This is a genomic window from Microbacterium sp. PI-1 (assembly GCF_004337555.1).
Taxonomy (GTDB): Bacteria; Actinomycetota; Actinomycetes; order Actinomycetales; family Microbacteriaceae; genus Microbacterium; species Microbacterium aurugineum.
The window spans coordinates 161,979-276,285 of sequence record NZ_SJYZ01000003.1 but is presented as its reverse complement, the minus strand read 5'-3'; the positions used below and the strand labels follow the sequence as shown (position 1 = coordinate 276,285).

Here is a 114,307-nt window from a genome sequence, read left to right as displayed (position 1 = left end):
GGATGCACCACACGCGGGGGCGGGGGCGGGCCGGGGCGGGCCGGGGCGGGGCGGGGGGGTCAGTAGCCCGCGAAGGCGTCGGTCGTGAGGCTGCGAGCCTTCTGCAACGCGGGGGCGAGGTCGGCGATCAGCCGCGGCGGGCCCGAGATGAAGGCGTGGCGCGTGCCGAGGTCGGCGACCGTGCGCTCCAGGATCTCCGCATCCAGGCGCGCTCCCTGCGCCCAGGCCCAGTGCGCGGGCAGATCCGTGGGCTCGTCGCGGGTGAACACGACCGTGCGCACGCCGGTCGCGGCGAGCTCGTCGCGGAACGCGAGCTCGGAGGCCTGGGACGCCACGTAGACGAGCACCACATCGCGCTGCTGCCCCGTGGCCCGCAGCTGACGCAACTGCGACACGAACGGCGTCACCCCGATGCCCGCCGCCACCATCAGCACCGGACTGTCTCCGCGCGGCAGGATGAAGTCGCCCCAGGTGCCGGTGACCGCGAAAGTCGCTCCGGGCTCTGCCTCGGCCAAGGCGCGCTTGTAGCTCGAGGGATGCTTCTGGTCACCGTTCTTGTACGCGATGCGCAGCGTCGGCAGATCAGCCGGGGCGGACACGATGCTGAACTCCCGCCGGGTTCCACGGGCATCGGGACGGCGGTGCGGAACGTCGAGCTCGAGATACTGGCCGGGGAGGAAACGCACCCGCCCCTTCGCCCGGAAGGTGAGCTCCTGAGCGGTCGGGGTGACGAACGCACGACGCTCGAGCACCAGCCGCACCGAACCGCGGAGGGCGAAGACGAAGGCCACGAGGTTGCCGATGAGCAGCGCGCGCTCCTGCCCGAGGGTGAAGAGACCAGCCACCGAGATCGGCCAGCCGGCGAGCACGCCCACGACGACGGCCACGACGAGCTGCTGGCGACGCCGAGGCGGGAGGGTCAGCGGCTCGGAGAGCATGAACGCACCGAGGAACAGGAAGGGCGACTGCAGCACGGCGAACTGCAGTGCGGTCGACAGTTCGAATCCGATGTCGAACTGCGTGGCCTGCACCGCCTGGCGCACCACCGAGGTCGCCACCGCGACGAACAGGAAGACCAGCACCACACGCACCTTCTCGGTGCGCCACAGCACCGCGAGGCCCAGCACCGCCACGGGGATCGTCAGCACCGGCGTCCCCACCCACCACGACGAGGAGGTGCCCAACCACTCGAAGGCTCCGAAGGCTCCCAGGATCGAGACCACGGCCGCACCGAACGCAGCGGGGTTGAAGATGTGTCGGCCGCGCCACGCGATCAGGTACTTCGACACGCTCGCGACGGCTCCGGCGAGGGCGAGCCCCAGCAGAGCGCCGGGGGCGAGGCCGGGGCGGAGCACGAACAGCAGGATCAGGGCGGTGACGAGCGACGATTCGATACGCCACGGGAGGCGGAGGATGCGCTGAGCCACGGCGTCGACCGCGGAGATGACGACCGCCAGCACCAGGAAGGACGCCACCAGCTCCCCCGGTGCCGGTGAGACGATGACCCCGAGCAGCGACAGCACGAAGGCCATGACCGCGAGCGCGATGAGCGCGAAGAGCACGAGGCGGTACATCGACAGGGAACCCAGCACCGCGAGGACCCGTTGGCGTGCGGCGGCGAATGACGTGATCACGGTGTCCACTCTTCCCTAATTCGTCGCTGCAGGGCGCTTCTTCGCGGTGACGAGGAACAGCTCCGCCGGGCATCCGGGTGAGCGCTGCACCGAGCCGTCGGTGCTCATGCGGACCCATTCCACACCCCAGCCCGCGGCGAGTTCGGGGCCGCCGTCGAAGAAGAGCGCGGTGGCGACCGCATCCGCCGTCATCGCGTCCGCAGCCAGCGCCCAGGTCGCCGCCCAGGTGCGCACCGGGAGGCCCGTCCGGGCATCGAGGACATGGTGCAGCCCGCTCCCCCACGCCCGCCGGTTCACGGCCGAGGCACACAGCGCCTGGTCCTTCACCTCGACGACCCCGATCGCCTTCCGTGCGTCGTAGGGATGCTCCAGACCGATCCGCACCCCCGCACCGCGGACCCGGATGTCGCCGCCGGCGTCGACCACCACATCGCCGGGCACGGTCGACAGGGTGCCCATCACGAGATCGACCAGGCGCCCCTTGCCGAGTGCCCCGACGTCGAGGAGGGCGGGGACGGATGCGGTGGCCGCGCCCGGCGTCCAGGTCACGTGTCGCTGCCAGTCACCCGGAGCGCGCACCGGATCGCCGGCCACGAGCGAATACCCGGCATCGTACCCGAGCGCGCTGAGGCTGTCGGCCACGAGCGGGTTCACCGCTCCCCCGGTCGCCCGGGAGAGCTCCCCGTACGCCTCGAGCATCGGACCGGCATCGGCCGAGACGAGCGTTCCCCCCTCGCGCCCCAGCCGCATGACCTCCGAGTCATCACGGAAGCGGGACCACTCGCGGTCGAATCGTGCGATCACGGCCGAGACCTCGACGCGCTCGGCGTCCGGGAGCGGATCGCCGGTCTCGATCTCCCAGTGCGTTCCGATCGCCTCGAAGCGCCAGGTCGCCATGGGCGTCAGGCGCCTAGGCGGCCGCCTGCTCCTTGATCGACGCGACGGCCTCGTTGAACCCGCCACTGGTGAGCGAGGAACCGGCGACGCGACTCACGTTCAACTCGTCGAGCGCGACGCCCTCGACCTCGTCCGCGATTCCGGCGATGAACTGGCCCTGGTACTGCTCGGTCTCAGGCGCCTTCGGGTCACCCGTGACCTCGACGTCCGTCACGACGCCGTCCGCGAGGGTCAGGGTGACGGAGATCTGCTCGACCGTCTCGGGCGTCTGGTACGAACCGTCGGCCGTGTAGGTGCCATCGGCGTAGTCCCCCGTGGAATCGCCGCCGGAGGACGACGACGAACCGGTGTCGGCCGTCGCCCCACCGTCTGCCGGCGGCTCGGCGTCGGCAGTGCCGGAGCATCCGGCGAGGACGAAGAGCCCCGCGATCCCGAGGATCGCGGATCCCTTGCGGACAGAGGTCGGTACGGTCGTGCGGATCATGGTGTGGTCCTCCCGGCTCGGCGTCGGTCGACTCCGGTGGTCGACTCTTCGACCGTAAGCACCGTGGCTATGCGCGGGCTGTGCCACGACGATGCGTTACGCGTCGCCGCCGAACATGCTCGTCACCGAGCCGTCTTCGAAGACCTCGTGGATCGCGCGGGCGAGCAGCGGCGCGATCGGGAGGATCGTCAGCTTCTCCCACCGGCGCGACTCCGTGAGCGGGATCGTGTCGGTGATCACGACCTCGTCGATGGACGAGTCCTGCAAGCGCTCGGATGCCGGGTCGCTGAAGATCGCGTGGGTCGCAGCGACGATGACGCGGTGAGCGCCGTTCGCCTTGAGCGCCTGTGCGGCCTTGACGATCGTGCCGCCGGTGTCGATCATGTCGTCGACCAGGAGGCACGTGCGCCCCTCGACGGCACCGACGATCTCATGCACCGAGACCTGGTTGGCGACCTTGGGATCACGACGCTTGTGGATGATCGCGAGCGGGGCACCGAGACTGTCGGACCAGGTGTCTGCCACGCGCACACGCCCCATGTCCGGGGAGACGACGGTGAGGATCTCACGGTCCGCCGGCGACAGCGTGCGCTCGAAGTAGTCGAGGAGCACGGGCTTGGCGAACAGGTGGTCGACGGGACCGTCGAAGAAGCCCTGGATCTGCGCCGCGTGCAGGTCGACGCTCATGACACGGTCGGCGCCCGCGGTCTTCAGCAGGTCGGCGACGAGTCGGGCGCTGATCGGCTCACGGCCGCGACCCTTCTTGTCCTGACGCGAGTACGGATAGTAGGGGGCGACGACGGTGATGCGCTTGGCCGACGCGCGCTTGGCCGCGTCGATCATGATCAGCGTCTCCATGAGCCACTCGTTGACCGGCTCGCCGAACGTCTGGATGAGGAAGAGATCCACTCCACGGATCGACACCTCGAAGCGGGCGTAGATCTCACCCGATGCGAACGTGCGGTGCTCGACCGGCGCGATCTCGGTGCCGAGCGCCTCGGCGACGGCTGCGGTGAGCTCGGGGTGCGAGCGGCCACCGGCGACGACGAGCCGCTTCTTGGTCTTGGCGATGATCCCCGGTGCCACGCCGTTGTCGCGATCCAGATCGACCGTCTTCTTCTTGCGCGCCATGTCCGCCTATTCCGCTGAATTCTCGCGGGACGCAGCATCCGCCGCGCCCGTGCCTGCTCTGTTCTTCTCGACCCAGCCCTCGATGTTGCGCTGGGGGGCGACGCTCATGGCCAGCGCGCCGGCGGGGACGTCCTTGCGGACGACGGCGCCTGCACCGGTCTTCGCACCGGCTCCCAGCCTAACGGGCGCCACGAGCACCGTGTGCGACCCGGTGTGCACCTCGTCGCCGATCTCGGTCCGGTGCTTGTTGACGTCGTCGTAGTTGGCGGTGATCGTGCTCGCGCCGAGGTTCACGCCGCGTCCGATCGTGGCGTCGCCCACGTAGGAGAGATGGGGCACCTTGCTGCCTTCGCCGATCTCGGCGTTCTTGGTCTCGACGTACGCGCCGATCTTGCCCTTGGCGCCCAGGACCGTGCCGGGGCGGAGGAAGGAGAACGGGCCCACCGTCGCTTCGGCGCCGATCACCGCGAGCGTGGCGTCCGTGCGGCGGACGACCGCATCCTCGCCGACCTCGCAACCGACCAGAGTCGTGTCTGGACCGATGACCGCGCCGGAGGCGATCGCCGTAGCCCGCAGGATCTGGGTGTTGGGGAGGATCGTGACGTCGGGCGAGAGCGTCGCATCGTCATCGATCCAGGTCGTGGCCGGGTCGATCACGGTGACGCCTTCGAGCTGCCAGCGGCGCACGATGCGCTGATTGAGCAGACGGCCGACCTCGGCGAGCTGGGCGCGATCGTTGACGCCGAAGGTGACGGAGATGTCGGAGACGACCGAGGCCGCCACCCGATCGCCGTCGCGGCGGAGCAGTCCGGGGACATCGGTCAGGTACATCTCGCCCTGGGCGTTGTCGACGCCGACCCGAGGGAGGTAGTCCCGCAGCGTCGCAGCGCGGAACACGTACATCCCGGCGTTGATCTCGCGGACGGCGGCCTCTTCGGCGTTCGCGTCCTTCTGCTCCACGATGCGGTCGACTCCCCCGTCGGCATCGCGCACGACGCGGCCGTAGCCGGTCGGGTCGTCGACCAGTGCGGTCATCAGCGTGGCCGGCGCACCGGAGGCACGGTGCTCCGCCAGGAAGGCGGAGAGCGTCTCTGCATCCGCCAGCGGGCAGTCGCCGGAGAGGACGAGCACATCGCCGTCGAAGTCGGCGGGGAGAGCGTCGACGGCCACCTGCACAGCGCGTCCGGTGCCGGGGATGTCGTCCTGGTCGACGAACACCACACCGGGGTAGTCCTCGGTCAGGGCGGCGACGACCTGGTCGCGCTCGTGCCGCACGACGACCTCGACGTGCGCGGCCTGCAGCCGTCCGGCGGTGGTGAGCACGTGCCCGACGAGCGGGCGTCCGCTGATCGGATGCAGCACCTTCGGGAGGCGCGACTTCATTCGGGTGCCCTGGCCCGCGGCCAGGACGATGATGGCGAGGTTGTTCCCAGTCATGCTCCGCCGCCAGGACTCGAACCTAGACCTCACAGCTCCAAAGGCTGTCGTGCTGCCATTACACCACGGCGGACCGCGCCGTCCCGAGGACGCCACCGGTCAAGTCTGCCATGCTCCGGCCCCGGATCCGCTGACACGCCCCCTGTCATCCTTCCGAAACACCGCTCTGGGATGCTGGTGTCATGAGCATGTCGATCGAACGGGTGGTGGGTGCACGCCCCGACCTCGCCGAGTTCCTGGTCGCCCATCACGCCGAGCTGGAGCACACCGCGCCGGCGGAGAGCCGCCATGCACTGGCGTTCGAGAGTCTGCTCGCCCCGGGCGTGCGCTTGTTCGCCGGGCGCCTCGACGGCCGCCCTGTCGCCACCGGTGCTCTGGCGGCCGTCGACGACGGGCATGAGGAGATCAAGTCGATGCGCACCGACCCCGCTCTGCGCGGACGCGGTCTCGGTCGCACCATGCTCGCGTTCCTCCTGGCTGACGCCGAGGCCCGCGGCATCCGCCGGGTCTCGCTCGAAACCGGGAGTGCGGAGTTCTTCGTGCCGGCGCGCGCGCTGTACGCCGCGGCCGGCTTCCGCGTGTGCGGGCCGTTCGGAACCTACGTGCTCGACCCGCACAGCACCTTCATGGCGGTCGACCTGCCCGCAGCGTCCGGGCTCACCTCTCCGCACGCGCGATAATGGGCGGATGAGCGAGGTGGATGAGGTCGACCGGATCGTCGGCGCGTGGAACACGCAACGGCCGGACCTCGACTTCTCCCCCCTTGAGGTCCTGTCGCGGATGGACCGGCTGTCGAAGCACCTGGACCGCGCACGGCGTGAGGTCTTCCGCCGCAGCGACCTCGAGCACTGGGAATGGGACGTGCTGTCCGCACTGCGCCGGGCTGGTGCCCCGTTCCAGCTCTCCCCCAAGCAGCTCCTGCAGCAGACGCTGGTGTCGAGCGGCACGATGACGAACCGGATCGACCGCCTGGTCGGGCGTCGCTTCGTTCGCCGGGAGGCCGACCCCGGGGACGGACGCAGCGTGCTGGTGACCCTCACCGACGACGGCCGGATCCGCGTGGATGCCGCCATCACGCGTCTCGTCGATGTGGAGGCCGATCTTCTGCAGGCTCTCTCCCGGTCGGACCGTGAGCGTCTCGCCGGGCTCCTGCGCAAACTGAGCCTGAGCTTCGACTCGTGACCGGAGGCAGCTGATGGGCATGCCCTCTCCCCTCCCCGTCCGCGACGGCGTGGGCGCGACGCGGCTGCACGTGCCGCTCACCGGCCCGTGGCCGACGGCTGCCGCCTACATGGTCGAGCGCTTCTTCCACCTCGACCCGGAGCGACTGCTCGAGCGTTTCGACCGCGGCGACATCGTGCGTGCCGACGGCTCTCCCGTCCCGCGTGATGCGCCGCTGGGCAGCGTCGAGTTCGTCTGGTACTACCGCGAGCCCGCCGTCGAGACACGGATCCCGTTCGAGATCGAGATCCTGCATCAGGACGACCATCTCGTCGTCGTCGACAAGCCGCATTTCCTGCCCACGACCCCCGGCGGGAAGTTCCTGCAGAATTCCGCGCTGGTCCGACTGCGCAACCTGCTCGACAACCCCGACCTGGCCCCCATCCATCGACTCGATCGGGCCACAGCCGGGCTGCTGATGTTCGCGACACGTCCGGCGACGCGCGGCGCGTACCAGCTGCTGTTCGAGAACCGGCAGGTGCAGAAGGTGTACGAAGCCGTGTCCGCACGCCCCGCGAGCGGGACGCTCCCCTCGTTCCCCGTGGTCTACCGCAACAACATCGTGAAGGCGCGCGGTCAGGTGCGCGTGCAGGTCGACGACACGAAGGAGCCGAACTCCGAAACGCTCGTCGAGCTCATCGACAGCGACGAGCGCGTCGTGCACACCCTCCTCCGCCCGCACAGCGGCAAGATGCACCAACTGCGTGTGCATCTCGCCGCCCTCGGCATCGGCATCCTGAACGATCGGTTCTACCCCGATCTTCTCGACGATCTGCCGGACGACTTCGAGCGTCCGCTGCAGCTGCTCGCGCGCGAACTGCGCTTCGTCGATCCGCTCACCGGCACGGAGCGGGTGTTCCGCACGCGCCGCGCGCTGCAGCACGCTCCCCGCACCGGCGCTCCCGTCAGCGACGCATGACCTTGCGCGCGAGCCGCGTGCCGAGCATCTGCACGAGGTGCACGAACACCACGATCAGGACGATCGCCACCCACATCACGACCGGTTCGAACTGCCGGAACCCGTAGATCTGGGCGAACGCGCCGAGACCGCCGCCGCCGATCAGTCCGGCCATCGCCGTCATGTCGATGAGCGCGACCACGATGAACGTGTAGCCGAGGATCAGCGGGCCGAGCGACTCGGGGATCGCCACGGTGAAGAGGATGCGCCAGGGACCGGCGCCCATCGAGCGGGCGGCTTCGATCACGCCGGGCGAGACCGAGACGAGGTGCTGCTCGACGATGCGGCCGATCGCGAAGGCGGCGGCGAGAGCGATCATGAACGCGCCGGCGGTGGTGCCGATCCCCGTGCCGACGACCGCACGCGCGAACGGCTGAGCGACGGCCACGAAGAGGACGAACGGGATCGGGCGGAAGAAGTTCACCCCGAGGTTGGCGATGAGCGCGACCGGCTTGTTCTGCGCGAGTCCGCCGGGGCGGGTGACGTAGAGGATGACGCCGATCGCCAGGCCCAGGATGCCGCCGAGGACGAGCGCGAACGTCGTCATGTAGAGCGTTTCGAGCGCGGCCTTCCACAGCTCGGGCCACAGTTCGTTCAAGCGAGCCATCAGCGGGTCTCCTCTCCGGCGATCTCGGTGACTTCGACGCGCTGCGCGATCTCGGCCAGCGTGCGATCGATCACGGCGTCGTCACCACGGATCGCGAGCGTGAGGTGTCCGAACGCGCGCCCGCGGATGTCGTTGATCCCTCCGTACACGAGCTCGAAGTCGAGCCCGGCACCGGCGAGATCGAGGAAGACCTGAGCCTGTGAGGAGTCGCCGTCACGGAACGAGAACGTGACCAGGCGCCCCTGATGCCGCTCGCGCAGGACGGCGCGCTCGGACGGCGAGGGCACGCCCTTCACCACCGTCCCGACGAACCGTTGCGACGCCGGGTTCTGCGGCGAGGAGAAGACGTCGAACACGTCGCCCTGTTCGATCACGCGGCCGTTCTCCATCACGGCCACCTTCGTCGCGATCGTCTGGATCACATCCATCTCGTGCGTGATGACGACGATCGTGACGCCCTGCTCCCTGTTGACCCGTTGGAGCAGGTCGAGCACCTCGTGAGTGGTCTGGGGGTCGAGAGCGCTGGTGGCCTCGTCGGCGAGCAGGATCGCGGGGCCCGTGGCGAGAGCGCGGGCGATGCCGACGCGCTGCTTCTGCCCGCCGGAGAGCTGCTCGGGGTAGGCCTTGGCCTTGTCGGCGAGGCCCACGAAGCGGAGCAGTTCGGCGACGCGCTTCTCGATGTCGGGCTTCGACCACCCGGCGAGCGTGAGCGGGTAGGCGATGTTGGCCTTGACCGTTCGCGAGGAGAACAGGTTGAACTGCTGGAAGATCATGCCGATCCCGCCGCGGACCGTGCGCAGCTGGCGCTCGGTGAGCGCGGTGATGTCGACGCCGTCCACCGTGATGGTGCCACTCGTGGCCGGTTCGAGCGCGTTGATCAGACGCACGAGCGTGGACTTGCCCGCCCCGGAATAGCCGATGATGCCGAAGACGTCGCCCTTCTCGATGGAGAGGGAGACGTCGTCCACGGCGACGACTTCGGCGCCCTCACGGGTGCGCGGCGGATAGGTCTTGGAGACGTTCGTCAGAGTGACGATCGACATGTGCTGCTCCGGTCCCGGTCCTACTTCTTGTCCGCGGCGTCTTGCTGAACCTTCTTCAGTGAGGCGACCAGATCCTCCACCGGCGTCTGCAGCGCCACCGCGGTGCCACCGGAGGAGTCGAGCAGACCCTTCTGCACGGCCTCGTTCGTCTGGAAGATCTCGACCAGCGTGCGGTACGTCTCGTTGTCGGCGTCTTCGGCGCGGGCCGCGAACACGTTCACGTACGGAAGGGCACTGGCGTCTTCGGGGTCATCCTGCGCGATCGCGTCATCGAACGTGAGACCTGCGTCCTGCACGAAGTCGTTGTTGATGATCGCGGCGGCCACGTCCGGGAGCGAGGTCGGGATGAGCGCGGCCTCGAGCGCCGTGACCTCGACCTTGGACTTGCCGGTGTCGACGTCGGCGAGGTCCGAGTACGGTGTTCCACCGCTCTTGAGCTCGACGAGGCCGGCCTGCTGCAGCACGTTCAGCGCACGGGCTTGGTTGGAGGCGTCGTTCGGAACCGCGACCGTCTCCCCCTCGGGGATGCTGTCGACGTCGTCGTACTTCGTCGAGTACAGGCCGAGCGGGTAGATCGCGGTCGAGCCGATCGGGGTCAGGTCGGAGCCCGAGGCGTTGTTGTACTCGGCGAGGTAGACGATGTGCTGGAACTGGTTGAGGTCGATCTCCCCCTCGGTCAGCGCGGGGTTCGGCTGCTCGTAGGAACCGAAGTCGACCAGCTCGACTGTGATGCCCTCTTCAGCCGCGGCGTCGACGAACGCCGGCCACTGCTCGTCGCTCTTGCCGACGACACCGATCTTGACGACCTCGTTCCCGGACGATCCCTCGCCCCCGGAACCGGCGTCGGAAGACGCCGTGGCGCAGCCGGAGAGCGCGACGAAGAGCGGAACGGCGGCGAGCGCGGCGAGGATGGTGGTGGTGCGGCGAGACATGCGAGAGGAGTTCCTTCCTGGTGGGACTCGCCTACGTTAGACAGGCCTCCCGCCGCGCGCGGAATCGGTCCGTCACACGGCGTCACGAGCGGGTGCCGCCCGGCTCAGTCGAACTCCTCGATGCCCTGCAGCCGCACCTGCTCGAGGTCGAGGCGGGCGGAGATCCGGCGCACCACGACGTCATCGACGGTGCCGGCACCGCGAAGCCCCAGCAGCACCTCGCGCTTCCGGTCGAGGAGGGCGAGCTTGAGCCGCGTGTGCTCCTCGTGCCGGACCAGCGGCGAGCGCTGTGCGATGTCGACGTCGGTCGAGGTCGCGATCATCTGCAGGACCGTGCCGTCGGGCGGGTCGGCCTGATCCACCCCGGTATCGGCGACGCTCGGAGGTGTGGCGGTGCCGGCACCCAGCGGGTCCGGCTCCCCCAGCATCTCGTCGAGGGCGTCGGCTTCCGCATCCACCAGCGCCTGTTCCCGTGCCAGGGCACGCGCATTCGCGAACTCGAGCATCTGATACCCCTCGGAGCGCACGCGGTCGCGCACCTCCTGCCCCACGCCGTGTTCGGCGGCGAGGTCGTCGAGAGCGGCCAGGGCGGCCCCGGAGATCGCGCGCTCGGCGAGCTCGTACTCCTCGTCCTCGACGTGGTCGGCCGGGAAGCGGGCCCAGCGCACGATCGCGGGCAGGAACGGGCCTTGGACGAGCAGGCTCAGCAGGATGACACCAGCGGTGACGAACACGATCTCATCGCGTCCGTTCAGAGCGCCGCCTTCGGTGATGCTCGCCGGCACGGACAAGGCGATGGCGAGAGACACCGCCCCGCGCATCCCCGCCAGAGTGGACACGACCCGCGCCCGAGATCGTGCGCCCCTCGCGGGTCGAGGATCGGTCCGCCGCTGGAACGGCACGTTCAGCAGCTGGAAGAGGTATCGCACGACCAGGAGTGTCGCCCAGACCGCGAGCGTGATGAGCACGAGGCGGCCGATCGCCGCGGCCGAGATCTCATGCACGACGTATTGCACTTCGAGTCCGATCAGGACGAACAGCGCACCGTTGAGCAGGAAGACTCCGAACGGCCAGGCCGCATCAGCCTGGCGACGGGAGGAGGCGGTCGTGACCCGCGGCGACACGTAAGCGACGATGAGTCCGGCGACGACGACCGCGAGCACACCCGAGGCGTGCACCGTCTCGGCGAGGAGGAACGCCGTGAACGGGATCAGCAGCAGCGCGACGTTGATCACGATCGTCGAGGCCGTGCGGCGCAGCAGCAGGTAGCCGAGAGCGGCGACCACGGCACCGGCCGCGATCCCCCCGACATACGAGATCAGCAGATCGACGGTCACCGACAGCGGCGTGATCTGACCGCCGAGCGCGAGCGACACCGCGATCGCGTAGAGCACCAGAGCCGTGCCGTCGTTGGTCAGGCTCTCCGCTTTGAGCTTCATGAACATGCGTCGTGGGAGGAGGCGCCCGAGGGCGGCGACGGCCGTGGCGTCGGGCGGAGCGACGGCGGCACCCAGGATGAGCGCGATCTCCCACGGCATCCCGAACAGCACCCCGATGCCGGCCACGGCGAAGGCCGAGGCGACGACCAGCACGGTGCTCATCGGCAGGATGTAGCGGAAGTCGCGGCGGATCGACCGCAATGAGGTCGTCAGGCTCTCCCAGAACAGCATCACCGGGAGGAACAGCAGGAGCACCGTCTCCGGTGGCAGCTGCACCTCGCGCAGCGGTGGCACGAAACCGAGGAGCAGCCCGAAGATGACCAGGACGAGGGGCAGCGCGAGACGCACGCGCGGGGCGATCAGGGTTCCGACGAGAATCGTGAGTCCGAGCAGGACCGTTACTTCGAGGCCTTCCATCCCTACCTCCCAACAGCGGTGAGAGAAGGATATTCCTCCGTCAGCCGATCTCCTCGGTGAGTTCGAACCAGCGCAGCTCCAGCTCCTCGATCTCGGCCTGCTGCTCGCTGATCTTCTTCATCCGCTCGCCGAGGCCCTCGTAGTCGGACTGGTCGTGGTCGGCCAGCGCGGTCTTGGCGGCGTTGACCTGCTGCGTGAGCTTCTGGATGCGCCGCTCGAGGGCCGACACCTCCTTCTGCGCCGTGCGCAGGGCCGCGCCGTCGAGACCTTTGGAGGTGGCGGCGGTCGTCGCGGTCGCTGCGGCCGTGGCGGTCTGCTTCGGTCCGGTCGAAGACTGGAGGTGGCGCAGCCGCAGGTACTCGTCGACCCCTCCGGGCAGGTGCCGCAGATGCCCGTCCAGGATCGCATACTGCTGGTCGGTGACGCGTTCCAGGAAGTAGCGGTCGTGGCTGACGACCAGGAGCGTTCCCGACCAGGAGTCGAGGAGGTCCTCGATCGCGGCGAGCATGTCGGTGTCGAGGTCGTTGGTCGGCTCGTCGAGGATCAGCACGTTCGGCTGGTCGAGCAGCACGAGCAGGAGCTGCAGGCGACGCTGCTGCCCACCCGAGAGGTCTTTGACCGGAGTGGAGAGCTGGGCCGAATCGAAGCCGAGCCGCTCGAGCAGCTGACCGGGAGTGAGGTCCTGCGCCTTGGAGCCCGCTCCCATCGTGTAGGAGGTGCGCAGCCCGGAGATGATCACGCGCACCGGGTCGTTCCAGTGCTGGGTGAGCTCGTCGAGGCGCTGGGTGAGCGTCTGCACCTTCACGGTCTTGCCGCGCTTGACCCGACCGACGGTCGGTTCGACCGTGCCGGAGATGAGCCCGAGGAGCGTCGACTTGCCGGCGCCGTTGACACCGAGGATGCCCGTGCGCTCCCCCGGTGCGATGCGCCACTCGACGTCGCGCAGCACGACCTTCTCGCCGCCGTCCGCCGTCGGGTAGGTCACCCCGACGTCCAGCAGGTCGACCACGTCCTTGCCGAGGCGCGAGACCGCGAGCGACTGCAGCGACACCTTGTCGCGGATCTCGGGCACATCGGCGATCAGCTCGTTGGCCGCGTCGATGCGGAACTTCGGCTTGGCCGTGCGGGCGGGAGCGCCGCGACGGAGCCAGGCGAGCTCCTTCTTGGCGAGGTTCTGGCGCTTCGCCTCGGTTGCCGCCGCCATGCGGTCGCGTTCGACGCGCTGCAGAATGTATGCCGCGTAGCCGCCCTCGAAGGGCTCGACGATCCGGTCGTGCACTTCCCAGGTCTCGGTGCTGATCTCGTCGAGGAACCACCGGTCGTGCGTCACGACCATGAGGGCCCCGGCGTTCGGCGACCAGCGCTTCTTGAGATGCCCCGCGAGCCAGGTGATGGCCTCGACGTCGAGGTGGTTGGTCGGCTCATCCAGCGCGATGACGTCCCAGTCTCCGGTGAGGAGCTTGGCGAGCGACACCCGGCGCCGCTGACCACCGCTGAGGGAGCCGATCTCCGCATCCCAGGGCAGGTCGGTGAGCAGTCCTTCGATGACGTCGCGGATCCGCGCGTCGCCGGCCCACTCGTACTCCGGGGTGTCCCCGACCACTGCGGCGCTGATGGTCAGGTCGTCGGGGAGGGTGTCCGCCTGATCGAGCACACCGATGCGCGTGCCGCCGCGCACGGTGACGCGGCCCGAGTTCGGTTCCTTGATCCCCGCGAGCATGCCGAGAAGACTCGACTTGCCGTCGCCGTTGCGGCCGACGATGCCGATGCGATCACCCTCTTCGATGCCGAGGGTCACGGAGTCGAAGACGACCCTGGTCGGGTATTCGAGATGCAGGGCTTCAGCCCCGAGAAGATGTGCCATGTTCCTTCCAGGGTAGTCGCGCGCGGTCGGCGTGTTCTCCGACCGGCTCCCCGCGCTCTAAGATCGACGGGTGCCGAAGAGTCGCCGGGTGTTCTCCCTTCTGCTCGAGGATCGCAAGGCGAAGCTGGTGCAGTCGAGAAGGCGGCCCGGTCGCTACGAACTCAGCGTCGACGGAATCCCGCAGTCCGTCGTCTCGATGACCGACCCCACCGATCTCGAATACGACTACACGCAGCACATCGCCAGAGTGATGGATGCTGCCGCTGAGCCCGGTGCGCCGCTGTTCACCGTGCACCTGGGAGCCGGTGCCCTCACGCTGGCACGCTACGTCGAGGCCACGCGCGCCGGATCGCCGCAGCTCGTGGTCGAGTTCGAGCCCACTCTCTACGAGGCGGTGATCGCCGCGCTGCCGCTGTCTCCGGGCACCGATCTGCGCGTCATCTTCGGTGATGCGCGCGCGGTCGCGGACGCGGAGCTTGCCGGCGAGTGGATGGGTGCGCGGTTCACGGTCGTCGATCTCTGGGATGCCGCCGTCATCCGGCATCGCGTGGCCAGCCAGGAGTTCTATCGCCGTGTCGCCGCGCGCTCCGCAGCGGGGGGAGTCGTGGCGGTCAACCTGCTCGACGGACATCCCTTCGAGTACTCACGGCGACAGTCAGCCACCCTGCGCACGGTGTTCGACCATGTCGCCGTCGTCCTCGACGCAGAACCGAACGATGACGAAGGCCCGCTCGGCAACGTCGTCGTCTTCGCGAGCGATGAGCCGCTCGCCGTCGCGACGAACCCCGACCTCCTCGGCGTGCCGCACCCTCATACGCTCCACGGCGACGCACTGACCTCGTGGATCGCCGGCGCGCGCATCATGACCGACGCCGACGGCACGGACTCCCCCGACCCCGACGATCCGATCTGGGACTAGCACCGCCCGTTGATCGCGTTCGTCACCGTTTCGTGACCCCGGAGACGTGAATTTTGATCGAATGCATCTTCGAATGTCAGTGGTCGGTGATGGACTGAAGTCATGACCGCACTGCTCGACGCGACCGATTCCCAGATGGCGATGCTCGCCGATCTGGTCGCGTCGCTCGAGGCCGCGGAGAGCACTCTGAGCAGCATGCAGGCGGCCCGCGACGGCATGCTCGCGATGGCCGGACGCCTGGCCGTCGACATCGCCCGCGGCGCCGCCCACCCCGATCACGGCGACATGGCGATCCGCACGGTCGCTGCCGAGATCGGCGCGGCGCAGCCCCTGAGCGACCGCACGATCGAGCGCAAGATGGCCGAGGCCACGTGGCTCGTCGAGCGATTCCCGGCGGTATGGGAGGCACAGGGCGAAGGGCGCATCAGTGCCGCGCACTCCCGGGTCATCGTCGAGGCGGGCGCGCATCTCGACGAGGCTGCGCATCGCGCCGCCTACGCCGCGGAGGCCGTGGAGGTCGCCGTGACGGAATCCCCGAATCGGCTTCGGCGGATCGTGCGGCGTCTTGCCGAGCGGTTCCAGGAGCGCAGTCTCACCGAGCGGCATCGCGATGCCCACGAGCTGCGCCGCGTGTGGGTGAAGGACCTTGACGACGGGATGGCCGAGCTGGGGGCGCGCGGACCCGCGGTCCTCCTGCACGGCATGCTCGACCGGCTGTCGCAGATGGCGCATGCGGTGAAAGAGGAGAACGCGCGAGCGGCACAGGACGCTTCGGCCGCCGGACTCCCCGCCGACGACCGCACGGTCGATCAGTTGCGCGCCGATCTGCTCGCCGACCTCGTTCTCACAGGATCCCCCGCGGGCCATGACACGGCGGACAGCCTGCTGGGCGAGGTCCGCGCCCGCGTCGAGGTCACGGTGCCGGTGCTCACTCTGATGGACGATGACGCTCCGACGACCTCATCACCGGCCGAGCTCGACGGAACGATCCCCATCGACGTCACGACCGCTCGCACGCTGGCAGGTTCCGCGACCGGCTGGGACCGCGTGCTGACGCATCCGATCTCTGGCGAAATGCTCGCTGTCGACCGCTACCGCCCGAGTGAGCATCTCCGGCGGCATCTCCGCGCGCGGGACCAGCGGTGCCGGTTTCCCGGATGCGGGATCACGGCGCGCAAGTGCGACCTCGACCACAATCATGCGGCCTCGACCGGAGGGGCGACCGCCCACGGAAACCTTGCCGCCTTCTGCCGACGACATCACATGCTCAAACACCACTCCCCCTGGCACGTCGACCAGACCTCGGGCGGCGTGCTGGAGTGGACGAGCCCGACCGGTCGCACGTACATCGACCGGCCGCCTCCGCAGAACACGGTGACCTTCACGAGTGCCGATCCGGTGACCGCACCGTTCTGAGCGCCTCCCGGGCATGTGCACCGGTTGAACGACGAACCGCCCGGACCCGAGGGCCCGGACGGTTCGCGTATCCGTGAGGATGTGTGCCGTGCGAGTTACTGGTACGACTTCACGATCTCGAGGAGGCTCGGGACGTTGGCGTATGCCTCTGCCGCGTTCTCCTTGGTCACGATGATCGGGTCGAGCAGGTAAGCCGGAACGACCTTCACGCCGTTGTCGTACTGCTCGGTGTCGTTGACGTCGACCTCTTCACCCTTCTGGAGCTGGCCGACCATCTTGATCGACTGCTCGACGAGGAGCGTGGTGTCCTTGTTGATCGTGGAGTACTGGATGCCCTCCATGATCGACTTCACCGACTCGACCTCGGAGTCCTGACCCGTGACCACCGGGACCGGCTTTCCGGCTTGCTGCACCGAGGTGATGATGGCGCGAGCGAGCGTGTCGTTCGGCGAGAGGACGCCGTCGAGCGTCTCGGAGCTGTACGTCGAGGTGAGGATCGAGTCCATGCGACGCTGGGCGTTCTCGGCCTTCCAGCCCTCGGTCGCCGTCTGGGCGATCTCGGTCTGGCCGGAGACGACGTTGAGCGTGCCGTCGTCGATCTTCGGCTGGAGCACGTCCATCGCGCCGTTGAAGAACACAGCGGAGTTCGCGTCATCCGGCGAGCCCGAGAACAGCTCGATGTTGTACGGAGCCTCGTGTCCCGCACGCTCGGCGAGTCCATCGAGCAGAGCCTGGCCCTGCAGCTGACCGACCTTGAAGTTGTCGAACGCGACGTAGTAGTCGACGGCCTCCGTGTTCTCGATCAGACGGTCATAGGCGATGACGGTCACGCCCGCGTCACGAGCGGCCTCGACCTGCGTGGCGAGCTGCTTGCCGTCCTTCGCACCGATGATGATGACCTTGGCGCCACCGGTGACCATCGCCTGGATCTGGTTCTGCTGCTCCGCGACCGTGTTGCTGGCGGGCGCGTACTGCACGTCCGCCTTGAAGCCGGCCTTCTTGAGACCGTCCGTGAACAGCTGACCGGCGAGGACCCAGTTCTCCGAGGTCTTGTCCGGAAGGGCGACACCGATCGTGGCGTCAGCGGCGAAACCCTTGGCCTCGTCCCCCGATCCCGAGTCCGTGCCACCGCCGCGCTCCGAGGAGCAGCCGGTGAGGGCGAAGGCGCCCGCGACGACAAGCGCTGTCGCCGACAGAAGAATCTTCTTCATGTGATCTCTTTCTCTGGTGTGTGAAGGTCGTGTCACGCGAGCGCGCGCGAAGCGACCTCTCCTAACCGCGCGTCTCGTCGACGGCGGGGGCTTCGTACTTCTGGCTGGTGGGATAGTTCGTCTTGGTCGGATCGAACGTGTCGGTGGCCGGATCCTGCTTGCGTCCGAATCGACGCGTCAGGAAGCCGATGATCGACGGGCGACCCTGCTGCTTGTTCCACACGTCGACACCGACGGCGAACAGGAGCACCAGACCCTTGATCATCGACACCACGTCTGCGCCGGCGCCGAGCAGGGCGAGGCCGTTGTTCAGGAACGCCATGACGAGACCACCGATGATCGACCCGATCACGGTTCCGATACCGCCCGAGACAGCCGCGCCACCGATGAAGACCGAGGCGATCGCATCCAGCTCCCAGCCGTTGCCGTCCTGCGGACCGGAGGCCGTCGCCCTGGCGACGTAGATCATGCCGGCCAGCGACGCGAGCACCGACATGTTCATCATCACGAAGAAGTCGACCCAGCGGTCCTTCACACCCGACAGGCGCGCGGCCTGCCGGTTGCCACCGACCGCGTAGATGTGACGACCGAAGACCGTGTTGTTCGTGATGAACGAGTAGAGGATCACCAGGGCGAGCAGGATGATGCCCGAGATCGGGAAGCTGGTGCCCTCACGCCCGGTGGCGAACAGCCAGCCCGCGATCAGGATCACGGCCGAGATGAGCACGACCTTGGTGACACTCACCCACAGCGGCGCCGTCTCGGCCCCCATCTTGTGCTGCACGCGCCGGGTGCGGATCTCCCAGAACACGATCCATGCGACGCCCAGCAGCGCGAGCAGCATGGTGAACACGTTGAACGGCACGGGGATGAACGGCAGCTCGGGGAGGTAGCCGGCACCGATGACCTTGAAGCCCTGCGGCACGGGAACGGACTGCGAGTCACCGACCCACTGGTTCGCACCGCGGAAGAACAGCATGCCCGCCAGCGTCACGATGAACGCCGGCACCCCGACATAGGCGACCCAGAACCCCTGCCAGGCACCGACCAGCACGCCGACCCCGAGGCCGAGGAGCACACCGAGCGGCCAGGGGAGGTTCCAGTCGGCCATGGCCTTCGCGACCACGATGCCGGTGAACGCGGCCACCGACCCCACCGAGAGGTCGATGTGGCCCATGATGATGACCATCACCATGCCGATCGCGAGGATCAGGATGTACGAGTACTGGTTGACGACGTTGATCAGGTTGCCCGAGGACAGCGTGAGGCCCGTGCCCTTGACGATCCAGGTCAGCACCTGGAAGACGACGAGGATGACGACGAGGCTGCCGAGGATGCCGAACTGGCGGAGGGTCGACTGACCGCCTCCGAACATCTTCGTGATGTCCTTGAAGTGGAAGCCGCGCTTCGTTGCGGTGGTGTCGGTGGTCATGCGGTTGCTTTCTGGGTCGCGGAGGTCATGCTGCGCATGAGGTCCTCAGGTGTCGCCTGATCGGCCGGGATGCAGTCGGTGACCCGACCTTCGAAGACGGTGTAGATGCGGTCGGAGATGCCCAGGAGCTCAGGAAGCTCGCTCGAGATGACGATGACGCCCTTGCCCTGCGCCGCGAGCTCGTTGATGATCGCGTAGATCTCGTACTTCGCACCGACGTCGATACCGCGGGTGGGCTCGTCGAGGATCAGCAGGTCGGGGTCGGTGAACATCCACTTCGCCAGGACGACCTTCTGCTGATTGCCGCCGGAGAGTTTGCCGACGCCCTCTTCGACCGACGGGGTCTTGATGCGAAGGGCCTTGCGATAGTCCTCGGCCACGGCGAACTCGGCGCGCGCATCGACGACGCCGCGCTTGGCGATCTTCGAGAGCTTCGCGGCGACCACCGACCTCTTGATCGTGTCGAGCAGGTTGAGCCCGAGCACCTTGCGGTCCTCGCTCACGTAGGCGAGGCCGTGCTTGATCGCCGACGCCACGTCGGGCAGCACGACTTCCTGGCCGTCCTTGATCAGTGTGCCCGAGAGGAACGTGCCGTAGGAGCGGCCGAACAGGCTCATCGCGAACTCGGTGCGCCCCGCGCCCATGAGTCCCGCGATGCCGACGACCTCGCCGCGCCGGACGGTGATGTTCGACCCCTTCACGACCATGCGCTCCGGGACGGTCGGGTGCTGCACCCACCAGTCCTTGACCTCGAAGAACACCTCGCCGATCTCGGGCGTGCGATCCGGGTAGCGGCTCTCCAACGACCGACCGACCATGCCGCGGATGATCCGGTCCTCGTTGATCTCGCCACGGGAGATGTCGAGCGTCTCGACCGTGCGACCGTCGCGGATGATCGTGATCTCGTCGGCGATCTGCTCGATCTCATTGAGCTTGTGGCTGATCATGATCGACGCGATGCCCTTGGCCTTGAGCCCGAGGATCAGGTCGAGCAGGTGCTGCGAGTCGTTCTCGTTCAGGGCGGCGGTCGGCTCGTCGAGGATCAGCAGCTTGACGTCCTTGTTGAGCGCCTTCGCGATCTCGATCAGCTGCTGCTTGCCGACACCGAGCGTCTTGATCTGCGCATCCGGGTCCTCATTCAGGCCCACGCGGGCGAGCAGCTCGATCGTGCGCTCTTTCTGGGCCTGCCAGTCGATGCGTCCGCCGCGCTGGATCTCGTTGCCGAGGAAGATGTTCTCGGTGACGGACAGCTCGGGGATCAGCGCGAGTTCCTGGTGGATGATCGCGATGCCCGCCTGCTCGCTGGCGACGATGTCCTTGAACCTCTGCTCCTGGCCGTAGAGCAGGATCTCCCCCTCGTAGGTCCCGTAGGGGTAGACCCCGGAGAGGACCTTCATCAGAGTCGACTTCCCCGCGCCGTTCTCGCCGCAGATGGCGTGGATCTCGCCGGCGCGGACGGTGATCGAGACGTCGGCGAGCGCCTTGACGCCCGGGAACTCCTTGGTGATGCTGCGCATCTCCAGGATGGGGCCTGACACGGTAGGCAACGTTGCTGTGGTGCTCACGGATCTTCCTTGCGACGTGCGGTCACCTTCGATGTGACCGTTCACATTGAAATACATCGTCCACTCACGACGAGGCGCTGTCAAGTCCGCTCCGGTATTTCGGATACCGACCGTGACCCCACCGCGATCCGCGCGATCCCGCGCCTCCAGGCGAGGCCAGGGATCGAAAGGATTCGATGATCTCGAACGTCGCGCGGAGCGCGGTACGAACCCGTCAGCGAGCGGCGGCGGACTCGCGCGCGCGCAGCACCGTCTGCAAGGGCCCGAACGCCGGGGCTTCCTCGCCGCGGATCTGTGCGAGGAGGATCCGCACCGCGCGCCGGCCCAGCTCGGGGAAGTCCTGATGAACCGTGCTCAGTGTGGGAGCCACATGCGCGGCGACCGGGATGTCGTCGAACCCGATCACGCTCACGTCGTGCGGCACACGGAGTCCGGCGTCGCGGAAGCCGTGCATGAGCCCGATCGCCATCAGGTCGTTGGCAGCGAACACCGCCGTGAAGTCCCGCCGTCGCGAGAGCTCCTTGCCCGCGAAGTACCCGAAGTCGGCGGTCCAGTCCCCACGGATCGGCGGGAACGTCGGCAGATCCGCCTCACGCAGACCGTCGAGGTAGCCGCGCATGCGCGACTCCGCCTCGATCCAGTCCTGCGGGCCCGCGAGGTGCAGGATGTCGCTGTGGCCGAGGGAGATCAGATGCTCCGTGGCCGCCCGGGCCCCCGCCACCTGATCCGCCGACAGGCTCACCCCGTCGGATCCCGACGCGGTCTGCAGCGTGACGAAAGGCATGTCCACCGACATACCGCGGAGGACATGGAACACACGCACCTGCGGGGCGAGCACCACGATCCCGTCCACCTGCTCGCGCGCCAGCTGGCGCACCGCGTTGCCGATCGCCTCCGGCGTCGTCGCCGGGAGGTTGAGGGTCGAGACCGCGTAGCCTTCCTCGCGCGCCGCATCCTCGATGCCCGCGATCGAGGAGGTCGGCCCGAACTCCCCGATCGTCGCGGACAGGATCCCGAGCACGTTCGACTTGCTGGTCACCAAAGCGCGGGCGGCGAGGTTCGGCCGATAGTCGAGCACGGAGATCGCGTCGAGGACCTTGGCCTTCGTCTCGGGGCGGATGCTCGGGTGGTCGTTCAGGACGCGGGAGACCGTCTGATGAGACACCCCGGCGAGGCGGGCGACATCGCGGATGCTCGGCTGCCGCGCACGCTCGGCTGCACTGGACATCAGGTGCCTCCTCGCGTGTGCACGGTCACATCGTCACTTCATTATGTCTGCCGGGGCGCGCGGGTGCATCTTTCGAGCACGGTCGCTGCTCAGGACGGTCGTCCGCGGGCACCGCCGGTCAGCCGATGATGCGGGCGCCCGGAACCGGGCCGTGCACGTGCAGGGGATCGAATCCGGACGCCCGCAGAGCGGACTGCACGTCTTGGGCCGTCTCCGGATCGGGGCACAGGAGCGCCACGGTCGGCCCCGAGCCGGACACGATGCCTTGCAGCGCTCCGGCGGCGACCCCCTGCGCGATCGTGTCGGCGAGATCGGGACGCTCGGAGAGGGCTGCGGGCTGCAGATCGTTCTCGAGACACGCGGCGAGCTGCCCCGGGTCGCCCGACCGGAGCGCCTGCAGGACCGGGATCGGCACGTCGAGCGACAGCGGCGGATCATCGGCGAGCGCGCCCTCCTCCTCGCGCAACTGGTCGAGGCGCCCGTAGACGACGGGCGTCGACAAGCCCTCCTCACTGGGCACCAGGATCCAGTCGAAGCGTCCGCGGGCGAGTGCCGGGTTCAACTGGTCGCCGCGCCCGGTTCCGACCGCGGTGCCGCCGTGCAGGGCGAACGGCACATCCGCGCCGAGACGGGCGGCGAGGTCGTGCAGCCGTGCCTGTGACAACCCCGTTCCCCACAGCGCATCGCAGGCGACCAGGGCGGCAGCGGCATCCGCCGAGCCTCCGCCCATGCCGCCGGCGACCGGCACGCTCTTGCGGATCTCGAGGGCGACGCCGCCTCGATGATCCACGGCGACGGCGAGGAGCTTGGCCGCGCGCATCGCCAAGTTGCGGTCGTCCAGCGGAACCGAGTCGACATCCTCCACCCCGGAGACGGTGACCGAGAACTCGTCAGCGGGGCGCGCGATGACGTCTTCGTAGAGGGACACCGCCTGGAAGACCGTCGCCAGCGCGTGATACCCGTCGTCGTGCCGACCGCCGACCCCGAGGAAGACATTGATCTTGCCCGGTGCGCGTACGTGCACGGAGTCGGTGGACGCGGCGAGGCTCATGAGCGGATCACAGTTCCGAGGACTTCGCCCACAGATTCACGTCGATCGCGCCGGCCAGCTCGTCGATGCGGGCGAGCTCCTCCGTCTGGAAGGCGGGTCCGTTCACCGCGGCGATGTTCTCGTCGAGCTGTTCGGGACGCGAGGCGCCGATCAGGGCGGAAGCCACGACGGGGTTGCGCAGCGTCCACTGCAGCGCGAGCTGGGCGAGGGACTGACCACGCCCCTGCGCGACCTCGTTCAGCGCTCGCAGCGTCTGCACGGCCTCGTCGGTGAGGCGCCCGTCCGGCAGCGAACCGCGCTTCTGCGCACGCTCCGCCGTGCCGTCCCCCAGGTACTTGTCGGTCAACAGCCCCTGTGCCAGCGGCGTGAAGGCGATCGCACCCAGGCCCGACTGCTCGAGGGTGTCGGTCAGGCCGTCTTCCACCCAGCGGTTGAGGATCGAATACGCGGGCTGGTGGATGACCAGCGGCGTGCCGAGGTCCTTCGCGACCGCGACGGCCTCGGCCGTGCGCTCAGCACTGTAGGACGAGATGCCCACATAGAGCGCCTTGCCCTGGCGCACGAGGGTGTCGAGGGCTCCGATCGTCTCGGCGATCGGGGTGACCGGGTCGACCCGGTGGGAGTAGAAGATGTCGACGTAGTCGAGGCCCATGCGGGTCAGCGACTGCTCGGCGCTGGCGAGGATGTACTTGCGGCTCGCGAAGTCGCCGTAGGGGCCGGGCCACATGTCCCAGCCGGCCTTCGACGAGATGATCAGCTCGTCGCGGTACGGACGGAAGTCCTCCGCGAAGATGCGACCGAAGTTCTTCTCGGCCGAGCCGTAGGGCGGGCCGTAGTTGTTCGCCAGATCGAAGTGCGTGATGCCGCGGTCGAACGCGTGGCGCAGCAGTGCGCGTTGGTTGTCGAGCGGGATGTTGTCGCCGAAGTTCCACCACAGCCCGAGCGAGATCGGGGGCAGATACAGGCCGGACGTGCCGACCTGGCGGTAGGCGAACTGCTGATAGCGGCTCTCGTCCGCGGCATACGGACGGTGCAGCTCGGGGACATCGGGGCGGAAGCGGGGGGAGTCGGTCACGGTGCCAGATTACTGGGTGAGGCGACGTCGTCGTCGAGGACATCGGACGCCGCCGCCTGCTGCGCGATCCGGTGGTAGTCCTCGACAGTGAGATCTTCGCCCCGCGCCGTCGGCGCGACACCGGCGGCGATCAACACTTCGGACGCCGCCGCGGAGCTGCCGAAGATCCCCGACAGAGCCTGGCGGAGCATCTTGCGGCGCTGGTTGAACGCCGCATCGACGATCCGGAACGTGCGGCGACGCTCCTCCTCGGTCCCCCGCTCCCCTTCGGAACGGTCGAAGCCGACGAGCAGGCTGTCGACGTTCGGCACCGGCCAGAACACCTGGCGGGAGACGGTGCCGGAGAGCTTCCACTCGCCGTACCAGGCGGCCTTGACGCTGGGCGACCCGTAGATCTTGGAGCCCGGCTCGGCGGCGAGCCTCTCGGCGACCTCGGCCTGGACCATCACCACGCCGCGTTGCAGGTAGGGGAAACTCTCGAGGAAGTGCAGCAGCACCGGCACCGACACGTTGTACGGGAGGTTCGCGACCAGCACGGTCGGCTCTCCGGGCAGTTCCGTGATGCGCAGGGCGTCGGCATCGACGACCGTGAGCCGCTCGGCCTCCACGCCGTGCGCGGCGGCGGTCTCGGCGAGTCGCGCGGCGAGGCGGTGATCGATCTCGACCGCGGTGACCGAAGCCCCGGTCTCCAGGATCGCCAGCGTGAGCGAGCCGAGTCCGGGGCCGACCTCGACCACGCGCTCGCTCGGCTGCACCCGGGCCGCCTGCACGATCTTGCGGACGGTGTTGGCGTCCGTGACGAAGTTCTGGCCGAGTTTCTTCGTCGGAGTGACGTCGAGCTCAGCGGCGAGGCGGCGGATCTCGGTGGCGCCGAGCAGGGTGACGGTCATCCTCCCATTGTCCCCCACGCGGCAGATGTCCCCCGCCGTCAGTAGTCTTCTCTGGTGCCATCACTCGGAGAGATCGTCGCCCCACGTCGCATGGGCCGGGATTTCCGCTGGCTGCTCGCGTCGTCGTGGACCAGCAACGTCGGTGACGGAGTGGCCCTCGCCGCCGCTCCCCTGCTGATCGCATCCATGACGTCATCGCCCATGCTGGTGGCGACGGGGGCGATCCTGCAGTTCCTCCCGTGGCTGCTCTTCGGCCTGCACGCGGGGGCGATCGCCGACCGCTTCGACCGTCGCCGACTGGTCATGCTCGCGAACGCCGCACGCGCGGTGGTCCTCGTCGCGCTGTGCGGGTTCCTCGTCACGGGCGCCGCGAACATCTGGATCGTGCTCGCCGTCGCCTTCCTGTACGGCACCGCCGAGGTGTTCGTCGACACGACGGGGAGCACCCTCCTGCCGATGCTCGTGAAGCCCGCCGACCTCGGCATCGGCAATGCCCGCCTGCAGGCCGGCTATCTGGTCGCGAATCAGTTCGCCGGTCCCCCGCTGGGCGCGTTCCTGTTCGCCGCGGGCATGGCCTGGCCGTTCCTGCTCGAAGCGGTGTGCGTGGCCCTCGCGGTCGTCCTCATCTCCCGCATGGCGAAAACGCCCGTGCCGCCCCGAGCCGCCGAGGCCCACTCGCCCGTGCACACCGACATCGCCGAGGGGCTGCGGTGGCTGTGGCGCAATCCCCCGGTGCGGATGCTCGTGCTGATCATCCTCGTCTTCAACATCACGTGGGCAGCTCCCTGGGGTGTGCTCGTGCTCTACGCGACGGAACACCTGCAGATGGGCGCCGTCGGGTACGGGGCACTCACGACCGCATCGGCGGCGGGCGGGATCCTCGCGACCCTCAGCTTCGGGTGGCTCGAACGGCACGTGTCCTTCGCCACCCTGATGCGCATCGTGCTCTCGCTCGAAGTGCTCATGCATCTGTCGTTCGCGCTGACCACCACCGGCTGGGTCGCGCTGATCATCATGTTCTTCTTCGGCGCGTACGCGTTCGTGTGGGCGACGATCTCGACCACCGTCCGGCAGCGGCTGGTCCCCGCTGAGCTTCAGGGTCGCGTGGCCTCCGTGAACATGGTCGGAGTCTTCGGCGGCATGATCGTCGGGCAGGCGCTCGGCGGCGTGATCGCCCAGGTCTGGGGCCTGACCGCCCCGTGGTGGTTCGCGTTCGGCGGCGCGGCACTCACACTGCTGCTGGTGTGGAAGCCGATCTCACACATCGTGTCCGCGAAGCCGGTTGCCGATCCCGATCCGATCGACGCCGCCTGATCCTTCCGCCCCTCGCCGACCGGGCATCCGCTGCGCACTTGTCGGGAGGATGGGCGCTTGTCGGGAGGGATCGCCCTTTTGCTCCGGCATATGCGCAAACTCCCGACACGTGTACTGCGAAGCCGGTGGAACAGGTTCAGACGAACGAACCGTAGATCCTGAGCGTGTTCTCGGCGAGCTGGGCGCACAGCTCATCCACCTCCACACCGAGCTCGGCCGCCATGAAACGCACCGTGATCGGGACGAGGTAGGGCGCGTTCGGTCGGCCCCGCAGTGGCACGGGGGTGAGGAACGGCGCATCCGTCTCGACCAGGAGGCGATCGAGAGGCGTGACCTTCAGCGCGTCGCGCAGGTTCTGGGCGTTCTTGAACGTGACGTTGCCCGCGAACGACAGGTGGTAGCCGGCGTCCGCGCAGATGCGCGCCATCGCGTCATCTCCCGAGAAGCAGTGGAAGACCGTCCGCTCCGGGGCACCGACACGGGCGAGGGTCTCCAGCACCGCGTCGTGCGCATCCCGATCGTGGATCTGCATGGCGATGCCGTGCTTCTTCGCGAGATCGATGTGCGCCTCGAACGACTCGAACTGCGGATCCCGTCGCTCCGGCTCCGTGCGGAAGAAATCGAGCCCGGTCTCGCCGATCGCGCGGGTGCGTGGATGCGCGGCGAGTTCGTCGATCACCGCGATCGCCTCGTCGAGACGCCCCTCCTCCGCATACGTCGGCGCGTCGTTCGGATGGATCGCGACCGCAGCCAGGACTCGCGGATCGGCGGCCGCGGCCTCGACCGCCCACCGCGAGGACTCGATGTCGCCGGAGGCCTGCACGACACCGGCGATGCCCACCGCCGCCGCCCGATCGAGCTGCTCGGTCAGCGACAGCGGCTCGTCGCCGTCCACGATCTCCAGGTGCGCATGGTTGTCGTACACCGGAACCGTCAGCGGCTCGGGGGCGGCCGGGTACTTCAGATCCTTGCGTCCGTCGCCCGAGCGCTCGCGCACATAGGTGTCCGCCATCTCGTCCGGCCGGCTCAGGCCGTGGACTCCACCCGCGGGAACAGCGGTGCGAGGCCGTTGACGCTGGTACCGGGGCGCAGCACGCCCCAGGCTCCGGCCTCGCGGATCGGCTGGTCCTGCAGACGGCCCAAGGTCTCCGCAGCGCCGAGCGCGATCCAGAGCTTCTCGGTCGACTGCGGCATCACGGGCGACAGCAGCACGGCGAGTGCGCGCAGCCCCTCCGCGCAGGTGTAGAGCACCGTGCCCAGACGCGCGCGCTGGTCCTCGTCGCGGGCCAGCGCCCACGGCTCGTTCTCGGTGATGTAGCCGTTGAGGGCGTCGACGATCGTCCAGATCGCGGCGATAGCCTCGTCGATGCGGAACTGCGTGACCGCCGCATCCGCGTTCGCCGCCGCCTCCGCGACGATCTTCTGGATGGCGAGGTCCTTCTCGGTGTACTCGGCCGCCGGCGGCACGATGCCCTCGAAGTACTTCTCGATCATCGCCGTCGTGCGCGAAGCCAGGTTGCCGAAGCCGTTGGCGAGCTCAGCCTGATAGCGAGCGGACAGGTCTTCCCACGAGAAGGACCCGTCCTGTCCGAAGGCGATCGCGGAGAGGAAGTAGAAGCGGTAGGCGTCGGACCCGAAGACATCGGTGATCTCGGTCGGCGCGATGCCGGTCAGCTTCGACTTCGACATCTTCTCGCCGCCGACCAGCAGCCAGCCGTGCGCGAAGACGCCCTGCGGCACCTCGAGGCCGGCCGCCATCAGCAGAGCGGGCCAGATGACGGCGTGGAAGCGCAGGATGTCCTTGCCGACCACATGGTAGGCGGGCCAGCGACGCTCGAAGGTCTCTTCATCGGAGCCGTAGCCGACGGCCGTGGCGTAGTTCAGGAGCGCATCGACCCACACGTAGATGACGTGCGACTCGTCCCACGGGAGCGGGATGCCCCAGTCGAAGGTCGACCGCGAGATCGAGAGGTCTTTGAGGCCCTGGCTCACGAACGACACCACCTCGTTGCGCGCCGAGTCGGGGCGCACGAAGTCGGGTCGCGTCTTGTAGAGCTCGAGCAGCCGGTCCTGGAACTCGCTGAGCTTGAAGAAGTAGTTCTTCTCCTGCAGCAGCTCCAGCGGCTTCGAGTGGATGGCGCACACCTTCAGGCCCTCGAAGGGACCGGTGCCGTCGACGATCTCCGACTCGGGCTTGAACTCCTCGCAGCCCACGCAGTAGAGAGCCTCGTACTCGCCCGCATAGATGTAGCCGCGGTCGTACAGGCGCTGGAAGAACGTCTGCACGTTCGTCTCGTGGCGCTCCTGGGTGGTGCGGATGAAGTCGTCATTGGCGACGTCGAGCGTGGTCAGCAGCGGGAACCAGCTCTCGCTGACGAGCTTGTCGACCCACTCCTGCGGCGTGACGTTGTTCGCCGCGGCCGCCCGCAGCATCTTCTGGCCGTGCTCGTCGGTGCCCGTGAGCATCCAGGTGTCGTCGCCCGCCTGGCGGTGCCACCGTGCGAGCGTGTCGACGGCCACCGTCGTGTACCCGTGGCCGATGTGGGGCACGTCGGACGGGTAGTAGATGGGTGTGGTGATGTAGAACGATTCGCCTGCGGGCATGGAGCAATTCTAGGTGGGATGCGGGGCGTGGTTACGCCGTGCGGGCGGCGGTCGCATCCCGCGCTCAGGCCACCGAGACGTCGATGCGATGCCAACCCTGTGCGCCGTCGGGGGCGGGAGCCGCAGGATCGGATGTCTGCGTCTCGCCGTCGACGTTGAGCGCCCGGCACTCGATGGTGTGCGTGCCGCTCTCCGCGACCCAGTCGAGGCTCCACTGCACCCACGTGTCGGTGGAGATCGCGGTCGCGAGCTCGGCCGCGCGCCACGGCCCGTCGTCGATACGCACCTCCACTCCCGCGATGCCGACGTGCTGCTGCCAGGCCATCCCCGCGATGACCGCATCCCCCGCGGTGACCTGCTGCCCCCGGCGAGGGACGTCGATGCGCGACTGCAGCTTGATGGGTCCGCGCTCGGACCATCCGCGTGTCGTCCAATAGGCGGTGGCGCGGTCGAACCGCGTCACCTCCAGTTGCGTGACCCACTTCGTGGCGGACACGTAGCCGTAGAGCCCCGGCACCACCATCCGCACCGGGAAGCCGTGTTCGATCGGCAGCGGCTCGCCGTTCATCCCGATCGCGAGCAGCGCATCGCGGTCGTCGGTGAGGGCCTCGATCGGTGTGGACGCCGTGAACCCGTCGGCCGAGGTCGAGAGCACCATGTCCGCATCGGCGTCGACGCCCGCGCGCGCGAGCAGATCCCGCACGGGGAGCCCGAGCCAGCGCGCGTTGCCGATCAGGGATCCGCCGACCTCGTTCGACACGCACGCGAGCGTGACGTCGGACTCCTGCATCGGCATCGCGAGCAACTCGTCCCAGGTGATCTCCATCTCGCGCTCGACCATCCCGTGGATGCGCAACGACCAGTCGGCCGGGTCCACCCGCGGCACGATGAGCGCGGTGTCGATGCGGTAGAAGTCCGCATTCGGAGTGACGACAGGGGCGAGGCCGGGTATCCCCAGCTCGGCACCGGCGGGAACCGCCGCTGCTGCGCGTGCCGCCGAGGGCAGCCGCAGCGCGTCGCGGACCGCTTCGATCGATCGGCTCGCGCCGCGCGCGACGTTGCCGACGATGAGCGCGACGGCACCCGCTGCGGCGACACCCGCGGTCCACAGCAGGAATCGTCTCCGGTCCTCGTCGTCGGATCCGAGTCCTGCGACCGGACGCAGTCGGGCGATCAGGAGGCGCAGGACGACCACGGCGACGAGACCGGCGACCAGCCCGGGCAGCCAGGCGAACGGCCCCGCGCCGGGGCGAACCATCGCCGCGACGACGGCGAGAGCACCGAGCGCCCCCAGGACCACGGCGCCGACACCGGACCGTCGTCGCTCCAGGATTCCCGCGACAGCGGCGACGACCACGAGCACCACGGCGATGCCCACGATCAGGGCCGCCTTGTCACCGGTGCCGAACAGCGCGATGGCGGTGTCCTTCGCCCAGCTCGGAGCGAGGTCGATGAGCCCGCTCCCGATCACGGCGAACGGGCTCGCGCTCGGCTCCACCACCGCGGCGACGAGTTCCGCCAGGCCGACGGCGAGGAACGATGCGCTCAACCCCGCTGCGGCGGCGCGGAACGTGTCCTCCCTCGTCGCACGCGTCGGGTTCGTCATGACCTGAGGGTAACGCGGCGGACGTTCCCGGATTCCCCGCAATTCTTACGAACCGCAGTCGTGGCGATCTCAGGCACCGGCCCCGGAGCGGGCGGCGAGGGCGGCCTGGTAGAGGTCGCGGGAGGAGAGACCGGTCAGCGCGGCGACCTCGGAGGACGCGTCCTTCAAGCGGACGCCTTCCGCGACCAGTCTCTGCACCTGCGCCAGAGCATCTTCCGGGGAGGCATCCCGGCGCGCGGCTCCTTCGACGACGACGACGATCTCGCCCTTCACGCCGTTCTCGGCCCACTCCTGGAGCTCGGCCGCGGTGCCACGGCGGACCTCCTCGTACAGCTTCGTGAGCTCACGGCACACCGCGATCCGCCGCTCGTCGCCGAACGCAGCGCCCATGTCGGCGAGAGCGCTCGCGAGCCGGGCCGGAGACTCGAAGAAGACCATGGTGCGCGGCTCGGCGGCCAGGGCGCGGAGGGTCGATCGCCGCTCCCCCGGCTTGCGCGGGAGGAACCCCTCGAACGTGAAGCGGTCGGTCGGAAGTCCCGAGATCGCGAGCGCCATCAGCACGGCGCTCGGACCGGGGATCGCGGTGACGGTGACCCCCTGCGCCACGGCCTCGGCCACCAGCCCGTAGCCGGGGTCGCTGACGGTCGGCATTCCTGCATCGCTCATCACCACGATGTCGGTCTCCGCCGCGAGCGCAGCCAGTTCGGCGGCCTTCTGCTTCTCGTTGTGGTCGTGCAGTGCGATCAGACGAGGACGGTTGTCGATCTGCAGTGCCTTGAGCAGACGCTGCGTGGTGCGGGTGTCTTCCGCGACGACGACCTCCGCGTTCTCCAGCACCTCCACGAGGCGTCGCGACGCGTCGCCCAGGTTTCCGATCGGGGTGGCGGCGAGGATGATCACCCGCCCAGCTTAGGCGCGCCGGATGCAGCTCCCCCGGAAGGGGCGTTGTCTAGGCTGGAGCGGTGACCGCGCCCGACCCGCTCCTGCCCGCCCCCGAGGCGCGGCTGACGCACTACGGACGGTTGCGGGACCGGATCCTGCAGGACCCGGACTGGGGCCGCGCGATCCGGTGGCTCGCGCCGCTGGTGATCACCGCGGTGGCGGCGGTGCTGCGCCTGGTCGGCGTGTCCCACCCGCATGAGCTCGCCTTCGATGAGACGTACTACGTCAAGGACGCCTGGTCCCTGTGGACGCTCGGCTACGAGGGCACCTGGGGTGGCGAGGCGAACGAGGCGTTCGCGACCGGGCAGAGCCTCCCGCTCTCGGATGCGGGCTCGTTCATCGTGCATCCCCCGCTCGGCAAGTGGCTCATCGCGCTGGGCATGGCGATCGGCGGACCCGAGAACAGCGGCGGATGGCGCCTGGCCACCGCGATCCTCGGAGCGGGCTCGGTCCTCCTGGTGTATCTGATCGCCCGGCGTCTGAGCGGATCGGTGGTCGTGGCATCCGTCGCCGGAACGCTGCTGGCGATCGACGGCCTGAGCATCGTGATGAGCCGGATCGCGCTGCTCGACGGCATCCTGACGTTCTTCGTCCTGCTCGGCGTGCTGTTCGTCCTCATCGATCGGCAGCGCACGATCCCGCAGCTCGAGCGACGCGATCCCGAGGCGCCCGACCCGTTCTGGGGGCCGGTGCTGTGGCGCCGGCCGTGGCTGATCGCCGCCGGTGCCGCCCTGGGTGCGGCTTCTGCCGTGAAGTGGTCGGGCTTGTACGTCCTCGCCGGTTTCGGCCTCTACGTCGTGGTGACCGACGCGTTGGCGAGGCGTCGGGCCGGCGTGGTGCTGTGGCCGACCGCCGCCGCGTTCCGGCAGGGGCCGGTCTCGTTCGTCCTTTTCGTCTTCCCCGCGCTGGCCGTGTACCTGGTCAGCTGGACGGGGTGGCTCCTGACCTCGGGGGGCTACGACCGGCAGAGCGACCCGAACCCGCTGCTCGCGCTGTGGAAGTACCACGAGTCGATGCTCGGCTTCCACGTCGGCCTGAGCCGCGGACACCCCTACGCGAGTCCCGCCTGGGAGTGGCCGTTCCTGCTGCGCCCGACGGCGGTCTGGGTGGATTCCGATCCCACCGGCTGCGGCACGGACCATTGCATCGGCGTGATCTCCGCCGTTCCGAATCCGCTCATCTGGTACGGCGGGGTGGCGGCAGCGGTGTACCTGCTCTACCGGCTGGTGCGGAGCTGGATCACCCGGCAGCCGATCGCGCCCGCACTGACCGTCCCCCTGGTCGGCCTGGCGGTCACCTATCTCCCGTGGCTGATGTTCCCCGAGCGCACGATCTTCCAGTTCTACACGGTGGTGATGATGCCGTTCCTCGTGCTCGCGCTCGCCATGACGCTGCGGATCATCGCCGGACGACGCGAAGACCCCTTGTACCGTCGGCAGTCCGGCGAGCGCACGGTGCTGATCTTCCTCGCGTTCGTCGTTCTCGTGTCGGTGTTCTTCCTGCCGCTGTGGACCGGGATGAGCGTGCCGTACCAGTTCTGGCTGCTGCACAACTGGCTGCCCGGCTGGGTGTGAGCACCGCGCCGTCGAGCCACCGAATCACCGGGCGCTAGGCTCGCCGCATGGGCAGCCCCTCCGGATTCGAGTTCGCGGTGCGCGGTGACGACGTCGTCATCCGCCATCGCGGCGTCACCGCGACCGTGCTGCGCGGCGCACGGGCCCAGGAGTTCCTCGCGCAGGCCGCGAGCGGCGACGCGCAGCTGCTGATGGCGCGCGTGACCGGGAACTACCGCCGCGGCAACGAGCGCACCGCCCGCCGGCATCCGCGCAACCAGAACTGACCGTCACCGCCCGATCGACACCTCGGCCGGGTCACTCACGGGCAACCGGCACACGAACGCGCGGCAGTCATAGGCGCGTTCCGCCACCGCGTCCTTGCCCTCGAACAGGCTGAATCCGGCATCCGTGAACGCCCGCGCCTGATCGGGCGCGACCACGGCGACGACTTCGGCATCCGCACCCCTGCCCGCGAGGCCGAGCGCACTGTCGCGCGCGCCGGTGACCACGACGAGTTGGCGCGGCGGGATCGCGAGGCCCGCAGCCACCCGCAGCAGGGTGCCGTGGGCGAAGGGCTGCTCCAGCGCCCGCGCGGCCAGCATGCTCACCGTCGACACGGCAGCGGCGCGATACCGGTCCCCCGCTCCCAGCCACCAGGCAGTCAGTGCGGCGCCGGCGACGGCCGCGGCATCCGAGGGCAGGTCGCCGTCGGTCTGGTCGGGCGAGGTCGCGATCCCTTGGGCCGACAGCAACGGATCCTCACCCGCTGTGCCCTCCAGTGCGTCGTCGAGGATCCCGCGGGCCGCCACCGCCCAGGTCGCCTCGCCGGTGGCCAGGGCCAGAGCGAACAGACCGTCGGCGAGAAGGCCACGATCTGCCGCGGTCGCGACCGCGGCAGAGGCCCGCCCCTCGAAGGACGCGCGCACGAGAGCGCCGTCGGCATCGCGGTTGACCCGCAGCACCTCGTCGGCGGCGGACGCGGCGGCATCGATCCAGCTCCGCTCTCCGAAGGTCGCCCCGGCCCGGGCGAGCGCACCGATCGCGAGGCCGTTCCACCCGGTGATCACCTTGCCGTCGACAGCGGGCGGCGCAAGGCCCGCACGTTCGGGCAGCGCACGCCGGTAGTACCCGCCCTCGCTGCGAGCGCCCTCGACCCACGACTCCGAATCCTGGGCGGCACCGAACCCGCCGCCGTCTCGCTGCAGGACCCCGGTCAGGAATGACACGATCCCGCGGACGAGGTCCTCCTCCCCCGCGTCGCGCGCGACGTCGAGCATCTGCGCGTTGTCGGTCAGCATCCGCTCGTAGTGCGGCACCGTCCAGTCGCGCTGGGTGGCGTAGCGGAAGAACCCGCCGTCGGCATCGCGCAGGTCCGATCGGGTCATCGCGGCGAGCGCGCGCCCCGCTGACGCCCCCGCCTCCGGAGCACCCTCCCGCACGAGCGGATGCTGCAGGAATCGCAAGGTGGTGGCGACGGGGAACTTCGGGGCGCCGCCGAAGCCACCGAACTGCTGATCTTCCCGCTGGGCGATCGACTCCGCAGCCGTCGCGATCGCGACCACGTCCGGGAGTTCGGACGGCGTGGCCTCCGCCGCACGGGTGAGCGCATCGGTCACGGCATCCGCCGACTCCTCTGCCTGCACCCGCCGTAGCGTCCACGCCTCCCCGACCGCGGCGAGGACGTCACGGAACGCCGGCATCGGCGGCCGAGCCTCCGGCGGCCAGTAGGTGCCGGCGAAGAAGGTGCGCCCGCGCGGGGTGGCGAAGACCGTGAGCGGCCAACCGAGGTTCTGGGTGAACGCCGAAGCCGCGGCCATGTAGGCACCGTCGACCTGCGGATGCTCCTCGCGATCGACCTTGACCGCGACGAAGCCCTCGTTGATCCGCGCGGCGGTCTCCGGGTCCGCGAACGATTCGCGTGCCATCACGTGACACCAGTGACAGGTCGAGTAGCCGATCGAGATCAACAGCGGCACATCGCGTCGCCTCGCCTCCGCGAACGCTTCCTCGCCCCACGGATACCAGTCGACGGGGTTGTCGGCATGCGCACGGAGGTACGGACTGAGGGTGTCGGCGAGCCGGTTGGTCATGCCTTCACGCTACGCCGCGCGACGGTGACGCGCTCAGCCGACCAGCAGCTCCACCGGACGGGAGGCCGCGTAGCCGACCAGAGGCAGGGCACGATCCGCGGCCAGCGCGATGCGGGCGCGCAGCACGTCGGAAGCGATCTCGTAGCCGTCGAAGTCCGTGTTGCTCGCGTACACCCCGAGCGGAAGGGTGAGCGCCTGGAAGAACGCGAACAACGGCCGCAGCTGGTGCTCGATGATCAGGGCGTGCTTCTCCCCGCCGCCGGTCGCGGCGAGCAGCACGGGCTTTCCCACGAGGTCGTATTGACCGACGAAGTCGAACAGGTGCTTGAAGAGCCCGGTGAACGAGGCTCGGTAGACGGGGCTGCCCACGATGAGCAGGTCGGCGGATTCGATCGCCTGCAACTGCGCTTCGACCTCCGGCGCCAGCTGGTCACGGTGCAGCGCACCCGCCAGCCCGGGACCGATCTGCGTCAGCTCGATGAGCTGCGCCTCGACGTCGGCGCGCTCGGCAACGGCGGCCGTGATCGCGCGGACCAGGGCGGTGGTCTTGCTGGGCTCGTGCAGGGATCCCGACACGGCGACGACGCGGAACGGAGCTGTCATGCCTCGACGGTACTCACGACGACGCCCCCTGTCGCGCACGGCGACACGGGGCGTCATCTGGGCCCGAGAGCCCCGGTATCACGGGGTCAGTTGACCTCGTCCGGGTGCGACCCCACGCGGCCCGAGCCGTCGAGCGGGTCGAGGGCGTCGATCGCCGCGACCTCGGCGTCGGTCAGTTCGAAGCCGAACACATCGAGGTTCTCGCGCAGACGCTCGGCGCGCACCGACTTCGGGAACACGATGATGCCCTTCTGCAGGTGCCAGCGCAGCACGGCCTGTGCCGGGGTGACACCGTGCGCCGCGGCGGCATCCGCGACCGCGGGCGTCCCGAACAAGTCGTACTTGCCCTGCCCGAGCGGACCCCATGCCTCGATGCGCACGCCGTTCGCGTCGGCCCAGGCGACCACGTCGCGCTGCTGGTAGGCCGGGTGCAGCTCGATCTGGTTCACTGCGGGAACCACGCCCGTCTCCTTCACCGTGCGCTCCAGGTGGGGCACGAGGAAGTTCGAGACGCCGATGCTGCGGGTGAGGCCTGCGTCGCGCAGCTCGACCAGCTTCGCGAACGCGTGCACATAGTCGTCCTTGGCCGGCGTGGGCCAGTGCACGAGGTACAGATCGACCTTCTCCAGACCGAGCTTCTCGAGACTCTCGGCGATGGCCGCGCGCGGCTCCTCGTCGTGGTGGCGGTCGTTCCAGAGCTTGGTCGTGATGAACAGGTCGTCGCGTGCGATGCCCGAGGAGGCGATGGCGGCGCCCACGCCCTCTTCATTGCCGTAGATCGCCGCGGTGTCGATGTGGCGGTAGCCGATTTCGAGCGCCTCGCTCACCGCACGCTCGGTGTCTGCCGGCGGCACCTTGAAGACGCCGTAGCCGAGTTGCGGGATGGAGTTGCCGTCGTTCAGTTCGAGTGCAGGAATGCTCATCGCCCCAGCCTAGGACCGGTGTGGGACAGCCGCCATCGCCGCGGCGCCGCGCCCGACCAGGCGTTCCAGCGGACCGCGCCCGAAGAACATCGACCAGAGCGTCGTGAGCACCAGCAGCCCCAGCGTGGTCGCCGCCCAGAAATCGTTGCTCGAGAAGAACCCACCGGGTCCGCTCACCAGGACGATCGAGAGCACATGCGCGCTGTATGCCGTCAACGGCATGGATCCGAGTGCTCCCAACGGCAGCAGCACCCCCCGCAAGGGTCGACTCGCCAGCAGACACAGCGCGATCACGACGAGTGCGAAGCCCCCGGAGCCGAGTACCTCGGCCGTTCCCCCGCTGTGCGGATCGACCGAGAAGACGGCCAGGAGCACCGCTCCCCCGGGATCCGCTTCGGCGAGCGCCTGCGGGTACTCCGCCCACCCGGACGAGCTCCCCTCGAACGACGAGCTCCCGCTGAACGACGAGCTCCCGCTGACGGCGCCGGTGATCCCCGCGGCCTGTCCGAGGGCACCGAGGCCGTACCCGGCGACCGCCAATACGAAACCGACGCCGAGCGCGACCACGGCGGTGCGCACCTGCTCCACGTGCATCCGCCCCAGGGCCATACCGCCGAGGACGAGCGCCAGCCAGACCGTGATCGGATAGGTGCCGTACAGGACGAAGCCGATGCCCGACCCGAAGGGGTGCAGCATCACCGCGTTCAGGAACGCGAGCAGCGCGGGCCCGAGCAGCGCGAGCACGGCGGCGGCGAGCAGCAACTGCCAGGGCCGCCAGCGCAGGAACGGGATCACCGCGACGTACAGGAGCCCGTAAAGGGTGAGGATGATCGCGATCGGGGTGTTCAGCATCTCGAGCGCCAGGCCGATCACGAAGATCACCGCACCACGGCCGATGAGATTCAGTCGGAGGCCGGGGATGCGCTCGCGCTCAGGCAGCGTGCTGCGCCCGGTCATCAGCGCGATCGAGACTCCGGCGAGCACCGCGAACAGGATCGACGAACGCCCGTTCACCAGAGAGGTCCACGTCGACGGTTCGAACCAGTCGAACGACTCGGTCTCGCCGATGTGCGCTCCGACCATGCCGAGGATGGCCAGGGCCCGGGCGACATCGAGGCCGAGGATGCGCGGAGGTCGCCCGAATTCGCGGAACCACCGGACGGGAGGCAGTGCGTTGATCACCCGTTGATCGTAGGGGGCCGAACCCGTCATACGATGGAGGGCTATGTCCTCCCCTGTGATCTCCTATCCGCCGGAGCTGCCCGTCAGCGCAGCCAGGGCCGAGATCGCCGACGCCATCCGCGACCACCAGGTCGTGATCGTCGCGGGGGCCACCGGATCCGGCAAGACGACACAGCTGCCGAAGATCGCCCTCGAACTCGGGCGGGAGCGCATCGCCCACACGCAGCCACGCCGCCTCGCGGCCCGCACCATCGCAGAGCGTGTCGCCGAAGAGCTCCAGGTCGAGCTCGGCACCCTGGTCGGCTACAAGGTGCGTTTCACCGACAAGGTCTCCGATGCCACCCGCATCGCGCTGATGACCGACGGCATCCTCCTCAACGAGATCCACCGCGACCGACTGCTCACGCGCTACGACACGATCATCATCGACGAGGCGCACGAGCGCTCCCTCAACGTCGATTTCCTCCTCGGCTACCTCTCACGCATCCTGCCCGAGCGCCCCGACCTCAAGGTCGTCATCACCTCGGCGACGATCGATCCGGAGAGCTTCGCGAAGCACTTCGCGGCGGCCGACGGCACCCCGGCTCCGATCATCGAGGTGTCCGGGCGTACCTATCCCGTGGAGATCCGCTACCGCGGACCGTCGGAGGACCCCGACGAGGACGATCAGGCCGGCGACCCGGAGGACGAAGTCTCGGCGATCGTCTCCGCGCTGCGCGAGCTCGACCGGGAGGCGCCGGGCGATGTGCTGGTGTTCCTGCCCGGCGAAGCCGAGATCCGCGACGCGACCGACGCCGTTCGCGGCGCATACGCGAACGACCGTGCCCCCACCGAGGTGCTTCCGCTGTTCGGACGCCTCTCGGCCGCAGATCAGCACCGGGTGTTCGAGCGCAGTCGGGTGCCTGGCGTGCGCCGCCGGGTGATCCTCGCGACCAACGTCGCCGAGACGAGTCTCACCGTTCCCGGCATCAAGTACGTGATCGACACCGGTACCGCCCGGATCTCGCGCTACAGCAACCGATCCAAGGTGCAGCGCCTGCCGATCGAGGCGATCTCGCAGGCCTCGGCGAACCAGCGCTCGGGCCGCGCAGGCCGCACCAGCGACGGCATCGCGATCCGCCTCTACTCGGAAGAGGACTTCGACCGGAGGCCGGAATTCACCGAGCCCGAGATCCTGCGGACGTCACTCGCATCGGTCATCCTGCAGATGCTCTCGCTCGGCTTCGGCGACATCAGCGCCTTCCCGTTCCTGACCCCGCCGGACTCCCGCGGTGTGAAGGCGGCATTCGATCTGCTCACCGAGCTCGGCGCGGTCGAGCCCTCCCGCCGTGACGGCTCCCCGCACCTCACGCGCACGGGGCGTGAGATCTCGCGCATGCCGATCGACCCGCGGTTCGCACGGATGCTGATCGAGGCGGGACGCACGGGATCGGGCGGCTCGGTCACTCGCGACGTGCTCGCGATCGTCTCGGGAATGACGATCCAGGACGTGCGCGAGCGGCCGGAGGAGCGCCGCGAGGAGGCCGACCGGCAGCACGCACGCTTCGTCGACCCGACGAGCGACTTCCTGACCTTGCTGAACCTGTGGAATCACCTGCGCGAGCAGCAGCGCGAGCTCGGCTCGAGTGCGTTCCGCCGACTCTGCCGCTCCGAGCACCTCAACTACGTGCGGGTGCGGGAGTGGTTCGACGTGCACCGTCAACTCCGCACCCTCGTGAAGACCCCCGACCGCCCGCGCGACGAGACCGGGACGAGCGACCCCGACGCCATCCATCGCGCCCTGCTGTCCGGCCTGCTCTCGCAGATCGGCATCCTGGACGAACGCACGGCACCCGCCGGCAAGTCGCACTCCCCCGCGAAGGAGCCGAAAGGCCGCCGCATCGCGGAGTATCGGGGCGCCCGCGGCATCCGCTTCTCGATCTTCCCCGGGTCAGGGCTGCGCAAGAAGAGTCCTCGCGCGGTGATCGCCGCCGAGATCGTCGAGACCTCGCGCACGTTCGCCCGCACGGTCGCCGCGATCGACCCGGCCTGGGCCGAACCCCTGGCGGGCGACCTCGCCAAGCGGCAGGTCACCGAGCCCCACTGGTCGAAGGATGCCGGGGCCGCGGTCGCCTTCGAGAAGGTGACGCTGTTCGGGCTCGAGATCATCCCGCGACGGCGCGTGCAGTTCGCGCGCATCGACCGGGCGGCGTCGCGCGAACTCTTCGTACGGCATGCGCTCGTCGAGGGCGACTGGGATCCGGCGCGCATCGACAAGCGGGTGAGTGCGTTCTGGCGCAGCAACGCCGAACTGCGCAAACGCCTCGAGAAGCTCGAGGAGCGTGAGCGCCGTCGCGACATCCTCGCCGGCGACGAGGCCGTGTTCCGGTTCTACGACGAACGCATCCCCGCCGAGGTGTTCGATGTGCGCTCCTTCGAGAGCTGGTGGCGCGAAGCCATGGCCACCACGCCGAAGCTGCTCGTGATGCGCGAGAGCGACCTGATCGACGACGAGGAACGCGCGGATCAGCGCGAGTTCCCGACGCGGTGGACGCAGGGCGACCAGGTGCTCGGTCTCGCGTACCGGTTCGAGCCCGGCGCCGACGACGACGGCGTCAGCGTGGTCGTGCCGCTGCCGCTGCTCGCGCAGATCGAGGACCGCGGTTTCGACTGGCAGGTTCCGGGGCTGCGCGCCGAACTCGTGACGGGGCTGCTGCGCGCGCTCCCCAAGGCGATCCGGCGCCATGTCGTCCCCGCCGCCGACTGGGCCGAGAAGTTCGGCGCCGAGCTCATCGAGGAAGGCCCGGAGTCGCACGGCGGACTCCCTCCGCGCACGCTCAAGGAAGCGCTCGCCCGACGGATCCAGCCGCTCGCGAACCAGCTCGTGTCCGCGACCGACTTCGACGACGAGCGGGTCCCTCCGCACCTGCGCATGAACTTCCGCGCCGTGGACGAGCGCGGCAGGATCGTCGGCTCCGGCCGCGATCTGCGGGCGCTGCAGACGCGACTCTCCGACCGTGCGCGCAGCAGCGTCGCCCGCTCGATCGCCGCCCCTCCCCGATCCGGGAGCTCCGGTGGAGGTCGCGGGCCCGAACGCGTCGCCGCGGCTCCGGTCGAGCAGACCGGCCTCACGGGGTGGACCTTCGGAGACCTGCCCGAGGTGCTCGACACCCGGGTCGCCGGCGGTGTCGTGCGCGGCTATCCCGCCATCGTGGACCAGGGCAAGAGCGTGTCGGTGCGGGTCGAGTCGACCCCGGAGGCCGCTGCCGCCTCCACCCGCGACGGCGTGCTGCGCCTGGTGCTGCTCGGTGTGCCCTCCCCCTCCTCGTATGTGCAGGAGCACCTCACGAGTCAGGAGAAGCTGGCACTCGCCGCCTCGCCGTACCCGTCCGCCGCCGCTCTCATCGAGGACTGCCGGGCGGCCGTCGCCCGCAAGGCCATCGAGCGTGTCGTGCCGGAAGGGATCGTGCGCAACGAGGCGGACTTCGCGACGGTGCGCGACGCGGTCTCGGCCACGCTCGTCGATGATCTCTTCGCGTGCGTCTCGCTGGTCGCACGCATCCTCACCCGATCCCGCGACGTCGAACGCGGCATCAAGTCCCAGAATTCGCTCGCGCTGCTCGGACCGCTCAACGACATCCGCACCCAGCTGAGCGGCCTTCTGCATGCCGGCTTCGTCTCCGCCGCCGGTGTCGACCGTCTCGCACAGTTCCCCCGCTACCTGGAGGGGATGCTCGACCGCCTGAAGACCCTCGCCAGCGAGCCGGGCAAGGACCGCGCCCGCATGACCGAGTACGAGCGCATGGCGAACGCGTTCGAGGACGCCGGGGGCACGATTCCCCTCCGCCGCGACGCGACGCCTTCGCTCGTCGAGGTGCGCTGGCTGCTGGAGGAGTACCGCGTGAGTGTGTTCGCGCAGCGCCTGGGTACCGCCCAGCCGGTGTCGCCGCAGCGCATCATGAAGGCGCTCTCGGGTCGCTGACCCGCGGCGAGAACCGGTCGGGTCCCGCAGGTCCTCTTCCCGCCACCAGCAGCAGGCCGACGAGCAACAGGACGACTCCCAGTGGAAGCAACGGCTGGACTGCGGTGCCGCCCGTCGTGGGAAGTGTGCCGCCACCACCCGCTGCCGGTGGCCGTACCTCGAACGTCGCACGAACGGCACCGCTGTCCTCGCCCTCGAGGATGACGCTGTGAGTTCCCGGTTCGAGGTCCAGCGGCACCGTGAAATCGAACGCGATGTCCCCGCCGACCGAAGCGGTGAAACGACCGAGCTCGATCGGCGTCGATTCCAGAGTCGCGATGATGCTCTCCCCGGGGAGGAACCCCAGCCCCACGACTCCTTGTATTTCGCCGGCGATGCGCGAGTCGAAGGCGAGAGAGACGCGAGCGCCGCCCACGCGAACGAGCGTCGCGTCGGAGACGTTCCCGAACTCATCGGCGGCGGTCGCCGACACGAGCGCGCCCAGCGCGAGCGGTTCGTCCGGTACGCACTCGAATCGGGAGTCCGCGCCCACGGTGCTGACACAGATCACGGTCCCGCCACTGTCCCGCACCGTCACGGTGAGACCGGGGAGAGAAGTGCCGGAAACACGGCTTCCGTTCGTGGGGTCGAGCACCGGCGCGGGCGGCGGCGAAGCCACGACCGTCACGGTGACGGGGTCGGAGTCCGGAGAGGTGTTCCCTCCCGCGTCCGTCTGCACGGCGACCAGTGTCACGGAGCCGGACTCGAATGGCGTCGCGGGAAAGCACTGCCACCGTCCGTCCGTACCGACGACGGTCGTGCAGGTGTCGGTACCGTTGGCAGCCACCGTCACGGTCGCACCCGGCTCTCCGTCACCCTCTATCGACGGACGCGATCCCACCGTCGAACCGTCGACGGGGGTGTCGATGACCACCGCATCGGGAGGCGTGGTGTCGAGCACTTCCACCTCCGCGACATCGGCCCCGGACACGCCGCTGATCGCAAAGGAAACGATCGCCGTGCCCGGCTCATCCGACGTGAGAGTGGCTGTGTGGGTACCGTCGCCGTTGTCGAGGGGCGTGGAGAGGCTTCCGAGAGTCGTCATCATCGACACTCCGACAGACTCAACCGTGGGATTGCCGTAGCGATCCGCGAGGTGAACGGTGATCGTCGAGCTGCCTGCTCCCGCTTCGAACTGCGGAGGCGATGCGGAGATCGTCGATGACCCCGCATCCGGCGGACCCGCCACGAATGCCACGGTCGCCGTGTCCGTATCGGCCACACCGTCGACGGTGAACGACACCGTCGCAGTGCCCGCCGTGGTCGACGACGTCAACACCGCACGATACGTGCCATCGCCCTCATCCGACACCGACCCGATCGTCCCCGCGGACGAGCTGATACCCACGACTTCCCCGAGCCCTGGAACGGGGTTGCCGAATGCGTCCCGCACCACCACGGTCACCGTCGACGTCGACACCCCATCCGCGACGATCGAGTCCTCGGACACGGAAATCGTCGAGGAGTTCGCATCCGGTGAACCTGCCACGAACGCCACTGTGGCGGTGTCCGTACCCGGCACATCCTCGACGGTGAACGACACGGTCGCGGTGCCCGCCGTGGTCGACGACGTCAACACCGCACGATACGTCCCGTCGCCCTCATCAGCGACGGACCCGACCACTCCCGCAGACGAGCTGATCCCCACGACATCCCCGAGTCCCGGAACGGGGTTGCCGAGTGCATCCCGCACCACCACGCTCACCGTCGACGTCGACACCCCATCCGCGACGATCGAGTCCTCGGACACGGAAATCGTCGACGATCCCGCATCCGGCACCCCCGCCACGAACGCCACGACCACCGAGCGCGTCGCGGGCGCTCCATCCACGGTGAAGGTCACCGACGCCGACGGGGGCTCCGTACTCGTGGGCGCGGTGAGGATCGAGGTGTAGGTACCGTCGCCGTTGTCCACCGCGGTCGTGATGCTGCCCGCGGTCGTCGCCATCTCCACGTCGTCCCCGCCTCCCCCTACGGGGTTGCCCGAAGCATCGAGCAGACGCACGGTGATTGTCGACGTGCTGACGCCGTCGGCTTCGAGGAATCCGGGGTCGGCCTCGATCGTGGACGTGCCGGGATCAGGAGCACCCGCCACGAACTCCACCGACGCCGTCTGCGTCCCGGCGACTCCTTCGAGGGTGAAGGTCAGGATGGCCGTGCCGGTGATCGTGTCCGAGGTCAGCACGGCGTCATAGGTCCCGTCGCCGTTGTCGGAGGTCACACTCACCGTTCCCGCGGTCGTCTCGATCACCACCGCCCCTCCCGAGACGTTCAGGACGTTGTCGAACGCGTCATACAGCGTGACCGTGACGATCGACTCCGACCCACCATCCGCGGTGAGGACCGCCGGTTGCGCGTCGATCTGCGAAGTGGAGGCATCCGCCTGCCCCGCCACGAACTGCACCACCGTCGTCGCGACACCATCGACGCCATCGACCGTGAAGCTCACCACCGCGGTCGCCGCCTGCGTGGTCGACGTCAACGCCGCCGTATAGGTGCCGTCGGCATTGTCCGTCACCGCCCCGACGGTGCCGATGTCGGAGAGGATCTCCACGATGTCGCCGGCATCGGTGACCGGGTTCGACTGCGCATCACGAAGCGTCACCGTGATCTGCGCCGTCGAGACGCCGTCGGCGACGATGACACCCGGAACTGCCGCGATCGACGAGGTCGCCGGATCCGCCACCCCGGCCACGAACGTCACCACCGCATCATCAGTGCCCACCGCGCCGCCGATCGCGAACGTCACAGTCGCCTGCCCCGCCGCCGTCGACGACGTCAACGTCGACGTATACGTGCCATCCGCGTTGTCCACGGGAGCACTGAGCGAACCGGCAGTCGTATCCATCGTCACCGCGACACCACCCGACGTCAGCGGGTTGCCCTCGGCATCCCTCAGCGTCACCGTGACCGTCGACGTCGACACACCATCCGCAGTGATCGACGTCGGATCCGCCTCGATCGTGGACGTGTCCGCCGACGCATCACCGGCGACGAACGCGACCTCGACCGTCGCCACCGCAGCCACCCCGCCGATAGTGAAGCCCACCGTGGCCGCCCCCACCGCCGTCGGTGCCTGCAACGTCGCCGTATACGTGCCGTCCCCGTTGTCGACCGTCCCGGAAACCATCCCCGCGTCGGTCACGATCTCCACATCGTCCCCGCCGACGCCCAGCGGATTGCCGTTGGCATCGACCAACGTCACCGTGACCTGCGACGACGACACACCATCCGCAACAAGCTCGGTAGGAGCAGCGTCGATCAACGACTGCGTCAGATCAGCAGCACCCGGCGTGAAGTCCACCTCAACCGTCGCAGCAGCAGCCGCACCATCGATCGTGAACGACACCGTCGCCGTCCCCGCCGTCGTGTCCGACGTCAAAGTCGCCCCATACGTCCCCTCACCGTTGTCCACCGTCGCCGACACCGAACCGACATCACTCAGAATCTCGACGACAGCACCGCCGACCGCCAACGGATTCCCCTGCCCATCGACCAGCCGCACCGTCACAGCCGAACTCGACACACCATCCGCCTCGATCGACACCGGGTCAGCCTCGATCGTCGACGAATCCAGATCCGGGGCACCCGCCACGAACTCCACCGACGCCGTCTGCGTGGAGAGCACCCCATCCACCCGGAAGGACACGACCGCCTCACCGGCGACGGCGGAGGTCACCTGCGCCGTCCAGGTGCCGTCGCCCTGATCGACCGGTACCGAGAGCGAGCCCGACGTGGTCTCGAGGGTGACGACGACGCCCGTGGTCACTGGATTGTCGAACTCATCGCGGACCGACACGGTCACCTCCGCGGCGGCGACACCGTCGGCGACAACCGTGTCCGGGACAGCCGTGATCGTCGAGTCGTCTGGACTGGCGCTGCCGGCGACGAACTCGATCTCCGCCGTCGCCGATGCGGGAACCCCGTCGACCGTGAAGGACACCTCGGCGGTACCGCTGACCGTCGACGTGGCGTAGGCGACGACCGCGCCGGCAGAGATGGTCGGGGCAGTGATCGTCCCCACCGTGATCGAGAACTCCGCCTGCCCTGGGGACGGGACGACCGCGTTGCCGAACGAGTCGAAGAGGGTCACTTCCACGGTCGATGCCGAAACGCCGTCAGCCGTCACCGTCGTGGGGGCTGCCACGATGACAGCGTTGCCCGGGTCCGCCTCGCCTGCGACGAACTCTACTGTCGTCGTGTTCGGACTCAGCACTCCGCCCACGCGGAAGCCCAGTGTTGCCACCGAGGCGGTGGTCGACGCGGTGAGTATGGCCGCGTAGGTCCCGTCGCCGTTGTCGGTCGTGGTGGTGACTGCACCGGCGTCCGTGAAGATGTCGACGTCCGCACCGCCTTCGACCAGAAGCGTGCCCTGCGCGTCGCGCACAGAGACGGTGACCGTCGCCGTCGAGACACCGTCGGCGACGATCACCGTCGGATCGGCGACGATGCCGGAGGTCACCGCATCGGGTGCGCCCGCGAGGAACTGCACCTGCGTGGTGTTGTCGCCCGTCGCACCGTCGACGACGAAGCCCAGTGTCGCGATGCCCGGTGAGGGAGGCGCGGTGAGTATCGCGGTGTACGTGCCGTCGCCGTAGTCCACGGGCGTGGAAAGGCTACCGAGGTCACTGGTGATCTCGACGTCAGCGCCCCCGACGCCGAGGGGGTTGCCGTTGGCGTCGATCAGCGTCACGGTGATCGCCGATTGGCTCACGCCGTCGGCCGTGACTGCCGACGGCGAGGCGCTGATGGTGGATTCCGACACCGATGCCGCGCCAGGCACGAGCTGGATCTGTGCGGAATTCGTGCCGATCGTGCTGTCGATGACAGGTCGCAGCGTGGCCACGCCTGCCGTGGTCGGAGCGACGAAGGTCGCCGTGTACGTGCCGTCACCGTTGTCGGTCGCGGTCGAGACTGAGCCGGTGTCGATCGCGATGCTGATGTCCGCTCCGCCGACGCCGACAAGATTGCCGTAGCCATCGACCACCGTGACGGTGACGGTGGACGACGAGACACCATCTGCCACCAGAGAGTCCGGGTCCACGGCTATCGTCGTCGTCGATGCGGACGGTTCACCGGCGGTGAAGTTGACCGCCACCGTCTGCTCTCCTGGCTGGCCCTCGTAGGTGAAGCCGATCGTCGCGATGCCCGTCGTCGTGGGCGCCACGAGCGTCCCGGTCCAGGTTCCGTCACCGTTGTCGGTCACCCCGACGATCTGGCCTGCGTCGGTGAGGATATCGACCGCCCCGCCCGTCGATACGAGGTTGCCGAGCGCATCGCGCAACGTCACGGTGACGACCGCGCCGGATTCGCCGTCGGCCGGCAAGGAGAGAACAGAGGACACGATCGTCGAGGTGGTCAGGGAGACCGGTCCGGCGACGAATTCGACTGTCGCCGGAGGCCCGACGATCTCGATCGCGCCACCGATGAATGCTTGAACCGAGAAGAAGCCGGAGACCACCGAGGTCACAGGAACCGAGCACATGCCCGCTCCATCGGTCACACACGAGGTCGCGCCGAGGTCGGCGTCGTCGGAGACCTGGAAGGTGACGAGGATGCCGGCGAGGTCTTCACCCGCGGCGTTGCGGACGGTGACGATGGCCGAGTGCTCGTCGGTTCCATCGGCGATGCGTGATCCTGCGGTCGTCTCCAACAGCGACTCGGTCGCGCTCGGTTCGTCATCATCGAGCACTGTCACCGCGACCGGGTCGAGGAGCAGGCCGTCGAAGTTGGGGTCGGGGGAACTGACGGCATGTTCGATCGAGGTCGGTCGATCGCCGTTGACCAGCAAGTCATCGACGGCCTCGATCGTCACCGACCCCGAAACCGCGGTGGTGCCGATGACCAGCGGCGTCGGTGTGACGGACACCCACGACGGATCGGCGATCACCTGGTCGATGGTGATCGGGGCGGTGGCGGCGAGGCTCGTGGTGACGACATAGTCTTCGCCCGCCTCCCCCTCGGTCACCGTGAGCGAGGTCGGTGCGAGCGAGAGGGGAGACACATACGTGACGACGTTGTCGGTGGACGTGGAAGCGACGGACGGGTTGCCGTCGAGATCGACCACGGCGCCCGCCGCCAAACCTGCTTCCACCGACCCGGAGGCATCGGCGCGCACGACGACTTCGAACGTCGTCGATGTGATCGCGACGACATCGACCACGCGGGCACCCGGCGCCGTCGAGTTCGACACGTCGATCGCGCCGGCTTCGAGCGCACCGGCGATCGGCTCCGAGAACTGGACCGAGAAGCGGATGTCACGTTCGGAGGTGGGGTCGGCTTGACTGGCCGCCTGGTCGACGGTGACGCGCGGCCCGCAGCCATCCGGCTCGGTCTGAGCCACGATGCGCGAGTACTGCGAGCTCGCCCCGGTGGCCGCTATCGTCTGGATCCGGATGTTGCCGGGGCCGAGTGTGTAGGGAACGGTCACGGTCGTCGGCGTCGACACGGCTTCTGCTCGACCGAGGTAGACCTCCGCCTGCGTGGCGGCCGTGTAGTAGAGGTCGAGGTCGACCGGAACGAGCGGGATCGAGCCCACGGTCGGCGGCGCGACGACGACATCGAGAGTGCACTGCAGCGTGTCATAACTCACGGAGGTGGGGAACCAGGTCGTGATCCCTTGATTGGCCGTCAGCGACGCGTTGTGGACGAGCGCGATCGAATTCGTCTCGTTCGTCGCCGTCCCCCCTCCGAACGATGCCGGACCGAAGGTGTTGCGCTGCACGGTGAGGATCCCCGACCCCGGGCCCACGTACACGGAGTTCTGCACCCGACCGTCGAAGGAGTTCGAGTCGACCGTCCACCCGCTCGGTTGCAACGCGGTGCGCCCCATATCGCTGAAGAAGACGCCGAATCCGGTCGTCCTTCCGGGCGTGTGCTCGAAGGAGTTGCGGGAGATCAGGTTGTCGCTGCCTGCCCGGTTGATCCAGACCGACGTGTATCCGGAGGTGTTGTTGATGTTGATGAACCGATTGCCGACGATCCGAGCCTCGGTGAGGGTCGCCCCCCGCAGATCGAGCGGGAAACGACCGGGTTGGAATCCGTCGAAGATCGACCCCGTGATCGTCAGACGGGTGAGCGCAGCCGCGCCTTGGACGACCACAGCGTCATAGGCATCCGTGTCGGGGTTGATGAACCGCATCGCGTCGAGGGTCAGATCGTTGAGGGTCGCACCGTTCGCGATGCCGATCGCTCCTCCACCGCCACCCCACGGGGAGCCGACCTCCACGTTGCGCAGGGTCACTCGATCCGAGCCGCCGGCGAACCAGAAGCACCGTTCGAGGGCGATGCTGCCGGAATCGACGCAGCTGCCGTTCTCCACGGTGACATCGTCACCGCTGGGGCCGAACACGAAGGCGGTCTCATTGGAGCGGACGTTCTCGAAGTTGCGCACGGTCACACCGGGACCGTTGAGGTAGAACGCGGCCACGCCGTTGCCGTCATTGAGCGACGCCACTCCCAACCGGCTCTGGAAGTCGATGACCACGCTTCGGGTCGCCAGGAACGCCGCTCCGCCGTCTCCGAAGGGCGACAATGCTCCGACGTGCATCCAGTTTGCCGCGCCGGATCCCGAGACCACGATCGTGCCGCTGGGCTGCACACCGGGTGTGGAGGCATCGACGTCTTCTGCCGGTGCGATCACGATGGTGTCGTCGACGGCGCTGGCGTTGGACTCCTGCAGCGCCGCGCGGAGCGTGCACACTCCGGTGGAGGTCAGACACACCCCGTCGCCCGGGCTCAGGTCGTCGCCCTGATGGCTGAGCGAGTCGATGAGGAAGACTCTGTCAGCGGCGACGGCGGGTTGCGTGGGGCCCACGACTGCGGCGACGATCACCGTCAGAAGCGCACCGACGACCACCATCGCTCGCAGGCGGAATCTCCGTCGTTGAGATTCTGGCCTACCTGCGCTGTGTCTGTGAGCCATCGTGAGCCTCCCGGCCCAACCCCCGTAATGTCAGGATGCCCAGGGCATCGACCTGGCACAAGCCCATCTTTGGCGCACGCCGGGAACTTGGAAACGGGCATAGCCTGGGGACATGGCTCGCGCGATCGTGTACACCGAAATCGGCTCCCCGGACGTCCTGCACCTGATCGAGATCCCCGACCCGGTCGCGGCCCGCGGTGAGGTCGTCGTGCGGATCGAGGCGGCGGGTGTGAATCCGATCGACGCGAAGCTCCGCGGCGGCAAGCGGCCCTCTCCGCCGATCACCGAGCCGCGTCCGGTCGGCTTCGACGGCGCCGGGGTGATCGAGGTGCTCGGCGAGGGCGTCGACGATCTCCGGGTCGGCGACCGGGTGGCGATCCGAGACGGGCACGGCACGTACGCCTCCGCGCTCGCCGTCCCCGCGGAGAACCTCGCACCTCTTCCGGACGCGGTCACGATGGCCGAGGGCGCCGCGATCGGCATTCCGGCAGGAACCGCCTACCAGGCCCTTCGCTCTCTCGATGTCGTCGACGGCGACGTGCTTCTCGTGCACGGAGGCTCAGGGGCGGTCGGGCAGGCCGCCGTGCAGTTCGCCGTCGCCTGGGGCGCGACCGTGATCGCAACCGGAAGCCCTGCCCGCCACGACCAGCTGCGCGAACTCGGCGCCCTCCCCGTGGCATACGGCGACGGGCTGATCGACCGGATCCGCGACGCCGCTCCCTCCGCCGTCACGGTGGTGCTCGACTGTGCCGGCACCGACGAGGCGATCGAGACGTCCCTCGCGCTGGTGTCCGACCGCGACCGTATCGCGACGATCGTTCGAGGACCGGATGCCGCGTCGTTCGGCATCCGCGCCTTCTCCGGGGGCTCACCGGTGCCGCTCACCGACCAGGAGCTCGCATGGCGCGCCGAAGCGCTGCCTCAGACGATCGCGCTCCTGGAGACCGGGGACTTCACGGCCGAGCTCGGACAACAGTTGCCGCTTGCCGAGGCGGTGCGGGCCCATGAGCTCCTGGAGTCCGGCGCCGCCTCCGGAAAGATCATCCTGGTGCCGTAGGCGGGCCTCTGTCGATCGGGGCGCATGCCGGTGAAGAATGCGGCGTCGCGTCCGCGGCACCCCGTACGCTGAGACCATGACAGGTCTTCGGTGGGGAATCCTCGCGACCGGCGGTATCGCCGGCGCATTCGCGTCCGATCTGCGAACCGCGGGGCTCGACCTCGTGGCCGTCGGATCCCGCTCGCAGGAGTCGGCTGACGCCTTCGCCTCGCGCTTCGACATCCCCCACGCCCACCCCTCGTACGACGCTCTCGTCGCCGACCCCGACGTCGACATCATCTACGTCTCGACGCCGCACCCGATGCACCACGAGAACGCCCGGCTCGCACTCGAGGCCGGCAAGCACGTGCTGGTCGAGAAGGCGTTCACCCTGAACCGCGCCGAGGCCGAGGATCTGCAGGCGCTCGCGGCCGAGCGGGGACTGCTCGTCATGGAGGCCATGTGGACGCGCTATCTGCCGCACATGGTGCGCATCCGCGAGCTCATCGCCGAGGGCGCCCTGGGCGACATCCGCGCGGTCAGCGCGGATCACACCCAGCTGCTGCCCACCGACCCGGCGCACCGGCTCAACGCCCTCGAGCTCGGCGGCGGTGCCCTGCTCGATCTCGGCATCTATCCGATCTCCTTCATCTGGGACATCCTCGGCGCTCCGACCAGCATCCGCGCCGTGGGCAGGCTCATCGACACCGGCGCCGATTCCGAGGTCGCGACCGTGATGACGCATGAGGGCGGTGCGGTCTCCACCAGCCTCTCGTCGTCCCGGGCGGCAGGCCCCAACGTCGCGAGCATCCTCGGCACCGCGGCCCGCATCGACATCGACACGGTCTGGTACAGCCCGACCACGTTCCGCGTGATCCTCCCGGACGGCACCGTGCAGGAAGAGTACGTCTCCTCGGTCACGGGCCGCGGCATGCAGTATCAGGCTCATGCCGCCGAGCGCCTGGTGCGCGACGGGATCCTCGAAGGCGACATCCTGCCGATCGCCGAGAGCGTCGCGATCATGGGCGCGCTCGACGAGATCCGTGCGCAGATCGGCGTCCGCTACCCCCGTGAGGAGGCCTGATCATGGCCGAGACCACCGATGCCCGCGTCGCCGTCTATCTCGACTTCGACAACATCGTCATCTCCTGGTACGACCGCGTGCACGGGCGCAACGCCTATGGCAAGGACCGGCAGCGCATCACCGAGAACCCGAACGATCCGGAGGTCGTCGACCGTCTGGGACGCGCGATGATCGAGGTCGGGGCGATCATCGACTACGCCGCGTCTTTCGGCACCCTGGTGTTGACGCGGGCATACGCCGACTGGTCGTCGCCGGTGAACGCCGAATACCGCTCTCAGCTCGTGGCCCGCGCGGTCGACCTCGTACAGCTCTTCCCTGCCGCCGCCTACGCCAAGAACGGCGCCGACATCCGGCTCGCCGTCGATGCGGTCGAAGACATGTTCCGGCTGCCCGACCTCACGCACGTCGTGATCGTGGCGGGTGACAGCGACTACGTGCCGCTCGCGCAACGCTGCAAGCGGCTCGGTCGCTATGTGATCGGGGTCGGGGTGTCTGGCTCGACCGCGAAGTCGCTCGCGGCGGCCTGCGACGAGTTCGAGTCCTACGACTCGCTGCCCGGAGTCGTGCGCCCCGTCAAGACCACTCCCCCGCCTGTCGCGGCGAAGGCAGAAGCCGTGGTCGAGGCCACCGCCGATGCCGCCGACACCGCCGAGGCGAGCACCGATACGGCCAAGGCCAAGACCCCGCGCCGGGCCAAGTCCAAGGCGGCGGCCCCTGCTCCGACGAAGATCGATGAGCAGGGCGAGGCGACGCAACTGCTCGAGCGCGCCCTCCGCCTCGGTCACGACAAGGCGGACGCCGACGAATGGCTGCACAGCTCCGCAGTGAAGACGCATATGCGCCGCATGGACCCGTCGTTCAGCGAGAAGGCGCTCGGCTACCGGTCCTTCTCCGACTTCCTGAAGTCGCGCGACGACATCGCCGAGCTGGAGGAGACCGGACACGAGCGTCTGGTCCGCCTCCGCGAGCCCGCCGTCTGACAGCGCGCGGGCTCCGCCGGGTTCGTCACTGGTTGCGAAACGCCGCGTCGAAGGACGCCGCAGGAGGCGGCCACAGCAGGGAGCGCACGAAGCCGAGTGCTTCGGCCGCTCCGTGCAGACGATCCATCCCGGCGTCCTCCCACTCGATCGAGATCGGACCGCCGTAACCGATGGCGTCGAGGGCACGGAAGGCGTCCTCCCAGGGCACATCCCCGTGCCCGGTGGAGACGAAGTCCCATCCCCGTCGCGGGTCTCCCCACGGGAGATGCGAGCCGAGCACCCCGGCCCGACCGTTGTGCGGTCTCATCCGGGTGTCCTTGCAGTCCACGTGGTAGATGCGGTCCGCGAAGTCGACGATGAACCCGACCGGATCGATGTTCTGCCACATCATGTGCGACGGATCCCAGTTGAATCCGAACGCCTCACGGTGATCGATCGCCTCGAGAGCACGCACACTCGACCAGTAGTCGTAGGCGATCTCCCCGGGGTGCACCTCGTGCGCGAACCGCACGCCCTCACCGTCGAAGACGTCGAGGATCGGATTCCACCGTTGCGCGAAATCCTCGAATCCGCTCTCGATCACGGAGGCCGGCACCGGCGGGAACATCGCCACGTAGGGCCAGATCGATGAGCCGGTGAACCCGACCACCGTATCGACGCCGAGCTTGCGTGCGACCCGGGCCGCGCGCTTCATGTCCTCGGCCGCGCGTTGCCGCACCCCCTCCGCATCACCGTCGCCCCACACGTGATCGCGCAGGATCGCCTGGTGACGGAAGTCGATCGGCGCATCGCACACCGCCTGTCCGGCGAGATGATTCGAGATCGCGAAGACCTCGAGTCCGTGGCGATCGAGGATCTCCTTGCGCGAGGCCAGGTAGGCGTCGTCCTCGTCGGCTCGGCGCAGATCGAGGTGGTCCCCGGAGGCGGCGACCTCGAGACCGTCGTAGCCCCACCCCGCCGCGAGACGCGCGACCTCCTCGAAGGGCAGATCAGCCCATTGACCGGTGAACAGGGTGACCGGGTGGCTCGTCATGGATACTCCTTCGTATCGTTGCGGGCGTGTCGCGTTTCGGTGGTCAGGCTCCGAAGGCTCGGAGGGCGGCGATGCTGCGGGAAGCGAGTTCGTCCTGGCTCGGGGCGAGTGGGCGCCAGACGGAGGCGGCGACCGCGATCGTGGCGTTCTCGCCGGTGAAGCTCTCCAGTCCGAGCGGACCTCGATAGTCGGCGTCGTCGAGCGCCTGAAGAATGCCCGGCCAGTCGGCGTGGTCGTCACCGACGGCGCCGCGGTCGGTGCCGCAGACCTGCACGTGCGCGATCGCCGACCCCGCAGCGCGGATCGCATCGGCCGGCTGCTTCTCCTCGATGTGGAGATGGTAGGTGTCGAGCGCGAGACCGACACCGGCACCGAGGAGCGGTGTGAGCGCGTCGAGACTCTGCTCGACCGTGTTGAGCACACTCGTCTCGTAACGGTTCAGAGGTTCGACGGCCAGCGTCACTCCCCTGTCGCATGCCTCGTCAGCGACCACCGCGAGGTTCTCGCGCACCTCAGCGACCACCGCGCGGCGCTCGTCGGCGTCCATCCGCCAGGCGACTCCGGTCGGCGCGTAGAACGGTCCGGCCACCACGTCGGCGCCGACCGTCGTCGCCGCCGCGATACACGCACGAAGATAGTCCTGAGTGGCCCCGACATCGCCGACGCGGGCGACCAGCGAGCGACCGGGCCCCATTGCGCCGACCACGATCGCACCGAGTCCCCACGCGTCGAGCACATCGCGAGTCCGCTCAGGGTCCCAATCGCCGACGTTCTCGAGCGGCAGCTCCAGAGCGTCATAGCCGAGGTTCGCGGCTTTGCGGGCGAGTGGTTCGAGAGTCGCATCCGTCAGCGGAGACGTCCACACCCAGGTGTTGACGGCGATCGTGCGGGGCATCGTTGTCCTCTTGCTCATGACCGTGCTCTCCCACCCTCCCATTCCGCGGGTGCGGAGCGGAAGGGCGGGAGAGCACATCGGTTACGGGATCTGCCGTTCCTGCCAGACGGTGGGGTAGCCGGGAAGGTTCTCCCCGCCGAACTTGGCGTAGTGGCCGTCGGGCATGCCCTCGTTGGCTTCGAGGTAGTCGTCGAGCTCGGGCGCCGTGATCGGCTTCTGCGGGAGCACCCACTCCTTCGGGACCTCTTCACCGGCGAAGATCATCTTCGCGGCGAGGAGCGGGGTACGCCACTGGAAGTTCGAGTACACCGGGGCCAAGCCCGTGAGACCCGTGTCCTTCCACTTGCGCAGGAAGCTCATCTCGTCCTCACCCGTCATGACGGGGTAGTCCGCACCGGCATCTTCGAACGCCTCGATGGCCGCGACCGCTCCGTCACCGGCGTCCATCCAGATGCCGTCGACGTCTCCCTTGGCCAGCTCGTCACTGATGATGCTCTTGATCTCGGCCGGGTCCGCGCCCGTGAAGTGGTCCACGGCCTCGATCCCCGCCTCGTCGAACAGCTTCTTCGCACCAGCCCAGCGGTGCTCGAGCACGTCCACACCCGGGAGGATGCGCAGTGCCACGACCTTGTCGCCCTCTTCGAGGTTGTCGATCAGGAACTCGGCGGTGTCGATACCCCAGGCGAAGCCGCCGATCGGGTGGATGAAGGTGACAGGGCAGTCGGTGTTGACGCCGCGGTCGAAGACCACGACCGGCTTGCCCGTCTCACACGCCCGCTCCACGGCCGGGGTCATGGCCGCCGTGCTGTTGGGCGAGATCAGGAACACGTCGCAGTTGCCCTCGGAGATGAAGTAGTCGATGTCAGCGATCTGCGTGTCATCGGAGTCCTGCGCGTCGCGCGTCTCCATCTCGCTGATCGCTCCGTCGGCCTGCAGCGCCTTCAGCTGTTCGTTCATCGTGATCCAGCCGGTCTGGCGCCACGGGTTCGAGATCGACGCGTTGGCGAAGCAGGCCTTCTTGGCCCCCTCGGCGGCGAACTCGGATGTGTCGACCATCTCGGCGTTGATGTACTGCAGATAGGGTTCGTCGGCGGGTCCCTGCGGATCGATGCCGCGCTCCTCGTCCTGCTTGTCGAAGAGCTCCTGATCGAACCACTCCGTCGTCTCCGCTGCCGCATCAGGGTTCTCCGAGTCGGCCGGCGCCACGGACGGGTCGGTCGTGCACCCGGCGAGCGCGATGAGGCCGAAGAGAGCCACCCCTGCGGTGGCGATCTTCATTGATCGTCGCATTGCTAATCTCCTCTGGTTTCTGTGTGGATGGTGCTGGTGGAAAGGGGTTCTGCGGGAGGGACATCGGAAGACTGCGGACTTCGTCGCCGGCGGGCACGGAACGCGACGGCGGAGTAGGCGACGGCGGCGATGATGATGACGCCCTGGACAGCGTCTCGGAGCGTGGACGGGACCCCTGCGATGTTGAGCAGCATGAACAGGGCCTCGAGGGCGAAAGCTCCGGCGACGGCACCGACGATCCAGCCGCGACCGCCGCCGAGGACCACTCCGCCGAGCACGACCGCCGTGATCGCCGTGAATTCGTAGCCGCGACCGACCGACGGGTGCACACCTGCGTAGCCGACGAGGAGTACCGCCGACAGCGATGCCGACAGCGACGAGATGATGAAGGCACGCGTCGTCGCCCAGGCCCGACGCGCTCCGGCGTAGTCGACCGCGACCGCGTTGTCGCCGACGGCGATGAGCGTCTTTCCCAGCGGACGCTTCGTGATCCAGATGCCCAGCGCCAACCAGACGATCAGCAGCAGCACCGCCCACGGGATGAAATCGAGGAACGGCACGTCGCGGATCCCGCCACGACCGATCTCCCGGAAGCTGTCGGCGGGATTGCCCGTGGCCGCGCCTCCCGTCCACCACATGACCCCGCCGAGGAGGGCGAGCATCATTCCGAGGGTGACGATGAACGAAGGCACCTTGAGCCGGGTGGTGATCAGCCCGTTGACGATCCCGACGGCCACGGCGAACACGATCATGAGCAGCAGCACCGGAATCGTGCGGGCGTCGTCCTGCCCGACCAGATTCCCGGCGATGATGACCTGTGCCGTGATGAGCGATCCCTGCGACAGATCGAACTCGCCGGCGATGATCACGAAGTACTGGCCGATCGCGACGATGGCGATCGGTGCGACCCGCTGGAGGAACCGCATGAACTGTCCCGGTTCGGCGAAGCTCGGGTTGAGGATCGTGACCGCCACGAGCAGGATCGCCAGCAGCAGGAACACCGCCCCACGGGGGCTGACGAGTGTGCGCAGCGTGTTCATGCGCGCCCTCCTTGCGACGCGGAGCCGGCATCGGGAGTGGTCTCGACGAGCTGCGATGCGGCCGCGGCCATCTCCGCGTCCGCAGCCTTCGCGGCGTCATCGCCGCCGGTCCGTGTACCACCGGCGCCGAATCGCGGGCGCCGTCGGATGATCGAACGACGGCTGTACACGGCGACGGCGGCCACGATCACGATGCCGCGGACGACATCCTTGAAGAACGGATTGACCTGCATCACGCTCATCACGTTGTCGACGACGGCCAGGATCGCGACGCCGCCGATCGTGCCCCAGACCGAGCCGCGCCCGCCGAGCAGGAGCGTGCCGCCGAGGACGACGGCCGCGATCGAGAGGAGCGCGTAGCCACCCTGCTGGCCCACCGTGGGGCTGCCGACGCCGAGCCGGCTGGCGAGGAGCAGACCCGCGAGCCCCGCGAAGACCGAGCACAGGACGTGGGCCCAGATGAGCGGCATCCGCGTGCGGACTCCCGAAAGTCGGGCGATCTCGGGGTCGCCGCCGACGGCGAAGAGGTGGGCGCCGGTGCGGGTGCGATTGAGCAGGATCCACACCACCACGGCCAACGCGATCATGATGAGCGTCGAAACCGGGATCGGGCCGAGTCCGGTGGCGCCGATGAGCTGGAAGGCCCACGGGACGTCGCCTGCCGAGCCCTCGAAGTTCGTGTTCAGGATGCCCTGCAGGATGAGACCGACGCCGAGAGTGGCGATGAAGCCGTTCACCTTGAGGACGGTGACGATGAGACCGTTCGCGAGCCCGATGCCGGCGCACACGAGGAGCGTGACGACCACGGCGAGAGGGATGTTCCCCGGGTTGCCGTTCATCGTCGTGGCCGCCAGCAGGCTCGACAGGCTGATCACGTAGGTGACGGAGAGATCGAGCGAGGCACCGATCACGACCAGCGTCTGCCCGATGGCCACGAGCCCGAGGACGCTCATCCCGGTCAGGATGTCCCGGATGTTGCCGGGACTGAAGAAGTTTCGCCCCACCGTCGCGACGAGGATCGCACCGACGATGAGCACGAGCAGGAGGATGGCGAGGACGATGACGGTCGAGTCGACCCGGAGCCGCTTCATCGCGTACCCCCGTCCCCTGCGCTGTCGGAATCACTCGCACCCGTCGCCGCCCCGAGGATCTCGTGCTCCGCAGAGCCCGCAGGGAGTTCGGCGACGAGCTCGCCATCGTGCATCACGAGGATCCGATCGCTCATCCCGATGACCTCCGGCAGTTCGCTCGACACCATCAGCACGGCCTTCCCCTGCGCTGCGAGTTCGCGCATGAGCTGGTACACGGCGTATTTCGCCCCCACATCGATGCCGCGGGTCGGTTCGTCGAAGAGGACGATCTGCGGTTGGGTGAGCAGCCACTTCGCCAGCACGACCTTCTGCTGGTTGCCGCCCGACAGGAAGCGCACTTCCTGATCGACGCCCCGAGAGCTGACTTCGAGCGAGGTGAGGACGCCGGGCACCTCGCGACGGGACGCCGTCGTCCGGCCCGCGAAGACGCTGCGCACGACCAGAAGGGCGTTGTCGAGGACCGATTGGCCGAGCGCGAGCCCCTGCGCCTTGCGATCCTCGGACACGAGGGCGAGTCCGGCGCGGACCGCAGCCCGCGCACCGGTGATGCGTGCAGGTTCCCCGTCGATCCGCATCGAGCCCCGGGTGAACGCCTGGATGCCGAAGATCCCTTCCACGAGTTCGGTGCGACCGGATCCCTGGAGACCGGCGATGCCGACGATCTCCCCGGCACGCAGCGTGAGCGACACCCCGTCGACATAGGCGTTGCCGCAGCCGTCCAACTCGAGCCGTGGCCGGCCCACGACCGTTCCCTCGAGCGCATCGGGGAAGTACGACTGGATCGACCGCCCGACCATGCGCCGGACCAGTTCATCGGTCGTGAGCGCCGCGGTGTCGTCGGTCGAGACGAGAGCACCGTCCTTGAGGATCGTGATGCGGTCGCAGAGATCGAAGATCTCCTTGAGCCGGTGCGACACGTAGATCACGGCGACCCCGCGGGAGGTGAGCCGGCGGATGATCGCGTACAACAGCTCGACTTCGCGGTCGCTCAGCGCGGCGGTCGGTTCGTCCATCGAGATGACCCGGGCATCGAAGGAGAGCGCCTTGACGATCTCGACGATCTGCTGTTCGGCGACGGTGAGGGAACCGACACGCGCGGACGGCTCGATGAACGAGACGCCCAGGTCGGTCAGCAAGGCCTCGGTCCGCGTGTGCATCTCCCGCTGGTCGACGAAGCCGCCGCGGCGGGGCTCACGCCCGAGATAGACGTTCTGCGCGACGGTGCGCTCGGGCAGGAGCGTGAACTCCTGGAAGACCGTCACGATGCCGGCATCCATCGCCTGTCGGGGGTGTGCGTGGTGCACCTCTTCTCCGCGATACGAGATCGTCCCCCCGTCGGCCGGCTGCACACCCGCGATGATCTTCATGAGGGTCGACTTCCCCGCGCCGTTCTCGCCGACGAGGCCGTGCACCTCTCCGGGCCGCACATCGAAGTCGATACCGCTGAGCACTTCGACGCCGTAGAACGACTTGCGGATACCCTCCACCCGCAGCACGGGGTCGGTCGTGGTCGCGATCATGCCGTCACCTCCACCCATCGTCCGCCCTGCGCCGCCGAGTCGAGCACCGCTTCCGTCAGCACCGCCGACCGGAATCCGTCGGCGAACGTGGGGAGTCCGTCGGGCTGTGCACCGGCGATGGCCGCATAGACGTCGGCGACGAAACCGTTGAAGGCGTCCTGATAGCCCATCGCATGGCCGGCGGGGACCCGCTGGAGTCGCGCCGAGTCGGCGACGGATGACGCGGGGTCGCGCAACAGCGACCGGGATTCCTCACGCATGCCGATCCAGAGCTCCTCGGGTCTTTCCTGCTCGAAGCGGAGGGTCTGCTGCGAGCCGTGGAGTTCGAGGGTGAGGGCGTTCTTGCGGCCTGCCGCCATCTGCGAGATGAGGAGCGTGCCCAGGGCACCGGACTCGGTCTCGACGAGAAGGGCGACGATGTCCTCGGTGTCGACCGTCTGCCCCGATCGCTCGGAGAACACGCGTCGGGTGCGGGCGCTCAGCGTGCGGATTCGCTCGCCGGCCACGAACTCGACGAGGTCACACAGGTGCGAGCCGATGTCGGCGAAGGCTCGGGACGCACCCCCGGACTCGGAGCGCACTCGCCAGTCGTCGTCGCTCGGCAGGAGCATCCAGTCTTGAAGATACGAGCAGTCGAGGGTGAGCAGGTCACCGGCGTCACCGCGGGCGATCCGCGCTCTCGCCTCGCGCACCATCGGGTGGTAGCGGTAGATGAAGGGCACAGCGGCCACTCGGCCCCGAGCCTGAGCGGTCTCGGCGAGAATCCTGGCGTCCTGCGCGGTCGTGGCGAGCGGCTTCTCGCACACGACGTGCTTCCCGGCGTGGAGTGCCCGGAGCGCGAGGTCGGCATGTGTGGCGTTCGGGGTGCAGATGTGGACGACGTCGATGTCTGTGGCCTCGAGCACGCCGGCCGCATCGCTCTCCGCCCTCTCCGCGCCGAGGGCGTTCGCCGCATCGCGCCCTCCTGCCGCGGATCGGGTGGCGACCGCGCGCAGTTCCCCTCCGGCGTCGCGGGCCGCGGTGCGATGCACGCGGGCCATGAACCCTCCGCCGAGGATCCCGGTTCGGATCGTCCCGAGACCGGTGTCAGTGACATCCGTTGTCATGTCGCCGATTCTGACACAGAGCTTCCGACTTTTGCTACCCCATCGGCAAAAGTCGTGTACCCCAAATCAGAAGCCGATCGTCGAAAGGCCGAAGTGCTGTGGTTTACTGACGCCATGGTTGACGTTCTGAGGCCGGCTCCGGCGATCTCCTCCGGTGCGGGCGAGATCTTCCAGATCCTTCGCGACGGCCATGCCAGAACCAAAGCCGAACTCGCCGCGCTCACCGGACTCGCCCGCTCCACGGTCGCCCTGCGCGTGGATGCGCTCCTCGCTGCCGGGCTCCTGCGTCCCGCCGGCGAGGCGGCATCGACCGGAGGACGCCCGCCCGCCCGAGTCGCCTTCAACCCCCGTGCCGGTCTCGTCCTGGCCGTGGACCTCGGCGCGACGCACGCCACGGTGGCCGTGGCAGATCTGGCCGGGGTCATCCTCGACTCCCGCACGCGCACGATCGACATCGGCGACGGGCCCGAGAGGTTGCTCGACACCATTCTCACCGATGGCGGCGAACTCCTCAGGGCCACGAGCGACGAGGGGCTCCCCCTGGTCGGCGTCGGCATCGGGGTGCCCGGACCGGTGGAGCACTCCACCGGTCGACCGACCAATCCGCCGATCATGCCCGGATGGGACCGATTCGACGTTCCGGCCTACGTGCAGCGGGCTTTCGACGTGCCGGTGCTGGTCGACAACGATGTGAACATCCTCGCTCTCGGCGAGCAGGCGACGAGCTGGCCACAGGTCGACGATCTGATCTTCGTGAAGGTGTCCACCGGTATCGGTGCCGGCATCATCGCGGGTGGTCAGCTGCAGCGCGGCGCGCAGGGTTCCGCGGGCGACATGGGGCACGTCCAGGTCCCGAGCGGTGCCGGATCGACCCGCGAGCCGGATGACGACCGCGATCTCGAGGCCCTCGCCAGCGGGTCCGCCCTGGCGATCGCCCTCCGTGCGGAAGGACTCGATGCCCACAGCCCCGCGGATGTCGTCGCCCTCGTGCGATCGGGGAACACCTCAGCGATCGAAGCGACGCGTCAGGCCGGCCGTCATGTGGGCGAAGTCCTCGCCACCGTCGTCAACCTCCTGAACCCGTCGATCATCGTGCTGGGTGGCAGCATCGCACGCGCCGGAGAGCATCTCCTCGCCGGCGTCCGAGAGATCGTCTATCGTCGGTCGATCCCGCTCGCGACCCAGCATCTGGCCATCGTGCAATCGCAGGCGGGTGATCGCGCGGCTGTGTTGGGCGCCGCGATCATGGTCGCTCGGGAAGTCCTCTCGCCGGCGAGCGTCGACCGCTACGTGGCGGCGAAGGCGCGGTGACTCGCACCGTCGCCGCCACGGGCGGTGCCCGTCAGAGCGTGGCTTCGAACGGATCGAAGTCCGCGGCGAGCGCACCGACCTGACCGGCTGAGCTCTCCACGGAAACGAAGCTGCGCGATGCCGCGGCCTCCTCGATCGACAGGAGCGTGTCCAGCACGTGGTAGCCGAACTCCCCCGTGGCGACGTGCGGGCGACCAGCGGCGATTGAACGCGCCATGTCGAGCAGCCCGAGGCCGCGCCCGGAGAGCACGCCTTCCTGCGCGACGTCGATGACCTCTTGCTGGACCGGCTCCGGGGGGACGAACAGGCGGGTGAGCGGTCGGGTGATCGTGATCGCGCCACCGAACGTGTTGGGATCGGGGATCACGATCGTGCCCTCGGTGCCGGTGATCTCGACGATCCCCTGTCGCAGCAGCGGCGAATCGGTGCTGTACAGGCTCTGCGCCTGACCACCCTGCTCGAAGTCCATCAGGACGCTGAGCGTCGAGGGGATCTCGACCGGGAACTCCTGACCGGCGAGCTCGCCGACCTGAACGCGACGCGTCGGCGATCCCTGCAACCCGAGAGCCGCGACCGCGGCCACCGAGCCGAAGACATGCACGAGCGTCGAGACGTAGTACGGCCCCATGTCGAGCAGGGGCCCGCCACCCTTGGCATAGAGGAACGCCGGATTCGGGTGGAAGATCTCCGGCCCCTGCCACTGGAACGTGGTCTGGCCGAACAACGGTCGCCCGATGTCACCGCGCGCGATCGCCCGTTTCGCGGTCTGCACTCCCGGGCCGAGCACGGTGTCCGGAGCCACGCCGACCCGAAGGCCCGCGGCCTGCGCCCTCTCGAGCAGCCGACGGGACTCCTCCCGGCTGACCCCGATCGGCTTCTCGGTCCAGACGTGCTTGCCCGCGGCGATGATCGCCTCGGAGACCTCGACGTGCGACGCGGGGATCGTGAGATTGACCACGATGTCGATGTCGGGGTCGTTGAGCACCACGTCGACCCCACCGAAGCGCGGGACGCCGTACTTCTCGGCCTGCGCCTTCGCCCGCTCCTCGAGGAGATCCGCGACCGCGAGGACGCGGACGTCCGGGAACGTGGTGAGGTTCGACAGGTACTGATCGCTGATGTTGCCGGCACCGATGATGCCGACACCCACGGGGCCCGCCATCAGCCGGCGACCTTCTCATCGAGGTAGAGTCGGCTGCGCTCGATCGCGTCGAAGAGCTCCCCCTCGTAGTGGTCGAACTCGACGATGGCGAGTTCGAGCGCCGGGGCCGCAGCGATGGCCTCGACCAGCGGCACGGCGCCGTCCCCCGCGGCCACCTGGTCGGCGGGAGGGTACGCACCGGCGAGCGCCGGGTCGAGGGTGCCGTCCTTCGCATGCACCGCGATCACCCGGTCCCCCAGACGCTCGAGCAGCGCGACCGGGTCGACGCCACCGCGCGCAACCCAGTAGAGGTCGACTTCGAGGACCACGCGCTCATCGAGGAGTCCGGCGAGGACCTCGAGCCCGGTGACGCCGTCGAAGACCGCCTCCAGCTCGTGAGCGTGGTTGTGGTATCCGACGCGGACGCCGACACCTCCACCGATCTCGGCGGCCACGTTCAGCAGCCGTGCGGTCTCCTCGATCTGCTCGACCGACTCCCAGCGCGCGGGCTCGGTGTAGGGATCGATGACCGTGCCCATGCCGAGCACCTTCGCAGCCTCGAAGACCTCGGCGGGAGTCGGGACCGGCACCGTGGTGCCGCTGCCATCCGGATTCACGAACGACTCCGAGGCGAGGAACGCGTGCCCCGACGGCGCGGTCAGGCCCGCGGCCGAGAGCGCCGCGGCGAGGGGCTCGGCACGCCGGACGAAGTCGTACGGCTCGACGGCGGTGAAGCCGCGAGCGGCGACGGCCGTGAGCGAACCGTCGAGGTCGGCCTCCAGCTCGTCCTTGATGGTGAACAGCTGGAGGGAGGTCTGGATCGTCATCGTCGTGCTCCTTCGGTCTTCGGCGACGGAGGGGTCGCAACCCCTGGCAGGCACGCTATCACCAAATACCTCCACTCGGAAGTTTTGGTTCGCTAGACTCCTCTCATGGCCGCCGATACGCCCGAGCGCTCTGCGCCTCCCCGCCCGCGCGGCGCCTACGCCAAGGGGATCGCTCGACGACAGGAGATTCTCGATCGCGCCATCGAGGTCTTCGCCGAACGCGGCGCCGACCGCACGAGCCTGCGCGCCATAGCCCGTGAAGTCGGGGTCACGCACGCCGCCCTCACGCACTATTTCGGGTCGCTGGAGGAGCTCCTCGTCGCGGTCTACGAAGAGAGCAACGCGCCGGGTCGGCAAGCCGGCTCCCCGCCGGAAGACGCGACACCGGTCGAGATGATGATCGAGTCGGCGCGCATCAACCGCGCCATCCCGGGACTCGTGCAGCTGTACTCGACGCTCGTCGCCTCGGCGCTCGAAGAAGGACACCCCGCGGCTCGCACGTTCGCCACGGGGCGTTTCGCGCGGCTCCGCACACGGCTCGCTGAGACCGTCCGACAGCAGCAGGCGGAAGGGCGGATTCGCGCGGATGTCGACGCGGACGCCGTCGCCGCACTCGTCGTCGCCGCGTCCGACGGCCTGCAGACGCAGTGGTTGCTGGACGAGTCCGCCCCACAGCACGAAGCGCTCGCGCTCCTCGACCGCCTGCTGCGTCCGACAGACTGAACGCCCGGAGCCGTCGGACGGGACCCGCCGACCATCGAGTTAGGCTCGAGGGGTGACGTTCGTGCCGCAGTCCCCGTACGCCCGGGCGCTCGGTGAACGGATCGACGAGCTGCACCCCCGCCTGCGCTCCTACTTCGCCGCGATCCCTGACGGCGCGGTCGGCATCGGCGAGGGCGTGTTCCAGCGGGTCGGCACTCCCCGTCGCTGGCTCTGGCCTCTGCTGCGGCCCCTCGAACACCGCGGCGTGGTCGCCTCCGGGTGGGAGCACGACGTGCCTTTCCACATCGAGAACCGCACGGTCGCTTCACGCGCCATCGGGGAACGCACCTTCCGTTTCGCCCGAGGAACGTGGGTGATGCGCGATGCCGTGGCCCTCACGCAGCGCGGGCGCGTGGTCGACGAACTCGGAGAACCGGGCCTCATCGCCGCGTGCTTCGACGTCGAGACGAAGGACGGCGCGCTCCGGCTCACCAGCACCGCGGTCGGGGTGCGTCTGGGACGACTCCGGCTCCGCATCCCACGCCTGATCTCGCCGACCATCCGCCTGACCGAGCGCTTCGACGACACCCTCGACCGCCAGCGTGTGAGCCTCACCGTCCACGTTCCCCTGATCGGCCGCGTGTACGAGTACCGGGGCCACTTCCACTATCGCGTCGAGCCTGCCACCACGAAGGAGCAGACCGCATGAGCACAGACGACATCGGCACGGGACGGGTCGTCATCGGCGGGTCCACGGGGTTCATGGGGACCCATCTGGCTCCGCGCCTCCGCGCCGCAGGTCGCGAGGTGGTGACGATCTCGCGCTCGGGCGCCGACATCCGGTGGGGTGACCAGGTCGAGATCGATCGCGCGGTCGACGGCGCGACCCTGGTGATCGGCCTCGCCGGCAAGAGCGTCAACTGCCGCTACACGCCCGAGAACCGGGCCGAGATCTTCCGCTCACGACTCGACACCACGGCCTCCTTGCGCACCGCGATCGCGCGGGCCACGACGCCTCCCCCGCTGTGGGTGAACTCCTCGACCGCCACGATCTACCGGCACGCCGAGGACCGCCCGATGATCGAGTCCACGGGCGAGATCGGCACCGGCTTCTCCGTCGAGGTCGCGAAGGCGTGGGAACAGGCGCTGTTCGCCGAAGAGCTCCCGGCCACACGTCGGGTCGCTCTGCGCAGCACGATCGTCCTCGGTCACGGCGGCGTGCTCGAACCGTTGAAGACCCTCACACGCCTCGGCCTCGGCGGCCCGCAGTACGACGGGCGCTGGCCGGTGAGCGCCGCTCGCCGCGCGGCAGGAACGGGACATTTCCCCGGGGCACGCCGCGGTCGTCAGCGCTTCAGCTGGGTGCACATCGAAGACGTCGCCCGCATCATCGACTTCCTCGAGCGGACACCGGCTCTGGAGGGACCGGTCAACGCGGCCGCTCCGCATCCCGTCGACAACGTCGAGTTCATGGCGACCGTGCGCCGCGTGCTGGGCGCTCAGATCGGTCCGCCGATGCCCCGCTGGATGCTGGAGCTCGGCGCCATCGGCATCCGGACCGAGACCGAGCTGGTCCTGAAGAGCCGATGGGTGCTCCCCGAGAAGCTCACCGCCGCCGGGTTCGAGTTCCGTCACCCGCAGCTGGAGGAAGCGATCCGCGAATCGTTCGACCGCCCGCACGCCGCCTAGGAGGTCGAGCCGACGGATCCTGACGGGGCTTCGCCGTCGCGTCGGCGCTTCTCGATCTCTTGCCGAAGACGCCATTCCTCGATCTCACGGTCGAGATCGGCGATCTGCTCCTCCGTGGTCCGCCGATCCACCGGCGGGGCCGGTCGCACATCGGTCTGCGGCGAGGACCTTTCCGCTCGCCGCAGCCGCGGGATCGGGATGCCCGAATCGCCGTACTCGCGGCCGATCGCGAACCACAGTGCGCTTCCGATGAGCGGCAGCAGGATGACGATGATGATCCACACCATCTTCGGCAGGTGCTTCACCTGCGAGTTGTCGCGGGTGATGATGTCGATCAGCGCACCGATCATCAGGGCGATGACGAGGAGCGAGAACAGGAACGGCATGAACTCAGGGTAGACGACGCCGGGCCGTCTCGCCTCGCCGGCTACCGCCCGGATCCCCCTGCCTCGAACGGCTACGGCAGCAGGTGCCCGGCCGCGCGGAACAGTTCGTACCACTCGGGCCGCGTGAGCACGACGTCGGCACCCGCCGCCGCATCCTGCACCCGCTGCGGCGTCGTGGTCCCGAGCACGACCTGCATGCCGGCCGGATGCCGGGTGATCCACGCGGTCGCGATCGCGATCGGTGTCACGCCGTGCGCTGCCGCGAGACGATCGATCACGGCGTTCAGCTGGGGGTACTCGGGGTTGCCGAGGAAGACACCGTGCGAGAATCCGTCCTGGAACGGCGACCACGCCTGGATCGTGATGCCGTTGATCCGGCAGTACTCCACGAGACCTCCGCCGTCGCGGACGACGCTCTGCTCGTGGCCGGCCATGTTCGCCGCCACCGGTTGCGCGAGCAGGGGCGCATGGGTGAGCGACAGCTGCAACTGGTTCGCGACCAGCGGCTGCCGGACTGCCGTGCGGAGAAGGTCGATCTGCCGCGGCGTGTGGTTGGAGACGCCGAACGCCTTCACCTTGCCCGCGGCTTCGAGGTCGTCGAACGCGCGGGCGACCTCGTCGGGTTCGACCAGGATGTCGGGGCGGTGGAGCAGCAGCACGTCGAGACGATCGGTGCGCAGCGCCGCCAGCGACCCCTCGACCTGACCCACGATGTGCTCGTAGGAGAAGTCGAACATGCCCTGTGCCGGCACGATGCCGCACTTGGTCTGCAGCACGATCTCGTCGCGCTCGGATGCGCTGAGCTGCAACGCGTCTGCGAAGCGCGCCTCGCAGTGGTGCATGCTCCCGCCGTAGATGTCCGCGTGATCGAAGAAGTCGATGCCCGCGTCTCGCGCCGCCGCGTAGAGCGTCCGGACGTGCGCATCGTCTTTGTCGTGGATGCGCATCATGCCGGCGATGACGGCGGGAGCGGTGGTGGATCCGAAAGGCACGGTCTTCATGCGGACCACGCTACTCCGCACGACAGACTTCACCCATCGTCAGCGGCCGAGGCCGGCAGAAGCGCGGTCACCGTCACCTCCAGCACCTCGGCGATGGCCGCCAGATCGACCACGGTGAAGTCCACCTTCGCGTCGAGGAGATTCGCCAACCTGTTCGTGCCGATCCCCGAGCGGTGTGCGAGGTCTGCGAAGGCCACACCGGCGTGCAGACGCGCTCCTTCCACTTCGTATGCCAACAAATGACGCAGATCTGTCCCCATACGCCTACGCTACCGCTCCGCACGGACACTCACCGCCGCCGAGTGAACCAGAATGGCAGCATTCTGGCTTCGGAGCGCTGCTATCGTGAGCCGGGTGAAGACAGCTGCTGAGGAGTTCAACGAAGCCGTGGGCCGCCAGATGCGCGCGGAGATCGCCGCCTCCCGGAGCAGCATCGCCGCGATGGCTCGCGGGATCGGGATCGCACGCAGCGCCCTCGACAACTACGTCACCGGCAAGCGCGCGATCCCCGTTCCGGTGGTCTACTCCGTCTGCGCCACGCTCGGTGTCGATCCGCACGTGCTGCTCGCCCGTGCGGAGGAGCGACTCCGCGCGGACGGCGAACCCACCGCCCGCATCACGCCGCTCCGCCGCACACCCGATGTCACCGGTCCACGCGAAGATAGCCGCGAAGTCGCCTTCGAATCCCGCGTCCGCCACGACGCCGACTCGGACGACCTCTACGACTGATCCGGCCACCAGGGGCCGGCACGGACCGCGACGAGGAGGAGCATCATGCAGCACCTCGTCCGCCTCGCCGACGAGCGGCGGTTGCGCATCGTCGAACGTCCTGGCCGCACCCGGGGTGGCTTCGACCCCGAGACACGCACGATCCGCCTCGCGCCGGGGATGAGCAGCCGAACGATGCGCAGCGTCCTCGCGCACGAACTCGGCCACGCCCACCTGGGGCACCGTCCCACTTCGGCTCCCGTGCTCCGCGCACAGCAGGAACGTCGCGCCGATGAGTGGGCGGCGCGCCAGCTCATCACCTCGCGCGCCTACGCCGAGGCCGAAGCTGTCCGCGGCCCGCACCTCGCCAGCCTCGCGTTCGAGCTGGGCGTCACGGTCGAGCTGGTCGCCGCGTTCCAGCGTTTGCTGAGCGAGGGCGCCGTCCCGCTCGCAGTCTCCTGACGCGCTGATTGAATATCCTCATGGCCTTCCTCGTCGCTCCCGCCCCCGTCACCCTCACCGGAGAACTCGTCGAGCTTCGTCCGCTCGCACGCTCGCACGTCGACGGACTCATCGACGCGGTGCAGGAAGGCGACCTGTGGAAGACGGCGTGGTACACCTCGGTTCCCGCGCCGGATGGGGTCGCCGCCGAGGTCGAACGGCGGATGGGACTCATCGACAAGGGCGAGATGGTGCCCTTCACCGCCTTCGACGCCGCGGGCCGCATCCTCGGGCTCACCTCGTACTACGACATCGTCGCGGATGTCCCGCGGCTGCACATCGGCTACACCTGGAACCGGCCATCCGCGCACGGGACCGGCACGAACGCGGAGTCGAAGCTGCTGCTGCTCCGCCACGCGTTCGAGTCACTCGGGGCGTTCCGTGTCGGGCTCACCACACAGTGGGTGAACTTCCAGTCCCGCGCGGCCATCGAACGACTCGGGGCCAAACAGGACGGTGTGATGCGCGCGATGAGCCGCTATCGCAACGGCGCGTTGCGGGACAGCGTGGAGTACTCGATCATCGAGCCGGAGTGGCCCGCCGTCAGGGCGAACCTCGAAGCGAGACTCGCCAAGCGGCGGTGAGGATCACTCGGTGGGGTTGCCCGACCAGTTCTTCGAGCGGCGGGTAGCCGAACCGCCCTCGCGGAGCATGAACGCCATGGCCAGAGTCACCAGCAGGAGGCCGCCGCAGAACGCGAGCGCCTGGAACGCCGGTAGCCCGAACGAGATGCCCAGCAGCAGGATTCCCCCGATGAAGAGGATCATGAAGAAGAGGAAGCTGAGGATCACGGGATCTCCTGTCGTCGGTGCCGTTTACCAGGATAGCCCGGACACGGGAAGCCCCTGTGCACCCGCCGTGGATTCTGGTCTGCTCGGAGCATGAAGACACCACTCTCCGCGGTCGCCGTCCCCTGCACGCTGAAGCCGTCGCCCGCTGCCTCCAGTTCCGACCTCCTCGCGACCCAGGTGCTCGACGCCCTCGCCGCGCATGGCGTCACCGGCGACCTCGTCCGCGCGGTCGACCTCACCCTGAGTCCCGGCGTGGAGAAGGACATGGGCGGCGACGACGAGTGGCCGAGCATCCGACGGCGTGTGCTGGACGCCGACATCCTCGTCTTCGTCACCCCCACCTGGATGGGACAGCACTCGAGCGTGGCACAGCGCGTGCTCGAGCGACTCGACGCTGAGCTCGGCGAGACCGATGCCCGCGGCAGGCCGACCCTGTTCGACAAGGTCGCCGTGGCCGGCATCGTGGGAAACGAGGACGGGGCGCACCACATCGCGGCGATCCTGTTCCAGTCCCTGAACGACGTGGGTTACACGATTCCCGCCCAGGGCTCGGTCTACTGGAATGGCGAGGCCATGCACACGACCGACTACAAAGACCTGGAGGAGACTCCGGAAAAGGTCGCGTCGGCGATCAGCACGGCCGCGCGCAACGCCGCCCACCTCGCGAGGGCGCTCAAGGCCCAGGAGTATCCGGCGGGCTGACCTCTGACGTGCTGGTGAGTGGCAGGGCCCACTCGTTCATGGTCAGCTCCGCGCCGCGGAACTGCCCTGTGACGGTCCCCGCCAAGGTGAAGCCGTTGCGTCGGCAGACCCCGTTCGACGCAGCATTCCCTACCTCGGGGAAGGCAGTCAGGAAGCGCCGGCCCGCTCGATGCGCACGAGCGTCGTCGACGACGAGCGCCAAGGCGTTCGACGCCACCCCTCGTCCTTGCGCTTCGGGCAGGACGAACCATCCACTCTCCAGTGCCGGCTCCTTCCGCCACTCGACGTGCCAGTGGCCGATCGATCCGAGCGCCGAGCCCCGGGCATCCTCGATCACGAACATCCGCGCCTCGCCGGCCTCGATCAGACGAAGATAGCGGGCGTGGCGCTCCGCAATCTGGTCTTCGGTCTCGGGGCCGCCCAGATGATCGGTCATCGCCGGGGTGTTCGCGGCGTGCAGCAGATCGTGGTCGTGTTCCGACCAGAGCCGGAGTCGCAGGGGATCCATCCTTGGATGATCGCAGGCGCCTCCGACATCAGCGCCTCGTCCGCGCGCTAGCGTGAGTCGCGTAGGCGAGGGGCCACCGATGGAACCGAATCGCGCCGAGTGACGGATATCCAGTGTGACCAACGACAACGACATCATCCGCGAATCGATCCGGGCTGCGGAGAGGTTCTCCGAGATATTCGAACGACATATCGAGGCGGTCTCGGCCTATGTGGCCCGCCGCGTCGGCCCAGCCGCCAGCGACGACATCGTGAGCGAGACCTTCCTCATCGCGTTCCGCAAGCGCAGGCACTTCGATCTGGATCGCACGTCCGCGCTCCCCTGGTTGATGGGCATCGCGACGAAAGTGCTCAGCCAACACCGCCGAGCCCAGGCTCAGCACTGGCGTGTGCTACAGGCGGCCTTCGCCCACAGCGACCCGATCGCTCCGGACGATCACGACCGGTCATCCGCTCAACTCGACGCGGCGGAGGCGATCGAACGCCTCTATCCACGGATTGCCGCGCTATCGACTCGTGACCGCGAAGTCCTTTTCCTGCATGCCTGGGGCGACCTCACCTACGAGCAGATCGCGACCGCGTTGCGCATCCCCGTCGGCACGGTCCGATCGCGATTGAGCCGTATCCGGGCGAAGCTCGCGGCACCCCCACCGTCGCCGGAGGCTGACCACGCGCCTCGTCCCGCGACCACACACATCCGACTCGCTGAGAAAGAGATCATCCATGGACATCCTTGACACGGTGCGCGAGATGAAGCCCACCTACGCCACCTCGTCGCAGGCTCCGCGACGTGCGCTCCACCGGGAGATCGGTCGTACCCGACGTCGCCCCGTCGGACGCGTCGTGGCGGTATCGGTCGGTGGCACTGCGGTGGCCGCCGTTGCCGTCACGGCCTCCCTCTTGATCCCACCAGGGGTCGTCGGCGAGCCGCAAGCCGCCTCCGCTTCGACGTACCTGAACGAGACCGCAGCCTCGATCCGTGACGCCGTCGTCCAGCCGATGCAGGTGACCATCACCACGCATCACCTGGGGATGATCGGTGGCCCGAACGAGAAGTTCCTGCCCTTCGGGAGTTTCCGAACGGGAGCGACCGCCGCTGTCGTCACGGAGGCGAGCGACACGTACGTGAGTAACACGGACCACACGTACTCGCAGACGTCGCACACCGATCTCCACGCCGCGGCGCAGTACGGCGACGAGTCGGCGGTCGAACGAGCATGGACTTCCTACTACGGCTCGCAGTATCCGATCGGTGCTGCGCCCGCGACTTCCACCGAAGTCCTCGAATACGAAGCAGCGCTCGAGTTCCTCCCCGTTTCCCCGTCTGATTTCCCCGCCGATCCCGTAGCCTTCCTCGCCGCATGGGAGGAAGGACTGGAAGCGAAGTTGGTCGCAGAGAAGGCAGAAGCGGCCAAGATGCCCCAGGACGGCGAGCCCGAGACCAACGGCCTGTACGAGAGCATCGAGGAGGAGTTCGCGGTACCTGCCGCCGAGCACATGCTCAACGCGCTCGGACACTCCGTCGTCATCCTGACCGCGTCAGCGGAGTACCGGGCGACCTTCCTCGAAGCCCTCGCTCTCGCCGGGGGGATCACGGTCGAGGAGGGCTCCTCAGCGAACAAGGTGCTCGGCTACGAGACCGACGACGCCCGGTTCCGCCTGACCGTCAATCCCGAGGCCGGAGCGATCGTCAAGATCGAGAAGTTCCTCCTTCGCGCCCTCCCGGAGCTCTGGAACAGGCACACGAAGGACGACCCGCTCGTTGACGTCGGGTCTGCTCCGTTCCTGCCGGCGAACGTGCCGGACTTCTCCGCTTCCTTCACGTCGCTGCCGCTGGGCTGATCACGCGAAAGCCCCCGGCCCGCCGCTCGAGGGGAGCTGCGGGCCGGGGTCTTCGTGGTGACCGACGAGGGATGACGCCGCGCCGCCAGGCGGGGAACCTGCGGATTCTCCGATGGGCGGTGTGCGGGATATTGCTAGCGGGGTGACCTCTCCGTGAGCTCTTCTTTCCGACGTGTTCCGGCCCACATTGCGCCACCGCCGAGGAGAAGCAGCACCAGAACTCCGCCGAGCACCGGCCACACCGGGAACGAAGAGCCCGTATTCGCAAGTCCGGCCGGTCCCGAAGCGCCGCCAGCAGTCGACTGCTCGCTGTTCGTGAAGGTGCACGTCACATCTGCGCCTGGAGCGATCCGCAGCTGTGCGCCTTCGATCGCCACCGCATTTGCACCGTTCGCACACGCAAGGCTCTGCTGTTGGTAGCCTGCCGGACCCTCCGACTCTGTGAGCGTGTAAACGCCAGCAGCCACCGACGCGGCCGTGACCGATGCCGCGCCACTCCTCCCTGTGATCGGGGTCGGACCATCCGCAGTCAACGTCCACGCAGACGGTGCAGCGCTTCCCGAAGCCACCTCCTTCACCAAGGTGAGCGTGCCCATCGTGGTTGTGTTCGTGAAGGTACAGGTCACTTCCTGGCCCACGGCAAGCGTGATCCGGTTCCCATCGGTGAGAGGAACCTCAGTCTGCTCGTCGTCCAGGCACACGAGGCCGGTCTGCTCGTACCCCGCCGGCCCACCCGACTCCGTGAGCGAGTACTCTCCCGGGGCGACCCTCGCATCGGTCACCGAGGCGGCACCCGCCGCGCCGCTGATCGTGGAGGGCCCGCTTGCCGACAGCGTCCACGCCGTCGGCTCTGCGGCACCCAGATCGACCTGCTTCGAGAGTGTCAGACCCGCCGTGGTGACGGGCCCGTTCACGAACCTGCAGGTCGCCGCGACTCCCGAGTCGAGATCCAGGAAGCCGTCGGTCGTGATGATGGATTCATCGTCGGCATTCACGCAGCTCAGATCGTTGAGCTCGTAGCCATCTGGGACGTTCGTTTCGGTCAGCCGGTAGAGCCCGGGCTCGATCTCACCGAGATCGAGGGTCCCGGTGCCCCCGCTTGTCGTGATCGAGAATTCAGTACTGCGGCTCGGGTCATCGACGGGCGGATCCTGCCCTTGGTCCTGTTCAACCAGCTCGAAGCCGAACTCTCCATCCGGCATGTCCTCAACGAGCTTCTCCACCGAGATCGTCGCCGGAATGATCCTCCCCAGCATGCAGAGCATCGTCGTCTCGGATTCCGGGGTGTACACCACGGGACCAGCCAGCACATTCGTGGAATCGCAGGTTCCGCCGACGACCGGTGCCCAGCCTCCGATACCCACTCGCACTGACGTCTCGCCCCAGGTGAGCGTTTCTGACGGATCGGTCGGATCCACGGGCACGACATACAAGCTGTCCGCGCAGGCCACCCGCTGCGTCGTCACCGGGTTCAAGGAACTCGGAAGGTTCGGGTCGTTGAACGTAAACGATGCCGGACCCGTGTTGTATCCGTTGACGTATGCCGGGACGGTGGTCCCGCCCGCGAACGAGTTCGTCTCGCCGGGTTGGAACTGACAGTCAGCCGTTGTCGGTACGGGGTCGCCAGGCAGCTGGAACTGCTCAGGGCTCTCCTGCAGCCGAATCCGGTACGACGCATCAAGCTGCTCCTGTGCGAGTGTGTACGGGTTCGTGATGGTCATCGACGCGTCGAGGTTGACCCAGTGCAGACCGTTCTGGATCGTGTTGTTGAAGTGCGTGAAGCGCCCGATCTCGAAATAGTCGCCCACCGGGGACGCGGCAGTGATGCCTTCGAAGCCCAAGCCGCTGCTCTGCTCAGGCGACGGCCAGCACGGCGGGGTCGGACTGCTCAGAACGCTGAGCTGCGTACCTGAACGCACCTGATTGGATGCCCCCCACGCCGTCGACTGGTTGTTCGTCGGCGAGAAGGTCGCTGGATCGCCGGTACCGTAGTTCACGCACAGCGGCGCTGTCGTTCCGTCGGGGCGGGAGGGACTGCTGAACGAACCGACGGACCGTACCAGCAGGTCATTGCTCCCCACAGCGGATGCCGTCACGCTCGGGACCGCCACCAACAGCATCACCCCGAGCGCGGCTGCGGTCACCCCTGCCCAGACTCTGGTTCGTTGCCTTTTCATAAGCCCCCCGGTGCGGCTTCTTCGGTAGTGGCGTGAAAACTCCGGCCACGGCGCCGCAGAAGTCGAAGCATAACATGGCCTTAGGCCTTAGGCCTTAGGCCTTAGGCCTAAGGTGTATGCTTTCGGTGCGATTGATGCACCGTGATCGACGCGCCTCCCGGAAGCGTCGACGCGATCAACGCCGTTGCTGTAACTGCCACGGCATTCGTGCGGACTCGTCGAAGCCACCTTGACGCACGGCACACCGACAGGTTCGTCCCGTCGGTCGCCCAGGCCCACAACGATCCTGCACCCCTGCGGCCTGATCACCGAAGAACCGAAAGGCGGCATCCCATGGCCCCCTCGACCAAGCCGACCGCACCGGTTCAGGCGACCCCGGCAGCTCCCGCCGCAGACGTTACCTCGGCCTTGCCTGACGCACCGCGACGACGCGGGACCGGCGGCCTGTACCCGCGCCTTCTGGGAGCGCAAGTATCCGAAGCCATGTATACGGCAGTGAAGACTGAAGTAGCCCGCCGAACCGCTGCCGGCGAACCCTCCGACGTGGCGTCAATCGGCGCTGTCGTGCGCGAAGCCGTCTCCAAGTACCTCAACATCCCCGCCTGACGGAAAGCCGACGAACTCCGGCAGCCACGACCCGCTGAGCTCGTCCGACTGAATGGCGCGCGTCAGAGAAATTGCAAGAAGGGTCGCGGAATCAGAGAATTCCGCGACCCTTGCAGGATCACACCTGGGTTGTGAAAGACATCAGCCGAGACTGCAACGGTGTGCGGCGTCGACCAGCCTGGCGCAGATCTGTCGCAGTTGGCTCAAGCCCAGTCTGAACTTCAGCACCTCCAGATGCGCTCCGATGACGTCCATCGGCGGTGGTGATTCCGCGTAGCCCGTACCCGTACACTGCCGAACCCTCGATCCGCCGGGCACTCCAGGGACCGGCCGGAGCGACCGCGCCGTTACCGGCAACGGCGACGCGCGGCACACTTTGATTCGTCTTCGAGGAGTTCGCGCATGGGGGCTTAGGACTCGTTCATCGCCCGCTCGACCGGAGCAAGCCGCGCCGAGTCGGCGACCTTCTCGCGTCGATGATTCCGCGCGGGTCACAAAGTCCACAGGCTCACCGGACCGCTGATATCAGCCACGCTGAGCGCCGGTCCGATCACGAGGACCCAGGTCTCAACCTCGACGACCGTCCTCTGCGCAGCGTCGTCTCCGGTGCACGAGCTGAGGTATGTCGCTGCGGGGATCAGCAAGCACGCCGCCACGACTTTCCAGGGCGCTCTTCTCGGGCGCGTCATGGCGACGTACCCACACTCACTCCGTACTTCTCCGCGTTTGCTGTCATCGACAGGTACACCGATTCGTCCCCAGCCCGCTGTTGGAACACCGGCGGGCAGTCCAGATCCTCCACCGACAGCGCGCCACCTCCGAAGCGGCCCGTGATCTCCCCGCAGCTATACCGCGACTGGCTAGTGGTGGTCAGTCCACTCGCGCGGTACACACTGTCCACGATGAAAATCGAGAAGGTCAAAGATCCGTCGCTGTTCTCCGTCATATCGAAAAGCGCACGTGTCTGAATCGCGTCCAGCGGTTCGGTCTCGTAGCCCCTCGCATCCGCCAGGAAGATCGCGGAGATATCCTCTGTCGAAATCTCAGTCGCCGCAGAGCGCTCCGCGAGAAGATCGCTGATCTGAGCCGTCGTGTTCTCTAGTGACAGAGCCACCCCCTGCTCCGCCGCAGTCACAGCTTCCTCGTAGATGCGCTGGCCGCTGTCGCACCCGGCAAGCCCGGCGATGAGCAACAGTCCAGCCGCTGTCGCGACCGTTCGCGCTAACGGTAAAGGTCTCCGGTCCATGTTTCGTTCCCTCCTCCCAGGCACGCTGTCGTGAGCCGAGCGTCCATCGCGTACGTGTTTCCCGGTAGGTCTGGTGTATTCAACGAGTCTGGCGCATGGCGGAAGTTCTGCTTGTCATGCGCGCTGGTCCGAGACAAGGAGTTGCTCGTCTGCGTGCCCGCAGCGCCGGAGCGTAGCCCCAGACGGCGCCCCTGTCCGCAGCTACTGAAGGAGCGGACACTCATTGCTGTCGGCCCCTCCATCCATCGCAAGGTGGCGTAGCAAGTCGTCGGTGCGCCCGCGGCCAGAGTGGGGCAGACAGCGGAACCCGTTCCGTTGCGACGGCATTGTTGGCCGCTTGCGCGTAGAGGTCAGTCCCGAACTGATTCGGGACTGACCTCTGCGCCGATATACCGAACCCGGCAGCATTGGGTGGATGGATCCATGTTCCGGCGTCGCCCGGGGTGGTCGTCAGCACCAACCGGCGGAGCGCCGGGTTTTCCGCGCATACGTTGTGCCCACTGAACGATACTGCGGACTCTCGTATGTCACCTAGGCGCCCGCGTCGAAAGCAGCCTTCGTCAAAGCCTGGTCGAGGCGCCGACTGACGCTATTCAGCCATGACTTATAACGCAACTTCACGACGAATCGGCGTGCAGCCTCACCAGCGGGATCCTCAAAGGGGACGTCAGGCCACGAACTGGTGATGCTCTGGGGAGTGGGGTGCGGCTTGCTGGGCATCGGCCTCGCACCCCACTCTCAACGGTTTCTTACGCCAACTACCGAGTCTGTGACGGTTCCTGTGACGGGCGCCAACTTCAACGTGTGGCGGCGCCACAATGCGTGACGCCGCACAGGCATTCTCAGAAGTCCCAGTCGTCGTCTTCCGTGGCCTCGGCCTTGCCGATGACGTACGACGAGCCCGACCCCGAGAAGAAGTCGTGGTTCTCGTCGGCGTTCGGCGAGAGCGCGGACAGGATCGCCGGGTTCACGTTCGTGACGCTGGAGGGGAACATCGCCTCGTAGCCCAGGTTCATGAGGGCCTTGTTGGCGTTGTAGTGCAGGAACTTCTTCACGTCCTCGGTCAGACCGACGCCGTCGTAGAGGTCCTGCGTGTACTGCACCTCGTTGTCGTAGAGCTCGTACATCAGCGAGAACGTGTAGTCCTTGAGCTCGTCACGACGCTCCTGGGTCTCGTTCTCGAGGCCCTTCTGGAACTTGTAGCCGATGTAATACCCGTGCACGGCCTCGTCACGGATGATGAGGCGGATCAGGTCGGCCGTGTTCGTCAGCTTCGCCTTGGACGACCAGTAGATCGGCAGGTAGAAGCCCGAATAGAAGAGGAACGACTCCAGCAGGGTGGAGGCCACCTTGCGCTTGAGCGGGTCATCGCCCTGGTAGTAGTCCATGATGATCTGAGCCTTCTTCTGAAGGTTCGGATTCTCGGTCGACCACCGGAACGCCTCGTCGATCTCCTTCGTCGACGCGAGAGTCGAGAAGATCGAGGAGTAGCTCTTCGCGTGCACCGACTCCATGAACGCGATGTTCGTGTACACGGCCTCTTCGTGCGGCGTGATCGCGTCGGGGATCAGCGACACCGCACCCACGGTGCCCTGGATCGTGTCGAGCAGCGTCAGACCAGTGAACACCCGCATGGTGAGCAGCTGCTCGTCGGGGGTGAGCGTGTTCCACGACTGCACGTCGTTCGACAGCGGCACCTTCTCCGGCAGCCAGAAGTTGTTCACCAGACGGTTCCAGACCTCGAGGTCCTTGTCGTCCTGGATGCGGTTCCAGTTGATCGCCTGCACGCTGGAGACCAGCTTGAGTCTTTCAGGGGTCATGTTCTTCGTCGTTTCTCGGTTTTCAGCCGCGTTCTCGGGTCGACAGGTTCTCAGGTCAGAGCATGCACGAGACGCACTCGGCCATGTCGGTGCCCTCGAGCGCCAGCTGACGCAGACGGATGTAGTAGATCGTCTTGATGCCCTTGCGCCACGCGTAGATCTGCGCCTTGTTGATGTCGCGCGTGGTGGCGGTGTCCTTGAAGAACAGCGTCAGCGACAGACCCTGATCGACGTGCTGGGTGGCCGCCGCGTACGTGTCGATGACCTTCTCGTAGCCGATCTCGTATGCGTCCTGGTAGTACTCCAGGTTGTCGTTCGTCATGAACGCCGCCGGGTAGTACACGCGACCGAGCTTGCCTTCCTTGCGGATCTCGATCTTCGACGCGATCGGGTGGATCGACGACGTGGAGTTGTTGATGTACGAGATCGAGCCCGTGGGCGGGACCGCCTGCAGGTTCTGGTTGTAGATGCCGTGCTTCTGGATCGAGGCCTTCAGCTCGACCCAGTCCTCCTGCGTCGGGATGTGCTTGCCGGCGAAGAGCTCCTTGACCTTCTCGGTCGCGGGCACCCACGCCTGATCGATGTACTTGTCGAAGAACTCCCCCGACGCGTACTTCGAGTCCTCGAACCCGTCGAACGTCGTACCGCGCTCGATCGCGAGGTTGTTCGAGGCACGCAACGCGTGGAACAGCACCGTGTAGAAGTAGATGTTCGTGAAGTCGATGCCCTCTTCCGACCCGTAGTGCACGTGCTCGCGAGCGAGGTAGCCGTGCAGGTTCATCTGGCCGAGGCCGATCGCGTGCGAACGGTCGTTGCCGTCCTCGATCGAGCGCACCGAGCCGATGTGGCTCTGGTCGCTGACCGCGGTGAGCGCGCGGATCGCCGTCTCGACGGTCTGGCCGAGGTCGTCGGCATCCATCGACAGCGCGATGTTCATCGAGCCGAGGTTGCAGGAGATGTCCTTGCCGATGTTGTCGTACGACAAGTCATCGTTGTAGGTGGTCGGCGTGTTCACCTGCAGGATCTCGCTGCAGAGGTTGGACATGTTGATCCGACCCTTGATCGGGTTGGCCTTGTTCACCGTGTCCTCGAACATGACGTACGGGTAGCCGGACTCGAACTGGATCTCGGCGACGGTCTGGAAGAACTCGCGCGCGTTGATCTTGGTCTTCTTGATGCGCGGGTCGTCGACCATCTCGCGGTACTTCTCGGTGACCGAAATGTCGCCGAAGGGCACGCCGTAGACCTTCTCGACGTCGTACGGCGAGAACAGGTACATGTCTTCGTCGTTCTTCGCGAGCTCGAACGTGATGTCGGGGACGACGACGCCCAGCGACAGGGTCTTGATGCGGATCTTCTCGTCGGCGTTCTCACGCTTCGTGTCGAGGAATCGCATGATGTCGGGGTGGTGCGCGTTGAGGTACACCGCTCCCGCACCCTGACGGGCACCGAGCTGGTTGGCGTAGCTGAAGCTGTCTTCGAGCAGCTTCATCACGGGGATGATTCCGGACGACTGGTTCTCGATCTGCTTGATCGGCGCACCCGACTCGCGGATGTTCGACAGCAGCAGTGCCACGCCGCCACCGCGCTTGGACAGCTGCAGCGCGGAGTTGATGCCGCGGGCGATGGACTCCATGTTGTCCTCGATGCGCAGCAGGAAGCAGCTGACGAGCTCACCGCGCTGTGCCTTGCCCGCGTTGAGGAACGTCGGGGTGGCCGGCTGGAAGCGACCGGAGATGATCTCCTCGACGAGGGCGACGGCGAGCTTCTCGTCGCCGTCCGCGAGGCCGAGGGCGGTCATCACGACGCGGTCCTCGAAGCGCTCGAGGTAGCGCTTGCCGTCGAAGGTCTTGAGCGTGTAGCTCGTGTAGTACTTGAACGCACCCAGGAACGTCTCGAAGCGGAACTTCTTGCCGTAGGCGAGGTCGTTGAGCTTCTGGATGAACTCCATCGAGTACTTCTCGATGACGGCGCCCTCGTAGTACTCCTTCTCCACGAGGTAGTCCAGGCGCTCCTTGAGCGAGTGGAAGAACACCGTGTTCTGGTTCACGTGCTGCAGGAAGTACTCCCGCGCGGCCCGCTTATCGGCGTCGAACTGGATCTTCCCGTTCGCGTCGTACAGGTTGAGCATCGCGTTGAGGGCGTGATAGTCGAGTCCCTCGTAGGAGGGGTTCGCCTTGAATGCCACTGTCTCGGTCACTGAAGCTGCCACCGTCGTTCCAATCCGTCGCTCACGCGATCCACATCGTCCTGTGTGCCGAAGATCTCGAGCCGATACAAGTGAGGCACGTGGCACTTGCGGCTGATGATGTCACCGGCGAGGCAGAAGGCATCGCCGAAGTTGGTGTTGCCCGCGGAGATCACACCGCGGAGGTGACGCCGGTTGCGCTCGTCGTTGAGGAACCGGATCACCTGCTTGGGAACGGCGCCCTTCTCGACGCCTCGTCCCGCGCCCCCGCCGTAGGTGGGGGTGACCAGCACGAAGGGCTCGTCGATGACGAGGTCTTCTTCGTTCCGGTGGAGGGGGATTCGTCGGGCGGGGAGCCCGAGCTTCTCGACGAACCGCGCGGTGTTACCCGACACGCTCGAGAAGTAGATCAGGAGCGGCGCTGCGGTCGCGACGGCGCTCATGGGAGGTCACGCCAGACGAGAGGCGAGCTCGTCGATCTTGTCGGGACGGAAGCCCGACCAGTGGCCCTCGTCGGTGACGACGACAGGCGCCTGCAGGTAGCCGAGCGCCTTGACCTGCTCGAGGGCCGTCGGGTCCTCGGAGAGGTCGAGAACCTCGTACTCGATGCCCTTGGCATCCAGGGCACGGTAGGTCGCGTTGCACTGAACGCAGGAAGGCTTGGTGTAGACCGTGATCGACATCTTTTCGTAACCCCTCAAATCTCTGGCCTGCTTCTCATCAGGCTGTTTCCCGGTAGACCCCCTGCCGGGACTTCAATACTACATATGGGGACCGACATTGGGGGCGACCACAAGGGGTAGTAGTTACATCCGTGTAGTTATCCACCGTTCTCCACGGCCTCAACACAGGTTCTCCACCGTTTCCTCCACAGGCGAAGGCCCCGTCCTGAGGGGCGCGAACCGCGTGAAATCGCGGCTGGGAAGCCCCTGTGAACGATCCATCCACAGGGGGCACCGTACGCCGGTCCTCGGACATTCGGATTCCTGTGGAATTCGTCGTTCGGCGTGTCGCGGCGTGTCGCCGCACGAGCGCTTCCACGACCGCCTCCGAGGCCCGGTACCGTTGTCTCGTGGCGGGATATCGGGATCTTCTTCGCACGCCTGGTGTGGCGCGCATGATCGCGGCTCAGCTGACCGCGCGCTTCCCCAACGGCATGATGTCGCTGGCGATCCTGCTGCACGTCGAGCAGCAGACCGGGTCGTACGGATCGGCCGGACTCGTCCTCGCGGCGACGAGCGTCGGCCAGGCCGTCGCAGGTCCCGTCACGAGTCGGTGGATGGGCGCCTGGGGGATGCGGCGGGTGCTCACCCTGACGCTCGCCGTGTGCGTCGTCGCGGTGCTCGGCCTCGCGATCCTTCCCCTCGATGTGCCCGGCTACATGGCCCTCGGGATGGTCGCCGGGCTGTCCACCCCGCCGGTCCAGGCTGCGGTCCGCACGATCTACCCGAAGCTCGTCAACTCCTCCCACCTCACTCCGCTGTTCTCCCTCGACGCGTCGCTGCAGGAGATCATCTGGGTGCTGGCGCCGGTCGTCATCACGCTCGTGTCCACCCAGGTCGGGACCACGGAGGGCCTTCTGCTCGTCGCGATCGTCCTCGTCGTCGGGGGCGCCTGGTTCATCCTCTCCCCCGAAGTCGGACGCGTGCGCATCCCGCGCAGCCGCCATGCACTGGGCAAGGTCGTCCTCAAGCCGCCGGTCCTGCTGGCGACAGTGATCGGCTTCCTGCTGATCGGCGCCTGTGCCGCCGTGGAGGTGGGCGTGGTGGCCACCTTCGAACACGGAAGCCTGGCGGCCGGACTCATCCTCGCCGTGTTCTCGGCCGGGAGCCTGGCGGGCGGCCTGGCGTTCGGGCACATCCCCATCGGCCCCTGGGCCATGGCGCGCCGTCTGCTGATCGTCACGATCGGACTCGGCCTGACGATGGTCACGCTCAACGTGTTCTGGCTCGGCGGCACCCTGATCCTCGCGGGCATCGGCATCGCCCCCGCCCTCGCCGTCCTCTTCGCCATCACCACCGCGAGTGTGAAGTTCAGCGAGACCGCGGAGGCGTTCGGCTGGGCCGGCACCGGCCAGCTGATCGGCGCGGCCGCCGGTTCCGCCGTCGCCGGCTTCCTCGTCGATGCCAGCGACTGGCGAGGCGCGTACCTCGCCGCCACGATCTTCGCGGCGGTCGGGCTGATCGTCTCCGTCGTCTTCGTCCGTTCCTTCCCTGATCTGCGTCATCGCGACGCGAGCCCGCATCCCGACACCGAACCCTTGGCGGTCACTCCTTCATGAACTCCCCTTCCACTCCGAGCTCCGCCCCCGAGATCGTCTGCGTCGGCGAGTCCATGGTGTTGATCACCCCGACCGACGCCGGACTCGCCGATGCCGCACAGGCGACGCTCGGTCTCGCCGGCGCGGAGGCGAATGTGTCCGTCGGCGTCGCCGCCAGCGGACACCGCGCCGCCTGGGCCTCGCGACTCGGCGCGGACCCGATGGGCGACCGGATCACCTCGGAGCTCGAACGTCGTGGCGTGGAGCTGTGGGTCGAGCGGGACGAGGATTCCCCGACCGGAGTCATGTTCAAGGACCCCGGCGTCGAGACGTCGACCGTCTACTACTACCGCCGAGGATCGGCCGCCTCGCTCATGCAACCCGGCTTCCTGGCGCCGTCACGGCTCGAGGGTGTGCGCATCGTGCACACGACCGGGATCACCCCCGCCCTCTCCGCGTCCTGCCGGGAGATGACCGATCGGCTCTTCATCGATGCCCGCACGGCGGGCGCTCTCGTGTCCTTCGACGTGAACGACCGCCGTCAGCTGTGGAGCAGGGAAGACGCGGCCGAGACCCTCGCCCGCCTGGCCGACGCCGCCGACATCGCTTTCGTCGGGCGCGACGAGGCGGAGCGCATCTGGGGGACGGTCTCACCTGCCGAGATCCGTGCGTTCCTGCCGAACTGCGGCCTGCTGGTCGTCAAGGACGGCGACGTGGGGGCGACCGCGTTCGAGGGCGAGTCCGAGCCGGTGTTCGTCCCGGCCCCGGTGGTCGAGGTCGTCGAGCCGGTCGGGGCCGGAGACGCCTTCGCCTCCGGCTTCCTGAGTGCGACCCTCGACGGCGACGATCTCGCCACGCGCCTCTCCGCGGGTCACGCCGCAGCCGAGCGCGTCCTGACGATCGCGGCCGACCTGCCGCCTCTGGTTCCGCGCGGCTGACCGCGCCCCCACCGGTCGTAGGCTGGTGCCATGCCCGCACCGCTCACCCTGCCTCGCATCGCCTGGGGCTCCCCCACGGCCTCTCGGCGGGCCCTCCTGGTCCACGGTCTCGGTTCCTCCGGCGCTCTGATGTGGCGCCTCGGCGATGCTCTCGCCACGGCGGGCTGGCATGCGACGGCCGTCGACCTCCGCGGACACGGCGACGCCCCGCGGTCCCTCGATTACAGCGTCGCCGCGTACGGTGCCGATCTCGCGGCGACACAGCCCTATGACGGCGGCCCCTGGGACGCGGTCATCGGTCATTCGCTCGGAGGCGCCGCCAGCACGGTCGCCGCGGCAGCCGCTCCGGAGTGGACGCGGCGCCTGGTCCTGATCGATCCCGCGATCCACGTCGACGGGCGCGATGCCGCCATCGTCAGGAAGAGCCAGGAGCGCGCGTTCGCGGACACACGACTCGAGGTCGTGCAGGAGGAGCATCCGCACTGGCATCCGCAGGATCACGAGCTCAAGATCGACGCGGTACGGCGCGCAAGCGCATGGGCGGTCGAGCAGACCAGCGCCCAGAATCAGCCGTGGGACGTACGAGCCGATGCCGCGCGCCTCACGGTGCCGACCCATGTGATCGGCGCCGACCCCGCCGTCTACAGCATCTTCACGGGTGCCCTCGCGAAGGAGGTCCTCGCGGCGAACCCGCTGATCACCCTGTCCGTCGTCGAGGGTGCCGGACATTCCCCGCACCGTGACCGCCCCGACGAATCCATCAGGCAGCTTCTGGAGGCACTGGCATGAACGACTTCGATCCCACGACCTTCCTGCCCGACGACCTCCTCGACCGCATCCGCGAACGCGCTCCGATCCACGACCGCGAGAACACCTTCCCCCAACAGGACCTCGAGGATCTGCGCGACGCGGGCTACCTGTCGATCCTGGTGCCGACGGAACGCGGCGGCGCGGGGCTCGGTCTCGCCGAGGCCGCGATCCTGCAGCAGCGCCTCGCGGGCGCCGCACCGGCGACAGCCCTCGCGATCAACATGCACCTGGTGTGGACCGGCGTCGCGAAGGTGTTCTCCGATCGCGGGGTCCCCGGCCTGGAGTTCGTGCAGGACGGCGCGGTCGCCGGCGAGGTCTTCGCCTTCGGCATCAGCGAAGGAGGCAACGACCTGGTCCTGTTCGGCAGCGACACCGACGCGGTGCCGGACGGCGACGGGGGCTATGCGTTCACCGGAACCAAGATCTTCACCTCCCTCGCTCCGGTGTGGACGCGACTCGGCCTGCACGGACTCGACACCACGAGCGCCGATGCCCCGCAGCTCGTGTTCGCCTTCATCGACCGGACGGATGCGGTGACGACGTCCGACAACTGGGACACGCTGGGCATGCGGGCCACGCAGAGCCGCACCACACGACTGGACGGCGCCGTGGCGGAGGCCGATCACGTGGTACGCCGCATCCCGCCCGGGCCCAGCCCCGACCCCATCGTGTTCGGCATCTTCTCGGTGTTCGAGATCCTGCTGGCCTCGGTCTACACCGGCATCGCGCGCCGTGCCCTCGAGCTCGCGGTCGCGACCGCGCAGAAGCGGCACTCCAAGAAGACCGGCGCGGCATACAGCCAGGATCCCGACATCCGCTGGCGCATCGCCGACATGTCGATCGCCTACGACGCGCTCCCTCCCCAGATCGCCGCACTCGCCCGTGACGTCGACGACCGCGTCGAACACGGGGCGCGCTGGTTCCCCCTGCTGTCCGGCGTCAAGCACCGCGCGATCACGATGGCGAAGCAGGTCGTGGACGAGGCGATGCTGGTCGCGGGCGGCAGCTCCTACTTCTCGGCGAACGAGCTGTCGCGGCTCTACCGGGACGTCCTGGCCGGCGCGTTCCACCCCTCCGACCCGGAATCCGCGCACTCCACCGCGGCGAGCGCGTTGCTGGGACCGATCGACAGCTGAGCCCGGACAGCCGATTCCGCCGACATTCGCCCTCAATACGGCGGAATCGGTTGCCAGAGGCGCACTCGAGTGCGAAGATCGCACCATGGGTTCGGTGAAGAAGCATCCCCCTCTCGATGCGATCTCCAAGACGATCATCGAGTTGCTCCAAGAAGACGGCCGTCGCTCCTACTCCGACATCGGACGTGTCGTCGGGTTGAGCGAGGCTGCCGTACGTCAGCGGGTGCAGCGGCTCACCGAGTCCGGCGTGATGCAGATCGTCGCCGTGACCGACCCCATGCAGCTCGGCTTCCCGCGCCAGGCCCTGATCGGCATCCGCGTCTCCGGCGACACGCGCCACGTCGCCGAGGCCGTCGCGGCGATCGACGCGGTCGACTACGTGGTCATCACGGTCGGCTCCTTCGACGTGCTCGCCGAGGTCGTCTGCGAGGACGACGACGACCTGCTGGCACTGATCAACGACACCATCCGGCCGATCGACGGAGTCCTCTCCACCGAGACCTTCATCTACGCGAAGCTGCAGAAGCAGCTCTACAACTGGGGGACCAGATGAACACCGCCCGCACCACTCCCTCGGAGTCCGCACTGCAGACGATGGCGAAGGACCATCTGTGGATGCACTTCACCCGCCAGTCGACGATGGCCGAGTCCAGTGTGCCGATCATCGTGAAAGGCGAAGGGCACCGGATCTGGGACGCGAAGGGCAAGGAGTACTTCGACGGGCTCGCCGGCCTGTTCGTCGTGAACGCCGGGCACGGTCGACGTCGGCTGGCCGAGGCCGCTGCCGCACAGGCATCCGAGTTGTCGTTCTTCCCGCTGTGGTCCTATGCCCACCCGGCGGCGATCGAGTTGGCCGACCGTCTCGCCGACGAGGCGCCCGGTGACCTCAACCGCGTCTTCTTCTCGACCGGTGGCGGCGAGGCGGTCGAGACCGCGTTCAAGCTGGCCAAGCACTACTGGAAGCTGCGGGGGAAGCCCACCAAGCACAAGGTCATCTCGCGCGCGGTCGCCTACCACGGCACTCCGCAGGGAGCGCTGGCGATCACCGGCATCCCGGCGATGAAGTCGATGTTCGAGCCGGTCACGCCCGGAGGCTTCCGCGTACCCAACACGAACTTCTACCGCGCGGCCGAGATGGGAGGACCCGCCGACGACCTCGAAGCCTTCGGGCGGTGGGCGGCCGATCGCATCGAGGAGATGATCCTGTTCGAGGGAGCCGACACGGTCGCCGCGGTCTTCCTGGAGCCGGTGCAGAACTCGGGTGGGTGCTTCCCTCCCCCTCCCGGCTACTTCGCCCGGGTGCGCGAGATCTGCGACCGCCACGATGTCCTGCTCGTCTCGGACGAGGTCATCTGCGCGTTCGGTCGCCTCGGCCACACGTTCGCCTGCACGGGCCTCGGGTATGTGCCCGACATGATCACCTGCGCCAAGGGGATGACGAGCGGATACTCCCCGATCGGCGCGACGATCATCAGCGACCGGATCTACGAGCCGTTCTCGCACGGCGACGTGTCGTTCCCGCACGGTTACACGTTCGGCGGGCACCCCGTGTCGGCTGCGGTCGCGCTGGAGAACCTCGCGATCTTCGACGAGGAGGGACTCAACGCCCACGTGCGTGAGAACTCGCCGCTCTTCCGCGCCGAGCTCGAGAAGCTGCTCGACCTGCCGCTGGTCGGCGACGTCCGCGGGGACGGCTACTTCTTCGGCATCGAACTCGTCAAGGACAGGGGCACGAAGGAGACCTTCGACGATGCCGAGTCCGAGCGCCTGCTGCGCGGCTTCCTCTCCCCCGCATTGTTCGAGGCCGGTCTGTACTGCCGCGCCGACGACCGCGGCGACCCCGTCATCCAGCTCGCCCCTCCGCTCACGGTGGGCCCTTCGGAGTTCCGTGAGATCGAGCAGATCCTCCGGGACGTGCTGACCCGCGCGCAGTCCGCACTGTAGACCCCGTCCCGTCCTCGAGACCCCGTCCTGTCGTCGAAACCCCGTCCTGTCGTCGAGACCCCCGGTGGTTCACGCGACCTGGCGGGGGCCTCGACGCGGAGAGGGGGTCTCGGCATCAGAGAGAGAGACGGCGCGTTCAACCGCGCGCAGCGCTCCGCCGTGCGGTGAGGGCGAGGTGCAGCGCCGCGAGGGTCTCCCCGTCGTCGAGGTCGGCACCCAGAAGCTCAGCGATCAGGGTGAGGCGCTGGTAGAAGACGGACCGGGACAGATGGCTCGCTGACGCCGCTGCTGACCGGTTGCCGGGGTGTGCGACGAGCGCCGCCAGCACATCCACGAGGTCGCCGCGGCGCTCCCGGTCATGCTCGACGAGCGGCGCGAGCATCCGTTCGCTGTGCTCGTGAAGCCGATGATCGTCCCGCAACGAAGCGACGAGCCGTTCGAGGGGGCGATCCTCGACCCTGCGCACACGAGGACCGGTACCCGGATGATCCCCCGCCGCGAGGTCTCGGGCGATGCGCAGGGAGGCGAGGAGTCCGAGGACGTCCTCCGCGGACGGACCGACGAACACCGTGCGGTCGGGGCCCACGATGCGCGAGATCATGGCATCGGTGAAGGGCACGGATGCCGGCACCGAGAGCAGCGCGACATCGTGGGAGTCCACGCGGGCCGCGACCACCGCGCACCCCACCTGACGCGCCCGATAGGCGAGCTCGCTCGCCGACACCGCCCCGTGCGCGACGATGCCGTGGCAGTGATGCCCGTCGAACACGAAACCCCCGGCGGCGAGACGGGCGGCGATGTCGGCGGGGCTCGCGAACCGCGCTCCGAGCAGGTCGTCGATGAGTCCGCTCTGCGCCAGGATCGACCACTCGGCGTCGCCCCCGTCGGCGAGGCACCCGAAGGCCAGCGCCGTCGCCCCCTGTTCGAGCACCGTGAGTCGCCCGGCCGGGTGCGCGGGGCCCTGCAGCGCTGACAGGGTCCCCCAACGCACCCCTCGCGCCTGCACGGGCACCGACTCCCCGTCGTCGGCGAGCCGTGCGAGCACCTCGACGACAGGCACGCGAAGAGGTTCGACGGCGATCACCTCGTGCGCGAGATTCTGCAGCACCACCGGAGACCCCAGTGCCCGCGCGGTCTCCGCGACCACCACGTCCGCCGGAGCGCCCTGGAGGCTGAGCGCCGTGAAGAGTTCGTGCAGGCGCTGACGCTCGGAGAGGGCGTCGGTCTGCGCGGAGATCAGCGCTCGATGCACGGCCTCGGTCACGGCCACGAACTTGACCTCGCTCGTCAGCACGATCAGCGCGAGTCCGGTCTCGGCGCACTCATCGGCCACCGCATCCGGCACCCGGGCATGCGAGACGCCGAGTTCCAGGACGATCCCCGCGATGCCCGCGCGACGCAGTCCACGGACGAAAGCCCTCTGCTCGTCCGCCTCCTCCGGCCACCCTGCGCCCGTGCTCAGCAGCAGTTCCCCGCCGTCGAGCAGCCGGGCGACACCGGCGCTGTCGGAGACGTGAGCCCAGCGCACTTCGGCGTCGAGTGCGGTCCCACCGACGAGGACTTCCGGCGCCCCGGCCTGCACCACCGGCTCCGCGAGGACCTCGGCGACCGTGAGCAGGGCGGTGGCACGGATCGGACGATCTGTCTGATCCGACGCGAAGTCCTGACGGTCTGACATCGCTATTGTCCCCCAGACTCTGTGAACATTGAGAAACACCAGCGTAGCGAACCTCGGTCAGAGTGTTCGAGATCACTTCTTCACCACTCGGAGGAACACCGTGGACATCGTCCGTCACGTCATCAACGGAGTGGAGACCGCCGAGGCGGCTCGCACCGGCCAGGTCTTCGATCCCGCCACCGGCGAGGTCTCCACGCACGTCGCCCTCGCCTCGTCCGCCGAGGTCGAATCCGCCATCTCCGCCGCAGCGGCCGCCCTGCCCGCATGGCGCGAGACGAGCCTGATCAAGCGCGCCGACGTCTTCTTCCGTCTGCGGCAGCTCCTCAAGGAGCGCACCCCCGAACTCGCCGCGATCGTCACGTCCGAGCACGGCAAGGTGCTCTCGGATGCCGCGGGCGAGGTGTCGCGCGGTATCGAGAACGTCGAGTTCGCCGCCGGCCTCGTGCACCTCCTCAAGGGCGAGCGCAGTGAGCAGGTCGCCCGCGGCGTCGATGTCCACTCCGTCAAGCAGCCCGTCGGTGTGGTGGCGGCGATCACGCCCTTCAACTTCCCCGTGATGGTGCCGCTGTGGATGATCGCCTCTGCGATCGCCTGCGGCAACACGGTCGTCCTCAAGCCCAGCGAGAAGGATCCCTCCGCCGCCGTGTGGATCGCGAAGCTGTTCTCCGAGGCCGGGCTTCCTGACGGCGTGCTCAACGTCGTCAACGGCGACAAGGAGGCGGTCGACGCACTCCTGGAGTCGCCTCGGGTGAACGCCGTCAGCTTCGTGGGGTCGACCCCGATCGCCCGCTCGATCTACCAGCGCGCCTCGGCCGCAGGGAAGCGGGTGCAGGCGCTCGGCGGCGCGAAGAACCACATGGTGGTGATGCCGGATGCCGATATCGACGCCGCCGCCGATGCCGCGGTCTCCGCCGCCTACGGTTCTGCCGGGGAACGCTGCATGGCCGTCTCCGTGCTCGTCGCCGTGGGTGACATCGCCGACGACCTGGTCTCTGCGATCGCCTCGCGCATCGACGGCCTGAAGATCGGCCCCGGTACCGATGCCGCGAGCGAGATGGGTCCCCTCATCACGCGCGAGCACCGCGACAAGGTCGCCTCCTACGTGACGGGAGCCGACGCCGAGGGCGCGACGGTCGTCGTGGACGGCACGCAGAAGTCCTTCGATTCCGAGGGGTTCTTCCTCGGCGTCAGCCTGATCGACCGGGTCGCGCCGGGCATGAAGGTCTACGACGATGAGATCTTCGGGCCGGTGCTGTCCGTGGTGCGCGTGGAGACCTACGCCGAAGCGGTCGAGCTCGTGAACGCGAACGCCTATGGCAACGGGACCGCGATCTTCACCCGCGACGGCGGCACCGCACGCCAGTACGAGTTCGACATCGAGGTCGGCATGGTCGGCGTGAACGTCCCGATCCCGGTGCCGATCGGTGCCTACTCGTTCGGCGGATGGAAGGACTCGCTGTTCGGCGACTCGCACATCTACGGTCCCGAGTCGGTGCACTTCTACACCCGCTCCAAGGTCGTCACGACCCGCTGGCCGGACCACACCCCGTCGCAGATCGACCTCGGCTTCCCGAGCAACCACTGACTGGAGCGACCACGATGACGAACTTCACCGACCGCCACGGGGCCGCCCACCCGCTCCCCGCTCCCGAGGCCGAGGCGCAGGTGCGCGCGGACGACCGCGGCCATGTGTTCCACTCCTGGAGCGCGCAGGCACTGATCGACCCGCTGCCCGTCGCCACGGGTCAGGGCTCGACGTTCTGGGACTACCAGGGGAACGCCTACCTCGACCTCTCGAGCCAGCTGGTGAACCTGAACCTCGGGCACCAGCACCCCGACCTGGTCGCCGCGATCCAGCAGCAGGCGGGGCGCCTCGCGACCATCCAGCCCTCGATGGCGAACGACGTGCGCGGTGAGCTGGCGCGTCTGATCGCAGAGGTCGCACCCGACGGCTTGGAGAAGGTCTTCTTCACCAACGGCGGCGCCGAGGCCAACGAGTACGCGGTGCGCATGGCACGGCAGTTCACCGGCCGGCGCAAGGTGCTCTCGATGTATCGCAGTTACCACGGCTCGACGTCGACGGCGATCTCGCTCACGGGCGACCCGCGTCGCTGGGCCAATGACACGGTCGACTCCGGCGCGGTGCGCTTCTTCGGCCCCTATCTGTACCGTTCGCCGTTCCACGCCGAGACGCCGGAGCAGGAGTCCGAGCGCGCGCTCGCGCACCTCGAACAGACGATCCAGCTGGAGGGGCCGCAGACGATCGCGGCGATCATCATCGAGACCGTCGTGGGCACGAACGGCGTGCTCGTGCCACCGCCCGGCTACCTGCAGGGCGTGCGCGATCTGTGCGATCGCTACGGGATCGTGTACATCGCCGACGAGGTCATGGTCGGATTCGGTCGGCTCGGCGAGTGGTTCGGCATCGACGCGTTCGACGGGCGCCCCGACCTCATCACCTTCGCGAAGGGTGTGAACTCCGGCTACGTGCCGCTGGGCGGGGTCGTGATCTCGGACCGGATCGCGAGTGCCTTCGACACGATGCCGTTCGCCGGCGGGCTGACCTACTCCGGGCACCCGCTCGCGTGCGCGGCCGGGGTCGCGACGTTCGAGGTGTTCCGCCGCGACGGCATCCTGGAGCGCGTGCGCGACCTGGGCGCGCGTGTGGTCGAGCCGACCCTGCGTCGATGGGAGCAGACGCACCCGAGCGTCGGAGAGGTCCGCGGGCGCGGGCTGTTCTGGGCGATCGAGCTTGTGCGCGATCAGGAGACCCGCGAGCCGCTGGTGCCGTTCAACGCGACCGGAGCGGATGCCGCCCCGATGGGTGCTTTCGCCGCGGCCGCCAAGAAGGCCGGCGTCTGGCCGTTCACGCACTTCAACCGGGTGCATGTCGCTCCCCCGCTGGTGATCGACGAAGAGGAGCTGGTGCGCGGTCTGGACGCGATCGACAGCGCGCTGACCGTCACCGACGAGGTCGCCGCCGGCTGATCCGAGCTCGAGCCCCGCGCGCTCCCGCGGGGCTCGAGCTCAACCGCCCGACGGGTCCGCGTTCGTGGCCGCGGCACCCTGCAGCGAGCGCAGCTTCGCCAACGGCGAGAGGGCGACGTAGAGCAGCTGCGCAGCGAACAGTGCGGTGGCGAGAAGCAGGCATCCTGTCGTGCCCCAGAACACGCTCACCAGCGCGGCCAGTGCCGCGCCGACCGGTCGAGCACCGTAGGTCGCCACGACGAGAAGGGAGGAGACGCGCCCCAGCATCTCGACCGGCGTGATCGCCTGACGGATGGACGTCGTCGTGATCGCCCAGATCACCGGCCCGAATCCGAAGAGGAAATAGCTCAGCATGGCGAGCACGGACGTCGGTGCGACAAGTGTGGCCGCCAGGGCGAGCGCGGCTCCGAAACCTCCGAGAGGACCGAGCAGCGCCGCGCCTCCGAGGCTGAGCCGCCTGGTGATCGCAGGCGAGACGGCTGCGCCCACGGCCATGCCCACTCCGCTCGCGGCGAGCGCATACCCCACGTGCACCGGCGTCATGAGAAGGATGTCGACGGCGTAGACGACGAAGATCGCCTGGATGATGAACCAGCCGATGTTGAAGCCAAACGAGGTCAGGATGATGGTGCGCAGCACCGGGGTCGACCATCCGAATCGGGCGGCCTCGCGCAGGTCACGCAGGATGGGTCGGCGAGGTGCGCCGCTCTGCGGTGGGATGTCGAGGCGGAGAAGCAACAGTATGCCCAGCACGCACAGTGTGGTCGCCACGACGAAGGCACTCGATGCGCCGAGCCACGACGCGAGCATGCCGGCAGACGCGGGCCCGGCGATGAGCGCCGCGCTCCGGCCGAGCTCCACCCAGCGGTTCGCCTGGATGAGTTGATCCCGATCGACGAGCTGCGGTACGACAGCGGGCATCGCGACGCTGAACGCCACGGTTCCGACGGCACCGAGGAAGCCGATGAGCACGAGCTGTGAGAACGTGAGCACCTCGGTGACCAGGAGGACGATGGCCAGCGCCAAGGTCACGGCACGCAGCGACTCGGAGACGATCAGCACGGTTCTGCGGTTCAGCCTGTCCACCAGCAAGCCGACGGGGATTGCGAAGAGCAGGAACGGGAGCGTGTGAGCCACCTGCAGAACTGCTGTCTGAGCCGGGGAGGCTGAGAAGACCAGCACAGCGACCAGCGGCGCGGCGGCGAGGGACACCTGCTCGGCGAATTGGACGAGGACACCCGACCAGCCGACGCGGACGAAGGATCGGGGAAGCTTGCTCGTTACCGAAGACACATCCTCACGGTATTGATCGTCCGCGGCGGACTCCGGCGGAAATCGGACGCGGCATCTGCCGGGTGTGCGCCGACAGGTACGCACACCGAACAAGAACGGCCGATCAGTCATGATCTCTCATGTCTGATCGGCCGTCTTCTCGGTGGACCTAAGGGGATTCGAACCCCTGACCTCCTCGATGCGAACGAGGCGCGCTACCAACTGCGCCATAGGCCCGTGAACAACATCTACGCTATCACGGCGAGAGGGCTGCTCGCTTCCGTCGGATCATCCGGCGGCACGGCGGGAGAGGAGTTCACGGACGTGCGCCTCGATCTCGGCGTCGTCGACGAAGCCCATCTTCGCGTAGGGCGAGGATGCGGCGGGAAGCGCTGTGGGAGCGGCGGGCGCCATCTGCTCGGCACGCTCGCGGAGCGCGGCCACCCGCGCCGCCTTCCGACGTTCTTCCTGCGCCTCGATCTGATCCTGAGCGGCCTGTGCACGCGACCCGGCGACGGAGACCAAGGGCTCCGGCAACGGCCGTGGCGTCCAGGTCGCCCGGCCCTGGTCATGCAGTTCGGGAGCTGCGACGCGTTCGACCACCGGAGTGGACACGACGTGCGTGGCGCGTGCGGCCCGAGCGGCGACAGCTGCCATCCGCTGAAGCGCGATTCCGGCGGGAACGATCAGAGCGCCACCGAGCCACAGCAGCAGCGAGGAGCCGGCGACGACGAGCTGCCAGATCCCGAAGCCGACGGCGGCGAGACCGAGCAGGAGCGAGACGGTCGACACCATGCGCACGCGACGACGCGCGCGGGCACGACGGATCACCGGGTCGGCCCTGGTCGCGGCGAGCTGTTCCCGCAGCGACTCGAGCTCTGCGGCCTCACGTTCCGACTGCACGCGCTTGGCGAGCTTCTGCTGCGCCAATGCGGTGCGTGCATTCAGTTCGAAACGCACCTCTTGCGGCGTCTCGCTCGTCTCGGCGAGAACCCTCAGTGCCTGATTCAGGCGGACGGCATTGCGCTCCGCGGCGTTGTACTGAAAACGACCACGCCACGACGGGAGCAGATAGAGCATCCAGAGGAGCACGGCGACGAGTACGATCACCCCTCCACTCAGCACCGGCCCGTCCATGGTGATAACGCTACGGGCACAGGAGCGGCGTGGCCGTACAGAAGGGCGCGTGTCGCGGCGAGTCCTTCCGGATCCGCCCGGTTCGAGGTCGCGTCAGAACGAGATGCGGTCGGAGGGCGGCACGGTCGAGGCATCCGGCGGCACCTGGCCGCTCAGCCACCGCGCCAGCACTCCCTGCGGCACATCCTCCTGCGTCAGCGCGAACGCGTAGTGATCACGCCAGTCGCCATCGATGTGGATGTACCGGCGGCGCAGACCTTCGTAGCGGAACCCGAGCTTCTGCACGACGCGGATGCTCGCGGCGTTCTCGGGACGGATGCAGATCTCCATCCGATGCAGCCCGTACTCCGTGAAGCATGCGTCTGTGGCGAGCGCGACGGCGGTCGGGGTGATGCCCCGACCGGCGAACCGCTCGCTCACCCAGTAACCGATCGTCGCCGAGCACAGGGAGCCGCGGGCGACGCCCCACACGTTGAGCTGTCCCGCCACCTCACCGTCATACTCCATGACGAAGGGGTAGCCCGAACCGTCACGGTACTGCTGCAGCAGCCTCCTGATGCTGAGTCGCATGTCGAAGGACACCGAGCCGTAGGGGACCGTCGCCTCCCACGGCTGCAACCAGGAACGGTTCGCGAGCAGTTCGTGCTGCAGCGGGCGGGCATCCTTCGCGCGGATGAGCCGCAGTTCGATGGGTCCGTGTCGCATCCCCGCCGCCAGTTCCATGCCGCACCGACCCCGCAGAGTCGCCTAGAGGCGTTCCGCGAACTCCTTGAGCCACGGGCGCAGTTCGGGGCCGAGGTCATCCCGGTCCGCTGCGAGCTGGACGATCGCCTTGATGTAGTCGACGCGGTCGCCCGTGTCGTAGCGGCGTCCGCCGAAGATGACGCCGACGACGCCGGGACCCTGCGGATCGGTCGCGAGCTCCTGCAGCGCATCCGTGAGCTGAATCTCGCCGCCCTTACCCGGCTCGGTGCGCTCGAGGATCTCGAAGACCGATGCCGGCAGGACGTAGCGGCCGATGATGGCGAGGTTCGAGGGAGCATCCTCCTGCGCGGGCTTCTCGACGAGCCCGGTGACGCGAACGGCGTCCGACCCCTCGATGTCCTCGACCGCGGCCGCGCCGTACATGTGGATGTTCGCGGGGTCGACCTCCATGAGCGCGATCACTGCTGCACCGGTGCGCTCGTGCTCGGCGATCATGTCCGTCAGCAGGGGGTCGCGCTCGTCGATGAGATCGTCTCCGAGGAGCACCGCGAAGGAGCTGTCCCCCACGTGGGTCCGTGCCCGCAGGACGGCGTGCCCGAGGCCCTTCGGCTCTCCCTGACGCACGAAGTGGATGTCGGCGAGGTCGCTCGACTTCATCACCCGCTCCAGCCGCCCCGTGTCGCCCTTCTCCATGAGCTTCACCTCGAGCTCGGGAACCGAGTCGAAGTGGTTGGAGATGGCGTTCTTGTTGCGGCCGATGATGACGAGGATGTCATCGATCCCTGCGTCCGCCGCCTCTTCGACCACGTACTGGATGGCCGGCTTGTCGACGACCGGAAGCATCTCCTTCGGCATCGCCTTCGTCGCAGGCAGGAATCGTGTCCCCAGTCCTGCTGCGGGAATGACGGCCTTGATCTTCTGTGCACCCATCCCCACAGCCTAGCGGTGAGCATCGCCGTAGACTCGAAGCCATGTCGAACGACGTCGAACACGCCAAACGCGCGCTCCGCGCCGATCTGCGCGAGCGGCGTCAGCTCCTCTCGGACGCGCAGCGCGAAGCCGCCGCCACCGCCATCGGCGAACGACTCGACGCGCTCATCGACGATCTCGGCGCCCGCTCGATCTCGTGCTTCCTCTCCACCACCACAGAACCGGGCACTCGCGAATTCGTGACACGGGCGGTGCGCCGCGGCATCCGCGTCCTCCTTCCCGTCACTCGCGCCGACGGGCTTCTCGACTGGGCCGTCGCCACGGAGGACGATGAGATCGCCGAGGGGCTCTACGGACTTCCGGAGCCGACCGGAGAGGTCCTCGGCCCGATCGCCGTCAACGACGTGGAGCTGATGATCGTCCCCGCCTCCGCCGTCGACCGCAGCGGGATGCGGATGGGCTGGGGTCGCGGATACTTCGACAAGACGATCGGCTCGATGGAGAGATGCCCTCCGGTCTATGCGGTCGTCTATGATTCCGAGGTACTCGACGAACTTCCGAGCGAGGTGCACGACCAGCCGGTGAACGGCGTCGTCACCCCCTCGCAGACGCTCACCCTGTCGCCTCCGCGACGCTGACCCGCAAGGACGCCCATGCCCACCTATGCCTATGCCTGCACCTCGTGCGGACACCAGTTCGATGCCGTGCAGAGCTTCGCCGATGATGCGCTCTCGGTGTGCCCGGAGTGCGGCGGCGCCCTGCGCAAGCAGTACGGCTCGATCGGGGTGACGTTCAACGGCTCCGGCTTCTATCGCACGGACTCGCGCGCCAAATCCGGTGGTTCGACAGACACTTCGGCATCATCGAAGTCGGAATCGACGACGAGCACCAAGCCGGCCGCTGCGTCGACACCGGCCTCTTCCTGAGGCCCTGACCTGTTCGGAGATCCCATGTTCAAAGGCTTCAAGGACTTCCTGCTCCGCGGCAACGTCATCGACCTCGCCGTCGCCGTCGTCATCGGCACGGCGTTCACCGCGATCGTCACCGCGGTCGTCAACAGCATCATCAACCCACTGATCTCCCTCTTCCTCAAGGCCGACGCCGCGGGAGATTTCGGGATCCCCGTGACGAACATCTACGGCGAAGAGGTCCTGTTCCCGATCGGCGACCTGATCTCGGCGATCATCAGCTTCCTGGCCGTCGCCGCGGTGGTCTACTTCGTCTTCGTCCTGCCGATGAACACCTTCAAGGCCCGGGTCGAAGCACGAAAGGGCACGCCGGCGGAAGAGCCTGAGGAAGAGCCCGCCGCAGCGAGCGAGGCCGAGCTGCTCGTCGAGATCCGCGACCTGCTCAAGGCACAGCGCGGGGCCTGACCGCTCCCCCCGTCACCAGAGACGCACGACTCCTCCTCGGAGGACCGTGCGTTTCTCGTCCGCCGACCGCACGATCGGCCGCCCGGTCCCTCAGTAGTGCGGGGGCACGTCCTGGATGAGCTGGTCGTCGTTCGGACCTTTCGGCCCCTTCGATCGCGCCGGTGGCGGCGTCGACTCACCGGGTGCGGACTCCGGTGCCGGATCACTGCCGGGAACCGGCGTCAGGCGAGCACGACGAGAGCCGGGGACCCGCACCACGCTCTGGCGCGGAATCCGGTCGTCGTTCTCGTCAGTCATTCTGGGTGTCGATGATGTCGATCGGCTGCGTGTCGTTCTCCGCACGCGGGGCGGAGTCGGAGATGCCGAGCACGGCGGCGATGCGCGTCGCCACCGTCACCGGATCGCTGTACAGATCGAAGGCGTGCACGCGCACGTAGTGCCAGCCGAGACGACGCAGCACGTGCGGCCGCAGACGCAGGGTCTCCCGCAACGATTCGCCCCGGGATTCCGGATCGGATTCGATGACGACGGCCTTGCCCGCGTGCTGCGCGACGAGCGGCAGCAGCCCGCGGTAGTCGACGTCGACAGAGGCGCCGAGCCGCCGGAGCTCCCGGGCCAGAGCGAGGGTGAGGGGGTCTGCGAGGTCCTCGAGCCGCGCATCCCGGCTGCGCGTGGCGAGGCCCCCGAGGATCGACATCAATGTGGCCGCGCCGTGCTCGAGACGCCCATCGTCGAACGACGAGGGCCGGATCGAGGAGACCAGGACCATCGAACGGCGGGCACGGGTCATCCCGACGGTCAGGAGCCGCTCGCCGTCTGGGGTGGAGAGGTCGCCGAAGTCGCTCAGGACACGACCGTGCTTGGTGAGTCCGAAGCCGAGCGAGAAGATGACGCGGTCCCGGCTCTCGGCGACCGATTCCTCGAGGGTCAGCACGGCGAAGGGCTCGACCGTGTCCCGTCCGACGAAATCGGCCACATCCGATCGGCCGGCGAAGGCGGAGGTGACGGCCGCGCGCACCCGCTCCGCGTGGCGAGCGCTGGCCGTGACGACCATGAGCGACTCCGACGGGCGGTGCACGGCATGCTCGACGACGAGTGTGACCACTCGGGCGACCTCGGCATCCGGGCTCTCGACCGCGCCCGAGATCGGATCGGGAGTGCCGGTGCCGCCCTCGACGTAGTCGACCGTGAGACTGCCGCGACCGAGGTACGAGCCGGCCCAGGGCAGCGACACGATCTCGCCGCCGTAGAACGCGTCGTTGATGAGTTCCGCGAGGTCTTCGCCACCGGCTCGGTAGCTCCGGGTCAGCGTCATCACGGGCAGCAGCTCGGACAGCCGCTCGAACGCCGAGACGTCGTCGAACGGGACCTCGGGCTCCCACGAATCCTCCGGATCGACCGCGATGTGGAAGGGCGTCGGACGCTGTGTGACCGGGTCCCCGAACGCCACGATCTGACGAGCACGACGGATCGTCGGCGCTGCCTCGGCGAGGTTGATCGCCGCCGCGTCGACGAGGAGGACGGTGTCGAACTCCACGGACTCCGGGATCTCCGGCACCTGATACGGCGAGGAGATCCAGACGGGAGCGAGCACGTCGACGAGCGTCGGCGCGGCACTGACGATCTGCGCGGTGGTCGCCGACTGCTGCGTCAGCGCGCGGCGGAGGTGCTGCGATTGCTGAGGCTCGTCGACGATCGCGATCCGCCACTGGTTCGCGAGCTGCCAGGCGAGAAGAGGACCCGCCATCGCGGCATGCGCTTCATCCACCAACCGGAAGTCCCGCTCGAGACGGTCGACTACGGCGGTGTTCGCGCCGAGGAGGGCACGGTTGTCCTGCAGTGCTCGCTCGAGGAGTGACTGCCACCAGGCGAACTCGAGCTCCTCCCCCACCTGCGACTCGGAGACGTGTCGCACCGAGAGTTCCGTGAGCAGCGGCTCGAGCCCGAGGAGCGCCAGACGGTCACGCAGCTGTGCGCGCTCCACGAGGTTCTCGAAAACGTCGGACTTGGCGGCGAGCCCGGCCAGGGTCCGCACGAGTCGTGCCACGGGCAGCGAGGCCAGAGGCTCGCGGCGCCCAAGCGCGGCATCGAGCTCCGCGAGCTCGGCCTCCGCCCGCTGCCAGGCGGCGTAGACGTCGGCGAGACCGAGCGGGATCTCCGGAGCGGCACCGGCTTCGACATAGCGCTGCCACTGCGTGCGCTGGGCCTGGATCCGCAGCAGGGCCTCGTGCATCTCGGTGACGTGGACGCCCGGACGCACATACTCCTTGGCGAGACGACGCAGCCGCCGCCTGTTCGCCCCGGAGAGCCCGGGCGCATCGCGACGCGAGCCGTGCGCCTGGATGAGCTCGCCGAGCGGGCGCTCGAACACGGTGGGACTGAAGCGGTCCAGGGAGTCGCGGATGCCCTGCAGCAGCCGCAGGTACTCGCCGAGTTCGTCGATGGTCGAGAACGGACGCATGTGCGTCTGCGCGATGAGTTCGTAGCCGCGTTCCAGGAGCGCGGGCACGCTGCTGGAGTGCAGCCTCCCGGCCAGTTCGTGGGCGGCGCGTGCGGCCTCGGTGCTGGCGAAGGTGACGCCGTACCAGGGAGAGTCGTTCGGACCGAAGCGGAACTCGCCGAGACGTGCCGCCTGGGCGAGCGCTTCGGCGGCTTCGCTGCGGTCGGACGCCAGACGACGCAGTGCGTCCGATCCGAGCCGCGCGGTCGTGGAGGGAGGAACCGGCAGGGAGGCGAGCCGGGTGAGTTGGCGGGTCGCGTCGAGCACCGATGCATCCATGCCGGCGATCGGCGCCGTGAGCGCCTGTCGATAGTCGCGAAGCACCGTGCGCAGGCGCACCAGCGCATCGTCAACCTCGCTGACCTTCGGAGCCGTGGCCTTCTCGTTGCGTCCGATGGCCCTCACGAGGTCGCGGCGCACGCTGGCGGGCGAGATCGCAAGACTGTCCAGACCGATGCCCGCGAGCCGGTGCCGCACGCCGTCCAGCGTCGACCGACGGGCGGAGACCACGAGCACCCGCTTACCGCCCCGCACCAGTTCGCCGAGCGCGTTGATCACGGTCTGCGTTCCGCCCGTGCCGGGAAGTGTCGCGACGGTCAGGGAGTGCCCCGCGGCGATGCGTGCGAGCACCGCTTCCTGCTCGGCGTCGGCATCGAGGAGCAGGTTGTCGGACGCGGGAGCACGATCGTCGGGGCCGGTGTGGTGCGGCGTGGCCCGCGGTGCCGTGACACGCTCGCGGTCGCCGACGTGGCCGCCCAGCGCGTTGAGGACCACGTGGTCGAGGCTTCCCCCATCACGCGACATCGCACCGGACACGTCCGCGAACGTCGAGACGACGAGCCGCGGCTCGACCGAGAACGTGTCGATGGAGCGCGTCATCGCTCGCAGGCTGTCGATCACGGGCTGCGGCTTGAAGATGCCGCCGTCATAAGCGAGGGCGGCGAGCGCCGCGGCGTCGATCGAGAGGCCGAAGTGTTCGCGTGCGATCCGAACGAGCGCGGGATTCACCTCGAAGGCGCCCTGCAGCTTCAGCTCGAAGTCCGAGTGATGGCGACGGATCGCCAGCGGGCGCAGCAGCACGGGTGCGGCGAAGCCTGCCCCTCCGATGCGCCACCCTGCGACGCCGACGGCGAGGTGCACGGCCTCGATCCCTCGGACCGTGCGGAGTTCGGTGTTCTTCGCGGTGATGCGCTCCGCCGCGAGCCGCGCGGTGCGCAGGCCCACCTCATCGCGGAACAGATTCGACAGGAGGGTCGACTTGCCGGTGATGAACTGCGGCAGGCTGCCCGGATGCGCTTTGGAGATGTCGATGCCGGACTCGACGGTGTCGCGGAAGCTGACCAGCGGCGACGGGCCTCCCAGATCAGCGGCCTCGGCCCTCAACCGGGTCCGTTCGGCCTCGGCGGCATGCGCGATGTCGACACCGGTCGCGGTCTCACGCAGGTCACCGATCGACACAGCGGCTTCCGCCGCTGCGTCCTCCGCCGCTGCGTCCTCCGCAGACCTGTCTTCACGTCGCCACACATTGACACCCTAGGCGCGACACGCGGAGAGCGAGAGTATCCCAGGCGGGTTTCCGCCGAATTTCCGCCGGAGACGGGCGACCCGCACTCCTCCTGCCCCGCGCTCCACTGTTTCGTCTTATCCACCTGAGCCGGGCGGAGGATGGTCCGCGACCACTGTCGCCGGTCAGGATGGTGCCATGACCTTCCGCTACGACTTCGCTCCGACTCCGTTCGGCGACGCCCTCGCGGTGTTCTCCGACGAGGGCATCGTACGATTCGACCTCTCCGAGTCCGAAGACCCGCACGTCCCCTGGCTCCTCGAAGGGGTCGCCCGCCAACTGCACGCCGTCCCGGAACCCGATCCCGGCGCCGCCGACGAGCTCGCGCACCTGCTCGCCGAGTACTTCGACGGCACACCGGTCGCCTTCCAGGAGCACCTCCGGCTCGATTGGCGCCTGACCGACGGCTTCGCGCGCACCGCGCTGCAGACCATCAGCGGCATCGCCTGGGGAGAGACGATGAGCTACGGCGACGTCGCCGTGATGGCAGGACACCCCGGCGCCGCTCGCGCCGTCGGCACCGCGTGTCGGCTCACACCGTTCTCGATCATCGTCCCCGTGCATCGGGTGGTGCGCTCGGATGGAAGCCCTGGGCACTACGGCGCACACCCCGAACGGAAGCGGTTCCTGCTCGACCTCGAAGCCGGCTGACCCGGCGTGGCGCGAGACGTGGACCCGGCGAGTAGGCCGCCGGGTCCACGTCTGACGCCAGGAGAGAAGAAGGCCGGGTGATAAAGTCGACGCTACGAAACGGGGCACGCAGTCGTCACCCGGAAGCAGGTAATCGTGAGCGCTCCCGCCACCCTCGAATCCGAGACCGAACTCGTCGCCAATGCCGTGCGCGAACTCGCCAGACGAACTCGTTTCCCCGTCGCTTTCGGCGGTCTCATCGAAGAGGGCGTCGTGAGCGTCACCAGCATCGTCGGCGCACGCACCCGCTCGCTGGACGGACTGCGCGTCCGCCCGGAGCGCGGACTGGGCGGACGAGCGATGATGGAGTTGCGCCCGCGGATGACGAGCGACTACGGCTCGTCCCAGCAGATCACGCATGACTACGACGTGTTCGTCCTCGGTGAGGGCCTGCGCACGCTCCTCGCCCTGCCGATCATCGTGCAGGGACGCCCCCGCGGCGTCCTCTATGCCGGCGGGTGGGATGAGGAACAGGTCGGCGGCGTGACCACCGCACCTGCCATGCAAGTGGCGCAGTCGGTGGCCGACGAGCTGCGCATCCGTGACGAGGTCCAGCGGCGGATCCAGGCGAACACCGGCGGGGGCGATGCCGTAGCCCCGCCACAGCGTGAGGAACTCCGGGAGAGCTTCGCCGAATTGCGCAGCATCGCGGCTTCCCTCGATGACGCCGAACTCCGTGCGCGCATCGCGCGGGTCGAGCAGCGCCTCGTCACCCTCGCAGGCGACGATCCGACCGTCTCGACCAGTCCGATCCCCACCGTTCGCCTCTCTCCGCGGGAGACCGACGTGCTCGCCTGCGCCGCGATGGGGGCGACCAACGCGGAGATCGCGACGCAACTGGGTCTGCGCGAGGGCACCATCAAGGCGTATCTCGGCACGGCGATGTCCAAACTCGACGCCTCCACGCGACATGCCGCCGTCACGCGCGCACGGCGTGCAGGTCTCCTCCCGTGAATATATTCACCGCATGAATGTCAATTCGCTATTGTCCGGTTGCTCGGTTTCACCGGATGACATATATTCGCATTCATGGCGAGAAGAATTGTGCATCAGCTGGTAGACGACATCGACGGCAGTGTCCTCGAAGTAGGTGAAGGCGAGACCGTCCACTTCTCGTTGAATGGCGCCTCCTACGAGATCGATCTGAATTCGTCCCACGCCGAGGAGTTGCGCGCGGCTCTCGAGCCGTACATCTCCGCCGGACGCCGCGCCGGTTCTTCCGCCGCGACCCGCACGTCGCCTTCGCGCAAGCGCCCTGCCCGTAATCCGGAGGTCGCGGCGATCCGCGCCTGGGCCAAGGAGAACGGCCACACCCTCTCCGAGCGCGGACGAATTCCCGCGCCTATCGTCGACGCGTACAACGCCGCACACTGATCTCGCACCGAGTCATCCCTTCGGGGAAGACTATTCGGCCGTCTCCTTCAACCACGGCTCATCCCGCAAAGTGATCTCCTCAGTCATGTCCGCGAGGAATCGGATGACGACTTCCCGTTCCGCAGGGCTGAGGCGCGCCGCGGAATAGAAGCGCTTGGCCTGCTGACGGCCGACCGTCTCCATCGCAGCCAATCGCGTCTCCGGCGTGATGGCGATATGAAGTGCCCGTCGGTCGGTGGGGTGCGGCGCCCGCGTGATGTGCCCGCCCTTCTCCAACCGGTCGAGGAGCTTCGTCGTCGCCGCCGTGGAGACACCGAGGTGGTGCGCGATGCCCCCGGGGGTCGCGACCAGCTGCCGGTTCGCGCACACGATCAAGTAGTGCAGCGCACGCATGTCGGTCTCGTTGAGCCGCATGTAGCGCCGGGACGCCTGTGAGAGCTTCTGCTCCGCCTCTCGCAGATTCGCGAGCGACTCCATGAGCCGGGCGATCTGTCGCAGTTCCTCGGGTGGCACACCCTGCCGGTCCACGAGCGTGCTGCGCGGATCACTGGCGTCGACGTCGTAGATCGCCGAATGCGTGAGTCCGTCGGGAGTCTTCTCGTGCCCACTCTCGCTGGGATCACCGTTCGACAACACTTCCTCCGCGCTCTCCTGCGGGGTGGTGCCGGGCTCCGTGTCCATGCGATCATGTTACACACCAACAGTTTCATGCTAAGTTGACTACTTACCAAGTTAGCGAAACACCGGACGCCTCGGAATCAAGGAGATGCCATGGATGACGTGACCCTCCTTGCCGAAGACGGGACCGCCGTGGGGACGCTGCCGAAGCGCGACGTCCACACCCGCGACACCCCGCTGCATCTGGCGTTCTCCTGCTACGTCCTCGACACGCACGGTCGCCTCTTGCTCACTCGTCGCGCACTGGCGAAGAAGACCTGGCCGGGTGTGTGGACGAACAGCTTCTGCGGTCACCCCCGCCCCGAGGAGGACATGCTCGATGCCGTCAGGCGGCACGGTGTCCACGAGCTCGGGATCGAACTCACCGACCTGCGCCTCGTCCTCCCCGACTACCGCTACCGAGCCGTGGACGCGAGCGGGATCGTCGAGAACGAGATCTGTCCCGTGCACGTCGCCGTCATCGACGGCCAGCCCTCAGCGAACCCCGACGAGGTGTCCGAGTGGATCTGGGTCGACGTGGCCGCTCTCGTCGAGGGCATCACGCACACCCCGTTCGCCTTCAGCCCCTGGCTCGTCGAGCAGCTTCCGATTCTTCGACGACTCGGCGAGGTCTGACCGATGAGCGGCACGGTGACGGAAGAGGACCTCGGGACGCGCATCGAAGAAGCTCTGCGCCACCGCTTCTCGGAGCGCAGCGCGGCTGCCGAGAAATACGGAGCGGAGTTCGTCGGACTCTGGCGCGCCGCCGCGCAGCACGCTCTCGGCGGAAAGCTCGTCCGTCCTCGCCTCCTCATCGACCTTCTGCAATCACTCTCCCCCTCCCCCTTGTCGGAGCGGGAGACCGCGTGCGCGATCGATGTGGCCGCACACGTCGAGCTCCTCCACTTCGCCTTCCTCCTGCACGACGACGTCATCGACGGCGACCTGACCCGGCGGCGCGGTCCGAATCTGATCGGCGCTCTGGTCGCGGCCCACGCCGATACTCACGTCGAGCCCGCACTGCACTGGGCGCGCTCGAGTGCGATCCTCCTCGGGGACATGCTTCTCTCCTCGGCCGTGCTGGGATTCGCGCGAGCCGATGTCTCCGCCGACGCCCGTGAGCGCCTGCTCTCACTGCTCGAGCAGACGATCTTCGAGACCGTGGCCGGAGAACATGCCGACGTCGCACTGAGCGACGGCGTGATCGCGCCCGATCTGCGGACCATCCTCGCGACGAGCACTTACAAGACGGCGACTTACTCCTTCGTGCTCCCCCTGCGCGCCGCCGCCGTGCTCGCGGGCTCATCCCCCGCCGCCGAGGAACAGCTCAGCGAGATCGGTCGGCATCTCGGCCTCGCCTACCAGTTGCAGGATGATCTGCTCTCCGTGTTCGGCGACCCCGGACAACACGGCAAGGACGCCTACTCCGACCTGCGCGAGGGCAAGGAGACGGCGATCATCGCCTACGCCCGCATGACGGCGCACTGGGAGAGCATCGAGGTGCACTTCGGCAGATCCGAACTCACCGTCTCGGAGGGGTCCGAAGCCCGCGATCGATTGCGCGCGTGCGGTGCCGAGAGCTTCGTCCTCGGACTCATCCACGAGCATCTGGATGCGGTGTCCACCGCGCTTGCCGCCGCGGAGTCCGACGGCACGCTCCCCGCCGCGGCTGCCCAGACGATCCGCGCTCACGCGTCCCGCGTCGAAGGGCGCCGCCGATGACCGCGGAACCGGCTGATCGTACGGACGACACCGCGCTGCGGCGCTTCAACCGCACGGCGGAGATCGCCACGACCGATGTGATCCGCACGTACTCGACGTCGTTCGGGCTCGCCACCCGGCTACTCGGCCGACGTCATCGTCAGCACGTCCGCAACATCTACGCCATGGTGCGCATCGCCGATGAGATCGTCGACGGGGTGGCCGCCGAGGCCGGACTCGACAGCACTGCGCAGACGGCGGCGCTCGCCTCCTACATCGAAGAGACGCACCGCTCGATGCGGACGGGCTACAGCAGCGACCTCATCCTGCACGCCTTCGCGCGGACGGCACGGGAGTGCGGTATCGGCGAGGACCTGACCGGGCCGTTCTTCGCCTCGATGAGCGCCGACCTCGCCGATGACGCCGACTTCACGGCCTACGATGCCGACGCCCACGCCGACTACGTCTACGGTTCCGCCGAGGTGGTCGGACTCATGTGCCTCCAGGTCTTCCTTCGGGGGGCGGACCGGACGGACGAAGAGCTCCGCACGCTCCGCCGCGGTGCGCGCCAGCTGGGCGCCGCGTTCCAGAACGTCAACTTCCTCCGCGATCTCGCCGACGACACGGACCGGCTCCACCGCGGGTATCTCGGGGGGTCCGCACGGCTGACGGATGCGGACCGCGATGCCTGGGTGGCGACGGTGTTCCGGCAGCTGGCGGATGCCGAAGCCGCCATCCCCCTCCTCCCGAAGGATTCCCGCGCCGCGGTGCGGAGTGCCCTCTCCCTGTTCGCCGCGCTCACCCGACGCGTGGCGAAGACGCCCGTGGAGGTGCTGTACCGCCGACGCGTTCGTGTGCCGGATCCGATCAAGGCCGTGCTCGCGGGTCGCGCCGTGATCGTGACGACGTGGGAGCGGGACCGATGAGCCGCGTGGTGGTGATCGGTGCGGGCGTCGCCGGCCTCGCGACGGCCGGCCTCCTGGCGAAGGACGGGCACGAGGTCGTCGTCCTCGAGAAGAACGACCGTGTCGGCGGGCGCGCAGGATCCATCGAGCGGGACGGGTTCCGCTTCGACTCAGGGCCCTCGTGGTACCTGATGCCGGAGGTGTTCGATCACTTCTTCGCGATGATGGGGACCTCGACGTCGGAGCAGCTCGACCTCACCGCGCTCGACCCGGGATATCGGGTGTTCCGTTCGCCTCGGTCCTCGGGGTCGGTGAGCGTCCCCGCGGGACGTGACGCGGTCACCGAGCTCTTCGACGAGCTGGAGCCGGGCTCCGGTCCCGCCCTCGACGCGTATCTGGACTCCGCGCGCAACGCAGCCGCGATGGCGGAGAAGTACTTCCTGTACAACCCGTTCACCCGCATGCGCACGCTCGCCGCCCCGGAGGTCCTGCGGGCGCTCCCCCGGCTGTTCACGCTCCTCGGCACCCGACTGCAGTCGTTCGCGGAGCAGCGATTCCTTCATCCGGTCGTGCGCCAGATCCTCGGCTACCCCGCCGTCTTCCTCGGCACCGACCCGCGCACCGCTCCTGCGATGTACCACCTCATGAGCGCACTCGACCTCGATCAGGGCGTGCGCTACCCCCAAGGCGGCTTCTGGCGCGTCGTCGAACGGATCGACGCGCTGGCTCGCGCGGCGGGCGCGCGGATCGTGACCGGTGCTGATGTCACCGGCATCCACACGCAGGACGGCCCCGACGGCGTGCACACGACCGGCGTCGGCTGGACGGACGACGCGGGCGTCGCACACGTGGAGCACGCCGACATCGTGGTCTCGGCCGCGGACCTGCACCACACCGAGACCGTGCTGCTGCCGCCTTCCCTGCAGACCTACCCCGAGTCCTGGTGGTCACGGCGTACCAGCGGGCCCGGCGGGGTGCTCGTGATGCTGGGAGTGCGGGGCTCCTTGCCTGAGCTTCCGCATCATTCCCTGTTCTTCACCGATGACTGGGACGCCAACTTCGACGCGATCTTCGGAGCGACCCCGACCGTTCCCGATCCGGCGTCGACCTACGTGTGCCGACCGAGCGCGTCGGATCCCGATGTCGCTCCGGAGGGCCATGAGAACCTGTTCGTCCTGATCCCGGTCCCGGCAGACGTCGAACTCGGACACGGCGGACCCGACGGGACGGGATCACCCGCGGTCGAGAGCGCGGCGGATGCCGCGATCGATCAGATCGCCACCTGGGCCGGGATCCCGGATCTGCGCGAACGCATCGTGGTGCGCGAGACGATCGGCCCCGCGGACTTCCAGGACGACTACCACTCCTGGCGCGGAGGAATGCTGGGACCGGCGCACATCCTTTCCCAGAGTGCGATGTTCCGCGCGCAGAACGCCTCCCGGCGTGTGCAGGGCCTGTTCTACGCCGGCGCCACCACCGCGCCGGGTGTCGGCGTCCCGATGTGCCTCATCAGTGCGGAGATCGTCCTCAAGCGCATCCGCGGTGATCACTCCCCCGGCCCACTCCCCGTTCCCGTGCCCACCGTTGTCGGGACGGAGGCGTCCTGATGGGCATGGTGTACCTGGCGGCCCTTCTCCTGTCGCTGGGCTGCATGCTGCTGCTGGATTGGCGCTTCCGCCTCTTCTTCTGGCGCGATGCCGTGTCGGCGACGGTCGTGACAGTCGTCGGGCTCGTCTTCTTCCTCCTGTGGGATGTGGCGGGCATCGCCAACGGGATCTTCTTCCGCGGTGACGGCGCGATCGCGACCGGGATCGTGCTCGCGCCGGAACTGCCGATCGAAGAACCCGTGTTCCTGCTGTTCCTCGTGGTGTGCACGATGGTGATCTACACCGGGGCCGAACGCCTGATCACGCGCTGGCGTGAAAGCCGTCGTGCAGGGGCGGGTGCGTCATGAGCTACATCCAACTCGCCGCCTGCTTCCTGCTCGTCGCCGTCGTGGTCGGCGTCATCCTGCCGCTTCTCCGCCGACGCCGCGGACCGCTCCCGGCCGCTGTGCTGCTCACCGTGCTGGTGCTCTTCGTCCTCACCGCCGTGTTCGACACCGTGATGATCGCGAGCGGATTGTTCCACTACGCGCAAGGTCCGCTGCTCGGGATCCACATCGGGCGGGCCCCCGTCGAGGACTTCGCCTACCCGCTGGCCGGTGCCCTGCTCCTTCCCGCCGTGTGGGCCGAACTGCGCGCGCGACGGCGGGCACGCGAGGACCGCAACACCGACGAGGAGCACGGATGAGCGCCGGCGCCACACCATCCCGCACGCTCGGACGGGATCTCGCGCAGATCCTGCTGTCGTCGCGACCCATCAGCTGGATCAACACCGCGTTCCCTTTCGCAGCCGCCTACCTGCTCACCACCCGTGAGCTCGACGTGACCCTGCTGGTCGGCACGCTGTACTTCCTCATCCCGTACAACCTGGCGATGTACGGCATCAATGACGTCTTCGACTACGCGTCCGACCTCGCGAACCCGCGTAAGGGCGGGATCGAGGGCGCGCTCCTGGCGCCGCGCATCCATCGCGCGACCCTCTGGGCAGCGGCAGTGACGAACATCCCGTTCCTCGCCTACCTCGTGATCGTCGGCAACCCGGCATCCTCGTTCTGGCTGGCCGTGAGCGTGTTCGCGGTGATCGCATACTCCGCACCGGTGCTGCGCTTCAAGGAGCGGCCGTTCCTCGATTCGATGACGTCGAGCACGCACTTCGTCAGCCCGGCGATCGTCGGGCTCGCGCTGGCCGGCGCATCCGTCACGTCCGCCACCACGCTCACTCTCGTCGCGTTCTTCCTGTGGGGCATGGCAGCGCATGCCTTCGGTGCCGTCCAGGACGTCGGACCGGACCGCGAAGCCGGGATCTCCTCGATCGCGACCGTGATCGGGGCGAGGGCGACCGTCCGACTGTCCCTGTCGCTGTGGGTGCTCGCCGGAGCCGCGATGCTCCTGACTCCCTGGCCGGGACCGCTCGCCGCGGTGCTCGCACTGCCCTATGTGGTGAACGCGGCACCGTGGTGGAACGTCGACGACGCCGGCTCGGCAGCCACGAACCGGGCCTGGCGGCGCTTCATCGCGCTGAACTATTTCGCCGGTTTCCTCGCGACGATGATCCTCATCCTCGCGTGGGTGTCCTGACCCTCCCCGACAACAGAAACCCTTCCGAGAGGAACACGATGTCCCGCCCCGACTCCGCGCCGACTCCACCGATCAGGGAGCGCTCACGACGCCACTCCTGGGTACGCGTGTTCCTTCCGGTGGCACTGATCCTCGTCTGGCTGGTGGGTGCATCGCTCGGCGGTCCCCTGTTCGGCAAGGTCGACGAGGTGTCGTCCAACGACCAGACGACCTACCTGCCGGAGTCGGCGCAGGCCACCGAGGTCCAGCAACTGCTCGGCGAGTTCAACGACAGCGATTCGCTCCCGGCCATCGCAGTGTTCACCTCGGAAGACGCGCTCACCTCTTCCGAGCTGGACGCCATCTCCGACGCCGTCGCGGACGCACCCAACGTGGAGGGCGTCGGCGACGACGTCTCTCCGGCGCTCCCCTCCGAGGACGGGAAAGCCGTCCAGGCCTTCATCCCGATCGAGAGCGACGCGGAACTCGCCGACGCGACGGCGGCTCTCGGCGACGAGCTGCGCGGCGCCGTCCCCGACGGCATCACGGTGTACATCACCGGCCCGGCCGGCTTCAGCGCCGATCTGGTCGCGGGCTTCGCCGGCATCGACGGCCTGCTGCTCGGTGTCGCGCTCCTGGCCGTCCTGATCATCCTGGTGCTCGTCTATCGATCGTTCCTGTTGCCCCTCGTCGTGCTGTCCACGAGCCTGTTCGCGCTCTGCGTGGCACTCCTGGTCGTGTGGTGGCTCGCGAAGTTCGAGGTGCTGCTGCTCAGTGGCCAGACCCAGGGCATCCTCTTCATCCTCGTGATCGGCGCCGCCACCGACTACGCCCTGCTCCTCGTGGCACGCTTCCGGGAGGAGCTGCGGGTCTCCCAGGACAAGGGGGTGGCGCTGCTCGCGGCCTGGAAGGGGTCGGTCGAGCCGATCGCCGCCTCGGGCGGGACCGTGATCGCCGGGCTCCTCTGCCTGCTGCTCAGCGACCTGAAATCGAACAGCACCCTCGGCCCCGTGGCCGCGATCGGCATCGTGTTCGCGATGCTCTCCGCGCTGACGCTGCTGCCCTCGCTCCTGCTGCTCTTCGGCCGTGCGGTGTTCTGGCCGCGACGTCCGCACTTCGAGCCCGAGGTCGTCGCCGCCGAGCACGGCATGCGGACGACGGGCCTGTGGGCTCGGTTGGCCGGCGTGATCAAGCGCCGCCCGCGGGTGATCTGGATCGTGACCACACTCGTCCTCCTGGCCGGAGCCGCCGGGGTGACCCAGCTCGATGCCAACGGTGTTCCGCAGTCCGAGCTGGTACTCGGCGCCTCGGAGGCCCGAGACGGGCAGGTCGCGCTCGGTGAACACTTCCCCGGCGGATCCGGCAGCCCCGTGTACGTGGTCGTCGACGAGGACCGCCTGCAGGACGTCGCCGACGTGCTCCTCGCCAACGACGGCGTCGATGCGGTCTCGGTCACCGCCGCGGATTCCCCCAGCGGCAGCGCACCCGTGACGGCCGACGGCATCACGGCCGTCGGTCCTCCCGGGACGCCGGCCCCCGAGCCGACGACCGTCGACGGCGAGGTGCTCCTCCAGGGAACGCTCACGGACGCGGCGGACTCCGAAGCCGCCGCGGCCACGGTGCGTGAGCTGCGGACCGAGCTCGACGGCACGAACGCCCTCGTCGGCGGAGTCACCGCCACGTCCATCGACACGAACGACGCGTCGATCCACGACCGCAACCTGATCATCCCGGTGATCCTCGTCGTGATCATGGTGATCCTGATGCTGTTGCTGCGCTCGATCCTCGCCCCTGTCCTGCTGATCCTGACCACGGTGCTGTCGTTCGGCACGGCGATGGGAGTCTCGGCGCTCGTGTTCAACGGGGTCTTCGACTTCTCCGGTGCGGACCCCGCCGTCCCGCTCTTCGGCTTCGTGTTCCTGGTCGCGCTGGGGATCGACTACAACATCTTCCTGATGACCCGTGTGCGCGAGGAGTCGAAGGCGCACGGCACGCGAGAAGGGATCCTGCGCGGGCTCTCGATCACGGGGGGCGTGATCACGTCGGCCGGTCTGGTCCTGGCCGCGACGTTCGCCGCGCTCTCCGTGATCCCGATCCTGTTCCTCGTCCAGCTGTCGTTCATCGTCGCCTTCGGAGTGCTGCTCGACACGTTCGTCGTCCGCTCTCTGCTCGTGCCGGCCCTGACCTACGACATCGGCAAAGCGATCTGGTGGCCTTCGAAGCTCTGGCGGCGCGGAGAGGACTGAGACGCCCCGCCCCACAGCGGGAAGCGATGACCTCGCTGGGTGCCCTCGACAGGATTCGAACCTGCGACCTGCCCTTTAGGAGAGGGCTGCTCTATCCCCTGAGCTACGAGGGCGCGCGTCAAGTCTACGTGACTCGAGAGCGCGCCCTCGGCGCCCCTGGCTAGGCGGCGAGAGCCAGGTACGGCTCCCATCGCGGGTCGCTGCGTTCGGTTCCCCGCACCGTCCAGGCCGTGCCGTGCGGGGGACGCGGCGTGAATCGCAGCTGCCAGCGCATCTCCTGCGGGGTGCGGTCGCTCTTGACGTTGTTGCAGCGCAGGCAGCAGGCGACGAGGTTCTCCCAGGAGTCCGCGCCTCCACGCGAACGCGGCAGCACGTGGTCGATCGTGGATGCGGCTTTCCCGCAGTAGCCGCACCGGTGATTGTCGCGACGGAGCACGCCACGCCGCGTGACCGGCACTCGTCTGCTCGTCGGCACCCGGACGTACCGGGCGAGGATGATGACCGCGGGACGATCGTAGACACCGTGGGTGCCCCAGACGGGGTCGTCTTCCACGCGTTCGATAACGGTCGCCTTGTCGTTCATGACGAGCACGAGGGCTCGTTTGAACGACACGATCGCGAGCGGCTCGTATCCGGCATTCAGGACCAGTGTGCGCATTCGTCATCCTCTCGATCCGCCGGGACGGCTTCCCGGCACTCTCGACTCACACGAGGTCGCGCAGGTGGCAGAGCGATCGCAGGGACGAAAAAAGGCGCCGTCTAAAGACAGCGCCTTTCGCGCACGGCAACGCCGTGGCATCCCTGCGGGCTATGCAGAAGGACGTGACGACCGAGGGCATCCATGGTTCGGATGGTCGGTATTCGCTCCATCTGCCTCTCCCCGCTGTTCGACAACGGGATCAGGCTAACCCATCTCCCTGGGTGCAGGGCGAAACAGCGGGTGAATGAGGGAGACCGTGTCGGAGAATCAGCCGGCGTTGACCGACAGCCACGACATGGGCTCGACGAGTCCGCCGTTGATCCAAACCTCGAAGTGGAGGTGGTTCGCGGTCGATCGTCCGGTGCTGCCGACGTAGCCGATCAGCTGGCCCGCGGCGACCGTCTGGCCGACCTGCACCTGACGCGATCCGTAGATCATGTGCCCGTAGGTGGTCTGCACGCGCTGACCACCGACGACGCTGTCGAGCATGATGCACACGCCGTAGCCGCCGATGCTCTCCGCCGAGGCGCGGACCACACCCGCCGCGGCCGCATAGATCGGTGTTCCAGCGGGAGCGAGCATGTCGGCACCGTTGTGGCCGCCGCCGATCGTGCGACTGACGTTCCAGGAGCCCATCGGGAGCGGGTACCGGACCTCGCCGGACCCGGGCGAAGTGAGGGCGTAACCCGCGGAGTTGAACTGAGCGGACGCAGTGGTCGCGGCGGCGGCACGAGCGGCTGCGGCCTCCTCCGCCTTCTTCTTCGCGATCTCCTCCGGAGTCGTGGCGCTGAAGGTTCCGCGGCTCAGCGGCGCGGCGGTGGCC

The 114,307-nt window shown here is 68.2% G+C and carries 100 protein-coding genes and 3 tRNA genes (1 of these 103 running past the window's edge); 44 read left to right on the top strand and 59 right to left on the bottom strand.

The window, feature by feature from the left end:
* Positions 1–59 precede the first annotated feature (59 nt).
* The 6 genes from E0W80_RS05220 to E0W80_RS05195 form a co-directional block, all read right to left on the bottom strand.
* Complete coding sequence (locus E0W80_RS05220) at positions 60–1,634, bottom strand: FAD-dependent oxidoreductase (RefSeq protein WP_131491579.1); 1,575 nt, start codon at positions 1,632–1,634, stop codon at positions 60–62.
* A 15-nt stretch (positions 1,635–1,649) separates the two neighbouring features.
* Positions 1,650–2,531 (bottom strand): FAD:protein FMN transferase, encoded by an 882-nt coding sequence (locus E0W80_RS05215; RefSeq protein WP_131491578.1) that lies wholly within the window; start codon positions 2,529–2,531, stop codon positions 1,650–1,652.
* A gap of 13 nt (positions 2,532–2,544) precedes the next feature.
* Positions 2,545–3,015 (bottom strand): hypothetical protein, encoded by a 471-nt coding sequence (locus E0W80_RS05210; RefSeq protein ID WP_047519211.1) that lies wholly within the window; start codon positions 3,013–3,015, stop codon positions 2,545–2,547.
* A 96-nt stretch (positions 3,016–3,111) separates the two neighbouring features.
* On the bottom strand, positions 3,112–4,146 hold the full coding sequence (locus tag E0W80_RS05205; protein WP_047519209.1) for a ribose-phosphate diphosphokinase: 1,035 nt from the start codon (positions 4,144–4,146) through the stop codon (positions 3,112–3,114).
* 6 nt (positions 4,147–4,152) lie between these two features.
* A complete protein-coding gene (gene glmU / locus E0W80_RS05200) occupies positions 4,153–5,583 on the bottom strand; it encodes a bifunctional UDP-N-acetylglucosamine diphosphorylase/glucosamine-1-phosphate N-acetyltransferase GlmU (RefSeq protein WP_131491577.1) in 1,431 nt (476 codons plus the stop codon).
* 1 nt (position 5,584) lies between these two features.
* Positions 5,585–5,656, bottom strand: a tRNA-Gln gene (locus tag E0W80_RS05195).
* Between the two features lie 109 nt (positions 5,657–5,765).
* Between E0W80_RS05195 and E0W80_RS05190 the strand changes: the two genes are divergently transcribed.
* Genes E0W80_RS05190 through E0W80_RS05180 form a run of 3 tightly spaced genes read left to right on the top strand, consistent with a single transcriptional unit; the run spans position 5,766 to position 7,723 of the window.
* Complete coding sequence (locus E0W80_RS05190) at positions 5,766–6,263, top strand: GNAT family N-acetyltransferase (protein WP_131491576.1); 498 nt, start codon at positions 5,766–5,768, stop codon at positions 6,261–6,263.
* Positions 6,264–6,270: 7 nt separating this feature from the next.
* Positions 6,271–6,765, top strand: coding sequence for a MarR family transcriptional regulator (locus E0W80_RS05185; RefSeq protein ID WP_047519203.1), 495 nt, complete (start codon positions 6,271–6,273; stop codon positions 6,763–6,765).
* Positions 6,766–6,784: 19 nt separating this feature from the next.
* On the top strand, positions 6,785–7,723 hold the full coding sequence (locus tag E0W80_RS05180) for a pseudouridine synthase (protein WP_205802305.1): 939 nt from the start codon (positions 6,785–6,787) through the stop codon (positions 7,721–7,723).
* Here the strand turns inward: E0W80_RS05180 and E0W80_RS05175 are convergent.
* The 5 genes from E0W80_RS05175 to E0W80_RS05155 form a co-directional block, all read right to left on the bottom strand.
* Positions 7,710–8,369, bottom strand: a complete 660-nt coding sequence (locus E0W80_RS05175; protein WP_131491574.1) for a methionine ABC transporter permease — start codon at positions 8,367–8,369, stop codon at positions 7,710–7,712. The two genes, E0W80_RS05180 and E0W80_RS05175, sit on opposite strands and share 14 nt — an antisense overlap.
* Positions 8,369–9,412 carry a methionine ABC transporter ATP-binding protein gene (locus tag E0W80_RS05170; protein ID WP_131491573.1) on the bottom strand — a complete coding sequence of 348 codons (1,044 nt, stop codon included), beginning with the start codon at positions 9,410–9,412 and terminating at the stop codon, positions 8,369–8,371. The genes E0W80_RS05175 and E0W80_RS05170 overlap by 1 nt, the downstream gene beginning before the upstream one ends.
* Before the next feature lie 20 nt (positions 9,413–9,432).
* Positions 9,433–10,344 carry a MetQ/NlpA family ABC transporter substrate-binding protein gene (locus tag E0W80_RS05165; protein WP_131491572.1) on the bottom strand — a complete coding sequence of 304 codons (912 nt, stop codon included), beginning with the start codon at positions 10,342–10,344 and terminating at the stop codon, positions 9,433–9,435.
* A 104-nt stretch (positions 10,345–10,448) separates the two neighbouring features.
* Positions 10,449–12,200, bottom strand: a complete 1,752-nt coding sequence (locus tag E0W80_RS05160; RefSeq protein ID WP_131491571.1) for a Na+/H+ antiporter — start codon at positions 12,198–12,200, stop codon at positions 10,449–10,451.
* 40 nt (positions 12,201–12,240) lie between these two features.
* A complete protein-coding gene (locus E0W80_RS05155; protein ID WP_131491570.1) occupies positions 12,241–14,064 on the bottom strand; it encodes an ABC-F family ATP-binding cassette domain-containing protein in 1,824 nt (607 codons plus the stop codon).
* A gap of 70 nt (positions 14,065–14,134) precedes the next feature.
* Between E0W80_RS05155 and E0W80_RS05150 the strand changes: the two genes are divergently transcribed.
* Positions 14,135–14,983, top strand: a complete 849-nt coding sequence (locus tag E0W80_RS05150; protein ID WP_131491569.1) for a fused MFS/spermidine synthase — start codon at positions 14,135–14,137, stop codon at positions 14,981–14,983.
* A 102-nt stretch (positions 14,984–15,085) separates the two neighbouring features.
* Positions 15,086–16,399 (top strand): HNH endonuclease signature motif containing protein, encoded by a 1,314-nt coding sequence (locus E0W80_RS05145; RefSeq protein ID WP_131491568.1) that lies wholly within the window; start codon positions 15,086–15,088, stop codon positions 16,397–16,399.
* A 95-nt stretch (positions 16,400–16,494) separates the two neighbouring features.
* Here E0W80_RS05145 and E0W80_RS05140 read toward each other — a convergent pair whose 3' ends face one another.
* The 7 genes from E0W80_RS05140 to rsmA all read right to left on the bottom strand — a co-directional run bounded on the left by E0W80_RS05140 (position 16,495) and on the right by rsmA (position 24,851).
* Complete coding sequence (locus E0W80_RS05140; protein WP_131491567.1) at positions 16,495–17,610, bottom strand: sugar-binding protein; 1,116 nt, start codon at positions 17,608–17,610, stop codon at positions 16,495–16,497.
* 61 nt (positions 17,611–17,671) lie between these two features.
* Complete coding sequence (gene mmsB, locus E0W80_RS05135) at positions 17,672–19,042, bottom strand: multiple monosaccharide ABC transporter permease (protein ID WP_047519171.1); 1,371 nt, start codon at positions 19,040–19,042, stop codon at positions 17,672–17,674.
* The gene (gene mmsA / locus E0W80_RS05130; RefSeq protein ID WP_269406200.1) at positions 19,039–20,559 is read right to left on the bottom strand and encodes a multiple monosaccharide ABC transporter ATP-binding protein; all 1,521 of its coding nucleotides are present in this window, start codon (positions 20,557–20,559) and stop codon (positions 19,039–19,041) included. Before mmsA ends, mmsB begins: the two co-directional genes overlap by 4 nt.
* Before the next feature lie 262 nt (positions 20,560–20,821).
* Positions 20,822–21,835 carry a LacI family DNA-binding transcriptional regulator gene (locus E0W80_RS05125; protein WP_047519167.1) on the bottom strand — a complete coding sequence of 338 codons (1,014 nt, stop codon included), beginning with the start codon at positions 21,833–21,835 and terminating at the stop codon, positions 20,822–20,824.
* A 118-nt stretch (positions 21,836–21,953) separates the two neighbouring features.
* Positions 21,954–22,886: a 4-(cytidine 5'-diphospho)-2-C-methyl-D-erythritol kinase gene (locus tag E0W80_RS05120; RefSeq protein WP_131491566.1), complete on the bottom strand. Its 933-nt coding sequence runs from the start codon at positions 22,884–22,886 to the stop codon at positions 21,954–21,956.
* Positions 22,887–22,893: 7 nt separating this feature from the next.
* Complete coding sequence (mgrA, locus tag E0W80_RS05115) at positions 22,894–23,961, bottom strand: L-glyceraldehyde 3-phosphate reductase (protein ID WP_131491565.1); 1,068 nt, start codon at positions 23,959–23,961, stop codon at positions 22,894–22,896.
* On the bottom strand, positions 23,958–24,851 hold the full coding sequence (rsmA, locus tag E0W80_RS05110) for a 16S rRNA (adenine(1518)-N(6)/adenine(1519)-N(6))-dimethyltransferase RsmA (protein ID WP_131491564.1): 894 nt from the start codon (positions 24,849–24,851) through the stop codon (positions 23,958–23,960). Before rsmA ends, mgrA begins: the two co-directional genes overlap by 4 nt.
* 54 nt (positions 24,852–24,905) lie before the next feature.
* Here rsmA and E0W80_RS05105 point away from each other — a divergent pair, with 54 nt between their 5' ends.
* The gene (locus E0W80_RS05105) at positions 24,906–26,165 is read left to right on the top strand and encodes an MFS transporter (RefSeq protein ID WP_240740456.1); all 1,260 of its coding nucleotides are present in this window, start codon (positions 24,906–24,908) and stop codon (positions 26,163–26,165) included.
* Between the two features lie 136 nt (positions 26,166–26,301).
* Here E0W80_RS05105 and E0W80_RS05100 read toward each other — a convergent pair whose 3' ends face one another.
* From E0W80_RS05100 to rsmI, 4 genes are all read right to left on the bottom strand, one after another.
* The gene (locus E0W80_RS05100; RefSeq protein ID WP_131491563.1) at positions 26,302–27,177 is read right to left on the bottom strand and encodes a TatD family hydrolase; all 876 of its coding nucleotides are present in this window, start codon (positions 27,175–27,177) and stop codon (positions 26,302–26,304) included.
* 14 nt (positions 27,178–27,191) lie between these two features.
* Positions 27,192–28,769 (bottom strand): methionine--tRNA ligase, encoded by a 1,578-nt coding sequence (gene metG / locus E0W80_RS05095; protein WP_047519155.1) that lies wholly within the window; start codon positions 28,767–28,769, stop codon positions 27,192–27,194.
* 64 nt (positions 28,770–28,833) lie between these two features.
* The gene (locus E0W80_RS05090) at positions 28,834–30,375 is read right to left on the bottom strand and encodes a molybdopterin-dependent oxidoreductase (protein WP_131491562.1); all 1,542 of its coding nucleotides are present in this window, start codon (positions 30,373–30,375) and stop codon (positions 28,834–28,836) included.
* A gap of 69 nt (positions 30,376–30,444) precedes the next feature.
* Complete coding sequence (gene rsmI, locus E0W80_RS05085) at positions 30,445–31,275, bottom strand: 16S rRNA (cytidine(1402)-2'-O)-methyltransferase (protein WP_047519131.1); 831 nt, start codon at positions 31,273–31,275, stop codon at positions 30,445–30,447.
* Positions 31,276–31,337: 62 nt separating this feature from the next.
* Here rsmI and E0W80_RS05080 point away from each other — a divergent pair, with 62 nt between their 5' ends.
* Positions 31,338–32,891 carry a phospholipid carrier-dependent glycosyltransferase gene (locus tag E0W80_RS05080; protein ID WP_131491561.1) on the top strand — a complete coding sequence of 518 codons (1,554 nt, stop codon included), beginning with the start codon at positions 31,338–31,340 and terminating at the stop codon, positions 32,889–32,891.
* 47 nt (positions 32,892–32,938) lie between these two features.
* Entirely contained in the window at positions 32,939–33,157 is a 219-nt protein-coding gene (locus tag E0W80_RS05075; protein WP_131491560.1) for a hypothetical protein, read from the top strand.
* Positions 33,158–33,160: 3 nt separating this feature from the next.
* On the opposite strand, the gene E0W80_RS05070 is transcribed toward E0W80_RS05075, so the two are convergent.
* The 4 genes from E0W80_RS05070 to E0W80_RS05055 all read right to left on the bottom strand — a co-directional run bounded on the left by E0W80_RS05070 (position 33,161) and on the right by E0W80_RS05055 (position 37,671).
* Positions 33,161–34,963: a DUF255 domain-containing protein gene (locus tag E0W80_RS05070; RefSeq protein ID WP_131491559.1), complete on the bottom strand. Its 1,803-nt coding sequence runs from the start codon at positions 34,961–34,963 to the stop codon at positions 33,161–33,163.
* Between the two features lie 33 nt (positions 34,964–34,996).
* Positions 34,997–35,566 (bottom strand): FMN reductase, encoded by a 570-nt coding sequence (gene msuE / locus E0W80_RS05065; RefSeq protein ID WP_131491558.1) that lies wholly within the window; start codon positions 35,564–35,566, stop codon positions 34,997–34,999.
* An 86-nt stretch (positions 35,567–35,652) separates the two neighbouring features.
* Entirely contained in the window at positions 35,653–36,489 is an 837-nt protein-coding gene (locus E0W80_RS05060) for an aldo/keto reductase (protein WP_131491557.1), read from the bottom strand.
* 9 nt (positions 36,490–36,498) lie between these two features.
* Complete coding sequence (locus tag E0W80_RS05055; protein ID WP_227991721.1) at positions 36,499–37,671, bottom strand: heparan-alpha-glucosaminide N-acetyltransferase domain-containing protein; 1,173 nt, start codon at positions 37,669–37,671, stop codon at positions 36,499–36,501.
* Between the two features lie 43 nt (positions 37,672–37,714).
* Here E0W80_RS05055 and hrpA point away from each other — a divergent pair, with 43 nt between their 5' ends.
* Positions 37,715–41,632, top strand: coding sequence for an ATP-dependent RNA helicase HrpA (gene hrpA / locus E0W80_RS05050; protein WP_131491555.1), 3,918 nt, complete (start codon positions 37,715–37,717; stop codon positions 41,630–41,632).
* On the opposite strand, the gene E0W80_RS05045 is transcribed toward hrpA, so the two are convergent.
* Positions 41,607–49,532, bottom strand: coding sequence for an invasin domain 3-containing protein (locus tag E0W80_RS05045; RefSeq protein ID WP_165875394.1), 7,926 nt, complete (start codon positions 49,530–49,532; stop codon positions 41,607–41,609). The genes hrpA and E0W80_RS05045 overlap by 26 nt on opposite strands.
* A gap of 175 nt (positions 49,533–49,707) precedes the next feature.
* On the opposite strand from E0W80_RS05045, the gene E0W80_RS05040 reads away from it, so the two are divergent.
* The 3 genes from E0W80_RS05040 to E0W80_RS05030 all read left to right on the top strand — a co-directional run bounded on the left by E0W80_RS05040 (position 49,708) and on the right by E0W80_RS05030 (position 52,695).
* Complete coding sequence (locus E0W80_RS05040) at positions 49,708–50,652, top strand: NADP-dependent oxidoreductase (RefSeq protein WP_131491553.1); 945 nt, start codon at positions 49,708–49,710, stop codon at positions 50,650–50,652.
* A 76-nt stretch (positions 50,653–50,728) separates the two neighbouring features.
* Positions 50,729–51,715, top strand: a complete 987-nt coding sequence (locus tag E0W80_RS05035) for a Gfo/Idh/MocA family oxidoreductase (RefSeq protein ID WP_131491552.1) — start codon at positions 50,729–50,731, stop codon at positions 51,713–51,715.
* A 2-nt stretch (positions 51,716–51,717) separates the two neighbouring features.
* Positions 51,718–52,695 carry an NYN domain-containing protein gene (locus E0W80_RS05030; protein WP_131491551.1) on the top strand — a complete coding sequence of 326 codons (978 nt, stop codon included), beginning with the start codon at positions 51,718–51,720 and terminating at the stop codon, positions 52,693–52,695.
* A gap of 25 nt (positions 52,696–52,720) precedes the next feature.
* On the opposite strand, the gene E0W80_RS05025 is transcribed toward E0W80_RS05030, so the two are convergent.
* From E0W80_RS05025 to E0W80_RS04995, 7 genes are all read right to left on the bottom strand, one after another.
* The gene (locus tag E0W80_RS05025; RefSeq protein WP_131491550.1) at positions 52,721–53,728 is read right to left on the bottom strand and encodes a sugar phosphate isomerase/epimerase family protein; all 1,008 of its coding nucleotides are present in this window, start codon (positions 53,726–53,728) and stop codon (positions 52,721–52,723) included.
* A gap of 43 nt (positions 53,729–53,771) precedes the next feature.
* Positions 53,772–54,623, bottom strand: a complete 852-nt coding sequence (locus tag E0W80_RS05020; protein ID WP_131491549.1) for a sugar phosphate isomerase/epimerase family protein — start codon at positions 54,621–54,623, stop codon at positions 53,772–53,774.
* A gap of 81 nt (positions 54,624–54,704) precedes the next feature.
* The gene (locus E0W80_RS05015) at positions 54,705–55,913 is read right to left on the bottom strand and encodes a substrate-binding domain-containing protein (RefSeq protein WP_131491548.1); all 1,209 of its coding nucleotides are present in this window, start codon (positions 55,911–55,913) and stop codon (positions 54,705–54,707) included.
* Positions 55,914–55,915: 2 nt separating this feature from the next.
* A complete protein-coding gene (locus E0W80_RS05010; protein ID WP_131491547.1) occupies positions 55,916–56,953 on the bottom strand; it encodes an ABC transporter permease in 1,038 nt (345 codons plus the stop codon).
* Positions 56,950–58,044 (bottom strand): ABC transporter permease, encoded by a 1,095-nt coding sequence (locus E0W80_RS05005; RefSeq protein ID WP_131491546.1) that lies wholly within the window; start codon positions 58,042–58,044, stop codon positions 56,950–56,952. The genes E0W80_RS05010 and E0W80_RS05005 overlap by 4 nt, the downstream gene beginning before the upstream one ends.
* Positions 58,041–59,564 carry a sugar ABC transporter ATP-binding protein gene (locus E0W80_RS05000; RefSeq protein WP_131491545.1) on the bottom strand — a complete coding sequence of 508 codons (1,524 nt, stop codon included), beginning with the start codon at positions 59,562–59,564 and terminating at the stop codon, positions 58,041–58,043. Before E0W80_RS05000 ends, E0W80_RS05005 begins: the two co-directional genes overlap by 4 nt.
* On the bottom strand, positions 59,561–60,670 hold the full coding sequence (locus tag E0W80_RS04995; RefSeq protein ID WP_131491544.1) for a Gfo/Idh/MocA family oxidoreductase: 1,110 nt from the start codon (positions 60,668–60,670) through the stop codon (positions 59,561–59,563). The genes E0W80_RS05000 and E0W80_RS04995 overlap by 4 nt, the downstream gene beginning before the upstream one ends.
* A 114-nt stretch (positions 60,671–60,784) precedes the next feature.
* On the opposite strand from E0W80_RS04995, the gene E0W80_RS04990 reads away from it, so the two are divergent.
* Positions 60,785–61,981, top strand: a complete 1,197-nt coding sequence (locus E0W80_RS04990) for an ROK family protein (RefSeq protein ID WP_131491543.1) — start codon at positions 60,785–60,787, stop codon at positions 61,979–61,981.
* Between the two features lie 31 nt (positions 61,982–62,012).
* On the opposite strand, the gene E0W80_RS04985 is transcribed toward E0W80_RS04990, so the two are convergent.
* A complete protein-coding gene (locus E0W80_RS04985; RefSeq protein ID WP_131491542.1) occupies positions 62,013–63,143 on the bottom strand; it encodes a Gfo/Idh/MocA family oxidoreductase in 1,131 nt (376 codons plus the stop codon).
* The gene (locus tag E0W80_RS04980; protein ID WP_131491541.1) at positions 63,143–63,949 is read right to left on the bottom strand and encodes a sugar phosphate isomerase/epimerase; all 807 of its coding nucleotides are present in this window, start codon (positions 63,947–63,949) and stop codon (positions 63,143–63,145) included. The genes E0W80_RS04985 and E0W80_RS04980 overlap by 1 nt, the downstream gene beginning before the upstream one ends.
* 105 nt (positions 63,950–64,054) lie before the next feature.
* Here E0W80_RS04980 and E0W80_RS04975 point away from each other — a divergent pair, with 105 nt between their 5' ends.
* From E0W80_RS04975 to E0W80_RS04965, 3 genes are read left to right on the top strand one after another with little or no spacing between them, the layout of a single operon-like run.
* Entirely contained in the window at positions 64,055–64,672 is a 618-nt protein-coding gene (locus E0W80_RS04975) for a TetR/AcrR family transcriptional regulator (protein ID WP_131491540.1), read from the top strand.
* Positions 64,673–64,724: 52 nt separating this feature from the next.
* Positions 64,725–65,360 (top strand): DUF4166 domain-containing protein, encoded by a 636-nt coding sequence (locus E0W80_RS04970; protein WP_131491539.1) that lies wholly within the window; start codon positions 64,725–64,727, stop codon positions 65,358–65,360.
* On the top strand, positions 65,357–66,340 hold the full coding sequence (locus E0W80_RS04965) for a DUF1731 domain-containing protein (RefSeq protein ID WP_131491538.1): 984 nt from the start codon (positions 65,357–65,359) through the stop codon (positions 66,338–66,340). Before E0W80_RS04970 ends, E0W80_RS04965 begins: the two co-directional genes overlap by 4 nt.
* Here E0W80_RS04965 and E0W80_RS04960 read toward each other — a convergent pair.
* The 3 genes from E0W80_RS04960 to E0W80_RS04950 all read right to left on the bottom strand — a co-directional run bounded on the left by E0W80_RS04960 (position 66,337) and on the right by E0W80_RS04950 (position 67,987).
* Positions 66,337–66,726 (bottom strand): PLDc N-terminal domain-containing protein, encoded by a 390-nt coding sequence (locus tag E0W80_RS04960; protein WP_131491537.1) that lies wholly within the window; start codon positions 66,724–66,726, stop codon positions 66,337–66,339. The genes E0W80_RS04965 and E0W80_RS04960 overlap by 4 nt on opposite strands.
* Positions 66,727–66,797: 71 nt before the next feature.
* The gene (locus E0W80_RS04955; protein WP_131491536.1) at positions 66,798–67,727 is read right to left on the bottom strand and encodes an aldo/keto reductase; all 930 of its coding nucleotides are present in this window, start codon (positions 67,725–67,727) and stop codon (positions 66,798–66,800) included.
* Between the two features lie 29 nt (positions 67,728–67,756).
* The gene (locus E0W80_RS04950) at positions 67,757–67,987 is read right to left on the bottom strand and encodes a helix-turn-helix transcriptional regulator (RefSeq protein WP_240740455.1); all 231 of its coding nucleotides are present in this window, start codon (positions 67,985–67,987) and stop codon (positions 67,757–67,759) included.
* Positions 67,988–68,081: 94 nt separating this feature from the next.
* On the opposite strand from E0W80_RS04950, the gene E0W80_RS04945 reads away from it, so the two are divergent.
* Genes E0W80_RS04945 through E0W80_RS04935 form a run of 3 tightly spaced genes read left to right on the top strand, consistent with a single transcriptional unit; the run spans position 68,082 to position 69,520 of the window.
* Positions 68,082–68,456: a helix-turn-helix domain-containing protein gene (locus E0W80_RS04945; protein ID WP_231554939.1), complete on the top strand. Its 375-nt coding sequence runs from the start codon at positions 68,082–68,084 to the stop codon at positions 68,454–68,456.
* 42 nt (positions 68,457–68,498) lie between these two features.
* Complete coding sequence (locus tag E0W80_RS04940; protein WP_346559188.1) at positions 68,499–68,897, top strand: ImmA/IrrE family metallo-endopeptidase; 399 nt, start codon at positions 68,499–68,501, stop codon at positions 68,895–68,897.
* Positions 68,898–68,917: 20 nt separating this feature from the next.
* Positions 68,918–69,520, top strand: a complete 603-nt coding sequence (locus E0W80_RS04935; protein WP_131491534.1) for a GNAT family protein — start codon at positions 68,918–68,920, stop codon at positions 69,518–69,520.
* A 3-nt stretch (positions 69,521–69,523) separates the two neighbouring features.
* Here E0W80_RS04935 and E0W80_RS04930 read toward each other — a convergent pair whose 3' ends face one another.
* Positions 69,524–69,727: a hypothetical protein gene (locus E0W80_RS04930; protein ID WP_131491533.1), complete on the bottom strand. Its 204-nt coding sequence runs from the start codon at positions 69,725–69,727 to the stop codon at positions 69,524–69,526.
* A 90-nt stretch (positions 69,728–69,817) separates the two neighbouring features.
* Here E0W80_RS04930 and E0W80_RS04925 point away from each other — a divergent pair, with 90 nt between their 5' ends.
* The gene (locus tag E0W80_RS04925; RefSeq protein ID WP_131491532.1) at positions 69,818–70,429 is read left to right on the top strand and encodes an NAD(P)H-dependent oxidoreductase; all 612 of its coding nucleotides are present in this window, start codon (positions 69,818–69,820) and stop codon (positions 70,427–70,429) included.
* Here the strand turns inward: E0W80_RS04925 and E0W80_RS04920 are convergent.
* Positions 70,401–70,937 carry a GNAT family N-acetyltransferase gene (locus E0W80_RS04920; RefSeq protein ID WP_131491531.1) on the bottom strand — a complete coding sequence of 179 codons (537 nt, stop codon included), beginning with the start codon at positions 70,935–70,937 and terminating at the stop codon, positions 70,401–70,403. The genes E0W80_RS04925 and E0W80_RS04920 overlap by 29 nt on opposite strands.
* Positions 70,938–71,052: 115 nt before the next feature.
* Between E0W80_RS04920 and E0W80_RS04915 the strand changes: the two genes are divergently transcribed.
* Positions 71,053–71,673: an RNA polymerase sigma factor gene (locus tag E0W80_RS04915; protein WP_165875393.1), complete on the top strand. Its 621-nt coding sequence runs from the start codon at positions 71,053–71,055 to the stop codon at positions 71,671–71,673.
* The gene (locus tag E0W80_RS04910) at positions 71,660–72,778 is read left to right on the top strand and encodes a hypothetical protein (RefSeq protein WP_131491529.1); all 1,119 of its coding nucleotides are present in this window, start codon (positions 71,660–71,662) and stop codon (positions 72,776–72,778) included. Before E0W80_RS04915 ends, E0W80_RS04910 begins: the two co-directional genes overlap by 14 nt.
* 134 nt (positions 72,779–72,912) lie before the next feature.
* Here the strand turns inward: E0W80_RS04910 and E0W80_RS04905 are convergent, their stop codons facing one another.
* The 6 genes from E0W80_RS04905 to nrdH all read right to left on the bottom strand — a co-directional run bounded on the left by E0W80_RS04905 (position 72,913) and on the right by nrdH (position 81,498).
* Complete coding sequence (locus tag E0W80_RS04905; protein WP_240740459.1) at positions 72,913–74,898, bottom strand: SpaA isopeptide-forming pilin-related protein; 1,986 nt, start codon at positions 74,896–74,898, stop codon at positions 72,913–72,915.
* A gap of 1,348 nt (positions 74,899–76,246) precedes the next feature.
* On the bottom strand, positions 76,247–76,807 hold the full coding sequence (locus E0W80_RS04900; protein WP_165875391.1) for a hypothetical protein: 561 nt from the start codon (positions 76,805–76,807) through the stop codon (positions 76,247–76,249).
* An 842-nt stretch (positions 76,808–77,649) separates the two neighbouring features.
* Entirely contained in the window at positions 77,650–78,627 is a 978-nt protein-coding gene (nrdF, locus tag E0W80_RS04895; protein WP_017828866.1) for a class 1b ribonucleoside-diphosphate reductase subunit beta, read from the bottom strand.
* 55 nt (positions 78,628–78,682) lie between these two features.
* Positions 78,683–80,827: a class 1b ribonucleoside-diphosphate reductase subunit alpha gene (nrdE, locus tag E0W80_RS04890; protein ID WP_047519077.1), complete on the bottom strand. Its 2,145-nt coding sequence runs from the start codon at positions 80,825–80,827 to the stop codon at positions 78,683–78,685.
* Entirely contained in the window at positions 80,824–81,258 is a 435-nt protein-coding gene (gene nrdI, locus E0W80_RS04885) for a class Ib ribonucleoside-diphosphate reductase assembly flavoprotein NrdI (protein ID WP_131491526.1), read from the bottom strand. Before nrdI ends, nrdE begins: the two co-directional genes overlap by 4 nt.
* A 6-nt stretch (positions 81,259–81,264) precedes the next feature.
* A complete protein-coding gene (gene nrdH, locus E0W80_RS04880) occupies positions 81,265–81,498 on the bottom strand; it encodes a glutaredoxin-like protein NrdH (RefSeq protein ID WP_047519073.1) in 234 nt (77 codons plus the stop codon).
* Between the two features lie 434 nt (positions 81,499–81,932).
* Here nrdH and E0W80_RS04875 point away from each other — a divergent pair, with 434 nt between their 5' ends.
* From E0W80_RS04875 to E0W80_RS04850, 6 genes are all read left to right on the top strand, one after another.
* Positions 81,933–83,096: an MFS transporter gene (locus E0W80_RS04875; RefSeq protein ID WP_131491525.1), complete on the top strand. Its 1,164-nt coding sequence runs from the start codon at positions 81,933–81,935 to the stop codon at positions 83,094–83,096.
* Positions 83,093–84,013: a sugar kinase gene (locus E0W80_RS04870; protein WP_131491524.1), complete on the top strand. Its 921-nt coding sequence runs from the start codon at positions 83,093–83,095 to the stop codon at positions 84,011–84,013. The genes E0W80_RS04875 and E0W80_RS04870 overlap by 4 nt, the downstream gene beginning before the upstream one ends.
* A 30-nt stretch (positions 84,014–84,043) precedes the next feature.
* Positions 84,044–84,802 carry an alpha/beta hydrolase gene (locus E0W80_RS04865; protein WP_131491523.1) on the top strand — a complete coding sequence of 253 codons (759 nt, stop codon included), beginning with the start codon at positions 84,044–84,046 and terminating at the stop codon, positions 84,800–84,802.
* Positions 84,799–85,959 carry an acyl-CoA dehydrogenase family protein gene (locus E0W80_RS04860; protein WP_131491522.1) on the top strand — a complete coding sequence of 387 codons (1,161 nt, stop codon included), beginning with the start codon at positions 84,799–84,801 and terminating at the stop codon, positions 85,957–85,959. Before E0W80_RS04865 ends, E0W80_RS04860 begins: the two co-directional genes overlap by 4 nt.
* Positions 85,960–86,044: 85 nt before the next feature.
* A complete protein-coding gene (locus tag E0W80_RS04855; protein ID WP_047519065.1) occupies positions 86,045–86,512 on the top strand; it encodes an Lrp/AsnC family transcriptional regulator in 468 nt (155 codons plus the stop codon).
* Complete coding sequence (locus E0W80_RS04850) at positions 86,509–87,903, top strand: aspartate aminotransferase family protein (protein WP_131491521.1); 1,395 nt, start codon at positions 86,509–86,511, stop codon at positions 87,901–87,903. Before E0W80_RS04855 ends, E0W80_RS04850 begins: the two co-directional genes overlap by 4 nt.
* Before the next feature lie 136 nt (positions 87,904–88,039).
* Here E0W80_RS04850 and E0W80_RS04845 read toward each other — a convergent pair whose 3' ends face one another.
* Complete coding sequence (locus E0W80_RS04845) at positions 88,040–89,581, bottom strand: PucR family transcriptional regulator (RefSeq protein WP_131491520.1); 1,542 nt, start codon at positions 89,579–89,581, stop codon at positions 88,040–88,042.
* 100 nt (positions 89,582–89,681) lie between these two features.
* Here E0W80_RS04845 and E0W80_RS04840 point away from each other — a divergent pair, with 100 nt between their 5' ends.
* Entirely contained in the window at positions 89,682–91,166 is a 1,485-nt protein-coding gene (locus E0W80_RS04840; RefSeq protein ID WP_131491519.1) for a CoA-acylating methylmalonate-semialdehyde dehydrogenase, read from the top strand.
* A gap of 14 nt (positions 91,167–91,180) precedes the next feature.
* Complete coding sequence (locus E0W80_RS04835) at positions 91,181–92,569, top strand: aspartate aminotransferase family protein (RefSeq protein ID WP_131491518.1); 1,389 nt, start codon at positions 91,181–91,183, stop codon at positions 92,567–92,569.
* Positions 92,570–92,608: 39 nt separating this feature from the next.
* On the opposite strand, the gene E0W80_RS04830 is transcribed toward E0W80_RS04835, so the two are convergent.
* The 5 genes from E0W80_RS04830 to galU all read right to left on the bottom strand — a co-directional run bounded on the left by E0W80_RS04830 (position 92,609) and on the right by galU (position 96,613).
* Positions 92,609–93,862 carry an MFS transporter gene (locus E0W80_RS04830; RefSeq protein ID WP_205802301.1) on the bottom strand — a complete coding sequence of 418 codons (1,254 nt, stop codon included), beginning with the start codon at positions 93,860–93,862 and terminating at the stop codon, positions 92,609–92,611.
* Between the two features lie 143 nt (positions 93,863–94,005).
* A tRNA-Ala gene (locus E0W80_RS04825) sits at positions 94,006–94,078 on the bottom strand.
* 51 nt (positions 94,079–94,129) lie between these two features.
* Positions 94,130–94,978 carry a hypothetical protein gene (locus tag E0W80_RS04820; protein WP_131491516.1) on the bottom strand — a complete coding sequence of 283 codons (849 nt, stop codon included), beginning with the start codon at positions 94,976–94,978 and terminating at the stop codon, positions 94,130–94,132.
* A 93-nt stretch (positions 94,979–95,071) separates the two neighbouring features.
* The gene (locus E0W80_RS04815) at positions 95,072–95,683 is read right to left on the bottom strand and encodes a GNAT family protein (RefSeq protein WP_081997095.1); all 612 of its coding nucleotides are present in this window, start codon (positions 95,681–95,683) and stop codon (positions 95,072–95,074) included.
* 42 nt (positions 95,684–95,725) lie between these two features.
* Positions 95,726–96,613, bottom strand: coding sequence for a UTP--glucose-1-phosphate uridylyltransferase GalU (galU, locus tag E0W80_RS04810; protein WP_131491515.1), 888 nt, complete (start codon positions 96,611–96,613; stop codon positions 95,726–95,728).
* 41 nt (positions 96,614–96,654) lie between these two features.
* Here galU and E0W80_RS04805 point away from each other — a divergent pair, with 41 nt between their 5' ends.
* The 3 genes from E0W80_RS04805 to mscL are packed head-to-tail and all read left to right on the top strand — an operon-like array spanning position 96,655 to position 97,986.
* Positions 96,655–97,251, top strand: a complete 597-nt coding sequence (locus tag E0W80_RS04805; RefSeq protein WP_047524267.1) for a 5-formyltetrahydrofolate cyclo-ligase — start codon at positions 96,655–96,657, stop codon at positions 97,249–97,251.
* Positions 97,252–97,266: 15 nt separating this feature from the next.
* On the top strand, positions 97,267–97,539 hold the full coding sequence (locus tag E0W80_RS04800) for an FmdB family zinc ribbon protein (protein ID WP_131491514.1): 273 nt from the start codon (positions 97,267–97,269) through the stop codon (positions 97,537–97,539).
* 24 nt (positions 97,540–97,563) lie between these two features.
* The gene (mscL, locus tag E0W80_RS04795) at positions 97,564–97,986 is read left to right on the top strand and encodes a large conductance mechanosensitive channel protein MscL (RefSeq protein WP_131491513.1); all 423 of its coding nucleotides are present in this window, start codon (positions 97,564–97,566) and stop codon (positions 97,984–97,986) included.
* A 90-nt stretch (positions 97,987–98,076) separates the two neighbouring features.
* Here mscL and E0W80_RS04790 read toward each other — a convergent pair whose 3' ends face one another.
* A complete protein-coding gene (locus E0W80_RS04790; protein WP_131491512.1) occupies positions 98,077–98,283 on the bottom strand; it encodes a hypothetical protein in 207 nt (68 codons plus the stop codon).
* Positions 98,276–101,944: an ATP-binding protein gene (locus tag E0W80_RS04785; protein WP_131491587.1), complete on the bottom strand. Its 3,669-nt coding sequence runs from the start codon at positions 101,942–101,944 to the stop codon at positions 98,276–98,278. The genes E0W80_RS04790 and E0W80_RS04785 overlap by 8 nt, the downstream gene beginning before the upstream one ends.
* A 244-nt stretch (positions 101,945–102,188) precedes the next feature.
* Here E0W80_RS04785 and E0W80_RS04780 point away from each other — a divergent pair, with 244 nt between their 5' ends.
* The 3 genes from E0W80_RS04780 to E0W80_RS04770 all read left to right on the top strand — a co-directional run bounded on the left by E0W80_RS04780 (position 102,189) and on the right by E0W80_RS04770 (position 104,114).
* Positions 102,189–102,701 carry a methylated-DNA--[protein]-cysteine S-methyltransferase gene (locus E0W80_RS04780; protein WP_047524472.1) on the top strand — a complete coding sequence of 171 codons (513 nt, stop codon included), beginning with the start codon at positions 102,189–102,191 and terminating at the stop codon, positions 102,699–102,701.
* 135 nt (positions 102,702–102,836) lie between these two features.
* Positions 102,837–103,694, top strand: coding sequence for a LuxR C-terminal-related transcriptional regulator (locus E0W80_RS04775; RefSeq protein ID WP_131491511.1), 858 nt, complete (start codon positions 102,837–102,839; stop codon positions 103,692–103,694).
* 75 nt (positions 103,695–103,769) lie between these two features.
* Positions 103,770–104,114, top strand: a complete 345-nt coding sequence (locus tag E0W80_RS04770; protein ID WP_131491510.1) for an Lsr2 family protein — start codon at positions 103,770–103,772, stop codon at positions 104,112–104,114.
* Positions 104,115–104,144: 30 nt separating this feature from the next.
* Here E0W80_RS04770 and E0W80_RS04765 read toward each other — a convergent pair whose 3' ends face one another.
* Positions 104,145–104,795: a MarR family transcriptional regulator gene (locus tag E0W80_RS04765; RefSeq protein ID WP_131491509.1), complete on the bottom strand. Its 651-nt coding sequence runs from the start codon at positions 104,793–104,795 to the stop codon at positions 104,145–104,147.
* Positions 104,796–104,885: 90 nt separating this feature from the next.
* On the opposite strand from E0W80_RS04765, the gene idi reads away from it, so the two are divergent.
* The 8 genes from idi to E0W80_RS04725 are packed head-to-tail and all read left to right on the top strand — an operon-like array spanning position 104,886 to position 112,784.
* Positions 104,886–105,407: an isopentenyl-diphosphate Delta-isomerase gene (gene idi / locus E0W80_RS04760; protein WP_131491508.1), complete on the top strand. Its 522-nt coding sequence runs from the start codon at positions 104,886–104,888 to the stop codon at positions 105,405–105,407.
* Between the two features lie 3 nt (positions 105,408–105,410).
* Positions 105,411–106,493, top strand: coding sequence for a polyprenyl synthetase family protein (locus E0W80_RS04755; protein ID WP_131491507.1), 1,083 nt, complete (start codon positions 105,411–105,413; stop codon positions 106,491–106,493).
* Positions 106,490–107,398 (top strand): squalene/phytoene synthase family protein, encoded by a 909-nt coding sequence (locus E0W80_RS04750; protein ID WP_131491506.1) that lies wholly within the window; start codon positions 106,490–106,492, stop codon positions 107,396–107,398. The genes E0W80_RS04755 and E0W80_RS04750 overlap by 4 nt, the downstream gene beginning before the upstream one ends.
* The gene (gene crtI, locus E0W80_RS04745) at positions 107,395–108,984 is read left to right on the top strand and encodes a phytoene desaturase family protein (protein ID WP_131491505.1); all 1,590 of its coding nucleotides are present in this window, start codon (positions 107,395–107,397) and stop codon (positions 108,982–108,984) included. Before E0W80_RS04750 ends, crtI begins: the two co-directional genes overlap by 4 nt.
* Positions 108,984–109,331, top strand: coding sequence for a lycopene cyclase domain-containing protein (locus tag E0W80_RS04740; RefSeq protein WP_131491504.1), 348 nt, complete (start codon positions 108,984–108,986; stop codon positions 109,329–109,331). The genes crtI and E0W80_RS04740 overlap by 1 nt, the downstream gene beginning before the upstream one ends.
* Positions 109,328–109,669, top strand: a complete 342-nt coding sequence (locus tag E0W80_RS04735) for a lycopene cyclase domain-containing protein (RefSeq protein ID WP_131491503.1) — start codon at positions 109,328–109,330, stop codon at positions 109,667–109,669. The genes E0W80_RS04740 and E0W80_RS04735 overlap by 4 nt, the downstream gene beginning before the upstream one ends.
* Positions 109,666–110,559: a prenyltransferase gene (locus E0W80_RS04730; protein WP_131491502.1), complete on the top strand. Its 894-nt coding sequence runs from the start codon at positions 109,666–109,668 to the stop codon at positions 110,557–110,559. The genes E0W80_RS04735 and E0W80_RS04730 overlap by 4 nt, the downstream gene beginning before the upstream one ends.
* Positions 110,560–110,597: 38 nt before the next feature.
* Positions 110,598–112,784 (top strand): MMPL family transporter, encoded by a 2,187-nt coding sequence (locus E0W80_RS04725; protein ID WP_131491501.1) that lies wholly within the window; start codon positions 110,598–110,600, stop codon positions 112,782–112,784.
* A gap of 40 nt (positions 112,785–112,824) precedes the next feature.
* On the opposite strand, the gene E0W80_RS04720 is transcribed toward E0W80_RS04725, so the two are convergent.
* The 3 genes from E0W80_RS04720 to E0W80_RS04710 all read right to left on the bottom strand — a co-directional run.
* Positions 112,825–112,897 (bottom strand) — tRNA-Arg (locus E0W80_RS04720).
* Positions 112,898–112,944: 47 nt separating this feature from the next.
* Complete coding sequence (locus E0W80_RS04715) at positions 112,945–113,442, bottom strand: HNH endonuclease (RefSeq protein ID WP_047522501.1); 498 nt, start codon at positions 113,440–113,442, stop codon at positions 112,945–112,947.
* 309 nt (positions 113,443–113,751) lie between these two features.
* A protein-coding gene (locus E0W80_RS04710) for a M23 family metallopeptidase (RefSeq protein WP_052193458.1) crosses the window boundary here: on the bottom strand, positions 113,752–114,307 show its 3' portion. The gene runs 182 nt beyond the window's last position; the window shows 556 of its 738 coding nt (coding positions 183–738); the start codon falls outside the window, past its right edge; it ends in the stop codon at positions 113,752–113,754.

Coding starts and splice junctions, on each gene's coding strand:
- E0W80_RS04905 (WP_240740459.1), bottom strand. CDS start 74,898: ATGCTGTTGGTGGCGGTCCCGAGCGTGACGGCATCCGCTGTGGGGAGC.
- E0W80_RS04865 (WP_131491523.1), top strand. CDS start 84,044: ATGCCCGCACCGCTCACCCTGCCTCGCATCGCCTGGGGCTCCCCCACG.
- galU (WP_131491515.1), bottom strand. CDS start 96,613: ATGGGTGCACAGAAGATCAAGGCCGTCATTCCCGCAGCAGGACTGGGG.
- E0W80_RS04925 (WP_131491532.1), top strand. CDS start 69,818: ATGAAGACACCACTCTCCGCGGTCGCCGTCCCCTGCACGCTGAAGCCG.
- E0W80_RS04770 (WP_131491510.1), top strand. CDS start 103,770: ATGGCGAGAAGAATTGTGCATCAGCTGGTAGACGACATCGACGGCAGT.
- E0W80_RS04845 (WP_131491520.1), bottom strand. CDS start 89,581: ATGTCAGACCGTCAGGACTTCGCGTCGGATCAGACAGATCGTCCGATC.
- E0W80_RS04735 (WP_131491503.1), top strand. CDS start 109,328: ATGAGCTACATCCAACTCGCCGCCTGCTTCCTGCTCGTCGCCGTCGTG.
- idi (WP_131491508.1), top strand. CDS start 104,886: ATGGATGACGTGACCCTCCTTGCCGAAGACGGGACCGCCGTGGGGACG.
- E0W80_RS05020 (WP_131491549.1), bottom strand. CDS start 54,623: ATGCCCCGCACGATCGCCGTCAACACCTGGGTGTGGACGTCTCCGCTG.
- crtI (WP_131491505.1), top strand. CDS start 107,395: ATGAGCCGCGTGGTGGTGATCGGTGCGGGCGTCGCCGGCCTCGCGACG.
- E0W80_RS04900 (WP_165875391.1), bottom strand. CDS start 76,807: ATGGACCGGAGACCTTTACCGTTAGCGCGAACGGTCGCGACAGCGGCT.
- E0W80_RS04995 (WP_131491544.1), bottom strand. CDS start 60,670: ATGACAACGGATGTCACTGACACCGGTCTCGGGACGATCCGAACCGGG.
- E0W80_RS04750 (WP_131491506.1), top strand. CDS start 106,490: ATGACCGCGGAACCGGCTGATCGTACGGACGACACCGCGCTGCGGCGC.
- E0W80_RS04780 (WP_047524472.1), top strand. CDS start 102,189: ATGACCTTCCGCTACGACTTCGCTCCGACTCCGTTCGGCGACGCCCTC.
- E0W80_RS05075 (WP_131491560.1), top strand. CDS start 32,939: ATGGGCAGCCCCTCCGGATTCGAGTTCGCGGTGCGCGGTGACGACGTC.
- rsmA (WP_131491564.1), bottom strand. CDS start 24,851: ATGACCGTCACCCTGCTCGGCGCCACCGAGATCCGCCGCCTCGCCGCT.
- metG (WP_047519155.1), bottom strand. CDS start 28,769: ATGCCCGCAGGCGAATCGTTCTACATCACCACACCCATCTACTACCCG.
- E0W80_RS04850 (WP_131491521.1), top strand. CDS start 86,509: ATGAACACCGCCCGCACCACTCCCTCGGAGTCCGCACTGCAGACGATG.
- E0W80_RS05140 (WP_131491567.1), bottom strand. CDS start 17,610: ATGAAGAAGATTCTTCTGTCGGCGACAGCGCTTGTCGTCGCGGGCGCC.
- E0W80_RS05010 (WP_131491547.1), bottom strand. CDS start 56,953: ATGAACACGCTGCGCACACTCGTCAGCCCCCGTGGGGCGGTGTTCCTG.
- E0W80_RS05100 (WP_131491563.1), bottom strand. CDS start 27,177: ATGGCGGACACCTATGTGCGCGAGCGCTCGGGCGACGGACGCAAGGAT.
- E0W80_RS04975 (WP_131491540.1), top strand. CDS start 64,055: ATGGCCGCCGATACGCCCGAGCGCTCTGCGCCTCCCCGCCCGCGCGGC.
- E0W80_RS05005 (WP_131491546.1), bottom strand. CDS start 58,044: ATGAAGCGGCTCCGGGTCGACTCGACCGTCATCGTCCTCGCCATCCTC.
- E0W80_RS05170 (WP_131491573.1), bottom strand. CDS start 9,412: ATGTCGATCGTCACTCTGACGAACGTCTCCAAGACCTATCCGCCGCGC.
- E0W80_RS05160 (WP_131491571.1), bottom strand. CDS start 12,200: ATGGAAGGCCTCGAAGTAACGGTCCTGCTCGGACTCACGATTCTCGTC.
- E0W80_RS05030 (WP_131491551.1), top strand. CDS start 51,718: ATGGCCGAGACCACCGATGCCCGCGTCGCCGTCTATCTCGACTTCGAC.
- nrdI (WP_131491526.1), bottom strand. CDS start 81,258: ATGAGCGCCGTCGCGACCGCAGCGCCGCTCCTGATCTACTTCTCGAGC.
- E0W80_RS04980 (WP_131491541.1), bottom strand. CDS start 63,949: ATGACGATCCAGACCTCCCTCCAGCTGTTCACCATCAAGGACGAGCTG.
- E0W80_RS04870 (WP_131491524.1), top strand. CDS start 83,093: ATGAACTCCCCTTCCACTCCGAGCTCCGCCCCCGAGATCGTCTGCGTC.
- E0W80_RS05190 (WP_131491576.1), top strand. CDS start 5,766: ATGAGCATGTCGATCGAACGGGTGGTGGGTGCACGCCCCGACCTCGCC.
- mmsB (WP_047519171.1), bottom strand. CDS start 19,042: ATGACCACCGACACCACCGCAACGAAGCGCGGCTTCCACTTCAAGGAC.
- E0W80_RS05155 (WP_131491570.1), bottom strand. CDS start 14,064: ATGGCACATCTTCTCGGGGCTGAAGCCCTGCATCTCGAATACCCGACC.
- E0W80_RS05000 (WP_131491545.1), bottom strand. CDS start 59,564: ATGATCGCGACCACGACCGACCCCGTGCTGCGGGTGGAGGGTATCCGC.
- E0W80_RS05070 (WP_131491559.1), bottom strand. CDS start 34,963: ATGACCAACCGGCTCGCCGACACCCTCAGTCCGTACCTCCGTGCGCAT.
- E0W80_RS04910 (WP_131491529.1), top strand. CDS start 71,660: ATGGACATCCTTGACACGGTGCGCGAGATGAAGCCCACCTACGCCACC.
- E0W80_RS04820 (WP_131491516.1), bottom strand. CDS start 94,978: ATGGACGGGCCGGTGCTGAGTGGAGGGGTGATCGTACTCGTCGCCGTG.
- E0W80_RS04965 (WP_131491538.1), top strand. CDS start 65,357: ATGAGCACAGACGACATCGGCACGGGACGGGTCGTCATCGGCGGGTCC.
- nrdH (WP_047519073.1), bottom strand. CDS start 81,498: ATGTCGATCACGGTCTACACCAAGCCTTCCTGCGTTCAGTGCAACGCG.
- E0W80_RS05035 (WP_131491552.1), top strand. CDS start 50,729: ATGACAGGTCTTCGGTGGGGAATCCTCGCGACCGGCGGTATCGCCGGC.
- E0W80_RS04730 (WP_131491502.1), top strand. CDS start 109,666: ATGAGCGCCGGCGCCACACCATCCCGCACGCTCGGACGGGATCTCGCG.
- E0W80_RS05180 (WP_205802305.1), top strand. CDS start 6,785: ATGCCCTCTCCCCTCCCCGTCCGCGACGGCGTGGGCGCGACGCGGCTG.
- E0W80_RS05210 (WP_047519211.1), bottom strand. CDS start 3,015: ATGATCCGCACGACCGTACCGACCTCTGTCCGCAAGGGATCCGCGATC.
- E0W80_RS04985 (WP_131491542.1), bottom strand. CDS start 63,143: ATGGCGGGCCCCGTGGGTGTCGGCATCATCGGTGCCGGCAACATCAGC.
- E0W80_RS05060 (WP_131491557.1), bottom strand. CDS start 36,489: ATGAGCATTCCTGCACTCGAACTGAACGACGGCAACTCCATCCCGCAA.
- E0W80_RS05025 (WP_131491550.1), bottom strand. CDS start 53,728: ATGACGAGCCACCCGGTCACCCTGTTCACCGGTCAATGGGCTGATCTG.
- E0W80_RS04740 (WP_131491504.1), top strand. CDS start 108,984: ATGGGCATGGTGTACCTGGCGGCCCTTCTCCTGTCGCTGGGCTGCATG.
- E0W80_RS04855 (WP_047519065.1), top strand. CDS start 86,045: ATGGGTTCGGTGAAGAAGCATCCCCCTCTCGATGCGATCTCCAAGACG.
- E0W80_RS04755 (WP_131491507.1), top strand. CDS start 105,411: ATGAGCGGCACGGTGACGGAAGAGGACCTCGGGACGCGCATCGAAGAA.
- E0W80_RS04875 (WP_131491525.1), top strand. CDS start 81,933: ATGATCGCGGCTCAGCTGACCGCGCGCTTCCCCAACGGCATGATGTCG.
- hrpA (WP_131491555.1), top strand. CDS start 37,715: ATGTCCTCCCCTGTGATCTCCTATCCGCCGGAGCTGCCCGTCAGCGCA.
- E0W80_RS04935 (WP_131491534.1), top strand. CDS start 68,918: ATGGCCTTCCTCGTCGCTCCCGCCCCCGTCACCCTCACCGGAGAACTC.
- E0W80_RS04725 (WP_131491501.1), top strand. CDS start 110,598: ATGTCCCGCCCCGACTCCGCGCCGACTCCACCGATCAGGGAGCGCTCA.
- msuE (WP_131491558.1), bottom strand. CDS start 35,566: ATGACAGCTCCGTTCCGCGTCGTCGCCGTGTCGGGATCCCTGCACGAG.
- E0W80_RS04715 (WP_047522501.1), bottom strand. CDS start 113,442: ATGCGCACACTGGTCCTGAATGCCGGATACGAGCCGCTCGCGATCGTG.
- E0W80_RS04950 (WP_240740455.1), bottom strand. CDS start 67,987: ATGGGGACAGATCTGCGTCATTTGTTGGCATACGAAGTGGAAGGAGCG.
- E0W80_RS04765 (WP_131491509.1), bottom strand. CDS start 104,795: ATGGACACGGAGCCCGGCACCACCCCGCAGGAGAGCGCGGAGGAAGTG.
- E0W80_RS04835 (WP_131491518.1), top strand. CDS start 91,181: ATGACGAACTTCACCGACCGCCACGGGGCCGCCCACCCGCTCCCCGCT.
- E0W80_RS05185 (WP_047519203.1), top strand. CDS start 6,271: ATGAGCGAGGTGGATGAGGTCGACCGGATCGTCGGCGCGTGGAACACG.
- E0W80_RS05125 (WP_047519167.1), bottom strand. CDS start 21,835: ATGTCCAGTGCAGCCGAGCGTGCGCGGCAGCCGAGCATCCGCGATGTC.
- nrdF (WP_017828866.1), bottom strand. CDS start 78,627: ATGACCCCTGAAAGACTCAAGCTGGTCTCCAGCGTGCAGGCGATCAAC.
- E0W80_RS05045 (WP_165875394.1), bottom strand. CDS start 49,532: ATGGTGGTCGTCGGTGCGCTTCTGACGGTGATCGTCGCCGCAGTCGTG.
- E0W80_RS04815 (WP_081997095.1), bottom strand. CDS start 95,683: ATGCGACACGGACCCATCGAACTGCGGCTCATCCGCGCGAAGGATGCC.
- E0W80_RS04955 (WP_131491536.1), bottom strand. CDS start 67,727: ATGAAGACCGTGCCTTTCGGATCCACCACCGCTCCCGCCGTCATCGCC.
- E0W80_RS04800 (WP_131491514.1), top strand. CDS start 97,267: ATGCCCACCTATGCCTATGCCTGCACCTCGTGCGGACACCAGTTCGAT.
- E0W80_RS04990 (WP_131491543.1), top strand. CDS start 60,785: ATGGTTGACGTTCTGAGGCCGGCTCCGGCGATCTCCTCCGGTGCGGGC.
- E0W80_RS05040 (WP_131491553.1), top strand. CDS start 49,708: ATGGCTCGCGCGATCGTGTACACCGAAATCGGCTCCCCGGACGTCCTG.
- E0W80_RS05205 (WP_047519209.1), bottom strand. CDS start 4,146: ATGGCGCGCAAGAAGAAGACGGTCGATCTGGATCGCGACAACGGCGTG.
- E0W80_RS04805 (WP_047524267.1), top strand. CDS start 96,655: ATGTCGAACGACGTCGAACACGCCAAACGCGCGCTCCGCGCCGATCTG.
- E0W80_RS05145 (WP_131491568.1), top strand. CDS start 15,086: ATGACCGCACTGCTCGACGCGACCGATTCCCAGATGGCGATGCTCGCC.
- E0W80_RS04860 (WP_131491522.1), top strand. CDS start 84,799: ATGAACGACTTCGATCCCACGACCTTCCTGCCCGACGACCTCCTCGAC.
- E0W80_RS05015 (WP_131491548.1), bottom strand. CDS start 55,913: ATGCGACGATCAATGAAGATCGCCACCGCAGGGGTGGCTCTCTTCGGC.
- E0W80_RS05165 (WP_131491572.1), bottom strand. CDS start 10,344: ATGTCTCGCCGCACCACCACCATCCTCGCCGCGCTCGCCGCCGTTCCG.
- E0W80_RS04960 (WP_131491537.1), bottom strand. CDS start 66,726: ATGCCGTTCCTGTTCTCGCTCCTCGTCATCGCCCTGATGATCGGTGCG.
- E0W80_RS04920 (WP_131491531.1), bottom strand. CDS start 70,937: ATGGATCCCCTGCGACTCCGGCTCTGGTCGGAACACGACCACGATCTG.
- mmsA (WP_269406200.1), bottom strand. CDS start 20,559: ATGCGCAGCATCACCAAGGAGTTCCCGGGCGTCAAGGCGCTCGCCGAC.
- mscL (WP_131491513.1), top strand. CDS start 97,564: ATGTTCAAAGGCTTCAAGGACTTCCTGCTCCGCGGCAACGTCATCGAC.
- E0W80_RS05120 (WP_131491566.1), bottom strand. CDS start 22,886: ATGAGCCTCGCCGCGTCCACCGACTCCGTGCACGTACGCGCACCGGGC.
- E0W80_RS05175 (WP_131491574.1), bottom strand. CDS start 8,369: ATGGCTCGCTTGAACGAACTGTGGCCCGAGCTGTGGAAGGCCGCGCTC.
- E0W80_RS05090 (WP_131491562.1), bottom strand. CDS start 30,375: ATGACGAACCCGACGCGTGCGACGAGGGAGGACACGTTCCGCGCCGCC.
- E0W80_RS05215 (WP_131491578.1), bottom strand. CDS start 2,531: ATGGCGACCTGGCGCTTCGAGGCGATCGGAACGCACTGGGAGATCGAG.
- E0W80_RS04790 (WP_131491512.1), bottom strand. CDS start 98,283: ATGACTGACGAGAACGACGACCGGATTCCGCGCCAGAGCGTGGTGCGG.
- glmU (WP_131491577.1), bottom strand. CDS start 5,583: ATGACTGGGAACAACCTCGCCATCATCGTCCTGGCCGCGGGCCAGGGC.